108 protein-coding genes and 1 other RNA gene (2 of these 109 cut by a window edge) are annotated in these 113786 nt (G+C 65.3%); 47 read left to right on the forward strand and 62 right to left on the reverse strand.

Annotated elements, in window-relative coordinates; all coding sequences use genetic code 11:
- Positions 1-614, forward strand: the 3' portion of a protein-coding gene (locus NSE01_RS05170; protein WP_147158570.1) for a sodium-translocating pyrophosphatase. 1498 nt of this gene lie to the left of the window's left edge; the window shows 614 of its 2112 coding nt (coding positions 1499-2112); its start codon lies beyond the left edge, outside the window; its stop codon occupies positions 612-614.
- Between the two features lie 126 nt (positions 615-740).
- Here the strand turns inward: NSE01_RS05170 and NSE01_RS05175 are convergent, their stop codons facing one another.
- The 6 genes from NSE01_RS05175 to NSE01_RS05200 all read right to left on the reverse strand — a co-directional run bounded on the left by NSE01_RS05175 (position 741) and on the right by NSE01_RS05200 (position 4861).
- Positions 741-980, reverse strand: coding sequence for a hypothetical protein (locus NSE01_RS05175; protein WP_147158571.1), 240 nt, complete (start codon positions 978-980; stop codon positions 741-743).
- 74 nt (positions 981-1054) lie between these two features.
- A complete protein-coding gene (gene ndk / locus NSE01_RS05180) occupies positions 1055-1477 on the reverse strand; it encodes a nucleoside-diphosphate kinase (protein ID WP_147158572.1) in 423 nt (140 codons plus the stop codon).
- Between the two features lie 87 nt (positions 1478-1564).
- Positions 1565-2011: a DNA polymerase III subunit chi gene (locus NSE01_RS05185; RefSeq protein WP_147158573.1), complete on the reverse strand. Its 447-nt coding sequence runs from the start codon at positions 2009-2011 to the stop codon at positions 1565-1567.
- 7 nt (positions 2012-2018) lie between these two features.
- Entirely contained in the window at positions 2019-3251 is a 1233-nt protein-coding gene (locus NSE01_RS05190; protein WP_246135043.1) for a M24 family metallopeptidase, read from the reverse strand.
- Positions 3248-3391 (reverse strand): DUF2256 domain-containing protein, encoded by a 144-nt coding sequence (locus NSE01_RS05195; RefSeq protein WP_216233991.1) that lies wholly within the window; start codon positions 3389-3391, stop codon positions 3248-3250. Before NSE01_RS05195 ends, NSE01_RS05190 begins: the two co-directional genes overlap by 4 nt.
- Before the next feature lie 12 nt (positions 3392-3403).
- On the reverse strand, positions 3404-4861 hold the full coding sequence (locus NSE01_RS05200) for a leucyl aminopeptidase (protein WP_147158574.1): 1458 nt from the start codon (positions 4859-4861) through the stop codon (positions 3404-3406).
- Between the two features lie 176 nt (positions 4862-5037).
- Here NSE01_RS05200 and NSE01_RS05205 point away from each other — a divergent pair, with 176 nt between their 5' ends.
- The 4 genes from NSE01_RS05205 to rsmA all read left to right on the forward strand — a co-directional run bounded on the left by NSE01_RS05205 (position 5038) and on the right by rsmA (position 10971).
- A complete protein-coding gene (locus NSE01_RS05205; RefSeq protein WP_307725965.1) occupies positions 5038-7299 on the forward strand; it encodes an LPS-assembly protein LptD in 2262 nt (753 codons plus the stop codon).
- A gap of 296 nt (positions 7300-7595) precedes the next feature.
- On the forward strand, positions 7596-8981 hold the full coding sequence (locus NSE01_RS05210; protein WP_147158576.1) for a peptidylprolyl isomerase: 1386 nt from the start codon (positions 7596-7598) through the stop codon (positions 8979-8981).
- Positions 8982-9133: 152 nt separating this feature from the next.
- Entirely contained in the window at positions 9134-10144 is a 1011-nt protein-coding gene (pdxA, locus tag NSE01_RS05215) for a 4-hydroxythreonine-4-phosphate dehydrogenase PdxA (protein WP_147158577.1), read from the forward strand.
- Positions 10141-10971 carry a 16S rRNA (adenine(1518)-N(6)/adenine(1519)-N(6))-dimethyltransferase RsmA gene (rsmA, locus tag NSE01_RS05220; protein WP_147158578.1) on the forward strand — a complete coding sequence of 277 codons (831 nt, stop codon included), beginning with the start codon at positions 10141-10143 and terminating at the stop codon, positions 10969-10971. The genes pdxA and rsmA overlap by 4 nt, the downstream gene beginning before the upstream one ends.
- Here the strand turns inward: rsmA and NSE01_RS05225 are convergent.
- A complete protein-coding gene (locus NSE01_RS05225) occupies positions 10961-13153 on the reverse strand; it encodes a PQQ-dependent dehydrogenase, methanol/ethanol family (protein ID WP_147158579.1) in 2193 nt (730 codons plus the stop codon). The genes rsmA and NSE01_RS05225 overlap by 11 nt on opposite strands.
- Positions 13154-13380: 227 nt before the next feature.
- Between NSE01_RS05225 and NSE01_RS05230 the strand changes: the two genes are divergently transcribed.
- The 4 genes from NSE01_RS05230 (at position 13381) to NSE01_RS05245 (ending at position 17315) form a co-directional block, all read left to right on the forward strand.
- Positions 13381-14589, forward strand: a complete 1209-nt coding sequence (locus NSE01_RS05230) for a hydrolase (RefSeq protein WP_147158580.1) — start codon at positions 13381-13383, stop codon at positions 14587-14589.
- Positions 14590-14594: 5 nt separating this feature from the next.
- The gene (locus tag NSE01_RS05235; RefSeq protein WP_147158581.1) at positions 14595-15638 is read left to right on the forward strand and encodes an arginine N-succinyltransferase; all 1044 of its coding nucleotides are present in this window, start codon (positions 14595-14597) and stop codon (positions 15636-15638) included.
- A gap of 11 nt (positions 15639-15649) precedes the next feature.
- A complete protein-coding gene (locus NSE01_RS05240) occupies positions 15650-16912 on the forward strand; it encodes an N-succinylarginine dihydrolase (protein WP_147158582.1) in 1263 nt (420 codons plus the stop codon).
- Between the two features lie 157 nt (positions 16913-17069).
- A complete protein-coding gene (locus NSE01_RS05245) occupies positions 17070-17315 on the forward strand; it encodes a hypothetical protein (protein WP_147158717.1) in 246 nt (81 codons plus the stop codon).
- A 199-nt stretch (positions 17316-17514) separates the two neighbouring features.
- Here the strand turns inward: NSE01_RS05245 and ssrA are convergent.
- Together ssrA and mscL are read right to left on the reverse strand one after the other, a co-directional pair.
- Positions 17515-17879: a transfer-messenger RNA gene (ssrA, locus tag NSE01_RS05250) on the reverse strand.
- 22 nt (positions 17880-17901) lie between these two features.
- Positions 17902-18333 carry a large conductance mechanosensitive channel protein MscL gene (mscL, locus tag NSE01_RS05255; protein WP_170233771.1) on the reverse strand — a complete coding sequence of 144 codons (432 nt, stop codon included), beginning with the start codon at positions 18331-18333 and terminating at the stop codon, positions 17902-17904.
- A gap of 185 nt (positions 18334-18518) precedes the next feature.
- Here mscL and NSE01_RS05260 point away from each other — a divergent pair, with 185 nt between their 5' ends.
- Genes NSE01_RS05260 through NSE01_RS05285 form a run of 6 tightly spaced genes read left to right on the forward strand, consistent with a single transcriptional unit; the run spans position 18519 to position 22892 of the window.
- Positions 18519-19199, forward strand: coding sequence for a LemA family protein (locus tag NSE01_RS05260; protein ID WP_147158584.1), 681 nt, complete (start codon positions 18519-18521; stop codon positions 19197-19199).
- Between the two features lie 25 nt (positions 19200-19224).
- On the forward strand, positions 19225-20013 hold the full coding sequence (locus tag NSE01_RS05265; protein WP_147158585.1) for a TPM domain-containing protein: 789 nt from the start codon (positions 19225-19227) through the stop codon (positions 20011-20013).
- A 1-nt stretch (position 20014) separates the two neighbouring features.
- Positions 20015-20683: a TPM domain-containing protein gene (locus NSE01_RS05270; protein ID WP_147158586.1), complete on the forward strand. Its 669-nt coding sequence runs from the start codon at positions 20015-20017 to the stop codon at positions 20681-20683.
- Positions 20680-21228 (forward strand): NUDIX hydrolase, encoded by a 549-nt coding sequence (locus NSE01_RS05275; RefSeq protein ID WP_147158587.1) that lies wholly within the window; start codon positions 20680-20682, stop codon positions 21226-21228. The genes NSE01_RS05270 and NSE01_RS05275 overlap by 4 nt, the downstream gene beginning before the upstream one ends.
- Positions 21229-21247: 19 nt before the next feature.
- The gene (locus tag NSE01_RS05280) at positions 21248-22027 is read left to right on the forward strand and encodes an SDR family oxidoreductase (protein ID WP_174811997.1); all 780 of its coding nucleotides are present in this window, start codon (positions 21248-21250) and stop codon (positions 22025-22027) included.
- Between the two features lie 25 nt (positions 22028-22052).
- The gene (locus NSE01_RS05285) at positions 22053-22892 is read left to right on the forward strand and encodes an EamA family transporter (protein ID WP_218033249.1); all 840 of its coding nucleotides are present in this window, start codon (positions 22053-22055) and stop codon (positions 22890-22892) included.
- Positions 22893-22954: 62 nt separating this feature from the next.
- Here the strand turns inward: NSE01_RS05285 and NSE01_RS05295 are convergent, their stop codons facing one another.
- The 4 genes from NSE01_RS05295 to NSE01_RS05310 all read right to left on the reverse strand — a co-directional run bounded on the left by NSE01_RS05295 (position 22955) and on the right by NSE01_RS05310 (position 26482).
- Positions 22955-23332: a VOC family protein gene (locus NSE01_RS05295; RefSeq protein ID WP_147158589.1), complete on the reverse strand. Its 378-nt coding sequence runs from the start codon at positions 23330-23332 to the stop codon at positions 22955-22957.
- Positions 23333-23346: 14 nt separating this feature from the next.
- Positions 23347-24459 (reverse strand): S-(hydroxymethyl)glutathione dehydrogenase/class III alcohol dehydrogenase, encoded by a 1113-nt coding sequence (locus tag NSE01_RS05300; protein WP_147158590.1) that lies wholly within the window; start codon positions 24457-24459, stop codon positions 23347-23349.
- A 75-nt stretch (positions 24460-24534) separates the two neighbouring features.
- A complete protein-coding gene (locus NSE01_RS05305) occupies positions 24535-25845 on the reverse strand; it encodes an MFS transporter (RefSeq protein WP_147158591.1) in 1311 nt (436 codons plus the stop codon).
- Positions 25846-26005: 160 nt separating this feature from the next.
- Entirely contained in the window at positions 26006-26482 is a 477-nt protein-coding gene (locus NSE01_RS05310) for a Saro_0803 family transcriptional regulator (RefSeq protein WP_147158592.1), read from the reverse strand.
- Positions 26483-26581: 99 nt separating this feature from the next.
- On the opposite strand from NSE01_RS05310, the gene NSE01_RS05315 reads away from it, so the two are divergent.
- The 5 genes from NSE01_RS05315 (at position 26582) to NSE01_RS05335 (ending at position 30555) form a co-directional block, all read left to right on the forward strand.
- Entirely contained in the window at positions 26582-28051 is a 1470-nt protein-coding gene (locus tag NSE01_RS05315; RefSeq protein ID WP_147158593.1) for a lignostilbene-alpha,beta-dioxygenase, read from the forward strand.
- Positions 28052-28116: 65 nt separating this feature from the next.
- Entirely contained in the window at positions 28117-29349 is a 1233-nt protein-coding gene (locus NSE01_RS05320; protein ID WP_147158594.1) for a serine hydrolase domain-containing protein, read from the forward strand.
- Positions 29346-29807, forward strand: coding sequence for a DUF3237 domain-containing protein (locus NSE01_RS05325; RefSeq protein WP_246135044.1), 462 nt, complete (start codon positions 29346-29348; stop codon positions 29805-29807). Before NSE01_RS05320 ends, NSE01_RS05325 begins: the two co-directional genes overlap by 4 nt.
- A gap of 12 nt (positions 29808-29819) precedes the next feature.
- On the forward strand, positions 29820-30173 hold the full coding sequence (locus tag NSE01_RS05330; RefSeq protein WP_147158596.1) for a hypothetical protein: 354 nt from the start codon (positions 29820-29822) through the stop codon (positions 30171-30173).
- Between the two features lie 43 nt (positions 30174-30216).
- The gene (locus tag NSE01_RS05335) at positions 30217-30555 is read left to right on the forward strand and encodes a hypothetical protein (protein ID WP_147158597.1); all 339 of its coding nucleotides are present in this window, start codon (positions 30217-30219) and stop codon (positions 30553-30555) included.
- Here the strand turns inward: NSE01_RS05335 and NSE01_RS05340 are convergent, their stop codons facing one another.
- The 5 genes from NSE01_RS05340 to NSE01_RS05360 form a co-directional block, all read right to left on the reverse strand.
- The gene (locus NSE01_RS05340; RefSeq protein ID WP_246135045.1) at positions 30556-32151 is read right to left on the reverse strand and encodes an MFS transporter; all 1596 of its coding nucleotides are present in this window, start codon (positions 32149-32151) and stop codon (positions 30556-30558) included.
- On the reverse strand, positions 32148-33200 hold the full coding sequence (locus tag NSE01_RS05345) for an amidohydrolase family protein (RefSeq protein ID WP_147158598.1): 1053 nt from the start codon (positions 33198-33200) through the stop codon (positions 32148-32150). Before NSE01_RS05345 ends, NSE01_RS05340 begins: the two co-directional genes overlap by 4 nt.
- A gap of 120 nt (positions 33201-33320) precedes the next feature.
- A complete protein-coding gene (locus tag NSE01_RS05350; RefSeq protein ID WP_174811998.1) occupies positions 33321-34766 on the reverse strand; it encodes an NAD-dependent succinate-semialdehyde dehydrogenase in 1446 nt (481 codons plus the stop codon).
- 73 nt (positions 34767-34839) lie between these two features.
- The gene (locus tag NSE01_RS05355; protein ID WP_147158599.1) at positions 34840-35577 is read right to left on the reverse strand and encodes a nuclear transport factor 2 family protein; all 738 of its coding nucleotides are present in this window, start codon (positions 35575-35577) and stop codon (positions 34840-34842) included.
- A 68-nt stretch (positions 35578-35645) separates the two neighbouring features.
- Complete coding sequence (locus NSE01_RS05360) at positions 35646-37031, reverse strand: MFS transporter (protein WP_147158600.1); 1386 nt, start codon at positions 37029-37031, stop codon at positions 35646-35648.
- 163 nt (positions 37032-37194) lie between these two features.
- Here NSE01_RS05360 and NSE01_RS05365 point away from each other — a divergent pair, with 163 nt between their 5' ends.
- Complete coding sequence (locus NSE01_RS05365) at positions 37195-38115, forward strand: SDR family NAD(P)-dependent oxidoreductase (RefSeq protein WP_147158601.1); 921 nt, start codon at positions 37195-37197, stop codon at positions 38113-38115.
- Between the two features lie 117 nt (positions 38116-38232).
- Positions 38233-39153: an SDR family NAD(P)-dependent oxidoreductase gene (locus tag NSE01_RS05370; RefSeq protein WP_147158602.1), complete on the forward strand. Its 921-nt coding sequence runs from the start codon at positions 38233-38235 to the stop codon at positions 39151-39153.
- A 146-nt stretch (positions 39154-39299) separates the two neighbouring features.
- On the opposite strand, the gene NSE01_RS05375 is transcribed toward NSE01_RS05370, so the two are convergent.
- The 3 genes from NSE01_RS05375 to ligM all read right to left on the reverse strand — a co-directional run bounded on the left by NSE01_RS05375 (position 39300) and on the right by ligM (position 42404).
- Positions 39300-39983, reverse strand: coding sequence for an alpha/beta fold hydrolase (locus NSE01_RS05375; RefSeq protein ID WP_147158603.1), 684 nt, complete (start codon positions 39981-39983; stop codon positions 39300-39302).
- Entirely contained in the window at positions 39980-40861 is an 882-nt protein-coding gene (locus NSE01_RS05380) for a methylenetetrahydrofolate reductase (RefSeq protein WP_147158604.1), read from the reverse strand. Before NSE01_RS05380 ends, NSE01_RS05375 begins: the two co-directional genes overlap by 4 nt.
- A gap of 145 nt (positions 40862-41006) precedes the next feature.
- Positions 41007-42404 (reverse strand): vanillate/3-O-methylgallate O-demethylase, encoded by a 1398-nt coding sequence (gene ligM / locus NSE01_RS05385; protein WP_443093801.1) that lies wholly within the window; start codon positions 42402-42404, stop codon positions 41007-41009.
- A 177-nt stretch (positions 42405-42581) separates the two neighbouring features.
- Here ligM and purU point away from each other — a divergent pair, with 177 nt between their 5' ends.
- Positions 42582-43436: a formyltetrahydrofolate deformylase gene (gene purU, locus NSE01_RS05390; RefSeq protein ID WP_147158605.1), complete on the forward strand. Its 855-nt coding sequence runs from the start codon at positions 42582-42584 to the stop codon at positions 43434-43436.
- Positions 43437-43494: 58 nt separating this feature from the next.
- Positions 43495-43896, forward strand: a complete 402-nt coding sequence (locus NSE01_RS05395) for a VOC family protein (RefSeq protein ID WP_147158606.1) — start codon at positions 43495-43497, stop codon at positions 43894-43896.
- Between the two features lie 105 nt (positions 43897-44001).
- Here the strand turns inward: NSE01_RS05395 and NSE01_RS05400 are convergent, their stop codons facing one another.
- The 15 genes from NSE01_RS05400 to NSE01_RS05470 all read right to left on the reverse strand — a co-directional run bounded on the left by NSE01_RS05400 (position 44002) and on the right by NSE01_RS05470 (position 60516).
- Complete coding sequence (locus NSE01_RS05400; RefSeq protein WP_170233766.1) at positions 44002-44904, reverse strand: TauD/TfdA dioxygenase family protein; 903 nt, start codon at positions 44902-44904, stop codon at positions 44002-44004.
- A 25-nt stretch (positions 44905-44929) separates the two neighbouring features.
- Positions 44930-45670 (reverse strand): alpha/beta fold hydrolase, encoded by a 741-nt coding sequence (locus tag NSE01_RS05405; protein ID WP_147158608.1) that lies wholly within the window; start codon positions 45668-45670, stop codon positions 44930-44932.
- Complete coding sequence (locus tag NSE01_RS05410; RefSeq protein WP_170233767.1) at positions 45670-46446, reverse strand: glutathione S-transferase family protein; 777 nt, start codon at positions 46444-46446, stop codon at positions 45670-45672. Before NSE01_RS05410 ends, NSE01_RS05405 begins: the two co-directional genes overlap by 1 nt.
- 4 nt (positions 46447-46450) lie before the next feature.
- Positions 46451-47200, reverse strand: a complete 750-nt coding sequence (locus tag NSE01_RS05415; RefSeq protein ID WP_147158610.1) for an SDR family NAD(P)-dependent oxidoreductase — start codon at positions 47198-47200, stop codon at positions 46451-46453.
- Positions 47200-47661 carry a protein tyrosine phosphatase family protein gene (locus NSE01_RS05420; protein ID WP_147158611.1) on the reverse strand — a complete coding sequence of 154 codons (462 nt, stop codon included), beginning with the start codon at positions 47659-47661 and terminating at the stop codon, positions 47200-47202. Before NSE01_RS05420 ends, NSE01_RS05415 begins: the two co-directional genes overlap by 1 nt.
- 9 nt (positions 47662-47670) lie before the next feature.
- Entirely contained in the window at positions 47671-48543 is an 873-nt protein-coding gene (locus tag NSE01_RS05425) for an amidohydrolase family protein (RefSeq protein WP_147158612.1), read from the reverse strand.
- A gap of 73 nt (positions 48544-48616) precedes the next feature.
- Complete coding sequence (locus tag NSE01_RS05430) at positions 48617-50041, reverse strand: aldehyde dehydrogenase family protein (protein WP_147158613.1); 1425 nt, start codon at positions 50039-50041, stop codon at positions 48617-48619.
- Positions 50042-50085: 44 nt separating this feature from the next.
- Positions 50086-52203, reverse strand: coding sequence for a PQQ-dependent dehydrogenase, methanol/ethanol family (locus NSE01_RS05435; RefSeq protein WP_147158614.1), 2118 nt, complete (start codon positions 52201-52203; stop codon positions 50086-50088).
- A 71-nt stretch (positions 52204-52274) separates the two neighbouring features.
- A complete protein-coding gene (locus NSE01_RS05440; RefSeq protein ID WP_147158615.1) occupies positions 52275-53840 on the reverse strand; it encodes an AMP-binding protein in 1566 nt (521 codons plus the stop codon).
- Between the two features lie 358 nt (positions 53841-54198).
- A complete protein-coding gene (locus NSE01_RS05445) occupies positions 54199-54558 on the reverse strand; it encodes a hypothetical protein (RefSeq protein ID WP_147158616.1) in 360 nt (119 codons plus the stop codon).
- A complete protein-coding gene (locus tag NSE01_RS05450; protein ID WP_147158617.1) occupies positions 54558-54962 on the reverse strand; it encodes a c-type cytochrome in 405 nt (134 codons plus the stop codon). The genes NSE01_RS05445 and NSE01_RS05450 overlap by 1 nt, the downstream gene beginning before the upstream one ends.
- On the reverse strand, positions 54962-56536 hold the full coding sequence (locus NSE01_RS05455; RefSeq protein ID WP_147158618.1) for an FAD-binding oxidoreductase: 1575 nt from the start codon (positions 56534-56536) through the stop codon (positions 54962-54964). The genes NSE01_RS05450 and NSE01_RS05455 overlap by 1 nt, the downstream gene beginning before the upstream one ends.
- A gap of 65 nt (positions 56537-56601) precedes the next feature.
- On the reverse strand, positions 56602-57099 hold the full coding sequence (locus NSE01_RS05460; protein ID WP_147158619.1) for a DUF3237 domain-containing protein: 498 nt from the start codon (positions 57097-57099) through the stop codon (positions 56602-56604).
- A 184-nt stretch (positions 57100-57283) separates the two neighbouring features.
- The gene (locus tag NSE01_RS05465) at positions 57284-59521 is read right to left on the reverse strand and encodes a PQQ-dependent dehydrogenase, methanol/ethanol family (RefSeq protein ID WP_174811999.1); all 2238 of its coding nucleotides are present in this window, start codon (positions 59519-59521) and stop codon (positions 57284-57286) included.
- 137 nt (positions 59522-59658) lie between these two features.
- Positions 59659-60516, reverse strand: coding sequence for a DUF8021 domain-containing protein (locus tag NSE01_RS05470; RefSeq protein ID WP_147158620.1), 858 nt, complete (start codon positions 60514-60516; stop codon positions 59659-59661).
- Positions 60517-60596: 80 nt separating this feature from the next.
- On the opposite strand from NSE01_RS05470, the gene NSE01_RS05475 reads away from it, so the two are divergent.
- The 3 genes from NSE01_RS05475 to NSE01_RS05485 are packed head-to-tail and all read left to right on the forward strand — an operon-like array spanning position 60597 to position 62197.
- Entirely contained in the window at positions 60597-60986 is a 390-nt protein-coding gene (locus NSE01_RS05475; protein ID WP_147158621.1) for a nuclear transport factor 2 family protein, read from the forward strand.
- 13 nt (positions 60987-60999) lie between these two features.
- Complete coding sequence (locus NSE01_RS05480; protein ID WP_147158622.1) at positions 61000-61449, forward strand: nuclear transport factor 2 family protein; 450 nt, start codon at positions 61000-61002, stop codon at positions 61447-61449.
- Positions 61450-61456: 7 nt separating this feature from the next.
- Positions 61457-62197 carry an SDR family oxidoreductase gene (locus tag NSE01_RS05485; RefSeq protein WP_147158623.1) on the forward strand — a complete coding sequence of 247 codons (741 nt, stop codon included), beginning with the start codon at positions 61457-61459 and terminating at the stop codon, positions 62195-62197.
- Between the two features lie 129 nt (positions 62198-62326).
- Here the strand turns inward: NSE01_RS05485 and NSE01_RS05490 are convergent, their stop codons facing one another.
- Both NSE01_RS05490 and NSE01_RS05495 read right to left on the reverse strand, forming a co-directional pair.
- Positions 62327-63796 (reverse strand): aldehyde dehydrogenase, encoded by a 1470-nt coding sequence (locus NSE01_RS05490; protein WP_147158624.1) that lies wholly within the window; start codon positions 63794-63796, stop codon positions 62327-62329.
- A 158-nt stretch (positions 63797-63954) separates the two neighbouring features.
- The gene (locus NSE01_RS05495) at positions 63955-66342 is read right to left on the reverse strand and encodes a TonB-dependent receptor (protein WP_147158625.1); all 2388 of its coding nucleotides are present in this window, start codon (positions 66340-66342) and stop codon (positions 63955-63957) included.
- A gap of 136 nt (positions 66343-66478) precedes the next feature.
- Between NSE01_RS05495 and NSE01_RS05500 the strand changes: the two genes are divergently transcribed.
- Positions 66479-66943 carry a MarR family winged helix-turn-helix transcriptional regulator gene (locus tag NSE01_RS05500; RefSeq protein WP_147158626.1) on the forward strand — a complete coding sequence of 155 codons (465 nt, stop codon included), beginning with the start codon at positions 66479-66481 and terminating at the stop codon, positions 66941-66943.
- An 84-nt stretch (positions 66944-67027) separates the two neighbouring features.
- Here NSE01_RS05500 and NSE01_RS05505 read toward each other — a convergent pair whose 3' ends face one another.
- A complete protein-coding gene (locus NSE01_RS05505; protein ID WP_147158627.1) occupies positions 67028-67741 on the reverse strand; it encodes a nuclear transport factor 2 family protein in 714 nt (237 codons plus the stop codon).
- Positions 67742-67857: 116 nt separating this feature from the next.
- On the opposite strand from NSE01_RS05505, the gene NSE01_RS05510 reads away from it, so the two are divergent.
- From NSE01_RS05510 to NSE01_RS05525, 4 genes are all read left to right on the forward strand, one after another.
- A complete protein-coding gene (locus tag NSE01_RS05510) occupies positions 67858-69450 on the forward strand; it encodes an MFS transporter (protein WP_147158628.1) in 1593 nt (530 codons plus the stop codon).
- Positions 69447-70361, forward strand: coding sequence for an SDR family NAD(P)-dependent oxidoreductase (locus NSE01_RS05515; RefSeq protein WP_147158629.1), 915 nt, complete (start codon positions 69447-69449; stop codon positions 70359-70361). The genes NSE01_RS05510 and NSE01_RS05515 overlap by 4 nt, the downstream gene beginning before the upstream one ends.
- A gap of 74 nt (positions 70362-70435) precedes the next feature.
- Entirely contained in the window at positions 70436-71308 is an 873-nt protein-coding gene (locus NSE01_RS05520; protein ID WP_147158630.1) for a dienelactone hydrolase family protein, read from the forward strand.
- A gap of 126 nt (positions 71309-71434) precedes the next feature.
- Entirely contained in the window at positions 71435-71818 is a 384-nt protein-coding gene (locus NSE01_RS05525) for a BLUF domain-containing protein (protein WP_147158631.1), read from the forward strand.
- Here NSE01_RS05525 and NSE01_RS05530 read toward each other — a convergent pair.
- The 11 genes from NSE01_RS05530 to ligR all read right to left on the reverse strand — a co-directional run bounded on the left by NSE01_RS05530 (position 71815) and on the right by ligR (position 83768).
- On the reverse strand, positions 71815-72198 hold the full coding sequence (locus tag NSE01_RS05530) for a hypothetical protein (RefSeq protein ID WP_147158632.1): 384 nt from the start codon (positions 72196-72198) through the stop codon (positions 71815-71817). The two genes, NSE01_RS05525 and NSE01_RS05530, sit on opposite strands and share 4 nt — an antisense overlap.
- 42 nt (positions 72199-72240) lie before the next feature.
- Positions 72241-73158, reverse strand: coding sequence for an SDR family oxidoreductase (locus tag NSE01_RS05535; RefSeq protein WP_147158633.1), 918 nt, complete (start codon positions 73156-73158; stop codon positions 72241-72243).
- Entirely contained in the window at positions 73155-74642 is a 1488-nt protein-coding gene (nov2, locus tag NSE01_RS05540; RefSeq protein ID WP_147158634.1) for a lignostilbene-alpha,beta-dioxygenase NOV2, read from the reverse strand. Before nov2 ends, NSE01_RS05535 begins: the two co-directional genes overlap by 4 nt.
- Before the next feature lie 134 nt (positions 74643-74776).
- Entirely contained in the window at positions 74777-77287 is a 2511-nt protein-coding gene (locus tag NSE01_RS05545; RefSeq protein ID WP_147158635.1) for a TonB-dependent receptor, read from the reverse strand.
- Positions 77288-77407: 120 nt separating this feature from the next.
- On the reverse strand, positions 77408-78196 hold the full coding sequence (locus NSE01_RS05550; protein ID WP_147158636.1) for a CmcJ/NvfI family oxidoreductase: 789 nt from the start codon (positions 78194-78196) through the stop codon (positions 77408-77410).
- Positions 78197-78330: 134 nt separating this feature from the next.
- The gene (locus tag NSE01_RS05555; RefSeq protein WP_147158637.1) at positions 78331-79272 is read right to left on the reverse strand and encodes a Gfo/Idh/MocA family oxidoreductase; all 942 of its coding nucleotides are present in this window, start codon (positions 79270-79272) and stop codon (positions 78331-78333) included.
- 176 nt (positions 79273-79448) lie between these two features.
- The gene (locus NSE01_RS05565; protein WP_147158638.1) at positions 79449-80291 is read right to left on the reverse strand and encodes a class III extradiol dioxygenase subunit beta; all 843 of its coding nucleotides are present in this window, start codon (positions 80289-80291) and stop codon (positions 79449-79451) included.
- A 1-nt stretch (position 80292) separates the two neighbouring features.
- Positions 80293-80712 carry a protocatechuate 4,5-dioxygenase subunit alpha gene (gene ligA / locus NSE01_RS05570; protein WP_147158639.1) on the reverse strand — a complete coding sequence of 140 codons (420 nt, stop codon included), beginning with the start codon at positions 80710-80712 and terminating at the stop codon, positions 80293-80295.
- Positions 80709-81734, reverse strand: a complete 1026-nt coding sequence (locus NSE01_RS05575) for an amidohydrolase family protein (RefSeq protein ID WP_147158640.1) — start codon at positions 81732-81734, stop codon at positions 80709-80711. The genes ligA and NSE01_RS05575 overlap by 4 nt, the downstream gene beginning before the upstream one ends.
- Entirely contained in the window at positions 81731-82552 is an 822-nt protein-coding gene (locus tag NSE01_RS05580; RefSeq protein ID WP_147158641.1) for an NAD(P)-dependent oxidoreductase, read from the reverse strand. The genes NSE01_RS05575 and NSE01_RS05580 overlap by 4 nt, the downstream gene beginning before the upstream one ends.
- Before the next feature lie 61 nt (positions 82553-82613).
- Entirely contained in the window at positions 82614-83768 is a 1155-nt protein-coding gene (ligR, locus tag NSE01_RS05585) for an aromatic metabolism transcription factor LigR (RefSeq protein ID WP_147158642.1), read from the reverse strand.
- Between the two features lie 105 nt (positions 83769-83873).
- Between ligR and ligK the strand changes: the two genes are divergently transcribed.
- The 3 genes from ligK to NSE01_RS05600 all read left to right on the forward strand — a co-directional run bounded on the left by ligK (position 83874) and on the right by NSE01_RS05600 (position 86722).
- Positions 83874-84548: a 4-carboxy-4-hydroxy-2-oxoadipate aldolase/oxaloacetate decarboxylase gene (ligK, locus tag NSE01_RS05590; RefSeq protein ID WP_147158643.1), complete on the forward strand. Its 675-nt coding sequence runs from the start codon at positions 83874-83876 to the stop codon at positions 84546-84548.
- A gap of 108 nt (positions 84549-84656) precedes the next feature.
- Positions 84657-85709 (forward strand): 4-oxalomesaconate tautomerase, encoded by a 1053-nt coding sequence (locus tag NSE01_RS05595; protein ID WP_147158644.1) that lies wholly within the window; start codon positions 84657-84659, stop codon positions 85707-85709.
- Between the two features lie 128 nt (positions 85710-85837).
- Entirely contained in the window at positions 85838-86722 is an 885-nt protein-coding gene (locus tag NSE01_RS05600) for an amidohydrolase family protein (protein WP_147158645.1), read from the forward strand.
- Here the strand turns inward: NSE01_RS05600 and NSE01_RS05605 are convergent.
- On the reverse strand, positions 86707-88029 hold the full coding sequence (locus NSE01_RS05605) for a DUF4118 domain-containing protein (RefSeq protein WP_170233768.1): 1323 nt from the start codon (positions 88027-88029) through the stop codon (positions 86707-86709). The genes NSE01_RS05600 and NSE01_RS05605 overlap by 16 nt on opposite strands.
- 79 nt (positions 88030-88108) lie before the next feature.
- On the opposite strand from NSE01_RS05605, the gene NSE01_RS05610 reads away from it, so the two are divergent.
- Both NSE01_RS05610 and NSE01_RS05615 read left to right on the forward strand, forming a co-directional pair.
- Positions 88109-90055 (forward strand): potassium transporter Kup, encoded by a 1947-nt coding sequence (locus NSE01_RS05610; RefSeq protein ID WP_246135046.1) that lies wholly within the window; start codon positions 88109-88111, stop codon positions 90053-90055.
- 122 nt (positions 90056-90177) lie between these two features.
- Positions 90178-91098, forward strand: coding sequence for a DUF808 domain-containing protein (locus NSE01_RS05615; protein ID WP_147158648.1), 921 nt, complete (start codon positions 90178-90180; stop codon positions 91096-91098).
- On the opposite strand, the gene NSE01_RS05620 is transcribed toward NSE01_RS05615, so the two are convergent.
- From NSE01_RS05620 to NSE01_RS05640, 5 genes are all read right to left on the reverse strand, one after another.
- On the reverse strand, positions 91095-92621 hold the full coding sequence (locus NSE01_RS05620; protein ID WP_246135047.1) for an amidase: 1527 nt from the start codon (positions 92619-92621) through the stop codon (positions 91095-91097). The genes NSE01_RS05615 and NSE01_RS05620 overlap by 4 nt on opposite strands.
- Before the next feature lie 359 nt (positions 92622-92980).
- Positions 92981-94738: an N-acyl-D-amino-acid deacylase family protein gene (locus tag NSE01_RS05625; protein ID WP_147158650.1), complete on the reverse strand. Its 1758-nt coding sequence runs from the start codon at positions 94736-94738 to the stop codon at positions 92981-92983.
- A 72-nt stretch (positions 94739-94810) separates the two neighbouring features.
- Positions 94811-96103 carry a Xaa-Pro dipeptidase gene (locus NSE01_RS05630; protein WP_147158651.1) on the reverse strand — a complete coding sequence of 431 codons (1293 nt, stop codon included), beginning with the start codon at positions 96101-96103 and terminating at the stop codon, positions 94811-94813.
- A gap of 51 nt (positions 96104-96154) precedes the next feature.
- The gene (locus NSE01_RS05635; RefSeq protein ID WP_147158652.1) at positions 96155-98143 is read right to left on the reverse strand and encodes an alpha/beta hydrolase family protein; all 1989 of its coding nucleotides are present in this window, start codon (positions 98141-98143) and stop codon (positions 96155-96157) included.
- Between the two features lie 141 nt (positions 98144-98284).
- Positions 98285-99241: a hypothetical protein gene (locus NSE01_RS05640; RefSeq protein ID WP_147158653.1), complete on the reverse strand. Its 957-nt coding sequence runs from the start codon at positions 99239-99241 to the stop codon at positions 98285-98287.
- Between the two features lie 84 nt (positions 99242-99325).
- On the opposite strand from NSE01_RS05640, the gene NSE01_RS05645 reads away from it, so the two are divergent.
- Positions 99326-100285, forward strand: coding sequence for a TauD/TfdA family dioxygenase (locus NSE01_RS05645; RefSeq protein ID WP_147158654.1), 960 nt, complete (start codon positions 99326-99328; stop codon positions 100283-100285).
- A gap of 4 nt (positions 100286-100289) precedes the next feature.
- Here NSE01_RS05645 and NSE01_RS05650 read toward each other — a convergent pair whose 3' ends face one another.
- From NSE01_RS05650 to NSE01_RS05670, 5 genes are all read right to left on the reverse strand, one after another.
- Positions 100290-101663 (reverse strand): class II 3-deoxy-7-phosphoheptulonate synthase, encoded by a 1374-nt coding sequence (locus tag NSE01_RS05650; protein ID WP_147158655.1) that lies wholly within the window; start codon positions 101661-101663, stop codon positions 100290-100292.
- Between the two features lie 76 nt (positions 101664-101739).
- Positions 101740-103836: a prolyl oligopeptidase family serine peptidase gene (locus NSE01_RS05655; protein WP_147158656.1), complete on the reverse strand. Its 2097-nt coding sequence runs from the start codon at positions 103834-103836 to the stop codon at positions 101740-101742.
- 79 nt (positions 103837-103915) lie between these two features.
- Positions 103916-104314 carry a GFA family protein gene (locus tag NSE01_RS05660; RefSeq protein WP_147158723.1) on the reverse strand — a complete coding sequence of 133 codons (399 nt, stop codon included), beginning with the start codon at positions 104312-104314 and terminating at the stop codon, positions 103916-103918.
- Complete coding sequence (locus tag NSE01_RS05665; RefSeq protein ID WP_147158657.1) at positions 104311-107223, reverse strand: M16 family metallopeptidase; 2913 nt, start codon at positions 107221-107223, stop codon at positions 104311-104313. The genes NSE01_RS05660 and NSE01_RS05665 overlap by 4 nt, the downstream gene beginning before the upstream one ends.
- A 70-nt stretch (positions 107224-107293) precedes the next feature.
- Positions 107294-107926, reverse strand: coding sequence for an FKBP-type peptidyl-prolyl cis-trans isomerase (locus NSE01_RS05670; protein WP_147158658.1), 633 nt, complete (start codon positions 107924-107926; stop codon positions 107294-107296).
- A 128-nt stretch (positions 107927-108054) separates the two neighbouring features.
- On the opposite strand from NSE01_RS05670, the gene NSE01_RS05675 reads away from it, so the two are divergent.
- From NSE01_RS05675 to NSE01_RS05715, 9 genes are all read left to right on the forward strand, one after another.
- On the forward strand, positions 108055-108369 hold the full coding sequence (locus tag NSE01_RS05675) for a hypothetical protein (protein ID WP_147158659.1): 315 nt from the start codon (positions 108055-108057) through the stop codon (positions 108367-108369).
- 55 nt (positions 108370-108424) lie between these two features.
- Complete coding sequence (locus NSE01_RS05680) at positions 108425-109006, forward strand: NifU family protein (protein ID WP_147158660.1); 582 nt, start codon at positions 108425-108427, stop codon at positions 109004-109006.
- 26 nt (positions 109007-109032) lie between these two features.
- Positions 109033-109623, forward strand: a complete 591-nt coding sequence (locus NSE01_RS05685) for a malonic semialdehyde reductase (RefSeq protein ID WP_147158661.1) — start codon at positions 109033-109035, stop codon at positions 109621-109623.
- 12 nt (positions 109624-109635) lie between these two features.
- Positions 109636-110253, forward strand: a complete 618-nt coding sequence (tsaB, locus tag NSE01_RS05690; RefSeq protein WP_147158662.1) for a tRNA (adenosine(37)-N6)-threonylcarbamoyltransferase complex dimerization subunit type 1 TsaB — start codon at positions 109636-109638, stop codon at positions 110251-110253.
- Between the two features lie 25 nt (positions 110254-110278).
- Positions 110279-110767, forward strand: coding sequence for a GNAT family N-acetyltransferase (locus NSE01_RS05695; RefSeq protein WP_147158724.1), 489 nt, complete (start codon positions 110279-110281; stop codon positions 110765-110767).
- A 176-nt stretch (positions 110768-110943) separates the two neighbouring features.
- Positions 110944-111387 carry a Ros/MucR family transcriptional regulator gene (locus tag NSE01_RS05700; RefSeq protein WP_147158663.1) on the forward strand — a complete coding sequence of 148 codons (444 nt, stop codon included), beginning with the start codon at positions 110944-110946 and terminating at the stop codon, positions 111385-111387.
- A 167-nt stretch (positions 111388-111554) separates the two neighbouring features.
- On the forward strand, positions 111555-111977 hold the full coding sequence (locus NSE01_RS05705; protein ID WP_147158725.1) for a Fur family transcriptional regulator: 423 nt from the start codon (positions 111555-111557) through the stop codon (positions 111975-111977).
- 10 nt (positions 111978-111987) lie between these two features.
- Positions 111988-112821, forward strand: a complete 834-nt coding sequence (locus tag NSE01_RS05710) for a lysophospholipid acyltransferase family protein (protein ID WP_246135048.1) — start codon at positions 111988-111990, stop codon at positions 112819-112821.
- Positions 112818-113507 (forward strand): class I SAM-dependent methyltransferase, encoded by a 690-nt coding sequence (locus tag NSE01_RS05715; RefSeq protein WP_147158664.1) that lies wholly within the window; start codon positions 112818-112820, stop codon positions 113505-113507. Before NSE01_RS05710 ends, NSE01_RS05715 begins: the two co-directional genes overlap by 4 nt.
- Positions 113508-113527: 20 nt before the next feature.
- On the opposite strand, the gene NSE01_RS05720 is transcribed toward NSE01_RS05715, so the two are convergent.
- On the reverse strand, positions 113528-113786 hold the 3' portion of the coding sequence (locus NSE01_RS05720; protein WP_147158665.1) for a vWA domain-containing protein. The gene runs 1154 nt beyond the window's last position; the window shows 259 of its 1413 coding nt (coding positions 1155-1413); its start codon lies beyond the right edge, outside the window — the gene reads right to left on this strand; the stop codon is at positions 113528-113530.

The following is a 113786-nucleotide window of genomic DNA, read 5'->3' on the forward strand; positions in this document are numbered from 1 at the left end:
GCGAGTTCTTCCCCGCGCTGCACGTCGATTTCAGCCTTGAAAACCCCTACGTGATCGTGGGCCTGCTGCTGGGCGCGCTGCTGCCCTATCTGTTCGGCTCCATGGGCATGACCGCGGTGGGCCGCGCAGCCGGAGACGTCGTCGTCGACGTGCGCGACCAGTTCCGCAACAACCCCGGCATCATGGAAGGCACCTCGAAGCCCGACTACGCCCGCACGGTGGACCTCGTGACGAAGGCCGCGATCAAGGAAATGATCGTTCCTTCGCTGCTTCCGGTCCTCGCTCCGATCGTGGTCTACTTCGTGATCACCTGGGTCGCGGGTGCGGAAAACGGCTTTGCCGCGCTCGGCGCGCTGCTCCTCGGCGTGATCGTCGGCGGTCTGTTCGTCGCGCTCTCGATGACCTCGGGCGGCGGCGCATGGGACAACGCCAAGAAGTACATCGAAGACGGCCACCACGGCGGCAAGGGCAGCGATGCCCACAAGGCTGCGGTGACGGGCGATACCGTGGGCGATCCTTACAAGGACACCGCCGGCCCGGCCGTCAACCCGATGATCAAGATCACCAACATCGTCGCCCTGCTTCTGCTGGCGGCGCTGGCTGGCGGCCACTGATCCGCCGCTGATCTGAAACAGAACCTCACGAAGCCCCTCCCTAACCGGAGGGGCTTTTTTTCAGGCGCCAGGCAATCGGCGAAGAGCAATCGATAGCCCCGCTGATCCAGCAGCGATGCCGTCCCGTCAGATCTCGCTGATATCCACGACCGGCCGGTCCTCGCGCGTGCCGCGATAGCGCGCGTCGGGCTCGCTCTCGCCCGGCGAGATCACCACGTAGTCTTCATGCACTTCGAGCAACGTCCCCACGAACGGCATGCCCTCGAGGCTCCCCGTCACGCGGTAGCTCACCATGTCGCCCACCTTGAAGGTGGCGGGATCGAAATTGAACTCGAACGGGCAAGACCCGTCCCCCATTCCCAGCATCGCAATATTCCCAAACGCAAAAGGCCGCCGGATCGCTCCGACGGCCCCTGCTATAGCAAGCTCGCGCGGCTGGATCAGCCGACGATTTCTTCCGGCTTGAAGAAGTAGGCGATCTCGATCGCCGCGTTCTCGTCCGAATCCGAACCGTGGACCGAGTTCGCCTCGATCGATTCGGCCAGTTCCTTGCGGATCGTGCCCGGCTCGGCGTTGGCGGGGTTGGTCGCGCCCATGATGTCGCGGTTGCGCTGCATGGCGTTCTCGCCTTCGAGCACCTGCACGACGACCGGGCCCGAGATCATGAACTCGACGAGGTCATTGAAGAACGGACGTTCGCGGTGGACGGCGTAGAAGCCCTCGGCCTGCTCGCGCGTCATGTGGATGCGCTTCGAGGCAACGACGCGCAGGCCGGCTTCCTCGAGCATCTTGGTGACGGCGCCGGTCAGGTTGCGGCGCGTGGCATCGGGCTTGATGATCGAAAAGGTGCGGGTAACCGCCATGGGATGTTCCTTGCGATGTTTTGGGAGAGGTTTTCGGTTGGCCGCGCCACTAGCGGGGAAATTGCTGCACCGCAAGGTTATGGGCGATCACGGCCCCTCCAGCCACTTGCCGCCTTCCTGCCGCCAATACTTGCGCTCGGCCCCCTCGCGCTTGCCCAGCATACGCCATGTGCCGCGCGCGTCGTCGATCCGGTCGGGCGGAAACAGCAGGAACACGCGCTCCGCGCCGTCGAAGCCCTCGGCCATGTCCCGCCACACCCCGTCCGCCAGCGCCAGATAGCGCGCGCCGTTGGCCGGGACCGGCTCGTGCGAAAGCAGGATAGGCTGGCGCGCATCGTGTTCGCCGCCCGCGATGCCGTTGGCGAGAAAGCTTTCCGGAATGCGCGTCCACAGCGCCTCGCTGATCCGGCCGAGTTGATCGGCATCCTCGGAAACCACCAGCAGCCGCTCGCCCGCGCCCAGCGTGCCCTGCGCCAGTCGTGGCAGCACGAGCTCCGCCGGATCGCGCGACAACTGATAGAAATCGACCCGCACCGCGCCCTCAGATCGGATCGTCGAGCGAGCGGGCGAGCGGCGTGAAGCTCTGCGGACCTGCCTCGGTCATCACCCAGCAGTCCTCCAGCCGCATCCCGAACTCACCCGGAATGTAGATCCCCGGCTCGTTGGAAAAGCACATGCCGGCGGCGAGCGGCGTGTGATCGCTGCCGACGAGGTAGGGGCTCTCATGCCCGTCCATGCCGATGCCGTGGCCGGCCCGGTGCGGCAGGCCGGGCAGCGCGAAGCCCGGTCCCCAGCCTTCGCGCTCGTAAAACCGCCGCACTGCGGCATCGAGCTCGCTGACCGGCGTGCCGATCTTCGCCGCGCCAAACACCATGTCCTGCCCGCGCCGGATCGTGCCCCACACCTTGCGCTGCCGCGCGGTCGGTTCACCGAACACGAACGTGCGCGAAATGTCGGACTGGTAGCCTTCGACAATGCAGCCGCAGTCCATCAGCACGACCGAGCCTTCGTGCACCGTCTGCGGCTGGTGCGAGCCATGCGGATAGGCGCTGGCCTCGTTCAGCAGCACCAGCGCGAAGTCGCTTTCCGCGCCCATCCGCACTGTGGCCTTCTCGATCAGCGCGCCAATGTCGCTTGCTGTCATGCCCGGCCGCACCGCCGCGCGAGCCTCGCGCATCGCCGCCAGCGTGATCGTGTTGGCATGCTTCATCAGCGCCTGTTCGGCAGGCGATTTGATCTGCCGGCAGGCATCGACCAGCGCCGCGCCGGAAACGACCTCAAACTGCCCTTCGCGCAGTACCCCTTCGGTGATGAAGGCGCGTGTGGTCTGCTCCACGGCAATGCTGCCCTTGCGGCCCTTCAGCGCATCGGAGATCAGCGCAAAGGGATTGGCGTCTTCATGCCAGGTCCGCACGTCCGCCGGGATGGCCAGCGTCTCGCGCACCGAAGGCGCTTCGAAGAACGGGGTGACGACGATCGGCTGGCCAGCGGCCGGGATGACGGCGGCCGTGATCCGCTCCGACCGCGACCAGCGGATACCGGTGAAATAAGTCAGGCTGCTGCCGCTCTCGACGAGCAGTGCGGCAAGACCCTGCCCCTGCAGCAGGCCCTGCAGCTTGGCCACACGTGCCATGCGCTCTGCGCGGGTGATCGGCGCCACCTCGTCGGCAAAGTGGCCGAAGGGCGGCGGCAGTGCGCGCAGCGGTGCGGCAAGCGCGGCCATGCCGCCCGCTCCCGCCGCCAGCATTCCGCGCCGAGATAGTCCGGTGGTCACGCGCTTTTCCCCTTCCCCATCCGGCAGCGGTCGGAACAATACTTCACATTGTCCCAATCACGCTCCCACTTCTTGCGCCAGGTGAAGGGGAGGCCGCAAGACGCGCAGACTTTCGTCGGCAGGTCCGCCTTGCGGCGCATCTTGGGCACGTATCAGGCTTCCAGCACGTCGCGCACATAGCGGTCGAGCAGGCGCACGCCGAAACCGGTCGCGCCCTTTTCGTGCGTCGCGCCGGGCTTCTCGACCCACACGGTGCCCGCGATATCGAGGTGCGCCCAGGCCACGCCCTTGTCGACGAATCGCTGGATGAACTGCGCCGCGGTGATCGAGCCGCCATAGCGCGGGCCAACGTTCTTCATGTCGGCAATCGGGCTGTCGATCAGCTTGTCGTAGGCCGGGCCGATCGGGAAGCGCCACAGCTTGTCGCCGCTCGCCTTGCCCGCCGCATCGAGCTGACCCGCCAGCAGGTCGTCGTTGCTGAACATGCCCGCATGTTCGTGGCCGAGCGAGATGATGATCGCTCCGGTCAGCGTAGCGAGATCGATGATCGTCGCAGGCGCGTATTCCTTCTGCACCCACGTCACCGCGTCGCACAGCACGAGGCGGCCTTCGGCGTCGGTGTTGATGACCTCAACCGTCTGGCCAGACATCGTGGTGACGACGTCGCCCGGACGCTGCGCGTTGCCATCGGGCATGTTCTCGACAAGGCCGCACACGCCGATCACGTCGGCCTGCGCCTTGCGCTTGGCCAGCGCGAGCATCGTGCCGGCAACGGCCGCCGCGCCGCCCATGTCCCACTTCATGTCTTCCATGCCGGCTGCCGGCTTGATCGAGATGCCACCGGTGTCGAACGTCACGCCCTTGCCCACGAACGCGGTCGGCTTCGTGCCCGCCTTGCCCTTCCAGCGCATCGCGATGATCTTGGGCTCGCGCACCGAACCCTGCGCCACGCCCAGCAGCGCGCCCATGCCGAGCGCGGTCATCTCGGCCAGGCCAAGCACGACGATCTCGATACCTGTGCCTTCAAGCCGCGCCTTGCAGCGCTCGACGAAGCTGGCGGGGTAGATCACGTTGGCAGGTTCGGTGACCAGCTCGCGCGTGAACTCAACGCCCTCGGCAATCGCAGCCTCGGTCTCCCACAGCGCCTCAGTACCTTCCGGAGCGCCGAGCGCCACGATCTTCGCCAGCGAGGGCTTCTGCTCGTCGCTCAGCTTGGTGCGATAGACATCATGCCGCCAAGCCCGCAGCCGCGCCGCGAGCAGCACCGCCGTCGCTTCCTCGGCGCTGAGGCCGCTTCCGGCGAAGTCGATCGCCAGTTCGGTCTCGCCCGAAGTGAGGTACTTCGCCGTCAGGGCGCCGCCCGCGCGTTCCAGCGTCGCCGTACGCCCGGTGGCCCCTGCATCGCCGATCCCGGCGAACGCCAGCCGCTGCACGCCCGCGCCCGCCGGCACGAACGCCTCGAACAGCTGCCCTGCCTTGCCGGTGAACCGCGCGGCGGCTGCCGCGCCCTTCACCAGCACATCGGCATCGGCGGGCAGGCCATCCTGCGCCACGAAGCTGGCAACAAGACCGGGGCGGGCGGCATCTGAGGCGGCGAATTCGACGATCATTCAAGGCTCCTGCCGGAAAAAGGGCACACCCGGCGGCTCAGCTCGCCGCAAGGTGAATTGTGGGTTTGCAGTTAAGCGGCACCGATGCGATAGGCAAGGCCATGCGAGCCCCCCCGCGGCCCCAGCCGCAAGCCTTGACTTCGCAAGCCTTGTCCAGATGCTTGCGGCCCCTGTGTGTGGCCACTTTCCGCCCGGTTCTTGCCGTGTTCGGCGTGCTCGCGCTCGCCGCAGCGCCTGCATCTGCGCAGGAGGTTCCAGCGTCTCCGCCCCAAGAGGCAAACGGCGCGGCATCCAGCGCTGCAGGCAGCACGAGCAACAGCGCTCCGGAAATCCGCTTCCAGTCAGACCGCGTCACCTATGCAAGCGACGCCGAAACCGTCACCGCCACCGGCAACGTCGTGCTGCGCCGCGCCGATCAGACCGTGCGCGCCGATGTCGTCACGTGGAACCGCAAGTCCGGGCTGATCGAGGCGAGCGGCAACATCCGCTTCGTCGATGAAGGCGGCAATGTCCTCTATACCGACAAGGTCGAGCTGACTGACGAGCTCAAGGCTGGCGCGATCGAGGACATGCTGCTCGTCCTTCGCCAAGGTGGGCGCCTTGCCGCGCGCAGCGGCACCCGCGCTGCCAATGGCGATATGGTGCTGCGCGATGCCGCATTTTCCGGCTGCTCGGTCGAAGGTGAGGACGGCTGCGCCAAGCGGCCGAGCTGGGAAGTTACCGCCGTCGCCGTCACCTACGATGCCAAGGACCAGCGCGTCCATTACAAGGGCGCGCTGCTGAGGGTTTTCGGCCTGCCGATCCTGCCGCTGCCGGGCCTTGCACACACTTCGGATTTTCGCGCCGAAAGCGGCCTGCTGATCCCGGATTTCCGCTTCAGCGCGGCCAACGGCGCGGAAATCAACGATACCTATTACTGGCGCCTTGCCAACAACAAGGACCTCGCGGTTACCGGCTATGTCTTCACCGGCGCCTTGCCGATGGTCTCGGCCCGCTATCGCCAGCTGACGGACCATGGCGCCTTTCAGGCCACCGCCTACCTCACCCGCAGCGCTCGCATCGATATTGGCGGCAGCAACGTTGCCGGGGCCAATCCGCAGGAGCAGGTCTTCCGCGGCTATTTCGAATCAAATGGTCGCCTCCAGCTTTCCGAAAACTGGAGCCTTACCGGCTATGGCCGCTACGCCAGCGACCGTACCTTCCTGCGCCGCTACGATATCAGCCGCGACGACCGGCTGCGCTCGACCATCAATCTCGAGCGCATCGACGCAAACAGCTACTTCAGCCTCGCCGGCTGGGCCGTGCAGACCCTGCGCAGCGGTGATCGGCAGGGCCTTGTCCCCATCGCGCTGCCGGCCATCGAATATCGCCGCCGCATCGCGCCGCCCAGCATCGGCGGCACGCTTGAACTCCAGCTCAACAGCCTCGCCCTCACCCGCACGGGCGGGCAGGATACCCAGCGTGCCTTCGCCAAGGCCCAGTGGGATCTGCGCACGCTGACCGGCTGGGGGCAGGAAATCACCTTCACCGCCCTTGCGCGCGGCGATGTCTATCATTCCAGCCAGAACGAGCTCACCACCAATGCGCTCTACCGCGGTGTGCCTGGCTGGCAGGGCCGCGGCATCGCCACCGCAGCGGTCGATATCAAGTGGCCGCTGATCGGTTCGGCCTTCGGCGGCACGCAGGTGTTCACCCCGCGGGTCCAGCTCGTGGCCATCCCGCATATCCGCAATCTCGCCATTCTCAACGAGGATTCGCGCTCGGTCGAGCTTGAGGATTCCAACCTCTTCTCGCTCAATCGCTTTCCCGGCTACGACCGCATCGAGGACGGCGTTCGCGTAACCTATGGCGCAGACTGGCAGTTCACCCGGCCCGGTTGGCGCGTTTCCACCACCGTGGGCCAGAGCTACCGCCTGTCCACGCAGAAGACCCTGCTGCCTGATGGCACCGGCCTTTCCTCGCGCGCCTCGGATATCGTCGGCCGCACCGACCTCCGGTTCCGCGACATCGTCCAGTTCACCCACCGCTTCCGGCTCGACAAGGACAACCTGAAGCTTCGCCGCAACGAATTTGACGCGACGATCGGCAATCACCGCACATATGCCGAAGTCGGCTACCTCCGCCTCAACCGCGATATTCCCGCCACCTTCGAGGATCTGCGCGACCGCGAGGAGGTCCGCTTTTCTGCTCGCGTTGCCTTCGCGCGGCGCTGGTCGGTGTTCGGCTCGGCGGTTGCCAACCTCACCAACCGCGTGGATGATCCGACCAAGACCAAGGACGGCTTCCAGATGCTGCGCCACCGCCTCGGCTTCGCCTATGCCGACGATTGCCTCGATCTCGCGCTGACCTGGCGGCGTGACTACATCACCAACGGCGACGCGACGCGCGGCAGCACGATCCAGTTCAACATCGCGTTCAAGGGCCTCGGCGTGCGTTGAGCCCCGCGATCCGCTCGTATCCCTTCGCTATTCCCGCGCAGTCAGTGATCCGGAGCGGAGCAACGCTGGATTACCTCCGCCGCGGAAACAACTAGGAAATGGGGGGCAAATGAGCCATGGCTCCCCCTACTTTTCCTTCCGTTTTGCTTCCCACAACGTTGCAATCGGTCTATCGCCGCGTCACTCACCTCAGGTTCAGCCGAACCATGCGAGTGAGGGGCGGCAAATGGACCGCCTGGGGGGGCCGCACGGCGAATGCGCCGGGCGGAGTTGATAGACAGGATTATCGTACTGCCATGAAGACCGGGTTTCGCTTGCTCTCAGTTTCGGCGCGCGCCGCGCTCGCTCTCGGTGCCCTTGCCGTTGCAATCGCCCCCATCGCCCCGCTTGCCAGTGCGCAGACCTTGCCCGATCCGGCACCTGAAGACGGCTTGGCCGGCGGCGCGCTCAATCTGCCCGCCAACCCCACCATCTTCGGCAAGGCCGATCCCCACGTCCGCCGCGCCACCGCGATCGTGAACGGGGAAATCATCACCGGCACCGATGTCGATCAGCGCCTCGCGCTCATTGTCAGCGCCAACGGCGGCAAGGTCGCGCCCGAGGAAATGGACCGCCTGCGCCTCCAGGTCCTGCGCAACCTGATCGACGAGACGCTGCAGATACAGGAAGCCAAGGCCGCCAACTCCGATGTCGACGAGGAGGAAGTCACCCAGACCTTCAACCGCGTCGCACAGCAGAACTTCGGCCAGAACCCCGCCGCGCTCGAAAAGTACCTCACTTCGATCGGCTCGTCCTCGGGCTCGCTCAAGCGCCAGATCAAGGGCGAACTGGCATGGCAGCGCCTGCTCCGCCGCAACGTCCAGCCGTTCATCAACATTTCCGATGGCGAAGTCCGCGAAGTCATGGCGCGCATGAGCGCAGCCAAGGGCACCGAGGAATACCGCATCGGCGAAATCTACCTCTCCGCCACGCAGGAAACCAAGCCGCAGGTTCTGGCCAACGCGCAGAAGATCCTTGAACAGCTGAAGGGCGGCGGCAGCTTCGTCGCCTATGCCCGCCAGTATTCGCAGTCGTCGAGCGCCTCGGTCGGCGGCGATCTTGGCTGGATCCGGCTCGCCCAGTTGCCGCCTGAACTCGCCACGCCCGCTGCGCAGATGGCGCCCGGCCAGCTTGTCGGCCCGATCGAACTCGCGGGCGGCTATTCGCTGCTCTATCTGATCGACAAGCGTCAGGTCCTCACCGCCGATCCGCGCGATGCGATCCTCAGCCTCAAGCAGATCTCGATCGCGTTCCCCAAGGGCACCGCCGAAAAGGACGCTGCCGGCAAGGCCTCGGAATTCGCCAAGGTCGTCAAGGATATCAAGGGCTGCGGCGCTGCCGATACTGCTGCTGTGGCGCTCGGCGCAACTGTCGTCGCCAACGATCAGATCCGCGTGCGCGATCTGCCTACAGCGCTGCAGGACACGATCCTCAAGCTTTCGGTTGGTGAAACCACGCCGCCCTTCGGCTCGATCGAAGACGGTGTTCGCGTGCTCATGCTCTGCGGCCGCGATGATCCCAAGGTTGAAAGCGGCCCCAGCTTCGATGCCATCCAGTCGCAGATGGAAGACGAACGCGTCAACAAGCGCGCGCAAACCTACTTGCGCGACCTTCGCCGCGACGCAGTGATCGAATACAACTGAGGCCCTTACTCTTCGTCATTGCGAGCGTAGCGAAGCAATCCAGAGCGTCACGCAAGGCGCTCTGGATTGCTTCGCTACGCTCGCAATGACGAGGGGATTGATCTGGTCACAAACTCCTCACCCTCCCCCCGTCACTCTGCTAGTACCGCCAGATGAATGCCCCTCCTCTCGCGATCAGCCTTGGCGATCCAGCCGGCGTAGGCCCGGAACTCATCGCTGCCGCTTGGGCGCTCAGCGATGCCGAGGCGCTTCCGCCGTTCTTTGCCGTGGGCAACCGCGATCTGATCGCAGCGGCCGCCCAGTCGCGCGGCCTCTCGATCCCGGTCGTCGCCATTGCCGCGCCGGATGAGGCTGCCGCCGTCTTCCCTCATGCGCTTCCCGTCCTCGATGTTGGCGCCGCGCCCTACACGCCTGGCAGCCCCGACGATGCGGGGGCAGCCCTCGCCCTCCGCGCGCTCGAAGTCGCCACCAGCCTCGTCAAGCAGGGGGCGGCCAGCGCGCTCGTCACCGGCCCCATCGCCAAGAGCCGCCTTGCCCGCATCGGCTTCAACCAACCGGGCCAGACCGAGTTCGTGGCCGAAGCCTGCGGGATAACCCCCGAAAACGCCGTGATGATGCTCGCCGGGCCGCACTTGCGCGTGGTGCCGATTACCGTCCACGTTGCGCTCCATGCCGTGCCCGGATTGCTCACCGCCGAACTGATCCGCAGCCGATCGGCCATCGCCGCCGCCGCACTCACCCGCGATTTCGGCGTTGCCACGCCCCGCCTCGCCGTCGCCGCGCTCAATCCCCACGCCGGGGAAGACGGCCGCATGGGCACCGAAGACCGCGACGTGATCGTCCCCGCCATCGCCGCACTGCAGGCCGCCGGGATCGACGCGCGCGGGCCGCTTCCGGCCGACACCATGTTCCATGCCGAAGCCCGCGCCACCTATGACGCCGCGATCTGCATGTACCACGATCAGGCGCTCATCCCGATCAAGGTGCTCGATTTCGACGAAGGCGTGAACCTCACGCTAGGCCTTCCGATCATCCGCACTTCGCCCGATCACGGCACCGCTTTCGGCATTGCCGGCCAGAATGTCGCCCGCCCCGGCGCCACGATCGCCGCGATCCGCATGGCCGGCGAATGCGCCGCGCGCAGAGCCGCCAACGCCGCATGAGCAGCCTTCCTGACCTTCCTCCCTTGCGCGATGTCGTCCAGCGTCATGGCCTCATCGCCACCAAGGCGCTCGGCCAGAACTTCCTCTTCGACGAACAACTCCTTTCCCGCATCGCCGCCGTTCCCGGCGATCTCAAGGGCGCAAACGTTCTCGAAGTCGGCCCCGGCCCGGGCGGCCTGACCCGCGCGCTCCTGCGCCGCGGCGCGAACGTGACGGCCATCGAAATGGACCGCCGCTGCCTGCCCGCGCTTGCCGAACTTGCCGAGGCTTTCCCCGGCCAGCTCAAAGTGATCGAAGGCGACGCGATGAAGATCGCCCCCGCCGAACTGTTCGATGCGCCGTGGCACGTCGTCGCCAACTTGCCCTACAACGTCGGCACCGCGCTCTTCACCGGCTGGCTTTCCGGGCAGGACTGGCCGCCGCAGTGGCGCAGCCTCACGCTGATGTTCCAGCAGGAAGTGGCCGAACGCATCATCGCCGCCCCCGGCAGCGATGCCTATGGCCGCCTCGCCGTCCTCGCCCAGTGGCGCAGCAATGCCCGTATCGCGATGCGCGTCCACCGCAGCGCGTTCACGCCGCCGCCCAAGGTGATGTCGGCGATCATCCATGTCGAGCCTGCTGCGATGCCCGAAGGCGTCTCGGCACGGATGCTCGAACGCGTCACCGAAGCCGCGTTCGGTCAGCGCCGCAAGATGCTGCGCCAATCGCTCAAGGGCCTTCCCGGAGCGCTCGATGCCCTCGAAGCACTTGGCATAGACCCCCAGCGCCGCGCCGAAACGCTCAGCGTGGCGGAGTTTGTCGAAATCGCCCGGGCGCTTACGAAGTAGGCTTCTTCCCCCGCTGCGCCTCATACCCCTTGCGCTGCGTATCGATCAGGTAGGCGTGGATCGCTTCCACGTCATACTTGCTCACCATGTCGCCCAGCGGCGCCATGCCATTGCCCGCCAGCGCGCCGCCCAGCACGATATCGTTGAACATCCCGTGGATCTCGCGCGGGAGCCTCGAAAGGTCCGGTGTGATGCCGGGGCCGAACATGTGGCAGCGCGAACAGAACTCGGTGAACTTCGCCTCGCCATGCGCGATCTTCGCCGCTGTCGCCCGCAGCGGCGGCGGCGCGGGATAAGTGAACGGATCAGGCCGCAACTCCGGCTGCGGCACCGGCCCGCCGCCCAGCTTGAACACCAGAATGCGGTTGGTATTGCGGTTCTTGTAGGCAATGTCTGCCGGGGTGATCGGATAGCTGATCCCCACCCCGCCATAACCGACCTGCACCGCGATATATTGCACCCCGCCGATCCGATAGGTCATCGGCGCGGCCATGATATGCGATCCGGTCTGAATCGAGGCGAGTTGCGCCCCCGTCGTGGCATTGTAGACGCGCAAGGTGCCGTCCCCGCGCCCCTGCACCACGATATTGCCTGCCGTGGAAAGCACGCCCCCGTCATAGCCGCGATTGCGGTCGGAGGTGACCTGTTCCCACACCACCTTCTTGGCCACGGGATCCCAAGCCTTGAGCACTTCGCGCACCAGCGAGGTCTTGCCGCGCTCCTTCTGCAGCTCGGCCTTGGTCGGCAGCGGTCCGAACAGGCGGCTCAGCGTCGCCTCATCATACGTGTCGTCAGGGATGATCCCGTTGGCATTGAAGAAGCCTTCGAGATGCTCGAGCTTGCCCTTGTTCGCGGCCAGATTGACCATGACATTGGGCTGATCGACCGTCGGGATATAGACGAGCCCGGTCTTCGGGCTGAACGACATCGGGTTCCACGTGTGCGCCCCGGCCCATGAAGGGTAGACGTTCTTGGGCTTGGCCGAATAATCCGAAACCTCGGTAAACTGCGGGCGTCCGGTGGCAAGGTCCACGCCCTTGGCCCAGTTCACATAGGCAAACGGATCGGCGGCCAGCAGCTTCCCGGTCTTGAGGTCCAGCGTATAGAAGAATCCGTTCTTCGAGGCCTGCATCACCACCCGGCGCGTCTCGCTGCCGCCGACCGGCAGATTTGCGAAGACGAACTTCTGCACCGCGTCATAGTCCCAGGCATCGCCGGGCGTTTCCTGATAATACCAGTTCATCCGCCCCGACTTCGCGTTCACCGCGACGATCGAGGCGTTGAACAGGTCGTCATGCCGCTCCGCCGCGCTCTTCACCCGCGAATAGGGTGAGGCATTGGCGGTGCCGAACACGATCTGGTCGGTCTCGGCATCATAGGAAAGCCCGTCCCACACGGTGCCGCCGTTCTGATAGCGGCCATCGTGATCCGGTGCCCACGATTTCGCCGCCATCTCGAGTTCGGGATGCTCGAACGGCTGGCCCGGCGCAGGCGGCACCGTGAAGAAGCGCCACTTGAATGCGCCGGTCCTGATGTCCCACGCCGAGATATAGCCGCGCGTCGAACCATCGCCGAGGTCCGCGCCCGAATTGCCGATCACTACGGAATCGCCGGTCAGCAGCACCGCCCCGGTCGAGGCGTAGGTATAGCTGCTCTTGCCCCGGCCGATGATCGTGTCCGCCGTCCACTTTTCCGCGCCGGTCTTGGCATCGAGCGCGTGGAGCCGCCCGTCCTCGCTGGCGACGAACACCACCCCATCGCGCACCGCCACCCCGCGATTGACCGTATCGCAGCAGGCATTGCGTGCGGAGGCCGGATCGATGCCGGGATGGAATGTCCACAGCACCTCGCCCGTCGCGGCGTTCAGCGCATAGACGATGCCCCACACGCCGGAGGTATACATCACCCCATCAATCACCAGCGGCGTCGCTTCCTGCCCGCGCTCGGTGCCCATGTCATAGGCCCAGGCAAATCCAAGCTGGCCTGCGTTGGTGTCATTGATGTCGGCGAGCGCAGAGAACCACGTCCCCGCCTCATCCCCACCGACAAAGCGCCATTCATCCCCAGCCACCGGGTGCGTCGCCGCCGGAAAATCGGGCAGCCCCGCCTGCAGCGAGGATGTGGTGATGCCAAGGACGCACAGCAGACCAAGCAAGGGCCTGCGCAGATTGATCGGGACCATGGGGAAGAATTGTCACCCCAAACGCCTGCCCTGACAAGCGCCTATCACACCCCTCGTCATTCCCGCGCAGGCGGGAATCCAGAGCGGCAAACACAGCGTATCTGGCCCTGGATTCCCGCCTTCGCGGGAATGACGAAGCGTTCCGGGAAGCGCTCCGGTTGCAGATGAAACAATCCTCCACCGCTAGGGGTTCACCCCGGCGCACGGGCAGGCTAGAGCGGGGGCACATGGGAACACTTGCCGCCACCGAGGCCGCCCTCGTCGAGGGGATTGATGCTGCTCAGATGCTCGCGAATGTGGAGCAGTGGTGCGCCATCAACACCGGCACCCGCAACATCCCCGGTCTCGCCAGCCAAGCCGCGCTGCTGGCCGATGCGTTTGCTGAGCTGCCGGGCGAGGTTCGCCTTGTTCCCGCGGCTCCTGTCGAAGCCATCGCCGCCGATGGCCGCGCCGTCCAGATCGAGCACGGCGCGCACTTGGTACTCAGCGTCCGTCCCCATGCACCGCGCCGCTATCTGCTCACCGGCCACATGGACACCGTCTACCCGGCGGACCACCCGTTCCAGACGCTGACCTGGCTTGACGATGAAACGCTTGGCGGACCGGGCACGGCCGACATGAAGGGCGGCATCGCGGTGATCCTCGCCGCGCTCAAGGCCTTTGAAGCAGCCAGCCTCGTCTCGCCCTATGTCGGCTATGACGTGCTCATCAATTCGGACGAAGAGACCGGCAGCCTCGCTTCCGCTCCCCTCATCGCCGAACTCGCGCGCGCCAAGGCAGCTGCGCTGACCTACGAACCCTCCGCCCTCCCCGATGGCACGCTGGCCGGCGCACGCGGCGGCAGCGGCAATTATAGCGCCATCGTCACGGGCCGCTCTGCCCATGCCGGACGCAATCCGCAGGATGGCCGCAACGCCGTGGTCGCCGCCGCCGATCTGGCGCTCGGCCTCAAGGCGCTCTCGGGCGATGGCCTCGCCATCAATCCCGCCCGCATCGACGGCGGCTCGGCCAATAATGTCGTGCCCGATCACGCGGTCCTGCGCTTCAATATCCGCCCGCGCGGCGAAGAGGATGCCACGCGCTTCGCCGCCGCCATCGGACCTCTGCTGCGCGAGGTGGAACTGGCGCACGAAGTCAGCATCCATCTCCACGGCGGGATCAGCCGCCCGCCCAAGCCGCTCACGCCCGAGGCCGAAACGCTGTTCGAACTCGTCCGCAAGTGCGGTGCCGCGCTCGGGCAGTCGATCCGTTGGCAGAACTCGGGCGGGGTCTGTGATGGCAACAACATCGCCGCGCTCGGCGTGCCTGTCGTCGATACGATGGGCGTTCGCGGGGGGGCGATCCACTCGCCGCAAGAATACATGATCGTGCCATCGCTGGCCGAGCGGGCCGCGCTGTCGGCGCTCGTGCTGCACCGGCTCTCCGGAGGGGAATAACAACCGTGACCCATGTCATCCGCGCGGCCCGCGCCGCGGATCTCGAGCATCTGTACGAGATGGCCAAGCTGACCGGCGGCGGCTTCACCAACCTCCCGCCCGATCGCCGCGCGCTGACCGCGAAGCTGGAGCGCGCCGCTGCCGCTTTCGCCAACACCGAAGAGGGTGATCCCGAAGGCACCCGGGAAACCGGGCGCGATGAACTCTTCGTCCTTATTCTCGAGGACATGGCCACGCGCGAAGTGCGCGGCACCTGCCAGATCTTCACCCGCGTCGGGCAGACTTGGCCGTTCTATTCCTACCGCATGGCCACGCTGACCCAGCATTCCAAGGAACTGGGCCGCACCTTCCGCGCCGAGATGCTCAACCTGGTGACGGACCTTGAAGGTTCGAGCGAAGTCGGCGGCTTGTTCCTCCACCCCGGCGAACGCGCGGGCGGGCTCGGCATGCTGCTGGCGCGCAGCCGCTACCTGTTCATCGCGATGCACCGCAAGCGCTTCGCCGACCGCATCCTGGCCGAACTGCGCGGCGTGATCGACGAGCGCGGCGGCTCGCCCTTCTGGGACGGGGTTGCCGGCCGCTTCTTCGGCATGAACTTCCAGGAAGCCGATTATTTCAACGCAATCAACGGCAACCAGTTCATCGCTGACCTGATGCCCAAGCATCCGGTCTACATTGCCATGCTGCCGGAAACCGCGCGCTCCGCCATCGGCCTGCCGCACCCCAGCGGCCGCGCCGCGATGCGCATGCTGGAAACCGAGGGCTTCGCCTCCGAAGGCTATTTCGACATCTTCGACGGCGGCCCGACAATGACCGCGCGCACCGACAAGGTGCACTCGATCGCCTCGGCCAAGGCGGTGCCGGTAACGGAAGTGCGCGCGCCCGACGAAACCGCAGCCCGCGCCCTCGTCGCCACCGGCCGTCTTGCCGATTTCCGCTGCTGCTTTGCGCGGATCATGGCCGATGGAGACGGCATCGCGCTCGATCCGGACGCCGCACAGGCGCTTGGCGTCGGCCCGGGCGATACCGTCTGGCATGTGGCGCGCTGAAGGACGAACAAATGAGCAATCTGGTCGAGATCAACTTCGACGGCATCGTCGGACCCAGCCACAACTACGCCGGCCTCAGCCTCGGCAACCTCGCTTCGGCCAAGCATGGCGGCAACGTCTCCTATCCCCGCGCCGCTGCACTGCAGGGCTTGGGCAAGATGCGCCACAACCTTGGCCTCGGCCTCACGCAGGGCCTGCTTTGCCCGCTGCCGCGCCCCAACCACGGCTTCATCGCCGCGCTGGGTCTTGGCGAACCTGCGGATGAAACCGAACGCCGCCTGCGCGCGGCGGCATGGTCGGCCAGTTCGATGTGGACGGCCAACGCTGCCACCGTTTCCCCTGCCCCGGACACTGCCGATGGGCGCTGCCATCTGACGGCGGCAAACCTCGTCACCATGCCGCACCGCTCGCAGGAATGGCCCGACACCGTGCGCCAGCTGCGCGTGGCCTTTGCCGATCCCGCGCATTTCGCGGTCCACGATGCCGTACCCGCCTGCTTTGGCGATGAAGGCGCGGCGAACCACATGCGCATGGGCACGAGCCACGCCGCACCCGGCATCGAAATCTTCGTCTATGGCAAGCCCGGCGGCGCCTTCCCCGCCCGTCAGCACGAACAGGCGAGCCGCGCCGTTGCCCGCCTCCACGGGCTCGATCCGGCGCGCTGCCTTTTCGTCGAACAGTCGGGCGAAGCCATCGCTGCGGGCGCCTTCCACAACGACGTCGTCGCGGTCGCCAACGAGCGCGTGCTGTTCACCCACGAAGAGGCCTTTGCCGATCCCGAAGGCACCTACGCCGCGATCCGGCAGCGCCTGCCCGAAGCGGAGATCGTGGTCGTTCCCACCAGTGCAGTCAGCCTCGCTGACGCCATCGCCAGTTACCTCTTCAACGCGCAGTTGCTCACGCTTCCTTCGGGCGAGATGGGCCTCGTCATCCCGCTCGAAGCGTGGGAACACCCACGGGTGCGCGCGTGGCTCGACACGATGCTCGCCTCGAACGGCCCGATCCGCCGCGTTCTCCCGGTCGACGTGCGCCAGTCGATGGCCAACGGCGGCGGCCCCGCCTGCCTGCGCCTGCGCGTTGTCGCCGATCCTGTCACCGTCGATCCGCGCTTCCTCCTGACCGAGGCGCGCGCGGACATTCTGGAAAAGCTGATTGCCAAGGCCTGGCCGGAACAGATCGATCCTGTTGATCTCGGCAGCGACTCGCTTGCTTCCAGCGTGATTGCAGCGCGCGCGGCGCTGCTCGAAGCGCTGGGACTTTCCGAACTGGCCTGAAACGGCACGCATTGCCGCAGACGGGTTAAGCCGTGCTTTACCATGGCATGTCGCCGTGCTTTACAAGGCACAGGCTATGTCATGGGCGTAGCCCGTGCGATTGCTGATCTGGCACGAAGGTTGCGGAGGAAGTCCCGTGATGCAGAAAAAGCCTTCCCTGCTGCGCAAGATCAGCCGCCTGTTCATCATCAAGAACCGGTTCGAGGCCAGCGCCATCATCTACGCCCTCGCCTTGGGTTCGGCAGAGCGTGGACACATCTACCTTTCGCAATATCCGGGCGTCGGCGGCAAGCTGCTGTTCCTTGCCAGCTGCGTCGCGGTGTTCATGGCAGGCGCCAAGATCATGGACGCGATGAAGTACGAGCGGGAGGCCAAGGCGGCGACGGTTGAGGTCGAGGGTTGAGCGGCCCACCCCGCTGCGACTAGGTTCACTGCGTTCACCAAGTCTCGCGGCCCTCCCGCAAGCGGGAGGGCATACTTGGGCTTTCAGGAGACGCCAACCTGCTCCCCTTCCGCATACAGGAGGGGCCAAGGGGTGGGCAATCCCAGCGCTGATGAATGAAGGGTGGGGAGGTTCTGTTGCCCGGCCCTCCCCGAGCCGCTGAATTCCCTTCTGTTGCCCGGTGGGTTCAACCGCGCTTTAGCTTTGTAAGATCAGGCCGTTAAGCCGTCAGATTACGCCGCGAGAGCGAGTGCTTCGTTGTCGTTGGCACTTGTGGGTTTTGAGCCTTTAACGGGTTACTCAGCCCGGACGAAAACACCGCTTTTCAACACACGTCGATCCTAGTTCGGCCCCATCAACACCTCTGCGACAACAGAGCCCGGCCTGTTGCAGCCGGTGGTGATGGTGGAGCCGCCGGGTACCGCCCCCGGGTCCGCTGCGCCTATTATACGGTACACTTTATCGTCATAGCCGATCGAAACCGGCAGGGCCGATATAGGAGCGCAGCGGCGGAAAGGGAAGGGGCATCCCCCTTCCCTTTCAGATCTCAGCCCTTCTTCAGCGCATCGCGGATTTCGGTGAGGAGATCGACCTCGCTCGGGCCAGCGGGCGCCGCCGGAGCCTCAGGCTTCGCGGGCATCATGTTGTTGGCCGCGCGCACGATCTGGAAGATCACGAAAGCCATGAGCAGGAAGCTGATGATCGCGGTGACGAAAGCACCGTAGCCCAGCATCGGCACGCCCGCGGCCTTCAGCGCGGCATAGTCGGTCAGCGAGCCGGTGTAGGTATCGGGCACAGCGCCCAGCACCACGAACTTGTTGGTGAAGTTCACCCCGCCGGTCACCACGCCGATCACTGGCATGATCATGTCTTCGGTCAACGAGGTGACGATCTTGCCGAAAGCCGCGCCGATGATCACACCGACCGCCAGATCGAGCACGTTGCCGCGCGCGACGAAGTCCCTGAATTCTCCCATCATGCCCATGATTTATTCTCCCGTTAGGCATATTCACCCAGTCGCTTCGTGCCACTCGCAAACCTTTGTAACAAGTGGTCCGATGCTCCGATCCGGTGCAGCACTTGAACGGTCATGCCGAGGCGCTACATCTGTCGGCGATCCATCCCGCTGCCTGCGTGGCGGGGATCCATAGGGAACTCACTTCGATGGCCGCTTCGCTGCTTGCCCGCTTTTCCCGTTTCGCTTTCGTCGCCCTGGCCGCCGCTGGCCTTGCCGGCTGCGGGGTCAATGCGATCCCGACTGCCGAGGAAGCCGCCAAGGCCAAGTGGGCCGACGTGCAGAACCAGTATCAGCGCCGTGCGGACCTGATCCCGAATCTCGTCGCTACGGTAAAGGGTTATGCCAAGCAGGAGCAGGACACCCTGACCAAGGTGACCGAAGCCCGCGCCAAGGCCACTTCGGTGCAGATCAGTGCCGCTGATGTGACCGATCCCGACAAGATCGCGCAGTATCAGGCCGCGCAGGGCCAACTCTCGCAGGGCCTCGGCCGCCTGCTCGCCTCAGTCGAGGCCTATCCGGACCTCAAGTCGAACGCGAACTTCCTCGCGCTGCAGAGCCAGCTTGAAGGAACAGAGAACCGCATCGCGGTGGCCCGGCGTGATTACAACGAGGCGGTGCAGGCCTATAACACCACGATCCGCACCTTCCCCGCGATCATCGCCGCCAAGGTCGTCTATGGCGCCAAGCCGATGGTGCCCTTCCAGGCGACCACCCCCGGCGCAGATACGGCGCCTGCGGTGAGCTTTGACGGCCCGGCGGCACCGGCTGCGGCTCCGGCGGCGAACGACAACGCCGGGACGCCCGCGAGCAAGGCGGCGACGAACTGAGCCTCGGGGCGAGGAGCCCCCGGCCATGAAACGCCTTGTCCTGCTTCTGATCGCGGCGCTGGCCTTCCTCACGGGGCCAGCGTCTGCGCAGACTTTCCCCAAGCTTACCGGGCGCGTGGTCGATGAAGCGCACCTGCTGCAGCCTGATCAGATCGCCGCGCTCGATGCCAAGCTGGCGGGGCTGGAAACGCAGTCCCAGCGGCAGTTCGTGATCGCCACGATCCCCAACCTCGAAGGCTACGAGATCGAGGACTACGGCTACCGGCTCGGGCGCGCTTGGGGGATCGGCGACAAGCAGCGCAACGACGGCGTGCTGCTGATCGTCGCGCCGAATGAACACAAGGTGCGGATCGAAGTCGGCTACGGCCTCGAAGGCATCCTGACCGATGCGCTGACAAGCGTGATTATCCAGCGCGAAGTCGTCCCCCGCTTCAAGGCAAACGACTATCCCGGCGGCATCATGGCAGCCACCGACCAGCTGATTGCGCAGCTGCAACTGCCCGAGGACGAGGCGCGCAAGGTCGCGGCCAATGCCGAGCGGACGCAGCGCAAGGCCAAGGAGCCGCGGTTCGATTTCGGCACGATCGTGTTCCTCATCATCTTCTTCCTGTTCTTCGTCCTCCCCTTCATCCGCGCGATGCGGGGCGGCGGGCGGCGCTATGGTTCGCCCGGTGTGATGATCTTCCCCTCCGGTGGCTGGAGCAGCGGCGGGTCGGACTGGGGAAGTGGCGGTGGCTCCGATTGGGGCGGCGGCGGCGGCTTTTCGGGCGGCGGCGGCAGCTTCGGCGGCGGCGGTTCTTCGGGGAGCTGGTAACATGCTGACGGAGCAGGACCGCAAACAAATCGCCGAGGCGGTGTCGGCTGCCGAAGCCCGCAGCGCGGGGGAGATCGTCACGATCGTCACCCCGCAGTCGGACGCCTACCGCGATGTCGCGCTGGCGTGGAGCATCTCCATCGCCCTCCTCGCCCTCGCCGCGCTCGAACTCGCGCCGAACTTCTACCTTGGCCTGATCGAGCGCGTGCTCGGGCTCTGGGCGCATGAATGGACGCCGCGGCAAGTGTTCGGCATCGCGTTGACTGTCGCGGCGCTCAAGTTCCTCGGCATGCTGCTGATCATGGCGTGGCGCCCCTTGCGCCTCGCGCTCACCCCCGCGCCGATCAAGGCCGCCCGCGTTCACGCCCGCGCGCTCACCTGCTTCCGCATCGGCGCTGAGGGGCGGACCACCGGGCGCACCGGCATCCTGATCTACCTCTCGCTCGCCGAGCACCGCGCGGAAATCATCGCGGACGAGGCGATTGCCAGCAAAGTCGCGCCCGAAGTCTGGGGCGATGCCATGCATGCCCTGCTCGGCCCCATCCGCGCCGGGCATGTCGGCGAAGGCATGGTTGCGGCCATCGGCAAGGTCGGCACGGTGCTGGCCGAGCACCTGCCGCGCGCCGACGATGATGAAAACGAACTGCCAGACCGGGTGATCGAAGTATGAGCCTTGAAGACGAGTTCCGTGACCAACCCGAAGAGATCCGCTGGCAGGGCCGCTTCATCACCGCGAAAACGCGCGGACGCTGGGAGTATGTGAGCCGTGCGCGGGGCATCAAGGCGGCGGTGATCCTTGCGATCACGCCCGAGGACGAGGTCGTGCTGGTAGAACAGTTTCGCGTCCCGCTCGGCAGGCCGTGCGTCGAACTGCCCGCAGGCCTGATCGGAGATGACGCAGGCGGCGAAGGCGAGGAAGCCGCGACGGCCGCCATCCGCGAGCTCGAGGAAGAAACTGGCTACCATGCGGGCCGGATGGAAAACCTCGGCGAGTACTACTCCAGCCCCGGCATGGTCACCGAAGCCTTCACGCTGTTTCGCGCCTACGATCTTGAGCGGGTCGGTCCGGGCGGCGGCGTCGAAGGCGAAGGGATCACCGTGCTTCACGTGCCGCGCGCAGAACTGCCGCAGTTTCTCGAAGCGAAGCGCGCCGCCGGTTATGCCATCGACGTGCGGATGCTCATGCTGCTAAGCCCGCTCTGGTTCAAAGAATAAACGAGAGGATTGGGGCATAATGGGCAGAGTTGCAGGCAAGCTGGCACTGGTTACCGGCGCGGCACAGGGCCTTGGCGCGGCGCATGCAGCGCTGCTGGCGCGTGAGGGCGCCAAGGTGCTGCTCACCGACATCAACGGCGAAGGCGCCGCCGCGCAGGCCGAGGCGATCAACGCCGAACTAGGCGCAGGCACCGCATTCGCCATGCGCCACGACGTGACCAGCGCGGACGACTGGGATGCGGCCATCGCCATGGCAGCGGAGAAGCTCGGCGGCCTGTCCGTCCTCGTGAACAACGCCGGTGTCGGCGTGCGCGGCAATATCGAGACCTGCACGCTGGAAGACTGGCACCGCGGCTTTGCGATCAACGTCGATTCGGTATTCCTCGGCTGCCAGAAGGCGCTGCCGCTGCTGAAGGACAACCAGCCCGGCTCGATCATCAACATCAGCTCGATCGCCGGCCTGATCGCGTCCGACACGATGCCCGGCTACAACGCCAGCAAGGCGACGGTGTGGATGCTGACCAAATCGGTCGCGCTCTACTGCGCCAAGCGCGGGTGGGACATCCGCTGCAATTCGGTCCACCCGACCTTCGTCGACACCCCGATCCTCGATGGCATCAGCGCCAATGCTAACCTCACCAAGGAAGTGGTGATGGGCAAGCTCGCTCGCCAGATCCCGCTGGGCCGGGTCGGCGAACCGAACGACATCGCGAATGGCGTGCTCTATCTCGCCAGCGACGAGAGCCGCTTCATGACGGGCGCAGAGCTCAAGCTGGACGGCGGCATCTCGGCAATGTGAGCGGCCCCGCGCCGGGCCACCACGCATGATAGACTGGCCAGTCTTCGCGCTGATCCTGTTCGCGGCTTCGCTGCACGCGAGCTGGAACGCGTTCCTCAAGGGGAGCGGCGATACGCTGCTCTCGACGACGCTGGTGATGGGCGGGGCGGCGCTGATTGCGCTGGTCGCGCTGCCGTTCCTGCCAGTGCCTGCGCGGGCAAGCTGGCCCTATCTCGCCGTCTCGGCGCTGCTGCAGGTTGGCTATCTCGGCCTGCTGGTGCGGGTCTACCGCACGATCGACATGAGCCTCGCCTATCCGCTGATGCGCGGCTGTGCCCCGCTGGCGGTGGCGCTGGTCAGCCATTTCTGGCTGGGTGAGGCGGTCCCCGTGCTTGCGTGGGTAGGCGTGGGGACGATCTGCCTCGGCATCCTCGCGATGGCGGCGGGCGCGCGGGGTTCACTGAAGCCAGCAGGCCTTGCCGCCGCGCTGACCAATGCCTCGATCATCGCCGCCTACACCCTGATCGATGGCACCGGCGCGCGCGCCTCGGGCACGCCTGCGGCCTATACGCTGTGGCTCTCGCTGCTCACCGGCCTCGCCATGATCGTCTGGACGTTCCGCGCGCGCGGCCCCGCGGCTTTTGGCTACGTGCGCAAGAACTGGCCCATCGGCCTGTTCGGCGGGCTGGGCACGATCGTGTCCTACACCATCGCGCTCTGGGCAATGACGATGGCCCCCATCGCGATGGTCGCCGCGCTGCGCGAGACCTCGATCCTGTTTGCCACCGCGATTTCGGCGCTGGTGCTGCGCGAACGCGTCGGCCCGGCCCGCATTGCCGCCGCGGTCATCATCGCCTGCGGAGCAATGCTGCTGCGCCTTGCGTGAACGGCACGCATGAGAAACCCCCGCCGCCAGAGGCGACGGGGGCTCAAGGTCATGTCAAAAGATCAGGCGTTCGGGTTCGGCGCGAAGGCGCAGATCTTGTTGCCGTCCGTATCGCGCAGATAGGCGCCGTACTGCTTGCCGGGCGCGTTCTCGCGCACGCCGGGAGCACCTTCGCAAGTCCCGCCATTGGCAAGGCCCGCTGCGTGGAACGCATCGACCTCGGCAAAGGTCTTCGCGGAGAAGCCCTGCGTGAAGCCGTTCGACCAGGTGTGCGCTTCCCCGTTAAGGGGCGTGCGGATCATCAGCGCCCCAGCGGCCGAGGGGAACAACGTCCCGTTCGGCAGCGGCACGGCCTGATGGCCGAGCGCGCCCATCACCGCAGTGTAGAACGCGCGCGACTTTTCGACATCGTTGGTGCCGAGAACGGTATGGGTAAACATCAGTTCGCCTCTCCTTAGAACACGACGACCGAGCGGATCGACTTGCCCGCATGCATCAGGTCGAACGCAGTGTTGATCTCCTCGAGGCCCATGACGTGGGTGATCATCGGATCGATCTCGATCTTGCCCTGCATGTACATATCGACGATCTTCGGCACGTCGGTGCGGCCCTTGGCCCCGCCGAACGCTGTGCCGCGCCAGTTGCGGCCCGTGACGAGCTGGAACGGACGCGTGCTGATTTCCTTGCCCGCTTCGGCCACGCCGATGATGATCGAAGTGCCCCAGCCGCGGTGGCAGGCTTCGAGCGCGGTGCGCATCACTTCGGTGTTGCCGGTCGCGTCGAAGGTGTAGTCCGCGCCGCCGTCGGTCATCGCGACGATCATCGCGACCACGTCCTCACGGCTCATGCCCTTGGAATTGAGGAAGTCGGTCATGCCGAACTTGCGGCCCCATTCCTCGCGGTCGGGGTTGATGTCGACGCCGATGATCTTGTTGGCGCCGGCAAGTCGCGCGCCCTGGATCACGTTGAGGCCGATGCCGCCGAGACCGAAGATCACGACGTTGTCACCCACCTGCACCTTGGCGGTGTTGATGACCGCGCCGACGCCGGTCGTCACGCCGCAGCCGATGTAGCACGAGGACTGGAACGGCGCGTCTTCGCGGATCTTGGCGAGCGCGATTTCCGGCAGGACGGTGAAGTTCGAGAAGGTGGAGCAGCCCATGTAGTGGAACACGGTCTGGCCCTTGTAGCTGAACCGCGAAGTGCCGTCCGGCATCAGGCCCTTGCCCTGCGTGGCGCGGATCGCGGTGCACAGGTTGGTCTTGCCCGAGAGGCAGCTTTTGCACTGGCGGCATTCCGGCGTGTAGAGCGGGATCACGTGATCGCCGGGCTTCACCGAGGTCACGCCCGCGCCCACTTCGCGCACAATGCCCGCGCCTTCATGACCGAGCACCGAGGGGAAGATGCCTTCGCTGTCGAACCCGTCGAGCGTGTAGGCATCGGTGTGGCAGATGCCGGTCGCCATGATCTCGACCAGCACTTCGCCCGCCTTGGGGCCTTCCAGATCGAGCTCGACGATTTCGAGCGGCTTCTTGGCTTCAAACGCAACGGCGGCGCGGGTCTTCATGGGTAATCCTCCCCCGGGGAAAATGTCTGCCCTGCCGATAGGCAAAGCGGCGGCTTGGTTCAATCAGGTTCGGGCTCAATCAGCCTCTCTAAGAGCAAGCATGAGCATAAGCGCTGCGGCCATGACCGAACCGCATGCCATGATCGCCGAAACGGTGAACAGGCTGAGGCCGCCCGCGGTGAACAGCGTGCCCGCGAGGATCGGCGATCCCGCCGCGCCGATGCGCCCCGCCCCGATGGCAAAGCCGGTGCCGGTGGCGCGCACATGCGCCGGGAAGCCGTGAGCGAACGCGCTGTAGAAGCCCACGATCGCCGCATTGGTGGCAAAGCCGGTGCAGAACACGGCAAAGCGCCAGCCAACCAGCGTCGTATCGCTGCCGCCCAGCCCGAACACGACCACTGCCGCAGCGCCCAGCAGCAGCATCGCGATAGTGGGCCACTTGATACCGAAACGGTGCATCAGGAAGCCGAACAGCCCACCGCCGGTTGCCCCGCCGATGTTCGCCCAGACCAGCACGCTCGCGGCCTGCGGTGCGGCAAATCCGAAGTCTGCCACGATCTTGGGCGACCATTTGAGGATGTAGTAGAAGGTGATCGCGTGGAGCGAATAGCCCACGGTGAGGATCATCGTCGTGCCGATGAGGCCGGGCTTGAGGATATCAAGCAGGCTTGCCCCGCCCTTGCGCTCGTCCACCGGCGGCATCACAGTGATGCCGGGCAGACGCAGCTTGGCCATCGAAGCATTGATCCGCTCCAGCGCGCCTGCGGGCCGCCGCGCCAGCAAATAGGCCGGGGTTTCGGGCACGAAGAACCAGATCAGCGGAATGAACACCACCGTCGCGATCGCGCCGAACTCGAACACCACGCGCCAGTCGCCGCTCTTGAGCAGCATCGCGGCAATCGTCCCGCCGATGGTCGCGCCCAAGGGATAGCCGATCACCATCAGCGACATCGCAAGGCTGCGGCCCTTGGCGCTGGAAAGCTCCGCCGTGACGGCATTGATGGCAGCCAGCATGCCGCCGATGCCAAGCCCGGTGATAAAGCGCCACAGCCCCAGCATCTGCGGGTTCTGTGCGGTCGTCGCGAGCGCCATGCCGCTCGCCATCACGGCAAGGCAGCCAAGCATCGTCGGGCGGCGGCCAAACCGGTCAGCCGCGCCGCCGAGCAGGATCGAGCCGACCCCCATGCCGACGAGTTCCATCGCCAACACCACGCCCAGCGCGTCGCGCGCGATGCCCCATTCCTTGGCGATCCCCGGTGCCGCAAACGCGCTCGAAAGCACGTCGAACCCGTCGAGCGCGTTCAAGGCGATCATCAGCACGACGGCAATCCACTGCGCCGCGCTCATCGTCGTCTGGCGAATGATCTCGCGCGGATCATTGGTCATGGCAGTCATTCTCCCAGTGGGACGAGGCCGCCCCTTTTTCTCTTCTCTTCGTCACCCCGGACTTGATCCGGGGTTAGGCTTCTTGCCGCAAGCACCGCGCCAGCCGCCAACAGCCAAACCCCGGATCAAGTCCGGGATGACGGGTGTATGCTGGTCGTTTCTATTCATGAATTCGCGAAAGCAGTTCGATCAGCTGGCGCACTTCCTTGTCGCTGAAGCGGCTCTTCACCCAGGCCTCATGCTCGCCAATGGCTGCCTTGGCGCGCGCCAGCATGGCCTTGCCCGGCTCTTCCAGATGCAGCGCTTGCTTGCGGCCGTCCTTTTCCGAACGGTCGCGGCGCAGGAAATGCTTGGCCTGCAAGCGGTTGATGATCGCCATCGTCGTCGCGCGGTCCATGCGCAGGCGCTGCGCGAGGTCCGTCTGCGCGATACCCGGATGATCGTCGACCAGCCACAGCACCGAGACCTGCTTCTGCGTCAGATCGAGATCAGTGAACGTCTCGGTGAAGTGCCTGAGGCAGGCGCCGTGCGCGAGGCGGATGTGGAAACCCAGAATGTCCTTGATCGCGCCGATATCGGCATCGCCTTCCGGTGGAGGCGGTGCTGTCACAGCGTCGGCAAACTTGTCCTTGATCAATGCCGCATCCTCAATCGTGGCACTAGTTGCGCCTTGCCTATTCGTTAGCAACACTTACAATCATAACCCAAGCGAAAACGCGCGAAGAGAGGACTCCAGATGGCCCAATTCCCCTCAAGCCCAAGCTTCACCGGGTTCAACACCCCTTCGCGGATCGAGGCGGATATTGCCGACCTCGTGCACGAAGGCACGATCCCCAAAGAGCTAAACGGCGCGTTCTTCCGCGTCCAGCCCGACCCGCAATTTCCTCCGCGTCTGGGGGACGATATCGCCTTCAACGGCGATGGCATGATCACCCGCTTCCACATCCACGATGGCCAGGTCGATTTCTGCCAGCGCTGGGCGAAGACCGACAAGTGGAAGCTGGAAAACGCCGCTGGCAAGGCTCTGTTCGGCGCCTACCGCAATCCGCTGACCGACGACGAGGCGGTGAAAGGCGAAATCCGCGGCACCGCCAACACCAACGCCTTCGTTTTCGGCGGCAAGCTTTGGGCCTTGAAGGAAGACAGCCCCGGCCTCGTGATGGACCCGGCCAGCATGGAAACCCATGGCTACGAAAAGTTCGGCGGCAAGATGACCGGCCAGACCTTCACCGCCCACCCCAAGGTCGATCCGAAGAGCGGCAACATGGTCGCCATCGGTTATGCCGCCAGCGGCCTGTGCACCGACGACGTGACCTACATGGAAGTCAGCCCCGAGGGCGAGCTCGTCCGCGAGGTGTGGTTCAAGGTTCCTTACTACTGCATGATGCACGATTTCGGGATCACTGAGGACTATCTCGTGCTCCATATCGTCCCCTCGATCGGCAGCTGGAAACGGCTGGAGCAAGGCCTTCCCCACTTCGGCTTCGATACCACGATGCCGGTCTACCTCGGGATCATCCCCCGCCGCGATGGGGTGACGGATGCCGACATCCGCTGGTTCAAGCGCGACAACTGCTTCGCCAGCCACGTGCTCAACGCATGGCAGGAAGGCACGAAAGTCCACTTCGTCACCTGCGAAGCGAAGAACAACATGTTCCCGTTCTTCCCTGACGTTCACGGCGCGCCGTTCAACGGGATGGAAGCGATGAGCTACCCCACTGACTGGGTGGTCGACATGGCCAGCAATGGCGAGGACTTCGCCGAGATCATCAAGCTTTCGGATGCGATGGGCGAATTTCCCCGCATCGATGATCGCTTCACCGGACAGAAAACCCGCCACGGCTGGTTCCTCGAAATGGATGTGCGCCGCCCGGTCGAGCTCAAGGGCGGCAGCGCGGGCGGGCTCATCATGAACTGCCTGTTCCACAAGGACCTCGAAACCGGCGCAGAACAGCACTGGTGGTGCGGCCCCGTCTCGTCCCTGCAGGAACCCTGCTTCGTCCCCCGCAGCAAGAGCGCGCCCGAAGGAGACGGCTGGATCCTGCAAGTCTGCAACCGGCTGGAGGAACACCGCAGCGACCTCCTCATCTTCGATGCGCTCCAAGTGGCGAAAGGCCCCATCGCCACCGTGCAGATCCCAATCCGCCTGCGCTTCGGCCTCCACGGCAACTGGGCCAATGCGGCCGAAATCGGGTTGGCCGCCTGAAAGGGCTTTTCCAAGTCTCCGGTTATTGCTATTGGATATAACAATAACCGGAGAGGAAAAATAAGATGTCCGTTCGCTTCTGGCAGGCCGTTCTGGCTGCAGGCGTTGCCTTGGCCCCCATCGCCGCCTCGGCCCAGAGCGCAGCGCCTGCCGGCCCCTCCGCCGCCGTCATCTCGATGCGCGAGCAGTGGCTGAACCCGGCGGTCAACAGCTTCACCTTCCGCGATACCGACAAGGTGTTCGAAAGCCGCGCGGTGCCGCGTTCCGGCCCGGTTTGGCCGCTGGCCAATGGCGCGCCGCTTGCCATGCCAGCGCACAGCACGGGCAGCATGGCGATGGGCTATGATGGCTGGGCGGACCGCACCTTCACCAACGCGCTTCTGGTGATGAAGGACGGCAAGGTCGTCTTCGAGGACTATCGCAACAAGTCGGGCGCCGCCACGCACTTCATCTCGTTCTCGATGGCCAAGACGATCACCGCGCTGCTCGTCGGCATCGCGCTTGATGAGCACAAGATCCGCTCGCTGGACGACAAGGCGGGCGATTACGTCCCCGAACTCAAGGCAGGCGGCTACGGCGATGCCACGATACGCCAGATCCTCCAGATGCGCTCGGGCGTCGATTACGAGGAACGCTACGATTTCGGCGAGCATCCCAGCCTCGCCGCCACGATCCACATGAACGCGATCGTGCGCAACAAGATGCGCTTTGCCGATCCTGCCGTGACCATCGGCAAGAAGACCGTGCCCGGCAGCACGTTCAACTACGCCACGCTCGATACCGCCGTGCTCGGCTGGATTCTGGAGCGCGCGACGGGCGAGAAGCTGGAGACCTACACCGCCAGCCACCTCTGGGGCCCGCTCGGCGCTGAAACCGATGCGTTCTGGATGGCCGATGGCCCGCCGGGCGTGGGCCGTGCGCTCAATGGCATGGGCTACAACGCGGTGCTGCGCGATTTCGCGCGGCTCGGCCAGTTGATGCTCGATGGCGGAATGGCAAACGGCAAGCAGGTTGTCCCTGCCGGCTGGGTCAAGCAGATGACCACGATGATCCCCTTCACCCCGGTGCCCGGCCGCAAGACCGAGTTCGAGGGCTACGGCTACCAGACCTGGCAGGTCGACAAGGAACCCGGCGCGTTCAGCGCAGTCGGCCTTGCGGGGCAATTCATCTATGTCCATCCCAGCACGCGCACCGTGATCGTCAAGCTCAGCTACAACCCGCCGGTCGAACCCGAATGGCTGACCCCGGAAGTGCTGAGCTACTTCCACGCCATCGCCCACACGCCGACGCCGAAGTGATCAAACCCGGCCTCGAATTCGTCTACGAAGCGACCGGCGATCTCAAACCGCCGGTCGCCATCGGCACGACTTACGACGGCACCCGGCGGATCATCCCCATCCTTGGCGGCGGCCGCGTCGAAGGCCCGCGCATCAAGGGCAAGCTGATCGGCAATGCGGCCGATTGGCAACTCACCCGCCCCGATGGCGTGACTGTTGCCGATGCGATCTACGCGCTCGAAACCGATGACGGCGTGGTGATCCAGATCCGCAACAAGGGCCTGCGCCACGGCCCGCCCGAAGTCATGGCGCGGCTCGCAGCCGGCGAAGAGGTGGACCCCGCCGCCTACTATTTCCGCACCGTACCCGAATTCATCGCGCCCGATGGCCCGTATGACTGGATGAATCGCTCCATTTTCATCTGCTCTGGCGCGCGCTATCCTCTCGGTATCAAGCTTTGGGTTTGGCGTGTGCTGTGAAGGAATGATGCAATGGCCCGTGCCGACCGTCTCGAACGCCTCGACCGCCGCCGCGAGGGGCTGGAAGCGGACTACCGCGAGGCGCTGATTGCGGCATTGAAGGAAACCGCCGCGGGCAATTGGGGCCTGTTCGATCACCGTCAGGACCGCCACGACCGTGCCCGCGCCGCCAAGGCCGTCGCCGAACTGACCGACCTTGCTGAAACCATCGCGGAACTGCGTGAGCAGCTGATGATCGACGAGCCCTTCGCTCTCCATGAACAGTTTCTCGCGGCGCGCGGCCCCGTTCGCGCGCAAGCGGTGGGCGAACCCAAGCAGGCGCGGGCCTGGCTGGAACGGCTGGCCGCTGAGGCCGAACCGGGCTAGGACCGCCCCGGCGCAATCCTGCCGCTGAACCAAAGGCACACGCATGGCCCGCAAACACAACAAAGGCGGTTGGCGCGACGACGATGAGGACGAGGCTTCGGCGGCCCCGCCCCCGGTCCCCTGCTGGCTCTGCGGCCGCCCCTGCGGCGAAACCTTGGTGTGGCACCACCCCGTGCCCAAGAGCCGCGGCGGACGCGAGACGGTGCCGATGCACCCGATCTGTCAGAACACCCTGATCGCGAACTTCACGAACTCGGAGCTGCAGCGCGCCGGGATGGACGCCAGTCAGCTGCTGGCAAACCCAACGATCCGCAAGTTCGTCGATTGGGTGGCGAACAAGGACCCTGATTTCAACGCGAGCATCGCGAAGAAAGGGCGGTAGCTAACCCGCCGCCCGCGCCAGCAGCCCCTGCTCGTCGCGCTCGGCCCGGCGCGCGATCAGCAGCATCAGCACCGCGATCGGCACGGCAGCGCACTGGATGCTCAGCATCGCCAGCCGCAGATTGCCCGTCGCATCGGAGAGCAGCCCGACCACATAGGGCCCGATGCCGAGACCGAGGATCGTCATAACCAGCAGGTAGAGGCTCGAGGTCAGCCCGCGCATCCGGGGCAGCACCTGCTCGTACATGATTGCATAGAGCGGCGGCATCCAGCCGGTGAGGATGAAGCTGTAGGGCAGGAAGCGCCAGAAGAACGTCTCCGCGTCGGGCGCGGTATAGACCCACAGCGACATCAGCGGCGATGCGGCCATCGCAAACGCTGCCACCCCCGCGCGGCCAGATCCGGGATAGCGCTTCTGCAACCAGTCCGAGAGCGGCCCCCACAAGAGCGGCCCGACAATGCCCATGCCCGCAGAAAGAAAGCCGAACTTCAGCGCCGTCTCGCCCAGCGAGAGGTGGTAGGTACGGATCAGGAATGTCGGGTTGAAGGCCATCATGCCGTAGTTGATGACTGATTGCAGCGTGCCGACCGCCATGCACATGATCGCGGTGGGCGAGCCGCGCAGCACCCGGCTCGCCTGCGGATCGGAGAGGCTGACGCTCTGCACCAGATTGACGATGACGATGAGGCCCAGCCCGATCACACCCCATTGCAACGCGTGGGGATTGATCGCCACACTGCCGAACACCAACGGCGGGCGCGGCGCAATCGCGGTGCTGGCGACCGTCAGCGCTACCATCAGCGCCGCAATCACCCCGATAGCCACGAAATTGCGCGCGATCATCGCCGCACTCGCCTTGCGGGCGCGCATCACGGCCAGATGGAAGCCCGGCATCACCGCGCCCAGCATCTCGAAACTGGCGGCGAAGGGCCGGGGATCGGGCGGGGTGGCGATGCCGTCCATCACACCGCGCTCCGGCTCGCGCAGGCCCCACAAGAACGCCGCCAGCACGAAGCCGGGCGCCGCCGCGACAAGGAAAGCGAACTGCCAACCCCTGAGCGAGGCACCGGGATGCGCCACATCCCACCACTGCGCCGCCAGCCCGCCGAGGATCAGCGAACCGCCCAGCCCCAGCGCAATGGCAGAGGCCATCACCGCCATCACGAACCCGCGCTGCTGCCGCGGCCAGTAATCATAGAGCAGCGAAGTGCCAGCCGGAGACGTCGCCGCCTCGCCGATCCCGACGCCGAGCCGCGACAGCGCGAGCATCGCAAAGCTGGTGGTCAGCCCTGCCAGCCCCGTCGCGGCAGACCAGAACAGCAGGCTGATCGCGAGCAGCTTCGTGCGCACCCAGCCATCCGAAAGCCGCCCCACCGGCAGCGAGAACAGCGCATAGAACAGCGCGAAAACGGTGCCGTAAAGCAGCCCCATCTCGGCATCGCCGACGCCGAGGTCTTTCTTGATCGCCGGCGCAAGGATGGCGAGGATCTGCCGGTCGAGCAGGCTCATCGCCTGCGTCAGCGCCAGCAGTACGAGCGCATAACGCCCGCCCTTGGCAACAACAGTGGGAAGGCTGGGCGTGCCGGCCTCGCTCACAGCTTGAACCAGCGCTCGGCGTTGGTCTGGAAGAACTTCTTCTTCGTTTCCGGGCTCATGTCCATCGCATCCATCGCGCGCACTTCATCCGCCACATACTGGTAGGGATAGTCCATCGCGTAAAGCACGCGGTCCTCACCCACCACCTCCTGGCAGAACTTGATCGCAGGCTCCCACGCCATGCCCGAATTGGTAATCAGCACATTGCTGCGCATGTATTCCGCGATGGACTTCTTTAGCGGCTTCATCCGCTCGTACCGCTGCGAGCGCACTCCCGCCTGGTGCATGTAATCCAGCCGGTAGAGCCAGTAGGGCAGCGCCTCGCCCATATGGCCGACCATGATCTGCAGGTCCGGGTACTTGTCGAAGATGCCGATGGTGATGAGACGCAGGAGGTGCATTCCCGTCTCGACGCCGAAGCCGAAGATCGCCCCGTCTAGCCCGCTCTCCAGCATCGGCCCAATCATGCTGTCTGGCGGCGTCGCCGGATGAATGTAGAGCGGCTGGCCCACATCGCACAGCGCGCGGAAGATCGGATCGAACTTCGGATCGTCGAGATACTCGCCCTGCGTATGGCTGTTGATCTGGATACCCTTGAAGCCCAGCTCGCTGGCCCCACGTCGGATTTCCGCCGCCGACCATTCGGGATCCTGCGGCGCGACGGTGCCCAGCCCGATAAAGCGGTCCGGATACTTCGCGCAGGCCTCGGCCAGCCGGTCGTTGGCCCGCGCGGCGATTCCCTTGGCCTCGTCCACATCGAGCATCGGCTGCACGCCCGGTGAGGTCAGCGCGAGGATCGCCTTGTCGATGCCGGTCGCATCCATGTCGGCTATCCGCCGCTCCCCCAGATCGAGCAGCCGCTCCATGATCTGCATCGCGCGTTCCGAAGGGCTCTGCGCATAGAAGCCCCACAGCGAGACCATGCCCTTGTCCGCCTGCCCATCGCGGATCATCCGCAGGAACACGTCGATCTGCTCCTGCACGGCGAAGGCTTCTTCGGTGGCAATGCGCAAGTACCCCTGCGCGCCGCCGGTCTTGAGTTCGGTCATGTCATCCTCTTCCGCGTTCGTTGCGCGTTATGCTTCGACAAGCTCAGCATGAGCGGGCGTGGCTGTTTGAACCAAAAGAAAACCGCTCGTGCTGAGCTTGTCGAAGCACCAAACCCAACCCTATCCCTCGTGGACCGCCTTGGTCACCATGCACGCCAGCACGCCTTCCGGCCCGTCCTCGGCCCCGTGACCAGACCAGCGCACCCCGCCGAACGGCGAATCCGCGCCCGCGATCATGTTGGTGTTGATGCCGAGCATCCCGGCCTCGATCTCGCGGGCGAGGCGCTGCTGGCGCTTGCCGTCCTGCGTCCAGGCAAAGGCGGCAAGGCCATAGGGCAGGCGGTTCGCCTCGGCGATCATCGCTTCCTCGCCCGAATAGGCGTTGATCAACGCGACGGGGCCGAACGGCTCCTCGTTCATGATCGCGGCATCCAGCGGAATGTCGGACAGCACCGAAGGCGCATAGAAGAACCCGGCATTGCCAATCCCGGTGCCTTTTGGCCGCTCGCCGCCCGTATGGAGCCGCGCGCCGCGCGAGACGGCATCCCCGATCAGGCGGTCCATCGCCTCGGGCCGGCGCGGGTTGGCCATCGGGCCCATGCGGGTGGCCTCGTCGAGACCATTGCCCACGGTGATTACCTTGGCACGCTCGGCAAAAGCATTGCGGAACCGGTCGTAGACGTTTTCCTCGACGATGAAGCGCGTGGGGCTGACGCAGACCTGCCCGGCATTGCGATACTTCTGCGTAACGACGGTATCGAGCACGCGGTCCATGTCGGCATCGCCGAACACCAGCACCGGGCCATGCCCGCCCAGTTCCATCGTCGTGCGCTTCATGTCCTCGGCGGCAAGCTTCGCCAGATGCTTGCCAACCACGGTCGATCCGGTGAAGCTCAGCTTGCGGATGATGGGAGAGCCCAGCAAGTGCCGGCTCACTTCATCCGGCACGCCGAACACCGCCTGCGCCACTTCCGGCGGCAGACCCGCATCAAGCAGGCACTGCAGCACCCCCAACGCCGAAGCCGGGGTCTCCTCCGCCGCCTTCAGGATTACCGAACAGCCCGCCGCGATCGGCGCACCCAGCTTGCGCCCCGGATTGCCGAGCGGGAAGTTCCACGGCGCAAACGCCGCCACCGGTCCCACCGGCTCATGCGTCACGGTCGAGCGCAGGCCCTCCGGCCGCACCAACGCACGGCCATAGAGACGAAACACCTCACCCGCGTAGAACTGGAACAGCCCCACGTTCATCAACACTTCGATGCGGGCCTCCGCCAGCGGCTTGCCCTGCTCCAGCGTGGCGATCCGCGCGAGATCCTCCTGCCGCTCAAGCAAAAGCCGCGCCGCGCCATTGAGCACCGCCGCACGCTGCTGCGGAGTGGACTTGCGCCACAACCGAAAGCCCCGCTGCGCCGCCTCAAGCGCGCGGTCGAGATCGGCGGGTTCGGCCAGCGGCAACTCACCAATAGTCTCGCCCGTCGCGGGATTGACCACCGCATGCGTGCGCCGCCCACCGTCGAAGACGCGTTCCCCAGCGATGATCATGTGAAGCGAAGGATAGGAAGTCACGTACCAGTCTCCAGACTCTTTCCCCCCTCCCGCCTGCGGGAGGGGTTGGGGGTGGGCTTGTTCAGCCTCGACCTCAGCCCCGCGCCTTTTCCCGGTCGATATCACCCTGCCAGCGCTGCGCCACGATTTCCTCGCCCGTCACCGGATGCGGCATGTGGAAGGGCACCAGCTTGTGCGTCGGCCAGAGCCAGTGGCCCTCGATCAGCGCGTCCGGCCCGGTGGGATCGGTGGGATAAGTCACCTTGGGGAACGGCACATATTCGTGCGGCGTGTTGGCCCAGCCGTGCTCGAAATCGGCGTGCCACTGCGGCATGTAGTTGAGGATGTGGATGCGCCACACCCCATCCACCTTCTTGTAGGTGTTCTCGTAAATGCCGCCTTCCCACCACTGGCGCGCCTTCAGATGCGGGGCATCGCCTTCGTAGTCCTTGTGCCGCCCCGCCTGCATCATCGAACGCGCACGGGCGAGCGCCGTCACGCCGTCCGGCTGCACATGGATGATGTCCTGCAGCTGCGGGTGATCGAGCAGGAAGCCGTCGATCGGCCCGTTGTTGCCATAGGTGAAGCGCTTCTGGAACCGCTCGCAATAGAGCCGCTTGACCCCTTCCTTGCCCTTCCAGATGCCGCCGAAGAAGCGCACTTCGCCATCGTCGGTGAAGAGGTCCGCCGTCTCCAGATAGAGGCACTTGTCGATCAGGTAGCCGTAGAGGTGCTGCAGCTTGCGAATATCAAGCTCGTCCTCGCGCACCGTCAGGCGGCGCTCCAGTTCGGCCAGCTTGCCTTCCAGCGCGGCGATACGGTCTTCGGACATCGGACTCTCCCAAATAGTTCGTATACCTAACAATCATCATGGACGGCGCCGGTGTCAACGCGGTTTGTTCAAAGTCCCTCCGCCTCCAGCCGCTCCACTTCCTCGCGGTAGGGCCGGATCGCGCGGATCATCAGGAAGGTAGCGAGCGGCAGCAGCACGCTCGCGGTGATCAACAGTGCCTTCCAGATCTGGTGCGGATCGCCGATGATCCTGTCCTGCACCTGCCCCACCACCCAGCTGCCCATCGCGCCGAAAAAAGTGAACATGAACAGGTAGAACGCGGTCACCTGCCCCCGCATGTCGTTGGGCGCCACGCGCTGGATCGCAGCGTTCTGCGGCACCGCGCCCGCCAGACCAAACATGCCGGAAAAGCCGAACAGGATGAGCGAACCCCAGGCCGTGGGCATCAGGATCGCGGTGATCGAGCATATTGTCGTCCCGCTGAAGCAGATCGCGGCGGCCCGCACGTTGGCATCCTTGTGCCGCTTGGCCAGCCATTCGACGAGGACGCTGCCCAGCAGCAGCCCTGAAAGCGAACCCGCCAGCACGGTCACGCTCAGCGCCGCGCCGATCTGCCGCTCATCCCATCCAAAGGTGCGCACCATGAACGGCACGCGCCAGAACTGCAGCCCGAACGTCTCCACCGCGCTCAGCGCCAGCGCGGCGAACAGCGGATAGTAGACGCGCGGCTTGGCATTGATCGCTCGCAGCGCATCAAGGCCCATGAAAGTCAGCACCCGGCGCATGAAGCCCGCATCCGTCGGCACATGCGGCGCGTCCGCTGCCGGGGCCAGCCGCGCCGGTTCCTGCACCGTCAGGAACAGCAGCCCGACGAGCAGGCCCGGCAGCCCCATCACGATCAGGATCCACTGCCAGCCGAGAATCGTCAGCGGTCCGAAGGTCGTCGGTGCCCAACTCGCGCTCATCACCACCAGCGCGCCGCCGATCAGCGGTCCCAGCGTCGTCCCGCCGATAAAGCCGAACTGCAGCAGCGCGAAGGCACGCGTCAGCTTCTTTGGCGGGAACGCATCGGCCAGCAGCGAGTAGGACGAAGGCGCATGGGCAGAGCCGCCTGCCGCAAGGAACACCCGGCTGCCGATAAACTGCGTGAAGGTCTGCGCAAGGCCGCCCAGAGAGATGATCAGCCCGACCACCGCCGCCCCGCCACCCAGCACATATTTGCGCGGATAGATATCAGCCAGCCGCGCCAACGGAATGCCAACGAACAGATAGCACACGATGCTCGCCGGCCCCGCAAGGAAGCCCAGCTGCGAATCGGTAAGGCCGAAATCATGCTTGATGCGCTCGGCCAGCATCCCGAACGTCACCGCATCGAAGAAGGTCAGGAACGTCGCCAGCACGATCACGAACAGCGCCCAATAGGCCGCGCCTGCCGAGGGCCATTCGCGCTCGGCCGCACCAACCGGTGCCGCCATGATCGTGGGACCCGCCATCGTCTCTCCTCTCACCCGCAGGCCGCTGCGTTCAAACCCGCGCAGCCTTTTCCACCCACGAACAATTGTTAGTCTTGCATACAATCTCGGCGTGGTGAATAGAAAAGGCAATCTAACAAATGGTGGAATCGCAAAAGGCTCCACCGCCCCATGGAGAGCGATCATGCAGAACCTCCCCGGCAAGACAGCCTTCATCACCGGCGGCGCGAGCGGCATCGGCCTCGGCATCGCCAAGGCCCTGCTTGGCGCAGGGATGAACGTAGTGATCGCCGATATTCGCGATGACCACCTCGCCGCCGCCGAGGCAGAGCTTGCGGGCGGGGACCGGGTCCTCCCCCTCAAGCTCGACGTGACCGACCGCGCCGCCTTCGCCGCCGCTGCAGACGCTGCCGAAGCCCGCTTCGGCAAGCTCCACATCCTCTGCAACAACGCCGGCGTCGCCGTCGTCGGCCCCACCGAACTCGCGACTTTCGCCGATTGGGACTGGGTGATGGGGGTCAACGTCGGCGGCACGATCAACGGCATCGTCACCGTGCTGCCGCGCATCCTCGCGCATGGTGAAGGCGGCCATATCGTCAACACCGCCTCGATGTCGGCGCTGGTCCCCGTCGGCGGCACCACGATCTATTCGTGCGGCAAGGCCGCCGTCACCTCGATGATGGAATGCATGCGCCCCGAACTCGAAGCGCGCGGCGTGATCTGCTCGGCATTCTGCCCGGGCGCGGTGCAATCGAACATCGCCGAAGCCGGCAAGACCCGCCCCGCAGACCTCGCCGAAACCGGTTATGCCGAAGCCGACAAGCGCCGCGCCTCGGGCGGCAACTTCATGCACCTCTACCAGACCAAGGAAGAAGTGGGTGAGCGCGTGCTCCAGGGCATCCTGAACGACGAGCTCTACATCCTCACCCACAGCGAATTCCTCGATGGAGTGCGCGAACGCGGCGAGGCGACCTCGGCGGCGGTGCAGACCCACCTCCCCGAAAACCCCGATTACAAGCAGACCTTCGCGATGCTGTTCCGCAACCCCGCGATCACCGAAGAGATCGCCCGGCAGGACGCGCTGAAGGCAACGCGCAGAGCCTGAAGCGACACAGTCCCCCTCCCGCCTGCGGGAGGGGTCAGGGGTGGGCCGACCCACCCGCCAACATCTGAAGGGAGAGGCCCACCCCCGGCCCCTCCCGCAAACGGGAGGGGAGCACACATGAAAGACTTCGCAGGCCGCACTGCCTTCGTCACCGGCGGCGCCAATGGCGTAGGCATCGGGCTCGTCCGGCAGCTGCTCAACGAAGGCTGCAAGGTCGCCATCGCCGATATCCGGCAGGATTCCATCGACAAGGCCCTCGCCAGCCTCGACAACCGCGAGGTCATGGGTGTCCAGCTCGACGTTTCCAGCCGCGACGCCTTCAAGGCTGCGGCTGACGAAGTGGAAGCCGCGTTCGGCCCCGTCTCAATCCTCTGCAACAACGCCGGCGTGAACCTGTTCCAGCCGATCGAGGAAAGCTCCTACGACGACTGGGACTGGCTGCTCGGCGTAAACCTGCACGGCGTGATCAACGGCGTGATGACCTTCGTCCCCCGCATGGTCTCGCGCGTGAAGGCGGGCCAGCAGAAGGGCGGCCATGTCGTCAACACCGCCTCGATGGCCGCGTTCCTCGCGGCGGGCAGCCCCGGCATCTACAACACCACCAAGTTCGCCGTGCGCGGCCTTTCGGAATCGCTGCACTACTCGCTGCTGCAGTATGAAATCGGCGTCTCGGTGCTCTGCCCGGGCCTCGTCAAAAGCTACATCTACGCCAGCGACGATATCCGCCCGGATGAACTCAAGGGCGCGATGAAGCCGGTCAATTCGGAAGCCGTCGAGCGCCTCGCGGGCATCCACGAATTCGGCATGGAGCCAGATGTGATCGGCACCCGCGTGATCGAGGCGATGAAGGCGAACCGCCTCCACATCTTCAGCCACCCGGACCACAAGGAAGAAATGCGCGAGATCTTCGACGAGATCATCGCAGAGTATCAGGACTACCCGAAAGACCCGGGCCACGACCAGCGCGTCGCCTTCGAGAAATTCCGCCGCGATGCCTTTGCCGAAGCGAGGCGGAAGTCACGCGAGGCGAAGTTCTGAGGCTGGTACCAGCCCCAATCTAAAAACCTTCGCCCCATCCACCATCCCCGCTCATGCTGAGCTTGTCGAAGCATCATGCGTGGCGGTCGCGCCAGCACCCTTCGACAGGCTCAGGGTGCGCGGGATTGTGTAGGATCAAAGGAAACTCAGGCGCAGCCCAGCAGGATCGCCAGCGTCTGCTCGGGCTGATCGCCCATCACGTTGTGGCTCGCCTTGGCCTCATGGTATTCCCAGCCCGGCTCGGTCGTCACGCGCTTCACGAACTTGCGGAATGGGGTCGGCTCCCACGCATTCGCAAACACGTAGACGCGCCGCCCCACCTTGGCTTCCTCGCCAGTGAACTTCACCGCTTCGAGCAAGGTCAGCAGCGGATGCGGCGAAAGCACCGGCGATTCCAGCCCCGGCAGCGGCGCGACCGCAGCGGGAGTGAACTTCTGGCTGCCAATGTAGTGGTTGTGCTCGAAGTCGCCGGTCAAATCCCACAGCGATTGGCCGTCCTGCGGCAGGAATGCATCGATGTAGACCAGCGCAGTGATGCGCGAGCCCAGCCGCGTCGCCACGCCGGTCACGATCATCCCGCCATAGGAATGGCCGACCAGCACGAACTTGTCGAAGCCTCCAGAAGCACTTTTGGCCGAAGCGATCTGGTTGCACACATCATCGATATGCGTCGTCAGCGTGATCCCCGGATGGAACTCGCCCTTGCGCGTGCCGAGCCCCGTTAGCTGCGCAAGCACCACGCGGTGCCCGGCAGCGCGCAGTTTGCCCGCCACCCGGTCATAGCCGAAACTGCCGCCCCACGCGCCGTGGACAAGCACATAGTCGGTCATGCCGAAATCCCGTGCTTCGCGTTGTAGGCCTGGATCCACTCCAGCGTCTTCACCATGCCGCCGAAGGGATAGAAGTGCAGCCGCACCCGGCCATGCTGCGGCCCCAGACCCTTGGCGAAGGCATCGACAAGCTTGTCCGGCCCGGCGCTGCCGAGGAGGTTCGTCACCGAAATCCCGTACTTGCGCAGCACTGACGTGGAAGCGCCAACGCCGCAACGCGCTGCAAACGCCAGCAGCCGCTTGATCCCCGCCGGACCCGGCACGCCGATCCGCACCGGCGCATCGATCCCCAGCGCGCGCAGCTTGAGCAGCCACGCAAGGAACGCGTCCGGATCGAACCCGAACTGCGTGACGATCAGCGGCGCCATGCCCCGCGCCTCGATTTCCGTTACCTTCTTCACCAGCACGTCCCAGCATTGCTGCTCGGTCATGTTGGGGTGGCCTTCCGGATGCCCGCCGATGCCGATGGCCTTGATTCCGCTGCGCTCGAACGCGCCCGTCGCGATCAGCGCCGACGTATCGAAATAGGGCCCCACCGGCTCGGGCGGATCACCCGCCACGATGAAGGCGCGCTGCACCCCCGCCTGCTCCACCACCGCCTTGAGATAACCCTCGAAGTCATCCTCAGAGGTAATCCGCCGCGCCGAAAAGTGCGGCATCGGCTCGAAGCCAAGCTCGCGCACCGCAACCGTCGCCTTGACCCGCGCGGCGACATCCTCGCCCGGCAGGAAGGTGACTGCAACCGGCGTATCGACCGGGATCAGCGGCGCGGCCTCGCGCAGCGAGGCCTCGTCCTTAGCGGTCATTTCAAGGCTGAAACCGTCGGTGATCCCGAGCGGCGGCTTGTCCCAGTTGGGATGAATCAGGGCTGCGGCCACAAGCAAGGCTCCCCACAAAAAGCAACGTGCCCCTCCCCCGGTCGGGGGAGGCTGGGTGGGGGTGCGCGGCGCTTTTCCGAAACGCCGTACCCCCTCCCCAACCCCTCCCCACCGGGGAGGGGAGATTGACACTGGTATCGCTAAATCAGCGCCCGGTACGCCAGCCTTCAGCGTAGTTCTCGCGCGCCACGCGGCTGTACGGCACCGACGAGACAATCGCGCGCACTTCGATCTGCTTGTGCGGCTCGACCGTGGTCTTGCGCGTGCCGCCATCGGGTTCGCCCCACACCACGCGCACTTCGGTGCCGACCGGGATTTCCGGATCGACCGTGGCGAGCGACAGCGCCTGCTTCTCGTTGTACGAATAGCCGGTGAACATCGAAACGCCGACCGTCTTGCCGCCCGCATCGACCACGCGGTCGTAGTTGGAGGAGGCGTAGTTCGCCAGCGGCACATCGAAGAACTTGTACTGCTCGCCATCCGGGTTGAACAGCGAAGCGGTGATCTTCGCCATGTCTTCGGGGTTCCACGCCAGCGTCACCTTCTTGCGCTGCGCGGCGGGGTCCAGCTTCTCCAGCGCCTCGCGGCCATGGAAGTCGTGGTCGAACTTCACGAACGGGCCGTAACCCAGTTCCCACGGGTTGAGGTAGTAGTCCTCGATGCTTTCACCCACGAACGATCCGCCGATCGAACCGGTCGCCTCATAGCTGTCGGCGCCCAGCCACTCGCGGAAACCCTTGAGCTTCTCGCCGGTGTAGATCGCGGGCAGCGGCGAGGGAATCCAGCCCGATTCCAGCGTGTTCGAAGGATAGGCGCGGCTGCCGCAAGCGATCAGGCCGAATTCCTTGCCCGCTTCCAGAATGGCGGCGCGGATTTCTTCCTGCTCGGCGTAAGGACCCCAGATTTCAAGGCCCGGCGCGCCAGACATGCCGTGGCGCAGCGTGCGCACGGTCTTGCCGGCAATGTTCATCGTGCTCATGTTGAAGAACTTGAGCTGCTCCAGCGGCCCGCCGTGCAGCTTCTCGATCACGTTCCACGCCTGCGGACCCTGGATCTGGAAGCGCCATTCCTTGCGCGTCACGGGCTTGCCCATCGGGCGCATCGGCGAACGGTCGTCGAGCTCGATCTCGACATCGTAGCCGCCCGTCGCGCCGTGATAGCGCAGCCAGTTCGAAGCTGGCGCGCGGCCGACGTAGGTGAAGCTTTCCTCTTCTTCCCAGAAGATGATGCCATCGCCGATCACGTGGCCATAGGGCGTCGTCGGCACGTACTGCTTGGCCTTGTTGACCGCCCAGCCCTTCGAGCTGTTGATCATCGTGTCCGAAAGCAGCTTCGCCGCATCCTTGCCGCGAATGTAGAGGTTCACCATGTGGTGCGACTGGTCGAACAGCACCGCAGAGTGCTGCCAGGCCCACTGCTCGCTGCGCCAGTTGGAAAACTCCGGCGCCACCACCGGGTAGACATAGGCACCCAGCTGCGAATTGCGCAGCATTTCAACGATGTTGGACTGGCCCTGAAGGACCTCTTCGAGGTTCGCTGCCACGCTGTCTCTCCCGATTGCAAATGGCTGGTTGAAATTTGTATGCAACACATACAATATCGAAGCAGATTCGCAATGCCAAATTGTGCAGGCCTCATGCGGGGTACACGCATGGCTGGCGGTGAACGGCGGCGCAGCCTATGGGGGCGCGCTGCCCCTAGATGGACGGGAGAGATTTGAATGACTGCACCTGTGATCCTGACGCTTTCGTGCGAGGACAAGCCCGGAATCGTCGCCCGGGTGACCGGCAACCTCTATGAGGCCGGCGCCAATATCCTCGAGGCGCAGCAGTTCGACGATACCGAGAGCGGCCAGTTCTTCATGCGCGTCGTGCTCGATCCGGGTTCGGGTGACGAGACTACGCTGCGCAGCGCCTTCGCGCCGGTGGCCGAGCAGTTCGGCATGGAATGGAACATGCGCGATAGCTCGAAGAAGCGCCGCACCGTGCTCATGGTCAGCAAGTTCGACCACTGCCTCGGCGATCTGCTCTACCGCACCCGCATCGGCGAATTGCCGATGGAGATCGTCGCGATCATCGGCAACCATCCCAAGGAAGCGCTCAACATCACCCTGCTGGGCGATGTCCCCTATCACCACCTGCCGATCACCAAGGACACCAAGCCGCAGCAGGAAGCGCAGGTAAAGGCGATCGTGAACGAAACGGGCGCCGAACTCGTCGTCCTCGCCCGCTACATGCAGATCCTCTCGGACGACATGGCCTCGTTCCTCAACGGCCGCTGCATCAACATCCATCACTCGTTCCTGCCGAGCTTCAAGGGCGCCAAGCCCTATCACCAGGCCCACGCGCGCGGCGTGAAGATGATCGGCGCGACTGGCCACTACGTCACGACCGACCTCGATGAAGGCCCGATCATTCACCAGGACGTCACCACCGTCACCCACGCCGACACCCCCGAGGACCTCGTCCGCAAGGGCCGCGATGTGGAACGCCGCGTGCTGGCCGAGGCGGTGCGCCTGCATCTTGAGGACCGCGCGCTGCTGAATGGCACCAAGACGGTCGTGTTCCGCAGCTGATTGCACGGCTGGCGGCGGCGTGTGATGCTGCCGCCAGCAGTTCACGGGAGAACGAACCATGCAGGTCAACTGGCTCGATCACGTCAACGTGATCACCGACAAGCTCGATGAAACCGCCGAGTTCTACAAGGCGCTGCTGAACCTCGAACGCCGCAACGCCCCGCCACCGCTGACACCCCAAACCGCGCAGTGGATGTACGACGCCGGCGGCAAGGCCATCATCCACATCAACTCGGTAGACTGCCCCCGCGCCTTCGACCGCCACGTCGAACCCGGCGCCCTGACCGGCGCAGTGCACCACGTGGCGCTCAACTGCTCGGGCTACGAAGAACTGATGACCCGCGTGGAATCGCTCGGTACCGCCTTCCAGCTCAACACCGTGGCCTCCATCGGACTCAGGCAGATTTTCGTAAGCGATCCCAACAACGTCCTGCTGGAACTCAATTTCTTCGGGGATTGAGGCCAGCACGCCCCACCACACTTCGTCACCCCGGACTTGATCCGGGGTTAGGCTTCTTGGGGCAAACCTGGCGCTTGAACAAACAGCGGGCCCCCGCTGGAAGAACTACTCCGGCCGCTCCCCCGCCATTGTCGTGCGGTACATCTCCCGCCGGAACCCGTCGTAATCATTCGGCGCCAGATGCAGCGCGGCGCGGTTGTCCCACATCGCGATCATGCCGGGCTCCCAGCGCAGGCGGCAGGTAAATCCGGCCTGCGTGATATGGCGCGTCAGCAGGTCGAGGATCGGGCGGCTCTCCGCCTCGGTCATCCCCTCGATCCCCACGGCATAGACTTCGTCCACATAGAGCGAGGGCAGTCCGGTGAAGGGATGCGTGCGCACCAGCGGGTGGAAATTGCCCTGCAGCGCCGAAGTGCGCCGGTCGTCGTTCGCAAAAGCCATCGGCTTGCCGCTGATCCGCTCCTGCGTCGCCACGTTCGCCTCGGCCGACATATGCACCTTGAGCGGCCGCAGCATCGCCTGCATCGCGGGGCTCAGCATCCGCCATGCCAGTTGCGTATCGGCCCAGGTCGTATCCCCGCCGTAGGGCGGCACCTGCACCGCGCGCAGGATCGTCACCGATGGCGGCTCATCGAGAAACGGCGAATCCGTGTGCCAGCCACTGCCGAACAGCGCCTTGGTCTTCGTGTCCGCTTCCTTGATCAGCGGGTGGACATTGCGGTGCCCCTCCACCCCTTGCGTGTAGGCATCGACCGCGAACGGCCCGAACCGCGCGCTGAACGCCTCGTGCTCGGAATGGGTAAGGTGCTGATCGCGCAGGAACACCATCTTGTGCCGCCACAGCGCGTCGCGGATTTCATCGAAGGCCTCTGCCGAAAGGTCATGCCCAAGCCGCACGCCAGTGATCTCCGCCCCCATCGCGGCGGTCAGCGGATGCGCGGTGATGTGCACGTACTCCCGCGCCGCGTTATCGAAATCGCCCTGCGGGCTCAGCCTCACTTCGCGCATTTCCCAACCCCCATCAGAGTCTCCATCAGGCCGGAATTGCCCCCTCCAGCGCATCGGCCAATTCCACCGGGCGCGAGAGATAGGGGCTGTGATCGGCATCCAGCGTCACCACCCGCGCGCCGGGGCTCATCGCCTGCATCCGGCGCTGGCTGGCAATCGGGATCGTGCGGTCCGCGGTGCATTCCACGTAGGTCCGAGGGCGCGAACCCCACCGCTCCGCCGTCAATTGCAGCGGCTCAGACCGCGGCCCATGCGGCTCCGCCACCAGACGCGGCAGCACGCCCGCCACCAGTTCCGGCGGCGAAAGCTGCGCAAAGACAGGCCGCGCCCGCGCCGGATCGACGACCGTCGCCGCGCCATCATGCACCTTGCTGATGATCGCGTCGAAATCGGGATTGGGCTCTTCCAGCGTCTTGAACTCTGCTCGAGAGACACCCGAAGGAAGCATCATCGCGCAGATATAGACAAGCGCATCCATGGCCGCCGGATCACGCTCCGCCGCCGTGCTGACCACCAGCCCGCCGCGCGAGTGCCCGCCGAGTACGACCGGCGCGCCGCCCAGCTCAGCCTTCAGATCGCGGCAATGCTGCGCAGCAAATTCGCCCCACTCGCCCAGCGTCACCGCCGCCAGTTCCTCGGCGCTGCCGCCCATGCCGGGCAGTGTCGGCGTGACAACCGTATGCCCCCGCGCGCGCAGCAATGCTGCAACCGGATCGAAACACCAGCCGCCGTGCCAAGACCCATGGATCAGAACGAACCCGGCCATCAGCGCACATGCCCCGACCAGGTGCGCAGGCCCGGCGCCGTGCGGTCCTCGCTCTTCAGCGCTGCCGCCATACCCGGCCGCGCCGTCACCCGCTCGCGCCAATCGACAAGGCGCGGCGCGCGCTTCGCAATCTCCATCTCAGGGAACATCCGCTCCACCATCATCCCGCAATGCGAATAGAAATTGATGTCCGCCAGCGTATAGGCCTCGCCCGCCAGCCACGGCGTTTCCGCCAGTTGCCGCTCCACCTTGTCCACCGCGTACTCGATCTTGCTCGTCGCGTGCGCAAGATCGGCCTCCGAAAAGCCCGAACGCGCCGTCGCCCACTTCTTGCGCTGATCGGGCAGCGGGATATTCTCGAGCAACTTCTCGAACTCCCCGCTCTCGATATTCCGCGCAATCACGCCGACCATCCGGTGCCAGCCGTGCATCGAAACGAAGTTCATCACCTGCTCGTCGACGAACTTGTTCCAATAGCGCATCCGCGCCGCCCCCGCCGGATCACGCGGCCGCAGCGGGCCATCGGCGGGCTGCGCATCGGGAAACACGTCTTCCAGATACTCGTTGATCACCGTGGTGTGCGTGATGATCGTGCCATCGTGATCCAGCACCGGCACCTGCCCCTCCGGATTGATCGCGGTGAACCACGGCTGGTGCTGCTCGAACTTGTGGAGGTCGACATAGACGCTCTCGTACGCCAGCCCCTTCTCCCTGAGCGGAGCCATGGACTTGAGCGAGTTCGCCAGCGGTTCGGCATGATAATACTTGAGTGTCATAGGCTTACCTGATGGCCAGAGTGCCCAGCACGCCGCCGTCCACCGCCCAGCTCTGGCCGGTGACATGCGCGGCGGCCCGCGAAAGAAGGAAGGCCGCGACTTCAGCCACGTCCTCGGATGTGCCCAGCCGCCCCTGCGGCACGTTGGCGGCAAGCGAAGTCAGCTGTTCGGGCGGCACGCCTTCGAGCAGCGGCGTCGCGATGAAACCGGGCACGAGGCAATTGACACGCACGCCATGCGCCGCCCCTTCCAGCGCCGCCGCGCGGGCAAGGCCGAGCACCGCGTGCTTGCTCATCACATAGCCCACGTTCATCGCCATGCCCCGTTCGGAAGCAAGGCTGCCGGTAATCAGGATAGCCCCATGCCCGCGCGCCTTCATCGCCGGCAGCACATGGCGCACCGCCCAGAACGGCGCCTGCATGTTGACCGCCATGAGCGAAGCGAAATTCTCGTCCGAATAGGCCTCCAGCGGCGCAAACGTCCCGCCCGTTCCCGCGTTGAGGAACAGCGCATCGATCGGCCCATGCTGCGCGACTGCACTATCGAGCGCCGCGATCAACTGGTCCTGCTGGCCAACATCCGCTGCCGCCCAGCCAGCGCCAGCACCCAGTTCGGCACACAAGTCCGCCAGCAGTTCACCGCGCCGCGCAATCAGCGTCACCCGCGCTCCGCCGCGCACAACGCGCCTTGCCGTGGCCTCGCCGATCCCGGTCGAAGCGCCGGTAATCACCACATGCTGTCCGGCAAAGTCCATCAGTCCGCCCTCGGCGCGATAAACTCGGCCCAAACCGCGCATTCCGGCTTGTCGCTGCGGTCAGGCTCCCATTGCTGCACCATCAGCGCGCGGGCGTCTTCTTCGGGCATCCCAAGCACATCCCGGTTAAGCCGATAGAAGAACGCCGAAACGCGCCAGTTCATGATGCAATGGACATGGACCGGCCGCGCCGCTTCACCCAGCGCAGCCCGGAAAGCTGCAAAGTGCCCTTCGTCCGGCGCATCGAACGGCACCGGTATATGGGTGTAGCCGATCCCCGCCGCCGCCAGCTTCGCGCCCTCGTCGGCCAGCGCATCGGGATGGCTGTCGAGCGCGAGGTTGACGACCTGCTTCACCCCCAGCGCAGCAAGGCGGGCCACATCGCCCTCCTCGATCCGCCCCGAGGTGGTCACGTCACCCGCCAGCCGTTGCCAGCCGCGAATATCGGCGGGATCGGCCATCGTCCGCGCTCAGCCGAGGCCGAGAACGGTGAGCGCGTTGTCCTTCATGATCCCCGGCAGCACGTCTTCGCGGAAGCCAACCTTGAGCGCGGCATCGATCCATTTCTGCGGGTGGATCAGCGGAAAATCGCTGCCGAACAGCATCTTCTTCTTCAGCTGCGTGTTGGCATACTGGATGATCTGCGGCGCGAAGTACTTCGGGCTCCAGCCCGAAAGGTCGATGAACACGTTGTCCTTGTGCAGCGCCATCGAAAGGCTCTCGTCCACCCACGGCCACGAGGGGTGGGCCAGAATGATCTTCATGTCGGGGAAATCGACCGCGACATCGTCGATCAGCATCGGCTGGCCATACTTCAGCCGCATGCCGCCGCCGCCGCGCATGCCGGTGCCCATGCCCGAATGGCCGGTGTGGAAAATGGCAGGCAGGCCGTATTCCGCGATCACTTCATAGATCGGATAGGCAACGCGATCCGCTGGATGGCAATCCTGCGCAATACCGTGGAACTTGAAGCCCTTGACCCCATAGTTCTCGATCAGATCGCGCGCCTCACGCGCGCCCATCTTCCCCTTGTGCGGATCGATCGAGGCAAACGCGATACAGATGTCATCGTTCTTGAGCGCCATCTCGGCGACTTCATAGTTCGACACCCGCTTGGCGCCCATGCCGCATTCGGCATCGACGGTGAACATGCAGAAGGCGATCTGCTGCTCGCGGTAGATCTCGACGATCTCGGGCATCTTGGGCCGTTCGCGCGGGGCCTTGAAATAGGCCGACGCCGCATCGAAGAACTTGCCCATCACCGGATCTTCCGGATCGTGGCACGAAACCTCGGCATGCACATGCACGTCGATGGCTTTGATCTTCGCAATGTCGATGGGCATCGGGGTAGTCCTTAAAACAAACGGCCCCGCCGACCGCCGGGTCGGCGGGGCCGCAACGTCACTCAAACATGGCTCAAACGAGCGCGTCCTTCTTGACGGTGATCACCTGACTGTAGGTGAACTCCTTCAGGCCTTCGATGCCGTATTCGGCGCCGAAGCCAGACTGCTTGTGGCCGCCGAAGGGCGCGAAGGGCGAGAGGTGGAGGAACTCGTTGATCCACACCGTACCCGTCTCGAGCTGCTCGGCGATCTTCACGCCGCGCTCGGTGTCCTTGGTCCACACTGCGCCGGCGAGGCCGTAATCCGAGTTGTTCGCGCGCGCGATCACTTCATCGTCGCTCGAGAACTTCATCAGCGGCATCACCGGGCCGAACTGCTCTTCCGCCACGATGCGGGCATCTTCCGGCGGGTTGTCGAGGATGGTGATCGGCACGTAGTAGCCCGAGCCCGAAGGATCGACATCGCCGCCGACAAGGAACTTGTAGCCGTTGTCCTTGGCGTCCTTGATCAGTTCGCACACGCGGTCGAACTGCTTCTTGTTCTGGATCGGGCCCACACCGGTGCCCTGCTCCGAACCGTCACCCACCTTCACGTTCTTCGCGTATTCGGCAATCGCCGCGCTCAGCTCGTCGTAGATGTCCTCGTGGATGTAGATGCGCTTGGCCGCCACGCAGATCTGGCCTGCGTTGGTGAAGCTCGACCAGAACAGCTGCTCGGCAACCTTCTGCACGTCGGCATCGGGCAGCACGATCGAGGCGTCGTTGCCGCCGAGTTCGAGCGTGATGCGCTTGAGGTCCTTCGAGGCGCCTTCCATGATCTTCTTGCCGGTCGCGGTCGAGCCGGTGAAGGTGATCTTGTCGATGTCCGGGTGCGCGGTGATCATCGGGCCGAGGGCATCTTCGCCCGAGATGATGTTGACGACGCCGGCCGGCACGATGTCCTTGATCAGCTCGCCAAAGCGCAGCGTGGTCAGCGGGGTGAACGGCGAGGGCTTGAGCACGATGGTGCAGCCCGAAAGGATCGCCGGGGCGATCTTCTGCACCGCCATGAGCAGCGGGAAGTTCCACGGCACGATGCCGCCGACAACACCGACCGGCACGCGGCGCGTGCGGCTTAGGCGGGTATCGCTGTCCTCGTTGATCGTCTCTTCGAGCGTCAGGGTCGACTGCGCGTTCATCATCGCCGAGCAGCCGCCGATTTCAAACTGGGCCTGCTGGTGCGGCTTGCCCTGTTCGGCGGTGAGGAGGCGGAACAGCTCGTCGAAGTTGGCGTCGATCGCGGCGGCCATCTTCTGGATCACGGCGCGGCGATCATCGACCGGGGTCTTGGACCAGGTCTTGAAGGCGCGGCGGGCAGCCGCCACGGCGCGGTCAAGCTCGGCTGCGCCGCATGCCGGCACCTGGCCGATCACCTGCTCGTTCGCCGGGTTCACCACGTCGAGCGACGTCGCCGTGGTCACCAGTTCGCCGTCGATCAGATTGGGGTAGAGTTTGCTCATGAGTCTCTCCGTCCTCTAGTATTGTTCTAACGTATAGCAGTTTATCAGCGCGAGGCCAGCGCCTTGTCCTCGTTGGCACGCTTGATCAGGTACATGCGGATCGCTTCCGCATCAGGGGCCTTCAGCGCCGACTTGAACGACACCATGCCCAGTTCATGGAGCTGGCCGCCCAGCACGATCGCCTTCAGCGCTTCGGCCGAACCGATCACGCCCGAATGGCGCAGGTCCGGGTTCAGCCCGCCCGAAACCGCCGCGTCACCGTGGCAGACCGAGCAATAGCGGCCATAGAGCGAAGCGCCCTTGGTCACTTGCGCCATTGTTCCGGTGAACGCCGGCGGATCGAGCACCATCTCGTTCATCGGCGGCGGCGCAGGCAGCTGGCCCTTGGCGCCGAGCTTGAACACCAGCAGGCGGCTGATGTTGCGGGTCGTACCGGCCTTGTTGGCCAGCACGCCGGTGGCGATATCCCACACGCCGCCCCAGCCGACCATGATCGCGACATACTGCTCGCCGTCCACCGCATACGTCATCGGCGCGGCGATGATCCCGGTCTGCGCCGGGAACGACCACAGCTTTTCGCCCTTGTTGGCGGTATAGGCATTGAAGTCGCCCGAAGCGGTGCCCTGGAACACAAGGTTGCCCGCGGTCGAGAGCACGCCGCCGTTCGACGGGCCGGTATAATCAACCGTCCACGCGGCCTTCTTGTTGGCCACGTCCCACGCCACGAGCTGACCGGTGGTCCCGGCCTTGAACTGCGCCTGGATCTTGAGATCGGCGGGCATGGCGACCTTCGCGCCGTCCGTACCCGTCTGGAACCCGATGTCGGTCGGCTTCCAGCCCGCCGCAGCGGCATAGGGGAACGCGGCCACGTTGGTCGGGATATAGAGGTAGCCGGTCTTGGGGCTATAGCTCTGCGGCTGCCAGCTATGCGCGCCCACCGCGCCCGGCGCGCTGATGAAGGGCTTGCCGGTCTTTTCGTACTTGGCGTCGGGATTGATCGTCGGCCGGCCCGTTTCGGGATCGATGCCCGTCGTCCAGTTCACCGGCACCCACGGCGTCGCCGAAAGGAACCTGCCGGTCTTCACATCGAGCACATAGACGTGCCCGTTCTTCGGCGCATGCATCGCCACATGGCGCTTTTCGCCGTTGATGTTCACATCAGCGATGGTGATCTGCTGGTCGGAGTCAAAGTCCCAGCGGTCCTCCGGCGTCTCCTGGAAGTGCCAGGCATACTGGCCGGTATCGGCATTCACCGCCACGATCGAGGAGGTGTAGAGGCTGTCGCCCTCACGCCCGTTCGCCGCAGGGTTCCAAGGCTCTGCATTGCCGGTGCCGAACAGCACGAGGTTGGTTTCCGGATCGTATGTGATCGAATCCCACACGGTGCCGCCGCCGCCAAGGGTCCACCACTTGTTGCCCCAGGTCTTGGCCGCGGCTTCATGCGCCGCCTTGTTGAGGCCTTCCACGCCAAAGCCCTTGGCGGGGTTGCCCGGCACCGTGTTGAAGCGCCAAACTTCCTTGCCGTTCTCCGGATCATAGGCGGCGATATACCCGCGCGCCTTGTATTCCGAACCCGCCGCGCCGATCAGCACGCGGCCCTTCACGATGCGCGGCGCGCCGGTGATGGTGTAGTTGGTCTGGTCCGGCACCGTCACCTTCGACCAGATGACGCTCCCCGTCTTCTGGTCGAGCGCGATGAGGCGCCCGTCGAGCGCCGCCACGAACACCTTGTCGCCATAGAGCGCGACGCCGCGGTTTACCGCATCGCAGCAGGTGCGCACCAGCGTCTCGCGCGGCACCTTGGGATCGTAGGCCCACAGCGGCTTGCCGGTCTTGGCGTCGTAGGCCTTGACCATCGACCACGCGGTCGAAACGTAGAGCACGCCGTCGTGCACCAGCGGCGTCGCTTCCTGCCCGCGCGCGGTATCGAGGTCGGAATACCAGGCGAGGCCCAGCTGATCGACGTTGTATTCGTTGATCTGCGTGAGCGGCGAATAGCGTTGCTCGGCATAATCACGGCCATAGCTCAGCCATTCGCCCGCCGGCACATTGCGCAGCATCGCCTCGGTCACACCGGCCATCGCGCCAGACTCAGCCACGGCCCCCACGCCAAGCGCGAAAACCGATGCCATGGCCAGCTTACGAACGAACGAAACGCGCATACTTCCGTGCCTCTCCTGTGTGCCCGGGCTACCCCAGGTTCCTCTTAATCGAATGCTTAAACCAGCCGCGATCAATTCACCATACGCTGCGCATCGCCCCAGTACTTTTTGCGGAGTTCCTTCTTGTCCATCTTCCCTGCGGCGGTGCGTGGGATGGCGTCGATGAACTCCACCGATTTGGGCGCCTTCACCCCGCCGAGCCGTTCCTTGGTATAGGCAATGATCTCGGCCTCGGTGATGCCATCTGCCACGACAACGGCGTGCACCTGCTCGCCCCACTTCTCGTGCGGGATGCCGAACACGCAGGCCTCGCGCACTGCCGCCAGCTCCGTGACGGCAGCCTCGACTTCGGCGGTGAACACGTTGAACCCGCCCGAGACGACCATGTCCTTCTTGCGGTCGACGATATAAAGATAGCCGTCCTTGTCGAACTTGCCGACGTCACCGGTGTGGTGCCAGCCGAACTTGCGGATTTCGGCGGTTTCTTCGGGCTTCTCGAAGTACGAATGCGTCACCAGCGCGCCGCGCACGCAGATCTCGCCCGCCTCGCCCAGCGGCACGTGATTGCCGTCATCGTCCATCAGCGCGACCTTGATCGAGCGCGTCGGCTTGCCGCAGGCCGCCAGCTTTTCGGGCGCCTCATAGGCAAAGCGCGCCACGTCCTCGGGCGGGAACCACGCCACGATCATCGGGCATTCCACCTGCCCATAGGCCTGGCACATGGCGGGTCCGAAGATCTCCACCGCCTGCCGCAGCTTTTCGGGGCTGCACGGCGATCCGACGAGGATGAAGATCTTGAGGCTGGAGTAATCGTGCTTGCCGATATTGGGGCTCGCGAGGCACTGGTACATCGCCGTCGGCGGCAGGTACATGTGCGTGACCTTGTACTCCTCGATCGTGCGCAGCACGTCCTCGGCGTCAAAGCCCGGCAGGATCACCTGCGTCGCGCCAAGGCTCAGCGTCGAAAGCGCAATCGGCCCCGCCGCGTGCGTGATCGGCGCGGACACCAGCGCGACGGGATTGTCCGTCCGCCCGCCCATGCCGTCCGCCGCGGTCTCGATCATCGTGCCCCAGCCAAGGTTGGTCACGTTAGCGCCCTTCGAAGGGCCGGTCGTGCCACCGGTCGGGAAGATGCCGACCATGTCCATCAGGTTGCCGAAGGCGTCGGTCTCCGGCTCGACGAAATCGGCCTCGCTGACGCCCGCCATGAATTCCTCGAGGCTCGGATCATCGCCCATCCGCTTGTCGAGGCACACGAAGTGCTGGAGCGTCGGGCACAGTTCCTTCAGCCGCTCCACTTCGTCCGCCTTAGACGAGTGATAGACCATCCACTTCAGCCGCACGTAATTGATGTAGGCCGCATTGGCCTCGATCGCGTTGCGGGTGTTGACCGGGATCCACTTGCCATTGGCGCGCCACATCGCCAGCACCACCACCAGCAGCATGCCGTCGTTTGGGCCATAAAGGCCGAGCAGGTCCTGATTCTCGAAACCGCCCTTCTGCAGCGCTGCGGCGATGCGTTCGGAGAGCCCCTTGGTCTCGGCAAACGTCAGCTTCAGGCCGCTTTCGGTATCGATGATTGCAAGGCGCGAAGGATCGCGGTCATGGCCTCGGTCGAAATAGTCGATGGCACGCATTGTGCTGTTATCCCCAACGGTTGGTGTCCGGGCCGGGTGCCCGAGTCATAAGCGGTATGGATGTCTTGGCCATGGCTCGGACTGCCAGAAAACTGGGCCGAGCCGCCACGAGTGTGCCGGTCATGCGGAGTCTGTCATCCTGCAAGTTGCCATGGCAGCAAGCTCTCTCCCGACTCTGTCGATCCAGCGCCGATTGTTAGTGTTGCATACTAAATCAGCTTGTCCAGCGGTGCAAGCAGCCCTGCCCGCAGAGGCAGAGGCAACGCCTTCCGTTTAAGCGCGGACCACGCGCGGCGCGAAACGCTCCGGAGCACTCAAGTTTCACTTGGAGAAATGGTATTGAGGGGCAAAATGCCGCTCAGCGCAGCGCCATGCTCCAGCGCATCAGTCCGTCATGCCCCGAAAGCGGCGCACCCACGCGCGTCTCGGCCGTGCGCCGCAACCCGTGTTCCTCAAGCAGGGCGCGCAGCACGGTCCAGTCGCTCCACCGCGTCAGCCCCTCGATCCGTTCCGCACCCGCCAGCAAGGCAAGGGCTTCACGCAGCGAAACGCGCGCAAGGTCGATGCCCTTGCCGCCTGCAAAGCTTGCGGATTCGGCAAGCCGGCTATCATGGACGACCAGCGCCGCAGCCTCCGCCGCCCGCGCGGCCACGGGCACCGCCGCCGCGACACCCGCCAGCGCCCCGCCTTTCAGCACCCCGCGCCGATCCGTCCGCATCAGCCGGCCTTCCCGAGATATTTGGCAACCGCCTCAAGCTCGGCGTCGGTAATGTCGACCTTGGTCTGCGCCGGCATCGCCTGCTTGCCCATGCGCACTACGCTCTTCACGTAATCGGCGGTCAGGTCGGTGCGGTTCGCCAGCAGGCCCTTGTCCGGCGTCTCGCCCATCATCATGCGCTGCTTGGTGAGGAGATTGGAGCCCATCCCGCCGAGCAGATGGCAATAGCCGCAGTGGACCTCGAACACCGTCTTGCCGTCCGTGGTCGGCGAGAGTCGGTCACCGCCAGGCGCCACAGGCCGCATCTGATACGGCGGCGGCGGCCCCGGCGGCGGTCCCGGCGGGAGCGCAGCAGCGGCAGTAGCGGCAACCAGCGCAGCGGCACCAAGCAGCAGAGCGCGCATCAGGCCTGCCCTCCACGCGCATTGGCATAAGCCGCTGGCCAGATCCCCTGCTTGCCGGGCGCGATCACGCCATTGGGATCGAGCGCGTTCTTCACCTTCTCACCAAACCGGCGCAGCGCATGATCGTTGAAATCGAAGGTATCCATCACCGGGTCCATCCAGCCAAGGTGGGTGCGGTATTCGGCATAGCCCGCCTTCGCGGTCTCCTTGATGAGCGCATCGAACAGCTTGCGCATCTTCGCCACTTCCTCGGCGTTGTCGCGGTCGTACATCAGCATGTTGACGTTGTTGGCAAAGCGCCCGCCGATGGTGAAGCTCGCGTAGAAGTCCACGTCGAAGTCCGCGATGATCTTGCGCCCGCGCGCCATCTGATCGAGCACGTGCTTGCCCGTCGCGGGGACCACCGGCGAAAAGCCCATGTGCGCGCCGCGCCCGCCGATCCAGTCGCTCATCTGCAGTGGCACGGCGGAGGGAATGCCCATCGTGATCTCGACACCGTGGATATAATCGCCCGGATGCCACCAATGCTCAGCAGGCTCGGCGGGCAGGTTGCGCTTCATCGCCGCCTTCACGATCTCGGCCTTGGCCTTGACCACGCTTTCCTCGCCATAGAGCCGCAGCGCGACCTGCCAGTAGCCCAGCTTGTGCTCCTTCAGCAGTTCCTGCACCCGCCATTCGGGGATCGCGCCAGGCTTGTCCCAGAAATCCTTGCGCTGGCCTTTCAGCACCATCTTGCCGAGCCAGCTCGGGATGAACACGTTCTGGTCGATCAGGCCGGAAATCTTGAGCGGCGCGATCGTATCGATCACCCAGCCGATATCTTCGGCCTGCGGAATATCCCACACCAGTTCGAGCGAGCTTTCCGGCGCGGGCTGCATCCACAGCCCCGCCTTGGTTACCACGCCAAGGTTGGACTGCGAGAACGCGAGGTCGAACGTCGGGCCATAGCTCATCGGGAACAGGTGCCACGAAGGGTTGCCCGCCATCGCACCCATGCCGGTGCGCACCAGATCGCCGTCCGGCAGCACCGCCTCGATCCCGCACAAGTTGCGCGCGTGGAGGCCATAGGGCGTATAGCCGATGCCGTGTTCCAGCGCATTGCCCAGCACCGAGCCCCAGGCATTGCCGGGCACCGAAAGCCACAGCGGCAGCTTCTCGCGCTGCACCGCCTCATAAAGATCGAAGAAGCCCACCCCCGGCTCGACCACGCAGTAGGCAAGCTTGGCATCGAGCTCGAGGATCTTGTTCATCCGCCCGAGGTCGAGCACGATCGAGCCTGCAAGGCGCGGTGCCGCCGTCCCGTATCCCAAGTTCTTGCCCCGCGCGACGGGCCAAAGCGGCGTCTTGTGCTCGTTCGCCAGCCGCACGATCGCGCGCACTTCCTCCACGCTGGCAGGCGCAATCGCGGCGCTCGCCGGCCATTCCTCGGCAGAACCCGGCGCATAGACATCGGAATAGGCATCGCGGTCGGCATCGCTTGCCATGACCCAGTCCTTGCCCACCACCCCGGCAGAGGCCGTGAGCATGGCATTGAACGCCTTGGGGCTGACGCGCGGCGGCAGGTGCAGCTTCACCGGCAAATTCTCCCGATCTTATATTCTACCAATTGTTAGTGTTCTGCCGCGAATGCTCCCGCCCGTCAAGTGAGCGCGTAATACCGCACGTGGTTGCCATCGGGCCGCCGCTCGCCAACGCCGATGAACACGTGCCGCGTCAGCCAGTCGTGCGGGCCCTTGCTCGTCTCGAACGTCGGCTGCGCGCGCAGGTAGTATTCGGCGTGCGGCACCGGCGCGCCGCCGGCAAAGGCCCACTGCCGCAACCGGTCCATCGTCCCCGGCTCGCGCCCCCAGAGGAACCCCTTGTTCTGCATGTAGATCAGCGTGCCGTCGTCGACCTCGAGCATGTAGCGCGCGTCGAAAACGGCAGTGTCGTCGGGCCGGAAGAAGGCATAGTCCCCGCCTGAATTGGGCACCGCTTTGCCTTTGAGCCGCGGCCCCTCGAACTCGCCATCATCGACATAAACCGCGCTGCGCATCCCGCCCGAAGGCACATCCGGCACCATCTGCACCCGCGTGAACCGCAGCGTGCAGGCAAACGCGAACTCCAGCCGCGGATTGTCGAGCGTCGAAAAGTCCATGTCAGCCTCCAGTTTTCCCAACCCAATCCCCCACCCCGCTCACTCTGAGCTTGTCGAAGCATGTCCTGAGCGGCTGCTGCAAGCAGCCAGCCGAAGGGGGTGCTGGCGCGACCGCCGCGTTTGATGCTTCGACAAGCTCAGCATGAGCGGGGTTAGTCGGGTTCAAGTATGGGGACAGCCCCCATCAATAATTGCTCAAGATCGTCAGGCTCGGCCCATCCAACGGCTTGCCCGCCTTCTGCTTCGCCAATTCATCCGCCCGTGTCTTGACCTGCTGGTCGATCAGATAGGCATGGATCGCATCCGCATCCCCGGGGAGAAGCACATCATCCCAGCGCGGCATCCCGCCCGGCGCCAGCGCCCCTTCCAGCACGATCTGCTTGAACATCTCATGCGTGCCCGGCTGCATCCGCCGAAGGTCCGGCGTGATCGAACGGTGCCGGTTGGCATGGCAGATCGCGCAATTGCCGAAGAACAGCCCCTGCCCCCGCGCAATCGTCTCCGCCGTCACGCCGGCTGCCTGCGCGGGCGGCTCGGGCGCCACTTCCAGCGGCGGCAGCAGCGGCGGCTGCTTCACTTTGCCCCCGCCCAGCCTGAACACCAGCAGCCGATTGAGATTGCCCCGGTCATACGCCGCCGAATAGCGCGGCACGAACGGGAACCCGCCCCCGCCCCACCCGGCCATGACCGCGACATACTGCACCCCGTTCACCCGATACGTCATCGGCGCCGCCATGATCGGCGTCCCCGTCTCGATCCGCTTGAGCACCGCGCCGGTCTTCGCATCGCGCACATAAAGCCGCCCGCCCACGTCGCCATGGATCAGCAAGCCCGAAGCCGTCGTCAGCACGCCCGCGCGGTCCTGCCAGCCCGCCGTATCCGCCGCCCACACGGTCTTGCCCGTCAGCGGCTCGATCGCGCGGATCTGCGCCTTGCCCGGATCGCGCAGCGCCTCGGCATAGGCGGGCAGCGCACGCACCGCATCCGCCATCGGCGGCGGCAGTGCGCCCAGCGCATCCTTCACATCGGTCGTGAAGATCAGCGCCGCATCGTTGTTCAGCCCCCGCGCCTTCAGCGGCTTCTGCCCCGGCGTCATGAAGATCAGGTTCCCCAGATCGAGCACCGCCGCATAATAGAGCCCCGTCGCCGGATCGAACGAAGCCGGATGCCAGTTGCGCGCCCCCGGCGTTGCCGGAAACACGATCTTCGGCCCTGCCGTATAGTCGCTCTCCTCGGGCGTCAGGATCGGCCGCCCGGTCGCGGGATCGATCCCCTTGGCCCAGTTCATCCGCACCAGCGGATTGGCCTTGAGCAGCTTCCCGGTTCCCCGGTCGATCACATAGAGAAAGCCGTTCTTGGGCGCATGGAGGATCACCGAACGATCTGCGCCATCCACCTTCAGATGCGTCAGGATCAGCGGCTGGGTCGAGGTGAAATCCCAGTTGTCCCCCGGCGTCTCCTGATAGTGCCACACCATGCGGCCCGTCCTGGGATCAAGCGCCACAAGGCTGCCAAGGTACAGATTATCCCCACCCGCCGGACTGCGCTTTGATGTCGCATAAGGCCCGCCATTGCCGGTGCCGACGAGCAGGTATCCGGTCTCCGGATCAAACACGATCGCATCCCACGGCGCCCCGCCGCCGCCGATATCCCAGCGACTCTTCGGGTCCCAGGTCTTCAGTGCTGCTTCCAACTCCGGACGTTCCTGCGGCCCGAGCGCCGGATCCTTCGGCACCACGTGCCAGCGCCAGCGCAGCTTGCCGGTCTCCAGATCGAGCGCCGTGACATAGCCGCGCACATCGTATTCCGCGCCGCCCATGCCGATAACGACGACGTCGCCCGCGATCTCCGGCGCGCCGGTCGAATTGTCGCCCTTCTTGCGGTCCTCGATGAAATCGCTCTTCCAGACCACTGCGCCGGTCTTCGCATCCAGCGCATAGAGCCAGCCATCGAGCGTCGCGACATAGACCTTGCCCCGCGCCACCGCGACCCCGCGGTTGACCATGTCGCAGCACGCCGTCCGGTTAAGCTGCATGTCCACATCCGGCTCGAACGCCCAGAGCTGCTTGCCCGTCGCCGCATCAAACGCATAAGCGCGGCCCGCCACGCCCGAGGTATAGAGCACCCCGCCGACCATCACCGGCGTCGCTTCCATACCCCGCGCAGTGCCAAGTTCCGCCTGCCACGCCAGCCCCAGCGCGACGACGTTCTTCGCGTTGATCCCCGTCAGCGCCGAATGATGCGTCTTGCCCGCATCCCCGCCCGGGCTGGTCCACTCAGAACCCGCGCCGACCATCGGCGGCGCCGCGCCGAGCGCCAGTGCCGCAAGCGCTGCGACAGCACCCTTCGACAAGCTCAGGGTGAGCGGGGCTTGGGAGACCCGCTGAACACCAAACCTGATCCCACCCCCAACCCCGCTCATGCTGAGCGCATCCTGAGTTTGTCGAAGGGCGAAGCATGCCCGCACAACACCTGCGCCGAACCGAGGCCTACCCCCAACCCCGCTCATCCTGAGCTTGTCGAAGGATGCTCGCGCAAACCTCTCCACCCACGCCCGCATCACAGCGAATCCCACGGGCTCGACATCCGATAGGGCACCGTAATGAAGTTCGCCTCGATCTGCTCGATCATCCCGTAGTCGATCTTGAACAGCTCCGAAATGTAGAAGCTGTGCGGCCGCCGCACCGGGCTCTTCACCGTGCGCCCATCAGTCAGCTGGTACTCATCGATCCGCCCCGAATGATCGATGAAGCCGAAGGCCAGCACCAGCCCCCGCTCCTCGTCCACCAGCGGAAACCGCCGCGCGCGCAAGTCATCGTCATAGCGGTAGTTGCCCATGCGGAACTGCTCCTCGCAGCCCAGCGCCGAAACCGGCACGATCTTGGCAAACTCGGGATTGCGCGTCGTCTGCACGCCGTTTTCCACGCGGTTGCAATCAGGATGGAACTTCGTGTGGATCGTCCCGTCATTCCGCTGCAGCGTATCGAAATAACCATTCGACAGCGCGATCATCTCCGCGCGCGGCACGGGTGCCACCACTTCGCGGTGCAGGATCGGCTTATCCCAATAGCGGCAGTTCTCGAACTTGATGCCGCTATCCGATTGCCGCACGATCAGCATCTCGCATTCGGCAATCGCGCCGTCGTCGTCGATCTTCAGCCGCAGCGTGAACGCGGATTCCTCGATCGCCTCGATCACCGTGCCGAAGTAGCCGACCTGCCCGGTCCGCACATCGGCAAAGCGCAGCTGATAGTCCCCCAGCCGCTGGATCGTGCCCCAAACCCCGTCGCCGATCTCCAGCATCACGTTGTTTTCGCTGTGATGTGCGCCCGCAGCCCAGATCAGCCGGGTGTGGTCGCCCGCATTCAGCGCGGCGAGGAATTGATCGAGTGCGGCGTAAAGACCAGCGCGGTCCATAATCTCTCCCATGAGGGCTTTACCGCCCTTCGATTTCCGGCATACCGTATCAAATGTTAGAATAAAAGGGGAGAGAGTCGATGGCGCGGACAGCCGCCGAACAGGCCAACCACGACCTCGTGATCGAGATGTACCACAAAGTCCTCATCGCGATGGATAGCACCGCGGTCGATCGCTACATTGCGCCCGGCTACATTCAGCACTCGATGCTCGCCCCGCCCGGCAGGGATGCGCTGAAAGCCTTTCTCGATCACGTGAAAGTCGAATCCCCCGATGCGAAGCAGACCATCCACCGCAGCTTTGCCGATGGGGACCATGTCATCGTCCATACCCATGTCGAGCGATGGCCCGGCGATCCCGGCCTCGCGGTGGTGGATATCTTTCGCTGCGAACATGGCATGATCGTCGAACACTGGGATGTGCTGCAGGACGTGCCCGCCAATCCCGTCAATCCCAACTCGATGTTCTGAGAGAGGAAACCCGATGCGCCGAGCCCTCATCGCACTCGCCCTCATCGCCGCCCCGGCAGCACATGCAGAAACCTGCAAGCTCACGCCGAAGCAGGTCGTCACCCAGTTCCTCCACGAATTCTACATCGAGAAGAAGGTGCGTTCCTCGTTCGAGAAGTGGGTCGATCCCGGCTACATCCAGCACAATCCCTATGCCCAGACCGGCCGCGAAGCCGCGATCCAGTTCCTCACCAAATTCGTCGAGGACAATCCCGGCCAGCGCACGCAGATCCACCGCATCATCGCCGACGGCAACCTCGTCGCCGCGCATAGCCACGGCTGGCAGGAAAGCGGCACGCCTGCCGAGCAGCGCGGCTTTGCGGTGGTGGACATCTTCCGCGTGAAAGGCTGCAAGGTCATGGAGCACTGGGACGTTATCAGCCCGGTCCCCGAAACCGCCGCCAACACCAACACGATGTTCTGAGGTCCCCATGCGTTTCCAGGACAAATGCGTCGTTATCCTCGGCGGCAATGCCGGCATCGGCCTCGCCGCCGCCCGCATGTTCGCGGCCGAAGGCGCCAAGCTCGCGATCACCGGCCGCAACCGCGAAACCCTTGCCCTCGCTGCCGAGGAACTCGGCGCGCTCGGCATCGCCAGCGATATGGGCGATGTCGAGCAGACCAAGGCCGCGCTCACTGAAATCGAACACACCCTCGGCGGGATCGACGTCCTCTTCGTCAACGCCGGCGTCGGCGGGTTCGCCGCCATGCCGCACGTGACCGAAGAGTTCTGGGACGGCATCCACAACGTAAACCTGCGCGGCGCTTTCTTCGCGATCCAGAACGCGCTGCCGCTGCTGCGCGATGGCGGTTCCATCGTCATCACCGGCTCGATCGGCAGCGAACTCGCGCTTGCCGGCAACGTGGCTTATGCCTCGGCCAAGGCGGGCTTGCGCGCCATGGCCCGCACCGTCGGCAAGGAACTCCTCCCCCGCCAGATCCGCGTCAACATGGTCAGCCCCGGCCCGACCGAGACCGAAATCTTCAAGCGCGGCGCCAGCGAGACGGAAATCGCCGCCACCCGCGCCATGCTCGGCGGAGTCGTCCCCATGGGCCGCATGGGCGAAGCCGAAGAAGTCGCCCGCGCCGTCCTCTTCCTCGCCAGCAAGGAAGCCAGCTTCATCAACGGCGTCGATCTCTACGTAGACGGCGGCTGCATCGAACTGGGCTAGCCAAAACCAGCTTTCGTCGGCCCGTGCTTGACACGGGCCTTGGCTTTTCTTGTTTGGCGCCGCGCCAGAAGAACAGCCAAGCCCCGTGTCAAGCACGGGGCGACGGAGAGGTTCTTGTACGGTGTTCTATCAAAGCGCGCTCGGCACCCCATCCAGCAGCAAGGTCTTCACCTCCAGATAGGCCATGAACCCCTCGCGCCCACCCTCTCGCCCGATGCCGGATTGCTTGAACCCGCCATAAGGCAGCCCGAAATCCATCCGCAGGCCATTCTGCCCGAACCCGCCCGTTCGCACCCGCCGCCCGATCCGATACGCCGCATCCACATCGTGCGTCAGCACCGAGCCATTGAGGCCGAAGCGCGAATCATTGGCGATGCGGATCATGTCCTCCTCGTCCTCCGCCGGGATCAGGCTGAGGACAGGCCCGAAGATCTCCTCCTGCGCGATGCGGCTGTCATTCGGCACATTGGCAAACAGCGTCGGCTCGATGAAATAACCCCGGTTCAGATGCGCCGGCCGCCCGCCGCCGCAGACGAGGTCCGCCACCTTGCGCCCCTCGGCGATATACATCTCCACCCGGTCCCGCTGCCGCTTCATCGCCAGCGGCCCCAATTGCGTGCGCGGATCATCGGAATGCCCGATCACCACCTGCCGCATCTCTCCCGCAATCGCCTCGGCCAATTCATCATGCCGCGCGCGCGGCACGATCACCCGGCTCAGCATCGCGCAGACCTGCCCGCTCATCATCGTGATCGTGCCAGCCAGCATCTTCGCGGCGATCTCGATAGGGAAATCATCGCGCACCAATGCGGCAGACTTGCCGCCCAGCTCCAACGTGCAGCGCGCGATCCGCTCCCCGCAGACGGACGCGATCCGCTGCCCCGCCACGGTCGATCCGGTAAAGCTCACCTTGTCCACGCCCGGATTGCACACAAGGTGATCGCTCGCCTCGCGGTGCCCCGTCACGAGGCCCACCACCCCCGCAGGCAGCCCTGCCGCCTCCGCCGCCTCGGCAATGATATAGGCCTCCAGCGGCGTTTCGGGCGAAGGCTTCATGATCACCGGGCAACCCGCCAGCAGCGCATAGGCCACCTTGTTCGCCATGATCCCGAACGGCCCGTTCCACGGCGCAATCGCCGCCACCACGCCCACCGGCTCATAGGCGACGAACCCCGCCGCCGCGCCCATGCTCGGCCGCTGCTCGACAAACGCAAAGCCCTCGGCCATCGCGGCCAGCCCTTCGAGCACCGCGACCGAACCGGCATGCATCGGCCCGGCAAAGCTGGCGAGGCCCCCCATCTGCGCCGTCCAGCACCGCGCCAGTTCATCCACCCGCGCGCGCAGATGCCCCACCATCCGCCGAAACGCAGCGATGCGCTCCGCCGGCGCCATGCTCGGCCAGGGTCCGTGATCGAACGCATGGCGCGCCGCCGCCACCGCCGCATCCATGTCGGCTGCGTCCGCCTCGGCGACAAGCGCCACCACCTGTTCGGTATCGGGCGAGATCAGCTCGATCAGCCGCCCGCTCTGCGCCGGCACCCATGCCCCGCCGATGAACAGCTTCTCGGGATGCGCGATGGAAACGCCGGCTGGCAGCATGGTACTCTCTCCCTGCAGCGCACGATCCGGCGCCTTCACGATTAAACCTACCATTTGTTACGATTGAAGCAAGGCCAACATGCAAGAAGGGGTGGCCCATATAGGCCACCCCTTCCTCCCTCATGAACCAGACCCAAGAATCGTGGAAGCGCTGAAAGTCAGAACTTCTTCTGCACCGTGAGCGCCCATTCGCGCGGACGGCCCACCTGGCTGTAGATCGTGCCGGTGAACGCCTGCACCGCGGCAAAGCGGTAGGGGTTGTAGTACTTGTCGAACAAGTTCTGCACTTCGAACGAGACCGAGAGATCTTCGCCCTTGTTGCGCCACGTCAGGCGAGCATTGGCCAGCGTATAGGCCGCCGCATAGTCGATCGGCGCACCGCCCGCGATGCGGCCATTGTTGTTGCGGCCGAAGTAGCTCATGTCGAAGCGCGGCGTGATCGAACCTGCCGAACCCAGCTCGGCGCGGTATTGCACGCCGAACGCCCACTTCCACTTCGGCGTGGCGATGGGATCGCTCAGCAGCACGGCATTGCCCACCCGCGGATCGATGCGCGACCATTCGCCGTCGAGGTAGCTGACCGAACCATCGAACGCGAGGCCGTCGATCGGATTGGCCTGAACCTCAAGCTCCACGCCCTTGATCTTGCCGTCACCCGCGTTCTGGCGTGCACCGCAGGGCGCGTTCGATCCCAGCGAGGCGCAGCTGATCAGAGGCAGCTGCACATCCTTGTAATCGTTGTAGAAGCCCGAGATGTTCACGCGCAGGCGGCGGTCGAACAGGTCGGTCTTGAGGCCCACTTCATAGGCGGTCACCGTTTCCGGGCCGAAGCTGCCGTTCAAGGCCTGCGGAGCGTCGAACGGACGCGCCGTCACGCCGCCGCCCTTGAAGCCGGTGCCCACGGTCACATAGGCCAGGATCTGCGGGCTGAAGCGATAGTCCGCCGAAATGCGCCAATCGACCTTGCTGCCGTCATAGACCGCCTTCACGCCATTGAGCGCGCCAAGGAAGTACGAGACCGAGCCGTCATAGTTGAGGCGCACGAAGGTATAGTCCTTGTGCTCCTTGGTATAACGCAGGCCGCCCGTCAGCGTCAGCCCGTCCACCGGCCGCGCGATCACCGTGCCGAACACCGCCTTGCTGTCGGCATTCACCGGATCGTTGCCGGTGAACTGGAAGTTCAGGCCCGGCGCGATGTAGCGGATGTCCTGCCGGGTGAAGTAGGTCGAACGCTGGTCGGAATAGAACCCGCCGAGGGTGAAATCGATCTTGTCGCCGATCTTGCCGTTGAAGCGCAGTTCCTGGCTGAAGAACCAGAACTTGAGGTCGTTGTAACCCTGGCCGACCACGTTGAGGTCCGGCGTGAAGTCGTCGTCGGTGCCCCACTTCTGGCGGTATTCGCGGTAGGCGGTGATCGACTGGATGTTGAAGTTGTCACCCAGCTTGAACGTGCCGTTGCCCGAAACGCCCCAGCCGGTGAACTTCACGCGGTTGGGCATGTAGTACCCGTCCTTCACCTGGCCCCACGGCCCGGGGATCGAAAGCCCCGGCGGCGGCGTGTTGCCCTGCGCGTAGAAGTTGGCGAACGTGCAGAAACGGCCGCACAGGTAGGTGCTGCTCACCCGCGCCGGGTTCACCGAAGTCACGACCTCGGCGGCGTTGGTGCGGTCTTCGTAGGTATAGTCACCCGCCACGATGTAATCGATGGCGTCGTTCGGGTTGTAGCGCAGCGAAGCGCGCACGCCCGCGTAGTTGCGCTCGCCCAGCTTGTCGATCAGGCAGCCCTGCCCGCTGCTCGGCCGCGCACCGATGCCCTGCGGGTTGTTCGGATAGACGCAGCCGTAATCGAGTTGATCGACATAACCGTTCTGCCGCTTGTAGACGCCCGAAACGCGGCCATAGAGCCCCTCGGCCAGCTTGAAATTGGCGCTGCCGCGCAGATCGACGCGCTGGCGGCTGCCGTAAACCGCTTCCACCGTGCCCGAGTTTTCATCGGTCGGCTTCTTGGAAAACAGCTTGATCGCGCCGCCGATCGAGTTGCGGCCCGTCAGCGTGCCCTGCGGCCCGCGCAGCACTTCCACGCGGTCAAGATCGAGCAGATCGAAGATGCCGCCGGTCAGCGTCGCGTAGTAGACATCGTCGATGTACATGCCCACGCCCGGTTCATAGGCGGGGTTGAAGTCGAACTGGCCGATGCCGCGGATCGAGGCGCCGAGCGAGGAACCATAGGCACCGCCCTGCGCATTGAGCACCACGTTGGGCGCCTGCGCGGCGATCTGCGAAAGGTCGGTCTGGTTGCGCGAGGCCAGCAGGTTCGCATCGATCGCGGTGATCGAAAGCGGCGTATCCTGCAACTTCTGCGAGCGGAACTGCGCCGTCACGACGATTTCCTTGATACCGCCGGTATCGTCAGCCGCCTGCGCGCTGTCCTGCGGCTGCGCCTGCGGTGCCTGCTGCGCGATGGCCGGAACCGCCATCCCGAGCGCGAGTGCCAACGCACTGCCGGCGGAAAAAAGACGCAACGATTGCGTGGATGTCTTCGCCATGGGTGATCCCCTCTCCTTGCATGGCCTTCTCCGAGGCCCGGTACCCTTCGACTGTACCGTTTGTTAGTAAGGCATACTAATTTATCCTTGGCAAGCCCCTCTTGCCCTCGGCCTCCGGCACCGCGATAAGCGCGCCATGGCCACTATCCAGTCCACCCGCCCCGAACTCGATCTCGGCGAGGATGCCGCACTGCTCGTCGATCTGCTCAAGCTCGGCACGTTCATCGCGCGCCCGATGCGCGAAGGCGTGGCCGAGCCGATGGCCCTCAGCCAGAATGACCTGAAGATCATCCTCGCGCTTGGCGGTGAAGGCGAACTCGCCGGGCACGAACTGTCCGACATCATGGGCCTGCCGCCGATGAACGTCAGCCGCGCGATCGCCGCGCTCAGCGAACGCGGCCTCGTCGAACAGGCCCCCGATGCCAATAACCGCCGCCGCAAGCCGGTGCGCCTGACCGCGGCGGGCATGGACCTGTTCCGCCAGACCATCCCCGCGATGGCGAAGATCGGCGGCCACCTGTTTGCAGACTTCACCCCCAAGGAACGCGCGGTGTTCCACGCAGCGGCGCAGGCAATTCTGGCGCGGATGACGGGGGGCTAGGTCAGCCCTCGCATACCACCGTCGCCCCGTGCTTGACACGGGGCTTCGCTTCTTGCCGCAAACGCTCAGCGCTCCGGCTGAAACCTACTGCTCCATAAGCCCCGTGAACGCCTCCACCCGGAACGCTTCCGCCAGCACCGGATGGGCAAAGCTCATCGGCACTTCCTGCCGGTGCGGCCAGGTCGGGCGGTAGTTGTCGCCGGGCAGGATCACGTCCGGCCCCAGCGGGTTCTCGGGATAGCACACCACCGCTGGCTGCAGGTGCGAGACGGTATGCGCCCAGCCGGTCTCGTAATCGCCCTGCCACTGCATCAGGTAATCGAGCCGCTTGATCTTCCACACGCCGTTCTCGCGCACGTAGTCGTTCTCGTAGATGCCCGATTCCCAGAATTGCTGCGGCATGTGCTCGGGCTTGTCGCCCACCACCTCGTCGTGCCAGCCGCCCGCAAGGATGCCGCGGAAGCGGGCCTTGGCGGTCTGCCGGTCGGGCGCGATGGTGATTACATCCTGCAGCTGGAAATGGTCGAGCAGCAGGCCTCGGATCGGCCCGCGCTGGCCCTTGGTGAACAGGTTCTGGAACCATGTGCCGTAGAGCCGCATGATCCCGGCATGGCCGCGGTATTCGCCCGAAAGGAACACCACCGCCCCGTCTTCGGCAAACAGCCCGGCCACTTCCTCGGGCCGGTTATAGTCGATGTAATAGCCATAGGCCCACTGCAGGCGGCGGATCGCGTTGAGGTCCTCCAACTCGCTGACGCGGTTTTCAAGGGCGGCAAGTCGCGCTTCCAGATCAGACATTTACCTAGCTCCCATCCACTCCGGTTCTCCGGAAATTTGTAAGTGAGGCTAACTAATCTCGAAACGATTGGCAATCGCCTCGCGCCGCGCCATGCTGCGCGAAAGGGGAGAGAAGAATGGATTCGAAAGGGGAGCCAAGTGCCTCCGAAATCCGCACTGTCATCGCGGCTTCGGCAGCGGGCACGGCGTTCGAGTGGTATGATTTCTACATCTACGGCACGCTCGCACCGCTGTTCGGCAAGCTGTTCTTCCCCGGCTCCAGCCCCGCCGCGGGCTTCCTCCTTGCGCTAGCCACCTTCGGCGTAGGCTTTGCGGCAAGACCCTTCGGCGCCGCGATCTTCGGCACGTTCGGAGACCGCTTTGGCCGCAAGGTCACGTTCCTCGTCACGATCACCCTGATGGGCCTGGCCACCACCGCAATCGGTCTGCTTGGCACTTATTCGCAGTGGGGCATCGCCGCACCGATCCTCCTCGTGCTGCTGCGCGCGTTGCAGGGCCTTGCGGTCGGCGGCGAATATGGCGGCGCGGTGATCTATGTGGCCGAACACGCGCCGGTGAAGAAGCGCGGGTTCTACACCGGCTGGATCCAGATCGGCGCCTCGGCGGGCTTCTCGCTCAGCCTCCTCGTCGTGCTCGGCACCGAAACCCTTGTGGGTGAGGAAGCGTGGCTGGCCTGGGGCTGGCGCCTGCCCTTCATCTCCAGCCTCGTCCTTCTTGCCGTGTCGATCTGGATGCGCCTCAAGCTCTCCGAAAGCCCGGTCTTCGCCGCCATGCAGAAAGCCGGCGAACTCGCCCGCAGGCCGCTGCGCGAAGCCTACGCCACGCCAAAACAGCTGCGCCGCCTTCTCGCCGTCACGTTCGGCGGCGCGGTGGGGCAATCGATCTGCGGCTATGTCGGCATGATCCAGCTGCTCAATTTCATGCAGGTCTCGGTCCATATGGACCCGGTGCTGACGCGCACACTGCTGATCGGAGTGCTGGGGGTGATGGCATTCGGCAATGTCCTCGCTGGCTGGCTGTCCGATTTCGTCGGGCGCAAGCCGGTGGTCATGGGGGGCTACCTCCTGTTCCTCATCGTCCTGTTCCCCGGCTTCCACATCCTTGGCGAGCGCGCCAATCCGGCGCTGGCGCAGGCTGCGCGCGAACATCCGGTTGTCGTCTCCGGCGCCGATTGCACGTTCAATCCCTTTGCGCAGCACGGGCAGACCAGCGCCTGCGGCAAGGTGCTCGATACGCTGACCCGCGCCGGCGTGCCCTATACCAAGCTTGATGCCCCCGCCGGTTCGGCCCCCGCCGTCACCATCGGCGGCAAGCCTGCGGCGATGGAAAGCCTCGACGCAGCGCTCGCCGCGGCGGGCTACAGCAGCAAGCCGGTCACCCCACCCGCCGGCAACCTGCTCGTCATCGTCATCGCGATGGTCGTGCTCGGGCTTCCCGGCATCATCACCTACGGCCCGCTGGGCGCGTGGCTGTGCGAGCAATTCCCTGCCCGCACCCGCTATTCCTCGCTCGCCACCAGCTACAACTTCGGTGTCGGCATCTTCGCCGGCTTCATGCCCTTCATCGTGCAGGCCATCGTGGCGACAACCGGCAGCGTCATGGCGGGCTTCTGGTATCCCTTCATCATGGTCGCCTTTGCCGCGGTGATCGCCACCTTCGGCCTGCCCGAAACGGCGGGCAAGCGACTCTCCGATGGGGCAAGTGCATGAGCTTCGCCGGACAAGTCGCGTTCATCACCGGCGGCGTCACCGGCATCGGCCTCGGCATTGCCCAAGCCTTCAGCGATGCGGGCCTGCGCCTCGCGGTGAGTTACCGCAACGAAGATCACCGCGCCCAGACCGCCGCATGGTTTGCGCAGAAAGGCCGCGAAGCACCGCTGTTCGTGAAGCTCGACGTGACCGACCGCGCCGCCTTCGCCAACGCCGCAGCGCAAGTGGAGGCGCATTTCGGCGCCGTCCATGTCCTCGTGAACAATGCCGGCGTCAGCGTGTTCGGCCCCACCGACGAAGCAAGCTACGACGATTACGACTGGATCATGGGCGTCAACTTCGGCGGCGTGGTCAATGGCCTCGTCAGCTTCCTGCCCAAGCTGAAAGCCGCCACCGGCCGCCGCCATGTCGTCAACGTCGCCAGCATGGCCGCGTTCCTCCCCGGTCCGCAGGCGGGGATCTACACCGCCAGCAAGTTCGCCGTGCGCGGCCTCACCGAATCGCTGCGCTACAATCTCGCGCCCCACGGCATCGGCTGCTCGCTGTGCTGCCCCGCGCTGACCCGCACCAACGCGTGGGATTCCGCCCTCAAGCGCCCCGCGGAATTTGCGGGCAGCGGCTTCGCCCCTGCCGACCGCAGCGAACTCGAACAGTTCGGCAGCGCCTTCGAGGCCGGCATGGATCCCTACGAAGTCGGCACCAAGATCCTCGCGGGGATGGAGCGCGGCGACGGCCTCATCCTCACCCACCCCGAATTCGCTGACGACTTCCGCGAGATCTACGAAAAGAGCCTCGCCGCCCTGCCGGATGAGGAAGCCCCGCCCGCCCGCCTCGAAATCGAACGCCTGCGCCGCGCGGCGATGGCGGCGGCAGAGGCCGGAACGGTCATAGGCCTCGGCGACCTGACCTGAGAGGCGCTTGCAAGCCCCGCTCGCGGCGGTAGTCTGCCCCCGCGCGCGTAGCTCCCAGCGAAAGACCCAGACCCATGTGTGACGAACAGACCGAAGCCCAGAACGCCGCATGGCTCAGCCGCCGCCAGTTCAGCGCCGCCGGCGCCGGGATGGTGATCATGGCCACGATCCCCGGTTGCAGCGCGGCACAGTCCGCCCCCGGCGATCTCCCGGTCAAGGGCCGCGCCGTCACTGTCACCACACCCGATGGCAAGGTCGATGCGTGGTTCTACACCCCCGAAACCGGCAAGCATCCCGCCGTCATCATGTGGCCCGATATCGCCGGCCTGCGCGAAGCCTACAAGACCATGGCCTCGCGCCTCGCCTCCGCCGGGTATGCCGTGCTCGTCGTCAACCACTACTACCGCGGCGCAGTCGCCCCGGTGCTCGATTCGCTCGTCGCATGGCGCACGCCCGAAGGTCAGGCCAAGCTGAAGCCGCTGATCGCCGGTATCACCCCCGCCGGCACGATGAGCGATGCCAAGGCCTTCGTCGCCTGGCTCGATGCGCAGGCCGAAGTCGATACCGCGAGGCGCATCGGCACCTGCGGCTATTGCATGGGCGGGCCCTACACCGTGCGCACCGCCGCTGCGGTGCCTGATCGCATCGGCGCCGCCGCCTCGTTCCACGGCGCGGGCCTTGTCGGCGAAGGGCCTGACAGCCCGGTCAATCTCCTCGCAAAGACAAACGCCAGCTTCCTCATCGCGATTGCCCAGAACGACGACGCCAGCGCCCCGGGCGACAAATCCGCCCTCGCCGACGCCGCAAATGCCGCGGGCCGCCCCGCCGAGATCGAAGTCTATCCCGCCCAGCACGGCTGGTGCACGATCGACGCCCCGATCTACGACAAGGTGCAGGCCGAAAAAGCATGGAGCCGCATGCTCGCGCTCTACGCCGCAAGCCTCTGATTCCGCCGATTGCGGCGCATTGGCAACAGTTCGGACACATTCCGTCGGCAGGCTTCACTATTCATCGTGCAATGAACGAGGGCAGGAGCATAGGGGCGCGGTTCATCCGGAAAGGACCTATCCGCCATGCGCCTGTGGAAGTTGTCCTACACCAGCATCGCCGTTGCCAGGCACGAGGTGGCGATGCAGCAGGCACGGGAAATCTGCGAGCTTTCGGGCGATCGCAACGCGCGGGTCGGCATCTCCAGTGTGCTGACCCTGCACAAGGGCCGCTTTGCGCAAGTGCTTGAAGGCCCTGAGGAAGCGGTGCGCACGGTGCTGCGCCGGATCATGGGCGATCCGCGCCACCACAGCCTCAATGTCCTGTCCGATGGCCCCCTCGTCGCGCGTCGCTACGAAGGCCTCGCCATGGCCTACCGCGATCCCAAGGCCTTCATCGCCGACCAGATCGACGACATCCTCCAGCAAACGGCAGACGTCGTCCGCGCGATGAAGTCAACCTGGCACTAGGCCGGGCGGCGCATCGCCCCGAACAGCGCGAAAGAGACCGCGATCCCCGCGAGGGTCGCCAGCATGTCCTGCCAATCAAACACAAGCGCGTGGCTGGTCATCTGCACGCATTCCCAGCCGATCAGGCCCAGCGCGCTCACCGCAGCACTTGCGCGGAAGCGCCGCCCCACTGCCGCAGGATCAGCCAACGGCTTCATGTCGAGCCACGCCGCCAGCGCCACGAAGGTGATCGCGATGGCCGCCGCAAAATTGGGCCCCACGCCGATCAGATAGGTCGATACCTCACCCTGTTGCAGGTGGTGCTGCCGCGCCCATTGCAACGCTGAAAGCAGCGCCAGCCCGCCAAGGCCCACCAGGCCGAACCGCGTCGAAAGCTTCAAGAAGCGCACTCCCTGCCAGAGCGCGCCGAACCTACCACGTCGTCACGCCCCGCGCAGCATCTCCGCGTTCGCTTCGATCATCGCCCGCACCGAGCGCGCCTTGCGCCCTGTCAGCCGTTCCACATCATCGGTGCAGACCTTAAGGAACCCTTCGCGGATCGCGCGGCCGAAACTCACCATGTCGTCGCTGTTCCACGGGATGCCCGCCACGCTCTGATCGTCCACCGGACGGCGCGGAATGCCCATCGCATCGAACATCGCGTACTGCTCGTCATCGGTGGTCGAAACATAGGCGACCGGACGCCCCGTCACCTCGGCCATGATCGCCGCCACTTCGCCGAACGTCTGCAATTCCGGCCCGGTCACGTTGTAGACCTGCCCCTCGTGTCCCTCACCGAGCAGCACGGCAGCGGCACAGGCCACGCAGTCGTCGCGCCACACCATCGCCTCCAGCCCATCACCCGCGTTGCTCACCCACTGGCCGCTCTGGATCACGCCCGGGCCCGCCATCAGGATCATCGCATCGGCATAGTGCGCATCGCGCAGCATCGTCCACGCCATGCCCGAAGCGCGGATCAGGCGCTCGGTTTCGATGTGATCGTGGCGCACTTCAGCCGGGTTTGCCGGATCGTCGATGCCGATGAAGCTGGTATAGGCGATGTGGCGCACACCCGCCGCCGCTGCCGCATCGATCGCCGCCTTGTGCTGCACCACCCGCGCGCCGACCCGCGTGCCGGAAATGAGCAGCATCCGCTCCCCGCCCTGCACCGCCTCGCCCAGCGTCTCGGGCTTGTCGAAATCGCCGTAGCGCACGGCGCAGCCCTGCGCTGTGCGGTCAGCCAGCTTGTCCGGTGATCGCGAGATGAGGATCAGGTCCGCCGCCCGCCCCGCCGCGATCAGCCGGTCCGTCAGCCCCCGGCCATAGTTGCCTGAGGCGCCGGTGATGACGAGTTTGCTCATGCCGCGTCCAGCTCCGCTTGCGGCACCCACCAGCCATGCACCTGCGGGCGCAGCCGGTGCGGGATCGTCACCTTGGCCACCGGCCCTGCCCCCACGTTGCCCGCATCGATCACCCACGCCTGATGGAGGAACTGGTCCTCGCCGATCTGCTGGTCGACGATCGTCACCAGCCAGCCCTCATGCGCCGGATCGCTGGCGGGCACATGCACCGGCTCGTTGAACCCGGCCATCGGCGGCAGCGCCAAGGCCTGCGGCGGGCGTTTTTGCGCGTGCGGCGAGCTGGCCCGCATATCCAGCCGCAGCAGCAGATTGAACATTGCGCCGACCGGCCCGCCCAGCAGCGGCGGACCCTGAAGCTCGGGGTTCATCGTCAGCATCCAGCCATGGTCATAAGGCCTGCCCTGCTTCGCTGCCGGGATCACCGGGAAATCGCCCGGAGGCCCGATCACCGTCTCCTTAACCTCTCCGCCGTCAGCCTTGGGATCAACCGTCCACCGCGTCAGCGCGCCCTGCACTTCCCACGGCTGCAGATGGATGCCCGAAGGCTCGCGGATGAAGGCGAAGGCATTGGTCGAATTGAGGCAGGCATCGAAGTGCAGCAGGCCGCCTTCATCCTCCCACGCGTTCATCATGTGGTAGGAATGGACGCCCTTGGGCCCCTTGAACCAGCGGATTTCGGAAACATCGCCATAGCGCGGCATCACGCCGAGCCACGAATCCGTCTCCTGCTCGTGATGCCAGTGCTCGCCGCCCGCCTTCAGCCGCTCAAGATCCGCCGTCGTCGGATAGATCGGAAACAGCGCATAGTTTTCGCTGATGGTGAAATCGTGCATCATCGCGCAGTAGGGCGCATCGAACCACTGCTCCGATTTAAGCACCCCGTCCGCACCGACCACGCAGTAGGCCACCTTGGCCGAAGCCAGCCCATCCGCCTCGTAGCCATAGAAGAACAGCTCCTTCGTGGCGGGATCGATCCGCACATGCGCGGTCATCGTTTCCGATTTCAGCACGCCGCCGAAGTCGTATGAACCCAGCGTCTCCAGCGTCTTGGGATCGATGCGATAGGGCCGCCCGTCCTCCTTCGCCATCAGCATCCGCCCCGCGTGCCACACCGGCGTGGTGTTCGCCACCGTGCGGTCCACCCCCTGCACGTCGGCATCGTCGGTAAACGGATTGCGGTACTTGCCAAACTTCGCGTGCCCCGCCGCCTTCTCCGCCAGAAAGCGCGCCGTCTCCACGAAGCGGATCGCGAAGTCCGCCGTCCCGTCCGCATTGAACGAAAGCCGGCTGACCATGCCGTCACCCGAAAGCGTGTGGTCATTCTCGAACTTGGGCGGAAAGGCCGGGTCCGGCACCGCGCGGTAGAAGCTGCCACGCACTTCGGCGGGCAGCGTGCCTTCCACCGCCAGCCCGGTCAGGCTCACTTCTTCGCCCACCGGCGCGTTGAGCCCAGTGAAATACATTGTCTGCGGAAACGCACCCATCAGCCCAATCCCATTCTATCATTTGTTAGAATAGGTCTAACACGCGCGGGGCCGATTTCAACCGTATTTGCGCGCAGCAAAAGGGCCGCTCCACCAAGGTGAAGCGGCCCTCCTGTTTCACGCGAACGCTGCGATCAGAACGTGCGCTTGATCGAAACCGCCCAGGTGCGCGGCAGGCCGGGGTTGGCCGTGATCGCGCCAAGCGAGCTCTTCACGTCTTCGATGGTGTTGTAATAGTACTTGTTGAACACGTTCTGCACTTCGAACGAAAGCTGCCAGTCCTTGTCCTGGCTGGTGTAGGTCAGCTTCGCATTGCCGAGGAAGCGGCCGTCGACAAGGTTGTCCGGACCGTTGAACGCCTCGGTGAAGATCGACGACTGGTACGTGCCGTCAAAGCGCGCGCTGATCGTGCCGATCTTCATCGCGTAGTCGTACTGCGCGCCAAAGCTCCAATTCCACTTCGGCGTGTAGGGCGTCACGTTGGTCAGCGGAACGTTTGTCGTGCCGGTGTCCTTGTACTTGAAGTGCAGGTAGCTGATCGAACCATCCAGCGTGAGGCCTTCGACCGGGCGGATCGTCGTTTCGCCTTCAAGACCCCAGACTTCAGCCTTGCCGACGTTGGCCGGCATCAGACACGGCGAGAAGCCGTGGCAGCGCGTCAGCGTCAGGATGATGTTGTCGTACTTGTTGAAGAACGCCGATGCGTTGAAGCGCAGCCTGCGATCGAACAGGTCGGTCTTTATGCCCGCTTCATACGTGCGCAGCGTTTCCGGCTGGAATGAGGTGATCTGGTTGCAAGGAGCGCCGAACGGCAGCACGTTGCAGTCACCCGCCGAAGGACCGAAGAACGGACGCGGGTTCACGCCGCCGCCCTTGTAGCCCGTCGCCACCGAGGCATAGGCGAAGACTTCCGGGCTGAACCGGTAGTCGGTTTCCACGCGCCAGTCAGTGCGCTGGCCCTTGAACTGGCCGGTCACGTTGTAAAGGCCGATCAGCAGGCAGTTCGGCGAGTTGCCGATGCCGGTCGGACCAGCGGTCGGCGCGCCGAGGAAGAACTCGCACGGCAGCGGACCGGGCACCGTTCCGTCCGGGTTGGAGCGGAAGTAGGTGTAGTCCTTTTTGTCCCACGTATGGCGGATGCCGCCGGTAATCCCCCACGCATCGGTGATGTGGAAGGTGCCGTTGAAGAACAGTGCCTTAGAGGTCGAAGGCGTGCTGTCCGGACCGTGGATGAAGTCGATGCCGGCATAGTTCAAGTCGACACGCGCGTTGTAGGTGCCGTTCTGGTCGAAGTAGAACCCGCCCAGCGTGTACTCGATGCGCTTGTCCATGAAGCTGCCGTTGAGGCGCACTTCCTGGCTCCATGCGCGGTGGCGCAGGATGTTGTCGAGCTGCGCGACCGGCACGGGCGAGCCGTCCTGATCGAAGCCGAAGCTCATCTTGTAGCGGCGGAACGAGGAGATCCACGTCAGGCTCATGTTGTCGGCCAGCTTCGCCGTCACGTTGCCGGTGATGCCCCAGCCGTCGTAGTTCTGCTGGTTGTTGGCGGCATAAGGCTTGAACGGCGCCTGGCTCGTCGGCGTGCGCGCATCAAGGAAGTTGGCGTAGTTGATGAAGCGCGGATCATAGCCGGCCGGAGTGGTCGAGCCGCTCTGCTGGAAGCGCGTGCTATAGGGCACGAACTCGTTGCTCAGCGGAACCGGGTTGCCATCCTTGCCCTTCAGCCACGGCAGGCCCTCGGGCGTCGTCGCGGGGGCGTTGCCGTAGAGCAGCACCTGCGCGCCGGCATCATTGCGCTCACGCGTGTAGTCCGCCGCCACGTTCACTTCGATGTCGGGCGTCGCTTCCCAGCGCAGCGCGAGGCGCCCGGCGGAGAACGAACGGCCACCCAGCGTGCCGCGCTCGATGCCATTGCCGGCATTGGTGTTGGCCGGCACGTTCGAATTGGGATGCGACAGACCGTAATCGAGCAGCTTCACATAGCCGTCGGAGTTCTTGGTCGCGCCCGAAACACGCGCGAACAGGTGGTCGGTGATCTTGAAATCCGCCACGCCGCGCACGTCGATGCGGTTGTACGCACCATAAGTCGCCTGCAGATAGCCGCCGCCTTCGCCGGTCGGCTTCTTGGAGAACAGCTTGATCGCGCCGCCGATCGAGTTGCGGCCCGCCAGCGTGCCCTGCGGACCGCGCAGCACTTCGACTCGTTCCAGATCCATCAGGTCGAGCAGCGAGCTCGACAGCGTCGGGATGTAGACGTCGTCGACATAGATGCCCACGCCCGGCTCGAGCGCGTAGTTGAAGTCGGTCTGGCCGATGCCGCGGATGAACGCGATGAGGCCGATACCGCCGCTCTGCGGCTGTGCGCGCAGGGTGACGTTCGGGGACTGCGCCGCGATCTGCGAGATGTCGGTCTGCCCACGCGCTTCAAGCACGGCGGCATTGACCGCGGTGATCGCCAGCGGCGTATCCTGCAGCTTCTGCGCGCGGAACTGCGCGGTAACGACGATTTCCTGCGTTGTCGGCGCGGCAGCAGCATCACCTGCCGCCTGCGGAGCAGCTTCCTGCGCGAAGGCAGGCACGGAAACGATAGCTGCGGTCATACCGAGCAAGCGCGCTACGCGCCGCGCGGCCGTCAATCTGGCCATGGTCACCCTCCCTTTTTTGTCGACGATGTACTCGTTCGATCAGGTATGAGTCATAACAATTATGCCATCAGACGCAACAGCCATGTTCATGCACAATAGTATGCAACACAAACTGTTGCATTAGCGCCACCACCACGCAGTCGCGCGCATCTCGATACTCACTCTAGGCGGGGCATCGGCGGGGCATCCGGGCAGGTCGAACGCAACATGCGGCACGTGATGCGCCAACCCGGAATCGCTGTCATGCGTCTTGAACAGGATCGCCTCGTCCTGCCCCAGATCGAGGAACGCATACCAGCGGTGCGCCGGATTGTGGGCCACCACCAAGCCTTCGAACGACCACTCGGGCTTGCCGGGCTCGTCGAACACCGCATCCGCCGCGATCAGATCCCCAGCCGCCAGCGTCCGCGCATCGCACAGCGCCAGCGGCACATCCTGCGGCGCCGGCGAAAGCGCGCGCCACACATTGTAATGCGCGCAGCGTCTGAACGCGCGCCCATTTGCGCCGGCTTGCCCAAACTGCGCCGCCGTCGCATCCGAAATGTCGATATGCGCAAACCGCGCCGGCATCGAATTGTTGAGGCTTCCCGCCAGCCCGGACCTTTCCGAAAACCGCAGCAACCCCGGCGCGCCGACATGGACGAAATCCGCCCCCGTTTCGGCCTGCACCAGTTCCTCGATCTCGCGCCGATGGACGCGCGCCACTTCCTCGCGGTCGCGGAAATCACGCACAGCGCTCCGGTGGGAAACGAGCGCGAACCCCTCGCGATCAACGGTCGTAGCGGCGGCGCGCGCATCCAGCACCGGCATCAGCACCGGCGCAATATCAACCTCGTCGCGCTCATGGGCATTGGCGTAATAGCGCGGGCGGGCAAACTTGCGCCCCGAATAGGCAATCAGCGCTTCCATCGCTTCGGCCTCCCCCACCGCCCATTACAGCACCCCCTCGTCATTGCGAGCGAAGCGAAGCAATCCAGAGCGTCAGAGCACAACCGCTCTGGATTGCTTCGCTTCGCTCGCAATGACGAAGCAGGGGATGCACATCACCCCGCCAACTGCGTCTCCAGCTCACCCAGCACGCGGTAGCAATCGAGCACCTTGCCCACCGACGAATTGGGCTCGCGCCCTTCGCGGATCGCCGCAATGAATTCGCGGTCCTGCAGCTCGATCCCGTTCATCGAAACGTCGACCTTGGAAACGTCGATCGGCTCTTCCTTGCCATTCACCAGATCGTCGTACCGCGCGATATACGTGCCGGTATCGCCGATGTAGCGGAAGAACGTGCCCAGCGGCCCGTCATTGTTGAACGAAAGCGAAAGCGTGCAGATCGCGCCCGTTTCGCTCAGCAGCTGGATCGACATGTCCATCGCGATGCCAAGCTCGGGATGCATCGGCCCCTGCAGCGCATTGGCCTTGACGATCTTGCCCGCCTGATAGGCAAACAGGTCCACCGTATGCGCCGCGTGGTGCCACAGCAGGTGGTCGGTCCACGAACGCGGCTCGCCCTTCGCATTGATATTGCGGCGGCGGAAGAAGTAGGTCTGCACGTCCATCTGCTGGACGTTGAACTCACCCGCCGTGATCTTGTTGTGCACGTACTGGTGGCTCGGATTGAAGCGCCGGGTGTGCCCGACCATGCAGGTCAGCCCGGTCTCCTTCTGCTTGGCGACCACCGCCTCGCTGTCCGCCCAGCTATCCGCCAGCGGGATTTCCACCTGCACGTGCTTGCCCGCGTCCATGCAGGCAATCGCCTGGGCGGCATGCATCTGTGTCGGCGTGCAAAGGATAACCGCTTCGACATCGTCGCGCGCCAGAGCATCCTCAAGTTCGGTTGAGCTATGCTTCGCGCCATACTTTGCAGCCACCGCCGCCGCCTGTTCGGCGGTGCGCGAGATGATCGAGACGATCTCGACACCCTCGATCTTCTTCAGGCCATCAAGGTGCTTCTCACCAAAAGCACCGGCACCGGCGAGTGCAATACGCATGAAATCCTCCAACTAACTCCCCTCCCGCTTGCAGGAGGGGCCTTCATCTCTTCCCCCCTCCCGCTTGCGGGAGGGGTCGGGGGTGGGCACCCGCGAAAGCGGGTTTCTATCCAAATCCCGGAGGAAAGCCCGAAAGGCCCACCCCCAGCCCCTCCCGCACACGGGAGGGGAGAAAATCAGTCCGCCGGCTCCAGCACGATGTGCCCGATGGCCGTGTTGCTGCACGGGATATGGTAATGCCGGTGCAACGTCTTCACCTTCTTGCCCAGCGCCCCGCGCATGATGAGCCACATCACCATCTCGATGCCCTCGCTGCCGGTCTCGCGCAGGTATTCGATATGCGGAATCCACCGCGCCGCGTCGTCATCGCTTTCCAGCATGTCGAGGAACTTGTTGTCCCACTCGCGGTTGAGCAGCCCCGCGCGCGGACCTTGCAACTGATGGCTCATCCCGCCGGTGCCCCAGATTTGCACATTGAGATCCTCGGGGAAGCTCGCCACCGCGCGGGCAATCGCCTCACCCAGCGCCCAGCAGCGATTGCCCGAGGGCACCGGGTAGGTAACGACGTTCACCGCCAGCGGCACGACCTTCACCGGCCACTTGTCGGGCGAGCCGAACATCATCGAGAGCGGCACGGTGAGGCCGTGGTCGACGTCCATCTCGTTGATGATCGTCATGTCGAAATCGTCGAGGATCAGGCTCTGCGCGATGTGCCAGGCAAGGTCGGCATGGCCTTCCACATCGGGCACCTTGCGCGGGCCCCAGCCCTCGTCTGCCGGCTTGTAACGCTCGCCGCAGCCGATCGCGAAGGTCGGTACGATCTTCATGTCGAACGCGCTCGCGTGGTCGTTGTAGACAAGCACGATCACGTCCGGCTTCTCGGCCTTTTCCCATTCACGGGTCCATTCGTACCCGGCGAAGATCGGCCCGAAATAGTCGTCCCCGGTCTTGCCCTGATCGACAGCCACGCCCAGCAAGGGCACATGGCTGGAGCCGACACCGGCAGTCAAACGCGCCATATCAATAGCCCCCCTTGATCGAGCGATTGCCGATGGGAGAACGCCCGCCCTTCAGCATCATGTCCCGATATTCCGGGAACGTCATGTCGGTCATCGTGCTCACCGCCTCGGCAAAGCTGAGGCCATCGGTCGAGAACAGCTTCGAGAGGAAGTAGACGTTCCCCCCAAGGTCGAGCAGCGTGTTGTAATCGCGCTTCAGAAGAGCCTGCTTGGCCTCCTCGGAGATCGGCCACTCATCGAGATAGGCCCGCTCGTCCGCCTTGAAGCGCTCACGGTTGTCGCCCTTCATCAGGCTCATCGCGAACTGGTTGATATGATACCCCTTGCGCGCCCGCGCGGCGGTATAGACGCGCGTACCCGGAATATCCTCGAGCTCGGCCAGATAGGCATGAATGTCCGTGCTGGGCTTTTCGCTGCTCACTTGCCCATCTCCTTGAGCTTGGCGTCGAGACGCGGGTAGACGCGGCGGGCATTGCCCTCGAAGATCGCGTGGCGCGCCTCGTCGGTAATATCGAGCGCATCGACATAGCGCTTGGTGTCGTCGAAATAGTGCCCTGTAGTAGGATCGATCCCGCGCACCGCGCCAACCATCTCGCTGCCGAACAGGATGTTCTTGGTCTCGATCACATCGGCCAGCAGGTTGATCCCCGGCTGATGATAGACGCAGGTATCGAAGAACACGTTGTTCATCAGGTGGCTCTGGAGGTCCGGCTTCTTGAGCATGTCGGCGAGCCCGCGATAGCGCCCCCAGTGATAAGGCACCGCGCCGCCGCCATGCGGGATGATGAAGCGCAGCGTCGGGAACTTCGCAAACAGATCACCTTCCAGCAGCTGCATGAACGCGATGGTATCCGCCGCGATATAGTACGCCCCCGTCGCGTGCTGCGCCGGATTGCACGATCCCGAAACGTGGATCATCGCCGGAACATCCAGTTCCACCATCTTCTCGTAGAGCGGGAACCAGTACGGATCGGTCAGCGGCGGATGCTTGAAGTGCCCGCCGCCCGGATCGGGATTGAGGTTGCAGCCGATGAAGCCCAGCTCCGTCACGCAGCGTTCCAGCTCCGCGATCGAGCTCGTCAGGTCCGCTTCGGGCGATTGCGGCAACATGCAAACGCCCGCGAACGTCTCAGGATAAAGCCCCACCACCCGCGCGATCAGGTTGTTGCACGCCTGCGCCCACGGCACCGCGACCGACTGATCCCCCACATGCGGCGCCATCGCACTCGCGCGGGGGGAGAAGATCGTCATGTCCGCCCCGCGTTCCTTGATCAGGCGCAGCTGGTTCGCGTCGATCGTCGCGCGGATCTCGTCGTCGGAAATGTCGGGATAGGGCGGCGCGGGCTGGCCAGCCTTGAACGCGGCCTTCTGCGCCTCGCGCCACTCGTCGTGCGCCTTAGGCAGCACGGTGTAATGGCCATGGCAGTCGATGATCATCGTCATTCTGCAGCTACCTTTTCTGCGGAAAATAGTGCGGCCTTCCCGGCCATATCGCGCTGGCGCTTGACAGTGCCGATGGTCATCACCGGCTCGATGCCGAGCGAAATGAGCGTCTTGGCGCTCTCCTCCATCTCGGCCGCGCGGCGTGCCCCGTGCGTCGTCATGCGCTCCAGATTGTAGGCCGCCCGCGCCGCCCAGCCTTGCGACTTCTCGCTCGCATCGAGCGAAGAAAGCACTTCGTCGGTCACGCCCGCAGCGTCGGCTGCCAGCATCATCTCCGCCGTCAGCGCCTCTATGCCCTTGACCATCACCGAACGGATCATCTTGATCGCAGAAGCCCGGCCAACCTCGGCCCCCACCACGCGCACATTGGCAAAGCCCGCACCGCGCAGCGCCTCAGCCGCCTCATCCGCTGCCGCGCCCGAAACCAGCAGCGGCACATTCATCCGCGCGGGGTTCACCGGAGCAAGCACCGCCACATCCAGATAGCGCCCGCCCGCCGCCTCGATGGCAACCGCCGCCGCGCGCTTCGTATCGGGCGCCACCGAATTCATGTCGCACCACAGCGCACCAGGCTTCAGCAGCGCCGCATAATCCTGCGCCGCCGCCAGCGCCGCATCCGCCGTCACCAGCGACAGCACCATGTCCGCATCGGCCAACGCATCCTGCGCGCTCGCGCAAACCAGCACACCGGCCGCTTCCATCGCAGCGCGCCGCGCGGGCAATATGTCATAGGCCGCCGCGCCAGCTTCCCAGCCAGCCGCATCCGCAAAGGTAGACCCGGCCTCACCGAAGCCGATCAGGGCGATGTTGCTTTCCATGCCGCCCTCCTGCGTCGCGCACGAGGGGCAAACAAATGCAATTCGCGCCCGCCCTATAAGATTATGCGAATTCCTCTGCCGCCACTTCGCGCAGCAACTCCAGAAACGCCGCCTGCGGCCCCGTCGGCTGCCACCCCTCGCGCGTGGTGATCCCGATCCGCCGCCGCACCGGCGCGGGTGTCGGCAGGCTGGCGAGCACACCCGCCTGCAATTCCACCGCCAGCTGCGCCGGGCTCAGCAAGGTCAGCGCATCCGAACCCAGCAGCAATTGCCGCACCGTCAGCACCGAACCGCACTCGATCCCCACTTCCGGCGGCTCCGCACCGCCCTCGCGCATCATCCGCTCCCAATATTGCCGCAGCGGCGTGCCCCGCGCCGGCAGCACCCACGGATAATCCGCCAGCCGCGCGCCCACCGGATCAGCCTCCGCCAGCAACGGATGCCCCGCGCGCATCACAAGTTGCGGACTATCCTCGAACACCGGCTCCTGCCGCAAGTCCTCCAGCACCGCACCTTCACGCAGTGCCCCCAGCATCAGGTCAATCTCGCCATCGCGCAGCGGCCCCGCCAGCTCCGCATGGCTCCCTTCGACCACCACAATGCCCACCCCCGGATGCGCCGAATGAAAGCGCAGGATCGTCTCCGGCAACCACCGCGCGCGGCTGAGCGGCATCGCCCCCACCACGATCCGCCCTGCCGCCTTGCCCTGCCACGCCGCGACTTCTGCCAGCCCGCTGCGCAGTTCCGCCATCGCCAAGCCAAACCCGCGCGCGCGCCGCTCGCCCTGCGGCGTGAGCAGCACCCGCCGCCCGCGCCGGTCCACCAGCCGCGTCCCCAGCGCCACCGCCAAATCCGCCACCGCACGGTGGAGCGAAGCCGCCGAAAGCCCCGTCGCCTCCGCCGCCCCGGCATAGGACCCCTGCCGCGCCAAAGCCAGAAACGCGCGCACCTGCGTCCCCGTCACGCGCGGTGAACCAATCTGCGCAATCGCCGCTTCCGCCCGCGGCGCCAGCAGCCGCGCAGGCTCCGTCGGCGCCATCCCGCCAGACCCGCGTTCAAACAAAGCGCACCCCAGCTCCGCCTCCAGCCGCGCGATCGCCTGCGTCAGCGCAGGCTGCGTCAGGTTCACCGCCCGCGCCGCTCGCGTCACACTCCCATGCCGCACCGTCGCGGCAAAGGCGGCATAGTGCCGGATATTGTAGGCAGGCTCGCTCATCCCCGCTTACTTAGCATTTCCTTATGCCCCGCGCCAAACATTGCATTGGCCCCGCTCACGCGCGAAGCCGAAGGAAGCGCCAACCACGCAATTCGGGAGAAGCCCATGTCCGGTATCGTCGTCCAGAACATCGAGCGCGCCGATCCGGCGGTCATCGACGGCCTCGCCGCCTGCGGCGTCGCCACCGTCCACGAAGCGCAAGGCCGCACCGGCCTCCTCGCCTCCTACATGCGCCCGATCTATCGCGGCGCGCGGATCGCGGGCAGCGCGCTCACCATCAGCGCCCCTCCGGGTGACAACTGGATGGTTCACGTCGCCATCGAGCAACTGAAGGCGGGCGACATCCTCCTCCTCGCCCCCACCAGCCCGTGCGAGGATGGCTATTTCGGCGATCTCCTCGCCACCTCCGCCATCGCACGCGGTTGCCGCGGCCTCGTCATCGATGCAGGCGTCCGCGATGTTCGCGATCTCACGGAAATGAACTTCCCCGTCTGGTCCAAGGCGATCTACGCGCAGGGCACCGTCAAGAACACGCTCGGCAGCGTCAACGTCCCCGTCGTCTGCGCCAACCAGTTCGTGAACCCCGGCGATGTCATCGTCGCGGATGACGACGGCGTCTGCGTCGTCCCCCGCGCCAACGCCGAAGCCGTCCTCAAGGCCGCGCAGGCCCGCGAAGCCAACGAAGGCGAAAAGCGCGAAAAACTCGCTGCAGGCATCCTCGGCCTCGACATGTACAAGATGCGCGAACGCCTCGAAAAGGAAGGCCTCAAGTATGTCTGAACCTTTCATTCTCCTCCCGCTTGCGGGAGGGGCCAGGGGTGGGCATTCCAAGCGCCGCGCCTGCCGCCAACCCACCCCCAACCCATCCCGCAAGCGGGAGGGGAGCCAATGACCGCCGTGAAATGCATGTGGATGCGCGGCGGCACATCCAAGGGCGGCTACTTCCTCAAGGATGATCTGCCGCAAGACACCGCCGCCCGCGATGCCTTCCTCCTCGCCATGATGGGCAGCCCCGATCCCGTCCAGATCGACGGCATGGGCGGCGCCGATCCCCTCACCAGCAAGGTCGCGGTGGTCAGCAAATCCACCCGCGAAGGGATCGACGTCGATTACCTGTTCCTGCAGGTCTTCGTCGATCAGGCCATCGTCACCGATGCGCAGAACTGCGGCAACATCCTCGCCGGGATCGGCCCCTTTGCCATCGAGCGCGGCCTCGTTGCCCCCACCGGCGATGAAACCCGCGTGTCGATTTACATGGAAAACACCGGGCAGGTCGCCGTCGCCACCGTCCAGACCCCCGGCGGAACCGTCACCTACAAGGGCGACGCCCAGATCGACGGCGTCCCCGGCACCCACGCCCCTGTCCCGCTCGAATTCCGCGATACCGCCGGTTCCTCCTGCGGCGCGCTCCTGCCTACCGGCAACGCGGTCGATGTCGTCAACGGCGTGCCCGTCACGCTCATCGACAACGGCATGCCCTGCGTCGTGATGAAGGCCGAGGATGTCGGAATCACCGGCTACGAGGACCGTGACTGGCTCGACAACGCCGCCGAGCTTAAGGCGAAAATCGAAGCCATCCGCCTCATCGTCGGCCCCATGATGAACCTCGGCGACGTGACATCAAAATCCGTCCCCAAGATGATGCTCGTCGCCCCGCCCAAGCACGGCGGCGCGGTCACCGTGCGCAGCTTCATCCCGCACCGCGCGCACGCCACCATCGGCGTCCTCGGCGCGGTCAGCGTCGCGACTGCGTGCCTGATCCCCGGCTCCCCCGCCGCAGAGGTCGCCCAAATCCCCGATGGCGCGCGCAAGCTGCTCTCGGTCGAGCACCCCACCGGCGAAATGAGCTGTGTCCTCGAAACCGACGAAACCGGCGCAGTCCGCACTGCTGCCTTGCTACGCACCGCGCGCAAGCTGATGGACGGAGTGGTCTTTGGCTGACGCCGCGCAAACCCACCCCCAACCCTTCCCGCATGCGGGAGGGGAGCGAGACTTGGCGAACGCAGTGAGCCTAGTCGCAGCGGGGTGGGCCGTCCCAACGCCAGCCTCTCAACAGTGAGTTCCCGAACATGACCAACCGCATCACCAGCTGGCACGCCGCCCCCAGCAAGCCGCACTACACCCCGCCCCCCGGCGCGGTCGATGCGCATTGCCACGTGTTCGGTCCGATGGCCCAGTTCCCCTTCAGCCCCAAGGCCAAGTATCTCCCCGAAGACGCTGGCCCAGATAAGCTTTTCGCCCTGCGCGATCACCTCGGCTTCGCCCGCAATGTGATCGTGCAGGCCAGCTGCCACGGCACCGATAACGCCGCCACGCTCGATGCCATCGCCAAGTCCAATGGCCTCGCGCGCGGTGTTGCCGTCGTCGATCCCGCCATTTCCGACGCCGATCTCCATGCCCTCCACGCAGGCGGCATCCGCGGCATCCGCTTCAATTTCCTCAAGCGCCTCGTCGATGATGCGCCCAAGGACAAGTTCCTCGAAGTCGCCCAGCGCCTCCCCGCAGGCTGGCACGTCGTGATCTATTTCGAGGCCGATATCCTCGAGGAACTGCGCCCGTTCATGGACGCGATCCCTGTCCCCCTCGTCATCGATCACATGGGCCGCCCGGACGTCCGCCAGGGCCCCGATGGGCCGGACATGCGCGCCTTCCGCGCTCTCCTCGATGCGCGCGAGGATATCTGGTTCAAGGCCACCTGCCCCGACCGGCTCGACGCCATCAAGGAAGGCGGAGCGGGCGATCCGTGGGACGCCTTCGCCGCTGCCGTCGCGCCGCTCGTCGCTGATTATCCGGACCGCTGCCTCTGGGGCACTGATTGGCCGCACCCCAACATGGAAACCGAGATCCCCGACGACGGCCACCTCGTCGACATGATCCCCCGCATCGCGCCGACCGAGGAACTGCAGCGCAAACTCCTCGTCGATAACCCGATGCGGCTCTACTGGGCGGACTGAACCGCGAGGCGGTAGCCCACCGCCGGTTCATTCACGATCACCTCGTCCCCCAGCTTCTTGCGCAGCGCGCTCACCGCGACGCGCAAGTAGTCGACATGGTCCTCATGCGCCGGCCCCCACACCGCGCGCAGCATATAGCGGTGCGTCAGCACGCGCCCCGCATTGCGCGCCAGTTCAGCGATCACGGCAAACTCCTTCGGCGTCAGGTGAACTGGCTCTCCGCCGCGGGTCACCGTGCGCCGGTAGAGATCGATCGCCACCGCGCCGACGAGGATGGGATCCTGATTCTGCGCCAGATCGAGATCGGCAAGATTGTCGATGAACCCGGTCAGCCTCGCCGTCTCGCCCGCCACTTCGTGCAGCACCTCGCCGTCAGCCTGCCCCGCGCGCTGCAGCTTGCGCAAGCCCGCCGCGATGCCGTGCAGGCGCGGGCGGATGTCGTTGCCGATCGATCCCAGCAGGGCCGAGCGCAGATCATCCCGCTCGCGCAGCACCACGTTTTCGCGGCCAACGCTTTCCAGCCGCGCGCGCTCCAGCGCCAGCGCCGCCTGATCGAACAGGTTTTCGAGCAGCGAAAGCCCCTCCGCCTCCACCGGCGGCATCCCGTCGCTGCGCGCAAGGCCGATCACCGCCAGCGTGCCCGCTGCGGCCCGCACCGGATGGAATTGCCAGTCGGTCAGGCTGCCGCCCGAAATGTGCCGCCCGGCCGGAACGCCGTTTTCCAGCGCCTGCGCCGCCACCGCAAGATCGGCCTCGCTCAGCCGGTCAACCCCGCCCAGCAATCGCACCTCCGGCCTGCCCGCCACCACGCAGGCATGGCAATCGAAGATCCGCGCCAGTTCGCCGGCCGCCACCGCTGCGATCGCCTTGTCGTCCGCGCAGGAAAGCAGCCGCCGCGCAAAGCCTGCGATCGTCGCATTGCGGCTGGCGTGAAAAGCCGCCAGTTCGCCCTGCACCCGCAGCGAGGTGACGAGATGGCTCGTCACCAGCCCCACGGTCAGCAGCATCGCCACCGTGAGGAGATCGCCCGGATCGCGGACCAGCAGCGTGTAGGTCGGCTCGGTGAAAAAGAAATTGTAGGCCAGCGTTGCCGCCACTGCGGCCAGCAACGCCTGCCAGCGCCCGGCAAAAGTCGCCGCGGCCAACACCGGCGGCAGATAGAGCAGCACCACCGGGAAGCTGCCCCAGCGCGATTCGGCGATCAGCCCGATCGCCGTGGCCAGCGCGAACATCGCCAGCACGATCCCGGAACCCTGCCACGCACGGCGCGGCGGCGCGGGAATGAAGGGAGGCACCGGCGGGGACATCCTGCACTCCATACCGCCCGTGGCCGGCAAAGTCGCGCCCCTGCTTGATGCCGTCTGCTGCACTCCACATGGAAACTTAATGCCCTTCAGGCGCACGTGGCGCGGCATGACAGACCCGGACTCCGCCGCCTCTGCGGCATCACCCGATCCAGAACACTCTGGGCACTCCTCCAACCGTGCCGCACTGACCCTCGGCGCGCTCGGCGTGGTGTTTGGCGATATCGGCACCAGCCCGCTCTATGCGCTGCAGGCAACGCTCGATCCGCGCTACCGCCTCACCACTTCGGTCACCGACCTTTATGGCGTGGTCAGCCTGATCTTCTGGCTCTTCGTGTTCGTGGTGACGGTGAAGTACGTCTTCATCGTCATGCGCTGCGACAACAAGGGCGAAGGCGGCAGCCTCGCGCTCTATGCGTTGATCCATCGCCAGCTCGGCGAAAACGCCCCCAAGCGCTGGCTCCTGCCGGCCGCGCTGTTTGCCACCGCCTTGTTCTTTGCCGATGCCATGCTGACCCCGGCGATCTCGGTGATCTCGGCGGTCGAAGGCCTTGGCGTCGTCAGCAGCGCGTTCAAGCCATGGATCGTGTGGATCGCGCTCGCCATCCTCATCGGCCTGTTCGCCATCCAGAGCCGGGGCACCGACAAGGTCGGCCGCCTGTTCGGCCCGGTGATGCTGATCTATTTCTCGACCATCGCGGCGATGGGTCTCCACCACATCATCCAGTACCCTGCCGTGCTCGCCGCGCTCAATCCGCTCTACATGGTGAGCTACTTCCAGGCCCACCCGCTGTTCTCGTTCCTCTCGCTCGGCGCGATCGTCTACGCGATCACCGGCACCGAGGCGCTGTATGCCGATATGGGCCACTTCGGGCGCGTGCCCATCACCACCGCGTGGCTTGCGATCTGCGTACCCGCGCTGATGACCAACTACATGGGTCAGGCCGCGATGCTGCTCCAGCACCCCGAATTTGCCGACAATCCCTTCTTCCACATGGTGCCGAGCAATCTCACCATCCCCCTGCTCGTAATTGCGACGCTCGCCACGATCATCGCCAGCCAGGCCGTAATCTCGGGCGCGTTCTCGGTGACGCAGCAGGCCATCCAGCTCGGATTCCTGCCCCGCCTGCGCATCCTCCACACCTCCAGCCACGCGCAGGGGCAGATCTATGTGCCCGCGATCAACTGGACGCTGGCGTTCATGGTTGCCGTGCTGGTGATCGGCTTCCAGGCGTCCGCCGCCATGCTGCCCGCCTATGGCCTCGCCGTCGTCGGCACCATGCTCATCACCACGCTGATGCAATACGTCGTCGTCTTCCGCATCTGGCGCGCCCCCCGCTGGCAGAGCATTCCCGGCTTCATCACCTTCATCGCGGTCGATGCAGTGCTGCTCGCCTCGGGCCTTGCCAAGCTGCTGGAAGGCGCGTGGTTCCCGATCTTTGTCGGCCTCATCATCTTCACCGTGCTCACCACATGGTCGACCGGCCGCCGCCTGATGCGCGCCAGCATGCTGGAGGACAGCCTCCCGCTCGCGGTCTTCATCAAGTCGGTCGCCACCACGGTCCAGCGCGTGCAGGGCACCGCCGTGTTCCTTTCGGCATCGCCGCAAGCGCTCCCCGCAGCGCTGCTCCACAACCTGAAGCACAACCAGGTCCTGCACGAAAAGATCGTGCTGCTGACCGTGCAGGTAGAGGATGTGCCGCAGGTAAACCCGGCCCGCCGCGCCGAACTCGCCGCCGAAGGGCACGGCTTCTACCGCATGGTGCTGCACTACGGCTTCATGGAAGATATCGACATCCCGCGTGAACTCGCTGCCGCCTGCACCGGCACCGACCTCACGTTCGAACCGCTGCACACCAGCTACTTCCTCAGCCGGCAAAAGCTCATCGCCTCCTGCGCCATCCCCGGCATGGCGCTGTGGCGCGAACAGCTCTTCGCGTGGATGCTCAAGGTCTCCGAAAGCGCGATGGACTTCTTCAAGCTCCCCACCAACCGCGTGATCGAACTCGGCAGCCAGGTCAGGATCTGATCGCCCGCAGGCCCCCTCCTCCGCTTGCCTGCAAACGGAGGAGGGGGCCGCAGGCGGTGAAACCCTTGCCCTAGCCCCCGCCCCCCCGCTACCGTCCGGCCTGCACACGAACAGGACCAATCATGCCCGGCGGATTAGCAGCCCTTCTCGACGATATTGCCACCATTGCCAAAGTAGCCGCCGCCAGCCTCGAGGATGTCGGCGGCGCTGCGGGCAAGGCTGCGGCCAAGTCCGCCGGCGTGGTGGTCGATGATACCGCCGTCACGCCGCGCTACGTCACCGGCTTCACCGCAGACCGCGAACTGCCGATCATCTGGCGCATCGCGCGCGGATCGCTGTTCAACAAGCTGGTGGTGATCACCCCGGTCATCCTCCTTCTCTCCGTCCTCCTGCCTTGGGTCATCACCCCGGTCCTGATGGCGGGCGGCGCATTCCTCTGCTTCGAGGGCGCCGAAAAGGTCATCCACGCGCTCACCCACAAGGAAGACCTTGCCGCCGAGGCGCAGGAAATGGCTGCGCCCGGGCACGAGGAAACCATGGTCAAGGGCGCGATCCGCACCGATTTCATCCTCTCGGGCGAAATCATGGTGATCGCGCTCAATGAAGTCGCCGCCGATGGCCTTGCCTTGCGCGCCTCCGCGCTTGTCATCGTCGCCATCGCAATCACCGCGCTGGTCTACGGCGCCGTTGGCCTGATCGTGAAGATGGACGATATCGGCCTCCATCTCGCCAAGCGCGAAGGCGCCGCCACCCGCGCGTTCGGACGCGGCCTCGTTCAAGCCATGCCGCATGTCCTAACCGCGCTGGCGACCATCGGCACCGCCGCAATGCTATGGGTCGGCGGGCAAATCATCGTCCACGGCGCGGGCCTGCATCCCGCCGAATGGCTGGACCTCGATGAAGGCTTCACCGCATGGCTGGCCGATGTCGCGATCAGCGGCACGATCGGCTTGGTGCTAGGCAGCGTGATCGCAGGCGTCGTCCATGTAGTGAAAGCCCCCTCCTCTTCAGAGGAGGGGGTTGGGGGTGGTGGCGGGCACTAAGCCAGCACCGGCCTGCGCTTCAGCAACTCGCCGTTCGCCGCTCCCCACGCCGCCGCCACGGCGAGGCATTCCGCATCGGCATGGACGGGCGCCGCGATCTGCAAACCAATCGGAAGCCCAGTGGGACCAAACCCCGCCGGCACCGCCACGGTCGGTGAGCCTGAAAGCGTGACGAGGCAGGTGGCCATCATCCACTCGTGATATGTGCGCATCGTGCGGCCCGCGATTTCCTTGGGATAGGTCCACTCCGCCGGAAACGGGAACAGCTGCGAGGTTGGCATGATCCAGTAGTCATAGCGCTGAAACAGCTTGGCCACCGCCCGGCTCCACCCGCTGCGCACCGTGCTCCATGCGTTCACATCGAAAGCAGAGAGCGCAAGGCCCCCTTCCACTTCCCAGATCGCCGCCTCCTTCAGCAGCGCACGCTTGGCCGGATCGTTATAGAGCGCCAGCAGATTGCCGCCCTGTTGCCAGTGGCGCAGCTTCACGAAGGCCTGCCACGCCTGCTCCACCGGGAAATCGGGCACGGCATCTTCCACCACCGCGCCCATGTCCTCGAAGCGCGTCAGCGCCTTGCGGCAGGTCTCCAGCACGCCCGGTTCATATGGCACCGCGCCGCCCAGATCGCCTGCCCAGCCGATCCGCTTGCCCTTCATCGCTTCCGGCCGGATGGCGCGGAACGCCTCTCCGCCCCCCTCCAGCATCATCGGTTTGCGCGCATCAAAGCCCGCCTGCACCGAAAACAGCAGCGCCAGATCCGCAGCACTTCGCGCCATCGGCCCGGCCACGCCCATCGAGGTCAGCCAATCATCCGGGGAATCGTTCGGCACCCGGCCCAGACTTGGCCGCAGGCCGAACACGCTGTTCCAGCCCGCCGGGTTGCGCAGCGATCCGCCATAGTCGCTGCCATCCGCCAACGGCACCAGATCGAGCGCCAGCGCCACTGCCCCGCCGCCGGTGCTTCCGCCCGCCGAACGCGTCACGTCCCACGGATTGCGCGTCGTCCCCCACACCGGATTGAAGGTATGGCTGCCAAGGCCGAACTCGGGCGAATTGGTCTTGCCGATGAAGACCACCCCGGCCTTCCTCAGCCGCTCCACCATCAGCCCGTCCGCCTTGGCCACCTGACCGCGGAAGATCGGCGAACCCATCGTGAAGGGCAGCCCCGCCACGGGCGAAAGCTCCTTCACCGCATGCGGCAGCCCGTGCAGCGGCCCCAGCGCCGCGCCAGATTTCACCGCCGCGTCTGCCGCGTCTGCCTGCTTGAGCAGCCCTGCCCGGTCCCGCAGGGCGATCACCGCATTGACCTTGGGGTTCAATCGCTCGATCCGGTCGAGATAAGCCGCCATCACCTCAGCCGCCGAAATCTGCCGCGCCGCGATCATTGCGGCAAGCCGATGCCCCGGCATCGCGGTGATCGCCCCGGAAGGCACCGCAGCCCCAACCTGCGCCTCCGCCAGAATTGCAGCGGAAGCAGCGCCAAGCGCCAAAGCGGATCGCCGTGTCAGGCGCGGGGTCTTCACCATCCCCTCATTCAAGCCCTCACGCCGCCGCAAAGCAAGTCGCTAAAGCCCCTCCCGCTCATCCTGAGCTTGTCGAAGGGGGGAGGGGTTGGGGTGGGCAAGCGGCCCAAAGCACCCCCATCCACAGCCCACGGCGCACCCGAATAAATAACAGACGCGTCTGTTATTTATAAACCGCTGTCCTACAAGCGCAGCGGTCAGGCATGGTCCCCGTCATGCACCCCGAATCCAACGCAATTCCGCCAGTTTCAGCCGCCCTGAAGGGTGCCGAAACAGGACGCGCGGGACGCTCGAGTTTCCGCTCAGGACTGTGTCAACCGTGTCAACTTGCCTCCCAAAGGCACAGGCCCCGGAGCCGCTCAGCTCCGCACCAGCGTCCCCGGCCGCGCGCCGGTGTCGGCGTCGTTTTCGCGGATCATCACCCCGTTGCAGAACGTCGCGGCATAGCCCTTCACCGGTTGCATCAGCCGCGTGCCGCCCGCCGGCAGATCGTGGTGCGCCACGTGGGGCGAAACCGTCAGCCCATCATAGTCGATCACATTGATATCCGCGCGCTTGCCCACTTGCAGCAGCCCGCGATCCTTGAAGCCATAGAGCGCGGCATTGTGCGCGGTCTGCTTGTGGACAAGGAACTCCAGCGGCAGCGTCGGCCCGCTCTTGCGGTCGCGGGTCCAGTAGCTCAGCTGCGTCGTCGGCATCGTCGCATCGCAGATCAGCGTCACGTGCGCCCCCGCATCGCTGAGGCCGGTAACGGTGTCCGGATGACGCAGCATTTCCTCCAGAACGCCAAGGCTCTTGGGCTGATTGTCCCGCGTCAGCGCCTGGAAGCTGCGGCCCTCGTCCTCCAGCATCGCATCGTAGAGGTACTCCAGCGCGTCGCGCCCTTCCGCCTTGGCCTTCGCGCCGATCGAGGCGGTCTTTTCGGCCTCCAGATTGATCGGCTCGGTCAGCGGATAGAGGCTCGCCGCCCCGCGCCGGAACAGGCCGTAGACGTTCTGCATCGAACCCGGCGCTTCATGCGGCACATCGCGTTCAGACAGGATCTGCCGCTTCACCTCGGGATCGCGCATCGCCTTGACCCGCTCGGCCAGCGGCAGGTGCGCCAGCTTCTCGAGGTAGGTCGGGCGGCGCATGAAGGCGTGATAGCTGCTGAGGCCGTGGATGAACCCGATGATGCGTGAGGGCACCTGCGGAAACAGGTGCGCGCCGCCTTCATTGGCCTCGCGGCAACGGTCCAGCATCTGCCGCCACAGGTCCGGCGCATATTCGCGGATTTCGACCAACGTGAACGTCAGCGGACGGCCGCTTTCCTCGGAAATCTTGCGGAAGAGCTCCAGCTCCGCCAGCGGCTCGCTGCGTTCGCCGCCAAGCGCTTCCAGCTTGCCGACGGTGCCCGCCGGGATCGCCTCGATCACCCCTTTGCCGAGCTTTTTGAACCGGCGGGCGATGGCCAGCAGTTCCTCTTCCGGCGCGAAGGTGCCCGGCACCGGCTCACCCCACAGCGCGCGGTGGCCGATGGTGCGCGAGGTGGAAAAGCCCACCGCGCCCGCCGCAACGGCTTCCTCGACAAGGTCAGCGATACGCTCGATTTCCTCCGGCGTCGCGTCCTCGTTGGTACGCCCGCGCTCGCCCATTGCATAATAACGCACCGCGCCGTGGGCTATCTGCGCGCCAACATCGATCGCGTATTTGCGGGAGGCGATGTAGTCCATGTATTCGGGGAAGCTCTCCCAGCGGCCCCACTCGATCCCTTCGTAGAGCGCGGTGCCGGGGATGTCCTCCACCCCTTCCATCAGCTCGATGAGCTCCTTCTCCTGCCCCGGCTTCACCGGCGCGAAGCCCACGCCGCAGTTGCCCATCACTACGGTCGTCACGCCGTTGTGCGAGGAAGGCGCAAGCTCGTCGTCCCAACTGACCTGCCCGTCATAGTGCGTATGAATGTCGATCCAGCCCGGCGTGACGATGTGCCCTTCCGCTGCGATCTCGCGCTTGCCAGTGCCGGAAATCTTCGCGCCGATCTCGGTAATCACCCCGTCCTTGAAGGCGATGTCACCGATGAACGGCGCACCGCCCGAACCGTCGACGATCTTGCCGCCACGGATGATCACGTCCTGCATCTGGCTCTCCCTCGAGCGTTGTTTGTGCGGAAGCTACGGCATGGCGGCGCGCGGCGCCCCCCACAAAAATGCTCAGCGCACCACTTCGCCGCCCTTCATCACATGCGCCACCTTTTGCAGCACGGTGATGTCTGCCGTGGGATCGCCCGGAACCGCGATCATGTCGGCAAAGTGACCCGGTGAGAGCGCGCCAACATCATTGCTCCAGCCCATCAGTTCGGCCGCGCTGGTGGTGGCCGCCTGGATCGCCTGCATCGGCGTCATCCCGTAGCGCACCATGTAGGCAAACTGCCGCGCGTTCTCGCCATGCGGGTAGACCCCGGCGTCCGTGCCGAACGAAAGCTTCACGCCAGCCTTCACCGCCTTGCGAAAGCCCAGCCGCTGCGCCTCCGTCGTCTCGTCGTTCTTGCGCAGGTAGTTCTCCGGCCACTTCTCGCGCCGGCCGACATCCGCAATGTAGTCACCGTTGTAGATATCCATGTCGAGCCACACGCCCTTGGCCTTGGCGAGAGCGATGCCTTCATCGTCGATCAGGCTGGCGTGCTCGATCGCCCGCACGCCGGCGCGGATGGCGGACTTGATCCCCGCCGCGCCATGCGCATGCGCCGTAACCCAGGATTTCCGCGCTGCCGCGACTTCGACTGCGGCGCGCATTTCATCCTCGGTCAGTTCCTGCTGCCCGGCCTCGGTCCCGCTCGCCAGCACCGCGCCGGTGGCGATCAGCTTGATCGAATCCGCACCGTGCTGGAACAGGTAGTTGACCCGCCGCGTGGTGTCCGCCGCATCGGTCACGACACCGGCGCGCATATCCTCCGGCACCTTCACGTCGGGCGAGAACCCGGTGACTTCGCCACCGCCGCCCGGCACCGTGACATAGGCGCCGACCGCCTGCATGCGCGGTCCGATCACGTCGCCCCGGTTGATCGCATCGCGCAGCTCGACATCGGCGAAGGCGCGAAAGCTGCCGACATCATGCACCGTCGTAAAGCCAGCCATCAGCGTCTGCCGCGCATGGCGCGCGCCGATATAGGCAATCTCCATAGGCGAATGGAGCAGCGGTTCGGCGACATTGTTGCTCTGTTCGGTATCGGCCAGATGCACATGGCAATCGATCAGCCCGGGCAGCACGGTGAACGCCGACCAATCAACCAGCTTCGCGCCATCAGGCACCGCGCCATCGGGCAGGACAGCGGCAACCCGGCCATCCTCCACCCGCAGCAACCGCGCGCCCAGCACCGCCCCCGCTTCGGGATCGACGAGATGCCCGGCGCGGACATAGAGCGTTTCGGCGTGGGCAGTTGGGACGGCCACGAGAGCGAGTATTGCGGGGGCGAGCGCGGCAGTCGCGAGCAGAGTGCGGATCATGGCCCTCAACCTGCCCGATCCCGACTGGATTGGCGAGAGCAAGCTACCGGATCAGGACGCCGGATTGTTCTTCGCGAGGAATGCGTCCAGCTTGTCGAGCCACAGCTTGAGATTGGCATTGCTCGAAAAGCCGTGCCCCTCACCCTTCAGCGTCACGAACTCATATTCCTTGCCCGCCTTGGCCAGCGCATCGGCGTAGAGCTTCGATTGCTTGTAGGGCACGCGCTGGTCGTCATCGCCATGCACCAGCAGCACCGGCACTTTCAGCTTGTCGATCGCATAGAGCGGCGAAACCGAAGTCAGGTCGAACTTGGCATTGTCGCCCTTGATCGTCTTGCGCCATTCGGTGCGGGACTTGCCCGAGCTGGCCATGCTATCCCAGAACTGCATCTGCCGCTTGAGGTCGGAAACCCCGGCAAAGCTGGCCGCACAGCGATAGCGTTCCGGATTGCGCACCGCGCCCCACAACGCCGCATAGCCGCCATAGGAACTGCCGACGATACAGACGCGCTTGGGATCGATCGTGCCCTGCCCGGCCAGCCAGTCCATCCCGTCATCGAGATCGTCCTGCATGGCGCGCCCCCACTGGCCTTCGCCCTTTTCGCTGAAGGCCTTGCCGTAGCCGCCCGAGCCCCGATACTCGGGCTGGAGCACGGCGTAGCCGCGGTTCGCCAGGAACTGCACTTCGACATCGTAGGAACCATTGTCGCGGATGCCATAGGGCCCGCCGTGCGGCATGATGATCAGCGACAATCCCTTGGCCGTACGGCCCGGCGGCAGCGTGAGATAGGCCGGCACATCGAGCCCGTCGCGCGTCTTGTAAGATGTGTAACGCGTTGCCGCGAGCATCCGCGGCTTCAGCTGCTCGTTGGACTGCGCAAAAAGCTGCATCACCCCGTCGCGCTGATCGAACAGGTAATAGCGGCCCGGATCGTTCGAACCGCCAAGGTGCACCAGCATCCTGAGCCGGTCGCGCGAGTAGCTCACGATCGTCGCGGCACGATCCCCCACCGCTCCGGCCACGGCCTTGTCGATCGCGTCCTGCACCTTGGCAAGCTCGGGATCGAACCAGTGCGCGCGCGAACGGTCGGTCGTGTAGTAGGCCGCCCAGAGGTCCGGGCTGTCCGGCTTGGTATCGAAATCGTCGACGTCGACCCCCGGCGCCTCGAAGACGATCTCGCCCGGCTTGCGTGTCGCGAAATTGAACCGCCACAACGCATAGCGCCCGGTCTTTTCGTTGAGCAGCTTCTGATAGCCTTCATCGCTGCCCTGAAAGATGCGCGCGACATCGTAGAACGCATCGTCATCGTCATAGTCCGCCTTCACGACGGTGCGGAAATCGTCGCCATCCTTGGCGCGGTACAGCAGTTTCCACGATTGCCCGCCAAACTGCAGCCCGGCGCGCACCACACCGGCATTGTCGGCAATCCACTTGAGCACACCGTCGCGCTGGCTGATGGTTTGCTTGAACGTGCTGGTCGCCAGATCGACCTGCCACACACTGGGATAATCGAAGATGGTTCTCCCGACGGAGATCAGCGCGGTCTTCCCTTCAGGATCGACCCACAGCACGTCATCCCCGATCAACCCCTCCCGCCTCGTGGCGATGTAGCGCTGTTCCTGCGTCGAAACGTCGTAGGCGAGCAGGCGGGTCGACCAGAAGTCCTCGCCATAGATCGGGACGGTCTGGCCAAGGCTGATCAGCACGCGGTCGTTGCCCGCCCAGCGAATCCAGTTGAGCTCCAACGACTTGCCGGGATTGAGCATCTTGTTCTTGCCGGTCGAGGGATCGAAAATCCCGATCAGCGTCTTGCCCCCGAGCGTGACTTGCGCGGCGATCAGCTTCCCGTCGGGCGAAAGCTTGGGATCGGAAATGAACGGCAGCTGGGAAAAAATCTCGGTCGAGACCTTCTCTGCAGGCCCAGCCGGTGCGCTGGCCGATACTGGGGCCGAAACTGGGGCCGGAACCGGCGCGTGAGCCGCTGCGGGCGGATCAGCCGCCCATGCGCCAGCCGGGGCCAGCGCTGCAATAGCGGCCATCAACACCGCCGCACCTGCACACCGCTTCCGAAAACCCACTGCCACCACGCCCCCGCGTTCCTGTTTACAATCAACAGGCTATGCGGACTTCCTACGGCGCTCAAGCCCGGACTTTCGCCATACTGGCGGGATCGCAGCACATCAGACAGCAGCGGCAGCGATGCGCGTTTCGAGCGTGGCCAGATCGGGCGCAGCGTGCATCGCAGCGGCGCGCACGTCTGTAAGTTCGCTGGCAAGCTCGCGCAGCAGCGCAGTACGGCGTTGCAGCCGCGCCGCATTGTCGAACGCCACACCGGGGCGCTTGGAATAGGTTGTAAACAGCGGCCCGCCCACCACCTCGGCAATTCGCGCGGGGTCTGCCGGTCGGCCGAGCCGGGGCGCCAGCGCAGCGAGCGTCGCGGCGGGATCGGCGTAGAACCGTTCGGCATCGAGCGTTACCGCCTGCGGCATGGCTTCCAGCGCGGCGCAGAAGGCCCGCATCTGCCAGAGCCACAGCGCAGTGAGGCTCTCGGCATCGCTTGCAGCGGGAGCAGCACCGGCAAACCGGGCCGCGATATCGCGCACCCAGCCGCGATGCTGCGGGCTGCGCAGGACCGCCAGCGCGTAGTCTTCAAGGCCGAGATGGAGAAAGACCGCCGGCGCCGCCGGATCGGCCGCAACGATCTGCGGGAGCAGCGCGTTGACCGGCACGTTGGCTTTGATCAGGGTCGGCTCCTCCCCGTCATAGCGGCGCGAAAGCATGGCGAGCACGAGTTGCAGCCGCGCCGGAACAGGCGCAAAAGCCAGCTGCCGCAGCGCCATCGGTTCGCGCAGGACGAGGCCGCGCGACAGGGCCTCCAGCGCGCGGGCCAGCAGCGTGGAGCCGCAGTGAGCGACATGGAAGATCCACGCGGTTGTCTGCGGCGGCGGCGCGGCTTCGGCCAGCGCAGCTACGGGCACCAGCACGGCACCATCGCGCGCCGGGGAAATCCGCGCATCGAGAAAGATCGAGCGAGCATAGGCTGCGCGGTCCATCGGGACGATCACCGCATCCGCGCCTTCGAACGAGTGAAGATAGTGATCGGGCGAGGCCGCGATGGCTGCTGGGGTAAGCTGCATGACGATGTCATAGCCCGGTTTCGCCCATGCCGCACTCCCCTCCGCTTGCGGGAGGGGGCTGGGGTGGGTTAGGCGGCAGGGACGATGCCGCAGATCGCCCCCCCCGCGCCCGGACGCCCCTACGCGGTGCTCACGCCGACCGGCGCCGAGCCGCTCGGCGTGATCGATCCAGCGCTGATCGAGGCTGCCTACAAGACCCACGGCGCGCTGCTGTTCCGCGGATTCGGAGCCGACCTCGATGCCTTCCGCCGCTTCACCCGCAGCCTCTGCGCCACTGCGGTGATCAACGAGACGCCGGGCCGCGCGGTGCTGGATGCCGGTCAGGCGATCCAGGGTGTGGACGGCGGGACCAATGCGTTCGCGCTGCACCCCGAATTGGCGCGCGAGCCGTGGAAGCCCGATGCCGCACTGTTTGGCTGCCTGAGCCCTCCGGGCACGGGCGGCGAAACCACGCTGTGCGACGGGATCGCGCTGGCTGCCGCACTGCCACTGCATGTCCGCAAGGGGCTGGAAGGCCGCCGGCTAGTGCATGTGATGGGTGTCTGGCCGGAATTGCTGCGCTTCTGGCTGGGCACGGAGACGCCGGATGACCTCACGCTGGCAAACCCGCCGCGTCCTGTGCCCTACCGCTTCTTCCGCATGCCCGACGGCCGCATCGCGCGAGAGTTCTCACGCCCCGCGCTGCACACCCCGATGTTCGCCGCTGGCCCCGCGTTCGGCAATTTCCTGCTCTTTGCCCGCTTCAACAACGGGCGAGGCAACTTTCCGCTGCTCGATGATCTGAAGCCGGTGCCCGAGGAGTGGCTGCAGGCCATTCATGCCACAGGCGAGTCGCTCACCGCCGAAGTGCGCTGGCAGCAGGGCGACGTGCTGGTGCTCGACAACACCCGCTTCCTGCATGGGCGGCGCGCGATCATGGATGCGGCCGAGCGCACCATCGCAACGTTCTTCGGCTACGTACGCTTTGCCGCGCTCGATCCGGAAGAAATGCCGCAAGCGCCCTGGCGGCAGCAGGATTTCAGGCCCCCGCTGCCGCCGGTTTAGGAGCTCAGGCGGCTTCGGCCTTGCGTTCGGCGCGTTCGAGGTTGATCGCCTCGGCCAACAGGAAGGCAAGCTCGATCGACTGCGCGGCGTTGAGGCGCGGGTCGCAATGCGTGTGGTAGCGGTCCGCAAGGCTGTCTTGCGTGAGGCCCACCGCACCGCCGGTGCATTCGGTCACGTCCTGCCCGGTCATCTCGATGTGGATGCCGCCGGCATGGGTGCCTTCCGCGCGGTGGACGGCGAAGAAGCCCTTCACTTCGCTCAGGATGCGGTCGAACGGACGCGTCTTGTAGCCGTTGTCGGCCTTGATCACGTTGCCGTGCATCGGATCGCACGACCACACCACCGGATGCCCTTCGCGCGAGACGGCGCGGACGAGCGGCGGCAGGCCGGCCTCGACCTTATCGTGCCCGAAGCGGCTGATGAGGGTCATGCGGCCGGGCTCGCGGCCCGGATTCAGCGTATCGAGCATGCGCAGCAGCGCATCGGGCGCGAGGCTCGGCCCGCACTTCATGCCGATGGGATTGCCCACGCCGCGCAGGAACTCGACATGTGCCGAGCCTTCGAAGCGGGTGCGGTCGCCGATCCACAGCATGTGCGCGCTGGTGTCATACCACTGGCCGGTGAGCGAATCCTGCCGCGTCATCGCCTGTTCGTACTGCAGCAGCAGCGCTTCGTGGCTGGTGTAGAACTTGGTGCCCTGCAGCTGCGGGACCGTGGCGGGATTGACGCCGCAGGCCTCCATGAAGTCGAGCGATTCGCCGATCTTGTCGGCCATTTCGCTGAACTTGGCCGCCCACGGGCTCTTGCCGATATGGTCGAGCGTCCACTGGTGGACCTGGCGCAAGTTGGCATAGCCCCCGGTCGAGAACGCGCGAAGCAGGTTGAGCGTGGCGGCGGCCTGCGAATAGGCGCGCAACATGCGCTCGGGGTCCGGAATGCGGCTCTCGGGCGTGAACTCGATGCCGTTGATGTTGTCGCCGAGGTAGCTCGGCAGTTCGACATCGCCGATCTTCTCGACCGGCGAGGAGCGCGGCTTGGCGAACTGGCCGGCCATGCGGCCCACCTTCACGACCGGCTGCTTGCTGGCGAACGTGAGGACGACCGCCATCTGCAGCAGCACGCGGAACGTGTCGCGGATGTTGTTCGGATGGAACTCGGCGAAGCTTTCGGCGCAGTCCCCGCCCTGTAGCAGGAAACTCTTGCCGGCCGAGACTTCGGCGAGATCGGCCTTCAGCGCGCGCGCTTCGCCGGCAAACACCAGCGGGGGAAACCGGGTCAGCGTTTCCTCGACGTGGGCGAGCTTCGCCGCATCGGGATAAGTGGGCAGGTGCTTGGCTTCTGCCGCGCGCCAGCTGTTCGCATTCCAGTTCGTTGCCACGGTACTCGCTTTCCTAAGGACGCGCGCGTTTAGCGGTACCGGGACACAAATGCAAAGGTTTGGCGGCGGCGGCCTTTCAGCGGTCCATCAGGCGGCGGTGGAAGTAGACCATTTCGAGCGCGCTGGTCTTGGCCGTTTCCTTCAGGTTCGCTCCGGCGCCGTGGCCGCCTGCGGTGTTCTCGAAGTAGAGGTAGGGCAGACCATACTCCTTCATCCGCGCGGCGAACTTGCGCGCCTGCACCGGGCCAACTCGGTCATCCTTGGTCGTCGTCCAGATCAGGGTTTCGGGATAGGCCGCGCCGCGCTTGAGGTTGGAATAGGGCGAGGTCTTGAGCCAGAAGGCCTTCTCGTCCGGATTGGCCATGGTGCCATATTCGCCCACCCATGAGGCGCCTGCAGAAAGCTTTTCATAGCGCAGCATGTCGAGCAGCGGGATCTGGATGCTGACTGCACCGAACAGATCAGGACGCTGGATCAGTTCCACGCCCATCAGCAGCCCGCCGTTCGATCCGCCATAGATGCCGAGCTTCTGCGCGCTGGTGATCTTGCGCGCCACGAGGTCTTCGGCGACGGCGGCGAAATCGTCGTAGATCACCTGCCGCTTTGTCTTGAGCCCCGCCTCGTGCCACGCCGGGCCAAATTCACCGCCGCCGCGAATATTGGCGACGACGAACGCGCCGCCCTTCTCGAGCCAGAGCTTGCCGGTGACCCCGCTGTAATGCGGCGTGTAGGAGACCTGAAACCCGCCGTAAGCGGTCATCAGCGTCGGCGTCGCGCCGGTAAGCTTCATGCCTGCGCGGTGGGTGATGAAGTAGGGCACCTTGGTGCCGTCCTTCGAGGTCGCCTCGAACTGTTCGGTTACCAGCCCGTCTGCCGCGAACCGGGCCGGGGTTTCCTTGATCTGGGCCGCAGTGCCGGCGGCGGCATCAACCTTCCACAAGGCTGTGGGCAGCAGATAGCTCTGCACCGAAACATAGGCGGTATTGGAGGTGGTGTCGCTGGAGACCATGCTGACCGCCGCGTTGTCGGGCAAGGGGAGCACGCTTTGCTGCCAGCCGCTGGGGGTGCGGGTGAAGCGCATCGCCCGTCCGCGCACGTTGTCGTAGACGGCGGCCAGCACGTGATCGCGCGTCACCGCAACCTCGTCAGCATCGGCAGACTGGCGCGGGCCCGGCGCGAAGATCAACTCGGGCGCGGCCTTGCCTGCGGGATCAACCGCGACCAGCGAGCCGGCGGAAATGGCTGGGCCTCCGCTCGGGTTCCAGTCCTCGTTGACCTGAAAGATCAGGCGGCCCTGCGTGAGGCCTGTCACCGTGCTCTTGCGCGGCACCGCGATGGGCGTGGTGCCCTGCGCCGTGACGCGGACAAATTCGGCCTCGAAGAAGGTGACCCCGCGCATGATGACGACTTCGCTATGGCCTGCGCCATCGGTGAAGGTGCGCGGAATGACAAAAACATCGTCGGGCTTGCCGCGAAACACTTCGGGGGCAGCGTCCAGCGGCTGCCCGCGCCGCACCCGCTTGACCACGAACGGATAGCCGCTTGCGGTCATGGTGCCTGCCCCCCAATCGCGCGCGGCGATCAGGCTGTCAGGCGTCTCCCAACTCACCCACTGCTTCGATTTGGGCAGCGCGAAGCCGCCATCGACGAAGCTGCGGGTCGCCATATCGAACTCGCGCTGCGTATTGGCGTCCTCGCCGCCGTCAGACAGGGCAATAAGGCAGCGCTTCTCGGCGAGCGGCTCGCAGTTGGCACCGCCCCAAACCCAGTTGGCCTTCTCAGCGGCAGAGAGTGCGTCGAGATCGAGCAGCGTCTGCCAGGCCGGCTCTGCCTTCTCGTAATCGGCCGGCGTGGTCATGCGCCACAGGCCGTGGACGTGGGCGCCATCCTGCCAGAGGTTGGCAACCTTCCCGCCGATCTGGCGCGGCATCGCGATGCGGTCGGTCGCTTCGGCGATCTTCAGCGCATCAGCCTCGAACCCGGCATAGCGCGGGTCCCGCTCCAGCACGCCCAGCGAGCGGGCGTTCTCCGCCTCCACCCACGCCATCGCGCGAGGCGAGTTGACCTCTTCCAGCCAGATATAGGGATCAGGCGCCTCAGCCACGGCTTGCGCCAGTACAGGACTGGCTGTGACGGCCAAGGCCGTCGCCGCGAAGAGGACGAAACGCTGCATGAAAGCACTCCCTGAAGACCATTGCGGCGACCCTACCGGCAGCCTTCCCGAGGTCAAGCAGCCCCGTTGCCAGCACGTGCTAATCCCAGTGCTCGATCTCGTCGCCCGATACGCAAGTCCATGGATGCATTCGCGTTTCGTAGACCGAGAAGCGCGGCGGGGGGAACGCGGGATCGGCAAAGGCGCCCACCGGCACGGCGGTCAAATCCGGCATGCTGGCGGAGGCGAAAGTCAGCGTCGCGCCGCAAGTCGGGCAGAAGCGGAAGGTCGCGGGCTTGCCGCTCTCGCCCACGCGGGTCCACTCGTGGAAGGTGCCGACGAGGCTTACCTGCTCGTGCGGCCAGCGCGCCTGCACCGCAAACGCACTGCCGCTGCGCTTCTGGCATTCGAGACAGTGGCACACCGAAACCCGCACCGGCTCGCCCGTGCAAGCCGCGGTCAGCTGGCCGCAGCGGCAGGTAGCGGTGCGTTCCGTCACTTCCCCGGCACGACCTTGAGCCGCCATGCCTTGCCAGGCACCAGATAGCGCTTGGCCAGCAGTTGCAGCCGCTCGGGCGTGATCGCGCTGTAGTCCGAGAGGATCGAGCGGATCTGGGTGAACTTCTCCGGTTCGAGCGCGCCGCCTTCAAGCTGGTACATGTAGAAGCCGTTGCCGGTGCTGGCGCGGGTAATCAGCTGCTTCATCGGCTCGGTCACGCGCGCGATTTCATCGGGCGTGGCGGGCGAGGCGGCAAGATCGGCGGCGATCTTGTCGGTCGCGGCGAAGAACGCCGTCAGATCGCCCGGACGCAGCTGGCTGGTGGCTGCGAGATAGCCGCCCGAAGGCAGATCGAGCGGCCAGTTCGACGAGACCTGCGGCGCGTAACTCGCGCCAATCTTCTCGCGCATGGCGTCGAACAGGCGATTGTTGAACACCTGCGAGAGCAGCTCGAGCTGACGCGCTTCATGGAAGCCCGTGCTGCCGCCACCGGTAGGCCATGCCACCAGCGCAGCGGCCGTATTGGCGTCACCGTGATGGTTCAGAGTCAGCGGATCGCCCACCGGTTCGGGAACCTTGGGCGCAAAACCGGTGGCCGGAAGCGGATCGCGCGGCGGGAGTGCGCCGAATGTCCGCTCAAGCGCGGCGACCGTTTCGTCGCGGTTGAAATCGCCGAAGATATCGACCTCGATCGGCCCCTGCCTGAGCAGCGCAGACCACACGCGGCGGAAGCCTTCGGGGTTCGCCTTCGCAAGTTCGGCCGGATTGGGCACGGCGTAGCGCGGATCGCCGTCCTTCAGCAGCCAGCCCACATCGCGCCCTAGCACCGAAGCCGCCGAGGCATTGGTCGATTCATAAGCCAGCCGCGCCGCAGCCTGCGCACGCACGACCGGGTTGGGATCCCAGCGCGGCATCGCGAGCTTGGCGGCGAAGAGATAGAGTTGATCGGCGAGATCCGCCGGGCGCGTATCGGCGCTGAACTTGAACGTCGTATCGTCGATATCGAAATCCAGGCTCAGCTTGCGGCCTGTCGCCAGCCGGTCAAGATCTTCGCGCCCCACGTTACCGAAGCCCGTGTCCATCAGCGCCGTCTGGCCCAGCGAGGCATAGACCGCGTCCTTGGGATCGATCACGGCATAGCCGCCGCCGAAGTGGATGCGCACGATCACGCGGCCCGGCTCCGCTTCGTTTGACCAGAGCAGCGCCTTGACGCCGTTGGAAAGCTCGATCCGCTCGATGCCAAGGAGGCTGGTCGTCTCGGCATTGGTGAGCTTGCCGGGCGTGCCGATCGGGGGCAGGTCCTTGAAGCTCAGCGAACTTGCCGCAAGGCGGCTACCCGAAGACGGCGCGACGGGTGCCAGCAGCGCGGTGCGCAAGTCTGCCTCGGTCCCATCGGAAGCCTTGGGCGTGATCATGACCGAGCGGACCACGGTGCCCTTGAACAGCGCCCGCGTGTGATCCAGCACCGCAGCCGGCGTGAACAGCGGGATCGACGAGCGGAAGATGCTGTAGACCGTGTCGGGGTTGGCGACCGTCTCGCGGATGTCGACCGCGTCGGTGATGTCATCGGCGAGTTTCGATCCGGCGAGGGTCTCCTGCGTTTCGACCGGCACCTTGAAGGCTACGTCGAACTCGGCCACTTCGCGGGCGATTTCCTCTTCGGTCGGCGGCGTTGCGAGCGCATCGGCGATAACGGCGCGGACGTCCTTGACCGCAGCTTTCCAGTCGTCGGTGAGCGGCGTCACCGTCACCAGTGTCGCATCGGCGGAGCGGCTGATGCGCTGCTGCTCGACCGAGGCGGCGAGATAGCTTCCGCCGGCGCGGGCGCGGCCTTCCAGCCGCCGGTTGATGATCGCAATGCCGAGGCGGTCGATCATCAGGCCCTGGTTGTAGACGATCGTATCGTTGACCTTGTGCCAGGGGCGCAGCACGGCATAGTTGAACACGCGCGGCAGGTCGGGTTCGACAAGAACCTTGGCATCGCCAACCGGGTTGGCCGGATCACCGCCGACCGGCGCCTTCGGGGCGCCGAAATCCGGCAGCGGCGGGCGCTTTCCGGTGCCCTTCCACGTCCCGAACCACTGCTTGATCCGCGTAATCAGCGCCTGCGGATCGGCATCGCCCGCGACCACGATGACGGCATTGTCGGGCCGGTACCACGCATCATGGAAGGCCTTGACCTTTGCCGGAGTCGCGCCGTTCAGCGTTTCCTCGGTGCCGATCGGCGAACGGCTGCCCAGCGGCTGTCCGGCGAAGAACACACCGCGCGTGCCATCGAGAATGCGCGTCTGCGGACCTGAACGCTCGCGCATTTCCGCGAGCACGATCGGCACTTCGGTCTTCACGCCTACATCGGTGAAAATGGGCGCGGTAATCATGCCGGAAAGCAGGCGGAACGTCTCGTCGAGCTTGGCGGACGAAACGTCGGGAATGTCGAGCTTGTAGACGGTCTGCGTCGGGCTCGTCTCGGCATTGGTATCGCTGCCGAACGTCGCGCCGAGGCGCTGCCACGCCGGGATCGCCTCACCCGCCTTGAGGTATTTCGAATCGCGGAAGGTGAGATGCTCGATGAGGTGCGCATAACCGCGCTGAGGATCGGTCTCGTAGAGCGAGCCCGCATCGATCAGCATGCGCACCGAAATCTGGCCCGGCGGCACCCCGTTGTGGCGCACAGCATAGCGCAAGCCGTTGGGCAGAACGCCGAATATCCACGCCTTGTCCTGCGGCACGTCGCTGCCGCGATAGAGCCACGGCCCGGACCCGATTGCCGCCTTCGGGGCCGCTGCAGGCTTGGCAGGTGCTTTCGCAAGGACTGGCGAGGAAAGCCCGAGCAGACCGATCAGGACGGCGGAAACAACGGGAGCGAGAGCACGGGGCGTACGCGGGGCGAACCGGGACAGAAAAGCCATGCGCCCTGTATAGGGCGGCAAGAAATGAAGGACCAGTGAATTGGTCCCTCACCTCCTGCCGCAGCGCCGATCAGTTCTTCGGCTTGTCCGCTGCCGGAGCCGCCGGAGCTGCCTGAGCCGGGGCATCAGCACCCGCCTGCTGCTTCTGCACTTCGGCGCGCATCGCCGAGATTTCGGCTTCGGTCTTGAAGTCGACCAGTTCGACCTGGAAAACGAGATCCGCATTCGCCGGGATCGGCCCTGCACCCTTCTCGCCATAGCCGATGGCCGCAGGAATGCAGAAGCGCCACACGCTGCCCTTGCTCATCAGTTGCAGGCCTTCGGAAAAGCCCTTGATGACGCCGCCGGCCGGAAACGCCTGCGAGGTGTTCTGATCGAACACGGTGCCATTGGCGGCAAGGTAGCCGATGTAGTTGACAAGCACATAGTCCGACGCACCGGGCTTGGCGCCCTCGGCTGCCTTGAGCACGCGGGTTCCGAGGCCGGAGGCGGTCTTCGCGGTGCACACGCGCAGAGCAGCCGGGACTACCGGGTTCAGCGGCACAGGCAGGATTTCTGCCGCAGGGGCCGGCGCAGCTGCCACCGTTGCAGCCGAAGCGGGTACCCGCTTGGCGGCGGGCGCGGCAACAGCGGGTGCAGCGACCAGTGCGGCGATGGACAGGGAGAGGGCGATTCGGCTGAGGCCGCAGTGCGTGTTGTTCATGCCGCGCCCCATAAAGCACCGTCGTTGCACCTGCCAGCGCTGAACGTATGGCACCCAGGCCACCCTACGCATTTCCCTCTAAGGACTGCGAACGGACTGTGGATGGCGGACAGGCTATCCGATCTGCCATGGCGATTAGTGGCGATTACCCCTCCCCGGTCACGGTCAACGGCTACGTCTGCCGCAATTGCAGCGACGTGGACCGCGCCAAGCGCCATATCGATCCCGCCGATCCCGCAGCGGGCCCCTTCGGCGTCAATGGCAGCCACAAGCCGGGCAAGGCAGCCCAGCCCAAGAACCATTTTTCCGCCGAGGCCCGCAATGTCGATCGCCTCGAAGCGCTGTACCGTGATCGGCGCGCTGCCCCCGTCTCGCCCATCGCCGCCGCCTATGCCGGCGCACCACCTGCGCCAGGAGGGTCGCTTGTTTCCCGCAGCGCGTGAAACTGCTGCTCATTGAACCCTTGACCCCTCGCAAGTGCGGCCTACATGCTTGGGCATGTTCATCGAGACCGAAACCACCCCGAACCCCGCCACGCTGAAGTTTCTTCCGGGCGAGATCGTCATGGCCTCCGGCACGCGCGAGTTCACCTCGCCCGAAGCCGCTGCCGCATCGCCGCTGGCCGAAGCGCTGTTCGCGCTGGGTGACGTGACGGGCGTGCTCTACGGCCGTGACTTTATCGCGGTGACGATCGCACCCGGCTCAGAATGGGCACCGCTCAAGCCGCAGGTTCTGGCACTTCTGCTCGATCATTTCGTGGCGCAGGCGCCGCTCTTCACCGCAGCCGGTGCAGATTTCGTGGTTCCCGGTGAAGCGGACGACGACGTGGACTACGGCGATGATCCCGCCGACGCGGACATCGTCGACCAGATCAAGGACCTTATCGAAACGCGCGTGCGGCCTGCCGTGGCGAACGATGGCGGCGATATCACCTACCGCGGCTTCCGCGAGGGCGTGGTCTATCTCAAGATGCAGGGCGCCTGCTCGGGCTGCCCTTCTTCCACCGCAACGCTCAAGAACGGCATCGAACAGCTGCTCAAGCACTACGTGCCAGAGGTCAGCGAAGTCCGCGCCGCCTGATCCGCTTGTCCTGAAAGTCCTTCTGCATGTCCCAGCCGCTTGACGATGCCGCGCTCGATCAGGTGTTCCGCACCGCCCGCTCCTACAACGGCTTTCTCGACAAGCCGGTGAGCGAAGCGCAGCTCCACTCGATCTGGGAGCTGATGAAGATGGGGCCGACTTCGGCCAACCAGATGCCCGCGCGGCTTGTCTGGTGCACCAGCGACGAAGCCAAGGCAAAGCTCGCCGCCTGCGCCAGCGGCACAAATGGGCCGAAGATCCTTGCAGCGCCGGTCAGCGTGATCATCGGCATGGACCTCGATTTCCACGAACAGCTGCCGTGGCTGTTCCCTCACGCCGATGCAAAGAGCTGGTTCGCCGGCAACGACGCGCTGCGCGAAGCTTCGGCGATGCGCAATTCCACACTGCAGGGCGCCTACTTCATCGTCGCTGCGCGGATGCTCGGGCTCGACACCGGGCCGATGTCGGGCTTCAACAATGACGCGGTCGACGAGGCCTTCTTCGCGGGTACGCGGATCAAGTCCAACTTCATCTCGACGCTCGGCTATGGCGATCCGGCGACGATCTTCGCGCGCAGCCCCCGCCCCGATTTCGCCACCTTCAACACCCTGGCCTGAGGCGGTAAGCGCTTGCGGAGGCTGGTAATCGACAGCGCCACCGAGGCCTGTTCGGTTGCGCTGTTTGATGATGAGGAAATGGTTGCCGGCACCCACGCCATGTTGGGGCGCGGGCATGCCGAACAACTCGTGCCCATGATCGCCGCGCTACCCGGCAAGGGCCGCGCCGAAAGCATTGCGGTCAACTCCGGGCCCGGCAGCTTCACCGGCATTCGCGTAGGCCTCGCCGCGGCGCGTGCGCTGGCGCTGGCGTGGAGCGTGCCGCTCGAAGGCTATGCCTGCCTCGCCCTAGTCGGCGCGATGGCCCGCAGAGAACATCCGGGTTTGGCCATCGACGTAGTGATGAGCGGCGGGCACGGCGAGTGGTTCTTCCAACCTTTCGCGGCGGACGGCGCGCCACTCTCGGAATCCGCATCCCTGCTACCCGATGCCGTCGCGGCGCGCTCGCAGGCCTCCATCATCGTCGGCAGCCAGGCCGAAGCGCTCGCGGCGCGGCGCGGTGGTCAACCGGTGGCTCAGCCGCTTTGGCCCGATGCACGCGCCTTTGCCCTCCTCGGCCGCGATGCCCTGCGCCCCGATCCCGTTCCCCGCTATGGCCGTGCGCCCGATGCACGGCTTCCGGCGGCATGACGGCACCTGCCTGAAGCCCGCCACCATGAGCTTCGGCCCTTCAGACTGCGGCGACGATATCGACCGGATCATGGATGTCATGACCGGCGCCTTTGCGCCCGAGTACGGTGAGGCATGGAACCGCAGGCAGGTCTCTGATTCATTGTTGCTCACCGGAACCGGCTATTGCCTGATCGGCGCCGATGGAACGGTTGGTTCCACCAGCGAAGAACCGACCGCCGGTTTCGCCCTGACCCGATCAGTATTCGACGAGGAAGAACTGCTGCTCTTCGCAGTTCTGCCCCAGTACCGCGGCAAGGGCCTCGGCGCCGCGCTGCTGACCGAAGTGATCGCGCGCGCGCGCCAGCGCGGCATCCGGCGTCTTTTTCTGGAGATGCGCCGCAACAATCCAGCCGGCAAGTTGTACACCGGATTTGGGTTCCGGACTGTCGGTATACGGCCCGGCTACTACCGGACCGCGAGCGGTGAGCGCCTCGATGCGCTCAGCCAGGAACTGCACATTACGGATAACTAAGCATATTTACCTGCAACAGGTCCCGATTGTGAAGTTTCGTTCAGAAAAAGGACCGCTATGCTCCGGAACGGTTGTATCTGTGTTGCGCAAGCGTATATGCGGACCAGTCTACTCTGGACTCACTGAGCCTTGACTGGGCAAAAAACAAGATAACAACCGTAAAAGGTATGGGTACAATGAGTGAAATCGAAAACGATATGCGGGAAACGTTGATCACGTTGACATCGGACATCGTCGCAGCCCACGTGAGCAACAACAGCGTTGCGGTCAATGACCTGCCGGTCCTGATCAGCAATGTCTACAGCGCGCTTGCTGGCCTCAATCCCGCGCAACCGGCTGCAGAACCGGCCCCTGAACCTGCGGTATCTATCCGCGCTTCGGTCAAGAACGACCATATCGTTTGTCTGGAAGACGGCAAGAAGCTCAAGATGCTCAAGCGTCATCTTATGACGCGCTACAACATGACTCCGGATCAGTATCGCACCCGCTGGAACCTGCCGGCCGATTATCCGATGGTCGCACCGGCCTACGCGGAGAAGCGCCGCGAGCTGGCGAAGAAGATCGGACTCGGCCGCAAGCCTGCGCCCAAGCGCGGTCGCAGCGCCAAGGCCGCCGGCTGAACCGCTTGCAAATGGACTTGAACCAGCGAGGCGCCTGCACAGGGCCTCGCTGAGTTCATGTTTTCCCCGATCCGGGCTTGATCCCGCCCGCAAATCGACAGCGCACCGGTTGAAGAATTGGCGCAGCAAACTATGCTGCGCGCAACCTAACCGGGATGGGCGCACTCTTGCATCAGGCAATCGACATTGAGGCGCTTTGCGCAGAGCGGGGTCTGAGGATCACCGAGCAGCGACGCGTCATCGCGCAAGTGCTCTCGGAAAGCACTGACCACCCGGATGTCGAGAAGCTGCACGAACGCGCCTCGGCCCGTGATCCGCGCATTTCCATCGCTACGGTCTACCGCACGGTCCGCCTGTTCGAAGAAGCCGGCATCCTCGACCGCCACGATTTCGGCGATGGCCGCGCCCGCTACGAGGCGACGCCCGAAGCTCACCACGACCACCTCATCGACGTCGAGACCGGCAAGGTCATTGAGTTCGTCGATCCTGAACTCGAGGCGTTGCAGCGCCAGATCGCCGAACGTCTCGGCTACCGCCTCGTCGACCACCGCATGGAGCTCTATGGTGTCAAGTCTGATCGCGAGGCGTAGGGCCCGCCGCATGGTAGGGCCGGAACGCGGCGCCCCCATCACATGGATGGGCTGGATGCGCATTTGCCTGCGCGGCGTGGCATTGGTGCTGTTGATGCTGATCTGCGTGCCGCTGCACTACCTCTACCGCATCGTGCACTATGGCTCACCCTTCCCCAAGCTGTTCCTGTTTGGCGCCGCGCGCATCATCGGCGCTCGCGTGCGGGTCCACGGCGTGCCGCTGAAGCGCGACGTGTTCTACATCTCGAACCACCTTTCGTGGGTTGATATTCTTGCGCTTGGCGGTGCAAGCGGCACGGCCTTCGTCGCCAAGGCCGAACTTTCGCAGGCCCCGATCGTTGGCTGGCTGGCGCGGATCAACCGCACCGTGTTCGTCAGCCGCGAAGACCGCATGGGCGTGGCCGATCAGATCAACCGCCTCAAGGAAGCGCTGGCCGACAATTGGTCGATCACCGTGTTCCCCGAAGGCACCTGCACCGACGGCCGCTCGCTGCTGCCGTTCAAGACCTCGATGCTGCGCGTGCTTGAGCCGCCGCCGCCGGGCGTGATGGTGCAGCCGGTCGTGCTCGATTACGGCCGCGTAGCCGAATGGATCGGCTGGATCGGCACCGAAGACGGCGTTTCCAACGGCAAGCGCATCCTCTCGCGCCGGGGTTCGTTCCGGCTTGAGGTGCATTTCCTCGAACCGTTCGACCCGCAGGGTCTTGCTGGGCGCAAGGCGATTGCCGCCGAGGCACGCCGCCGGATCGAGCCCGCGCTCGAAGCCGCGCTGGGTGAGCCGCTGCGGCCCTTCGCCTTCGATGTCGCTCCCGTGCGCTACGAAGCATCGAAGAACGCGGCGTGAAGCTGAACCTGAAACCGGGCATGGCACAACGCCCGCGCCAGGTGGTCGACAAGCTGGCGAACGCCGTGCGCCGCAAGATCAATCTCGGGAAATTTCATCTTCGCGGCAAACCGGTCCCGCTGCGCAAGGGCCCGCCTGAAGCCTTGCTCGGCTTTGGCCGGTTCGTGGCCAATCCGCGGCGGTTTGGCGGCTTCGTCAGTGGCCCGGCGCTCGCCGCCGCGATCACGGCAGAGATCGATCCTGCCGCCGGCCCCGTGCTCGAACTTGGCCCCGGCACAGGCGTATTCACCCGCGCTCTGCTTGCGCGCGGCGTGGCGGAGCGCGATCTGGTGCTGGTGGAACTCGATCAGAAGCTGGCCGCGCGGCTGCGCATCGCTTTCCCTCAAGCCCTTGTCCTGTGCTGCAAGGCCGGAAGCGTCACGGCAGAAATGCTCGAAGGCCGCCGTCCGGCCGCCGTGGTCAGCGGATTGCCGCTGCTCAACTTCCCGGATGAGGAGGTGGAGCGCATCATCACGGCCACCTTTGCGGTCTGCACGTCGGATACGGCGCTTTACCAGTTCACCTACGGCCCCAAGTGCCCGGTCAACAAGGATATCAGGGCGCGGCTCGGTCTGACCGCCCAGCGCACCACGCGCATCTGGCGCAACGTGCCGCCAGCTTCGGTGTACCGCATCATCCGTAACTGACGGCACCCGCGCGCGGCGGGTCAGCCCTGCTGCCGCCGCCGGCCCTGTTCGCCTTGCTGCGCGATATGGCAGCGGCCGCGATCGTATTCGCCAACCGTGCGGATCACATCCGCCCCCTGCGGTTCGACTCGCCGCCCTGTGGCAATGCCGGAGAGTACGCGCGCGACCAGCGTATCGAGCTGCGTAACCAGATAGCAGGCCACATCGGGTTCGGCATGGCTGTTGCCGACGCCGCTATCGTCGGTGAGGAAAATATAGCGCCCCTGCGTCAGCGCGGCC

The sequence above is a fragment of the Novosphingobium sediminis genome (assembly GCF_007991615.1).
Classification (GTDB): Bacteria; Pseudomonadota; Alphaproteobacteria; order Sphingomonadales; family Sphingomonadaceae; genus Novosphingobium; species Novosphingobium sediminis.

Excerpts from the sequence above, each read along its gene's own strand:
- NSE01_RS05210 (WP_147158576.1), top strand. The coding sequence starts at position 7,596 with ATGAAGACCGGGTTTCGCTTGCTCTCAGTTTCGGCGCGCGCCGCGCTC.
- NSE01_RS05260 (WP_147158584.1), top strand. The coding sequence starts at position 18,519 with ATGGCCGCTTCGCTGCTTGCCCGCTTTTCCCGTTTCGCTTTCGTCGCC.
- NSE01_RS05485 (WP_147158623.1), top strand. The coding sequence starts at position 61,457 with ATGCGTTTCCAGGACAAATGCGTCGTTATCCTCGGCGGCAATGCCGGC.
- NSE01_RS05410 (WP_170233767.1), bottom strand. The coding sequence starts at position 46,446 with ATGACACTCAAGTATTATCATGCCGAACCGCTGGCGAACTCGCTCAAG.
- NSE01_RS05635 (WP_147158652.1), bottom strand. The coding sequence starts at position 98,143 with ATGGCCGCTATTGCAGCGCTGGCCCCGGCTGGCGCATGGGCGGCTGAT.
- NSE01_RS05610 (WP_246135046.1), top strand. The coding sequence starts at position 88,109 with ATGCCCTTCAGGCGCACGTGGCGCGGCATGACAGACCCGGACTCCGCC.
- NSE01_RS05420 (WP_147158611.1), bottom strand. The coding sequence starts at position 47,661 with ATGGCCGATCCCGCCGATATTCGCGGCTGGCAACGGCTGGCGGGTGAC.
- NSE01_RS05280 (WP_174811997.1), top strand. The coding sequence starts at position 21,248 with ATGGGCAGAGTTGCAGGCAAGCTGGCACTGGTTACCGGCGCGGCACAG.
- NSE01_RS05400 (WP_170233766.1), bottom strand. The coding sequence starts at position 44,904 with ATGCGCGAAGTGAGGCTGAGCCCGCAGGGCGATTTCGATAACGCGGCG.
- NSE01_RS05630 (WP_147158651.1), bottom strand. The coding sequence starts at position 96,103 with ATGATCCGCACTCTGCTCGCGACTGCCGCGCTCGCCCCCGCAATACTC.
- NSE01_RS05595 (WP_147158644.1), top strand. The coding sequence starts at position 84,657 with ATGACCGCCGTGAAATGCATGTGGATGCGCGGCGGCACATCCAAGGGC.
- NSE01_RS05675 (WP_147158659.1), top strand. The coding sequence starts at position 108,055 with ATGGCGATTAGTGGCGATTACCCCTCCCCGGTCACGGTCAACGGCTAC.
- NSE01_RS05520 (WP_147158630.1), top strand. The coding sequence starts at position 70,436 with ATGTGTGACGAACAGACCGAAGCCCAGAACGCCGCATGGCTCAGCCGC.
- NSE01_RS05460 (WP_147158619.1), bottom strand. The coding sequence starts at position 57,099 with ATGGACTTTTCGACGCTCGACAATCCGCGGCTGGAGTTCGCGTTTGCC.
- NSE01_RS05565 (WP_147158638.1), bottom strand. The coding sequence starts at position 80,291 with ATGGCGCGTTTGACTGCCGGTGTCGGCTCCAGCCATGTGCCCTTGCTG.
- NSE01_RS05655 (WP_147158656.1), bottom strand. The coding sequence starts at position 103,836 with ATGCAGCGTTTCGTCCTCTTCGCGGCGACGGCCTTGGCCGTCACAGCC.
- NSE01_RS05535 (WP_147158633.1), bottom strand. The coding sequence starts at position 73,158 with ATGAGCAAACTCGTCATCACCGGCGCCTCAGGCAACTATGGCCGGGGG.
- NSE01_RS05300 (WP_147158590.1), bottom strand. The coding sequence starts at position 24,459 with ATGAAGACCCGCGCCGCCGTTGCGTTTGAAGCCAAGAAGCCGCTCGAA.
- NSE01_RS05365 (WP_147158601.1), top strand. The coding sequence starts at position 37,195 with ATGCAGAACCTCCCCGGCAAGACAGCCTTCATCACCGGCGGCGCGAGC.
- NSE01_RS05425 (WP_147158612.1), bottom strand. The coding sequence starts at position 48,543 with ATGCCCATCGACATTGCGAAGATCAAAGCCATCGACGTGCATGTGCAT.
- NSE01_RS05305 (WP_147158591.1), bottom strand. The coding sequence starts at position 25,845 with ATGACCAATGATCCGCGCGAGATCATTCGCCAGACGACGATGAGCGCG.
- NSE01_RS05505 (WP_147158627.1), bottom strand. The coding sequence starts at position 67,741 with ATGTCTGATCTGGAAGCGCGACTTGCCGCCCTTGAAAACCGCGTCAGC.
- NSE01_RS05375 (WP_147158603.1), bottom strand. The coding sequence starts at position 39,983 with ATGACCGACTATGTGCTTGTCCACGGCGCGTGGGGCGGCAGTTTCGGC.
- NSE01_RS05670 (WP_147158658.1), bottom strand. The coding sequence starts at position 107,926 with ATGAACAACACGCACTGCGGCCTCAGCCGAATCGCCCTCTCCCTGTCC.
- NSE01_RS05360 (WP_147158600.1), bottom strand. The coding sequence starts at position 37,031 with ATGGCGGGTCCCACGATCATGGCGGCACCGGTTGGTGCGGCCGAGCGC.
- NSE01_RS05435 (WP_147158614.1), bottom strand. The coding sequence starts at position 52,203 with ATGCGCGTTTCGTTCGTTCGTAAGCTGGCCATGGCATCGGTTTTCGCG.
- NSE01_RS05395 (WP_147158606.1), top strand. The coding sequence starts at position 43,495 with ATGCAGGTCAACTGGCTCGATCACGTCAACGTGATCACCGACAAGCTC.
- NSE01_RS05700 (WP_147158663.1), top strand. The coding sequence starts at position 110,944 with ATGAGTGAAATCGAAAACGATATGCGGGAAACGTTGATCACGTTGACA.
- NSE01_RS05445 (WP_147158616.1), bottom strand. The coding sequence starts at position 54,558 with ATGCGGACGGATCGGCGCGGGGTGCTGAAAGGCGGGGCGCTGGCGGGT.
- NSE01_RS05685 (WP_147158661.1), top strand. The coding sequence starts at position 109,033 with ATGTCCCAGCCGCTTGACGATGCCGCGCTCGATCAGGTGTTCCGCACC.
- NSE01_RS05275 (WP_147158587.1), top strand. The coding sequence starts at position 20,680 with ATGAGCCTTGAAGACGAGTTCCGTGACCAACCCGAAGAGATCCGCTGG.
- NSE01_RS05580 (WP_147158641.1), bottom strand. The coding sequence starts at position 82,552 with ATGGAAAGCAACATCGCCCTGATCGGCTTCGGTGAGGCCGGGTCTACC.
- NSE01_RS05315 (WP_147158593.1), top strand. The coding sequence starts at position 26,582 with ATGGCCCAATTCCCCTCAAGCCCAAGCTTCACCGGGTTCAACACCCCT.
- NSE01_RS05345 (WP_147158598.1), bottom strand. The coding sequence starts at position 33,200 with ATGACCGAACTCAAGACCGGCGGCGCGCAGGGGTACTTGCGCATTGCC.
- NSE01_RS05355 (WP_147158599.1), bottom strand. The coding sequence starts at position 35,577 with ATGTCCGAAGACCGTATCGCCGCGCTGGAAGGCAAGCTGGCCGAACTG.
- NSE01_RS05645 (WP_147158654.1), top strand. The coding sequence starts at position 99,326 with ATGCCGCAGATCGCCCCCCCCGCGCCCGGACGCCCCTACGCGGTGCTC.
- NSE01_RS05470 (WP_147158620.1), bottom strand. The coding sequence starts at position 60,516 with ATGGACCGCGCTGGTCTTTACGCCGCACTCGATCAATTCCTCGCCGCG.
- purU (WP_147158605.1), top strand. The coding sequence starts at position 42,582 with ATGACTGCACCTGTGATCCTGACGCTTTCGTGCGAGGACAAGCCCGGA.
- NSE01_RS05680 (WP_147158660.1), top strand. The coding sequence starts at position 108,425 with ATGTTCATCGAGACCGAAACCACCCCGAACCCCGCCACGCTGAAGTTT.
- NSE01_RS05465 (WP_174811999.1), bottom strand. The coding sequence starts at position 59,521 with ATGAGCGGGGTTGGGGGTGGGATCAGGTTTGGTGTTCAGCGGGTCTCC.
- NSE01_RS05480 (WP_147158622.1), top strand. The coding sequence starts at position 61,000 with ATGCGCCGAGCCCTCATCGCACTCGCCCTCATCGCCGCCCCGGCAGCA.
- NSE01_RS05695 (WP_147158724.1), top strand. The coding sequence starts at position 110,279 with ATGAGCTTCGGCCCTTCAGACTGCGGCGACGATATCGACCGGATCATG.
- NSE01_RS05285 (WP_218033249.1), top strand. The coding sequence starts at position 22,053 with ATGATAGACTGGCCAGTCTTCGCGCTGATCCTGTTCGCGGCTTCGCTG.
- ligK (WP_147158643.1), top strand. The coding sequence starts at position 83,874 with ATGTCCGGTATCGTCGTCCAGAACATCGAGCGCGCCGATCCGGCGGTC.
- NSE01_RS05605 (WP_170233768.1), bottom strand. The coding sequence starts at position 88,029 with ATGTCCCCGCCGGTGCCTCCCTTCATTCCCGCGCCGCCGCGCCGTGCG.
- NSE01_RS05430 (WP_147158613.1), bottom strand. The coding sequence starts at position 50,041 with ATGAGCAAACTCTACCCCAATCTGATCGACGGCGAACTGGTGACCACG.
- NSE01_RS05625 (WP_147158650.1), bottom strand. The coding sequence starts at position 94,738 with ATGCAGGACGTGATCATCCGTGGCGGCAAGATCGTCGACGGTTCGGGC.
- NSE01_RS05510 (WP_147158628.1), top strand. The coding sequence starts at position 67,858 with ATGGATTCGAAAGGGGAGCCAAGTGCCTCCGAAATCCGCACTGTCATC.
- ndk (WP_147158572.1), bottom strand. The coding sequence starts at position 1,477 with ATGGCGGTTACCCGCACCTTTTCGATCATCAAGCCCGATGCCACGCGC.
- NSE01_RS05270 (WP_147158586.1), top strand. The coding sequence starts at position 20,015 with ATGCTGACGGAGCAGGACCGCAAACAAATCGCCGAGGCGGTGTCGGCT.
- NSE01_RS05545 (WP_147158635.1), bottom strand. The coding sequence starts at position 77,287 with ATGGCCAGATTGACGGCCGCGCGGCGCGTAGCGCGCTTGCTCGGTATG.
- NSE01_RS05230 (WP_147158580.1), top strand. The coding sequence starts at position 13,381 with ATGGGAACACTTGCCGCCACCGAGGCCGCCCTCGTCGAGGGGATTGAT.
- NSE01_RS05600 (WP_147158645.1), top strand. The coding sequence starts at position 85,838 with ATGACCAACCGCATCACCAGCTGGCACGCCGCCCCCAGCAAGCCGCAC.
- NSE01_RS05500 (WP_147158626.1), top strand. The coding sequence starts at position 66,479 with ATGGCCACTATCCAGTCCACCCGCCCCGAACTCGATCTCGGCGAGGAT.
- NSE01_RS05575 (WP_147158640.1), bottom strand. The coding sequence starts at position 81,734 with ATGACGATGATCATCGACTGCCATGGCCATTACACCGTGCTGCCTAAG.
- nov2 (WP_147158634.1), bottom strand. The coding sequence starts at position 74,642 with ATGGGTGCGTTTCCGCAGACAATGTATTTCACTGGGCTCAACGCGCCG.
- NSE01_RS05440 (WP_147158615.1), bottom strand. The coding sequence starts at position 53,840 with ATGCGTGCCATCGACTATTTCGACCGAGGCCATGACCGCGATCCTTCG.
- NSE01_RS05370 (WP_147158602.1), top strand. The coding sequence starts at position 38,233 with ATGAAAGACTTCGCAGGCCGCACTGCCTTCGTCACCGGCGGCGCCAAT.
- NSE01_RS05330 (WP_147158596.1), top strand. The coding sequence starts at position 29,820 with ATGGCCCGTGCCGACCGTCTCGAACGCCTCGACCGCCGCCGCGAGGGG.
- NSE01_RS05175 (WP_147158571.1), bottom strand. The coding sequence starts at position 980 with ATGCTGGGAATGGGGGACGGGTCTTGCCCGTTCGAGTTCAATTTCGAT.
- NSE01_RS05515 (WP_147158629.1), top strand. The coding sequence starts at position 69,447 with ATGAGCTTCGCCGGACAAGTCGCGTTCATCACCGGCGGCGTCACCGGC.
- NSE01_RS05320 (WP_147158594.1), top strand. The coding sequence starts at position 28,117 with ATGTCCGTTCGCTTCTGGCAGGCCGTTCTGGCTGCAGGCGTTGCCTTG.
- NSE01_RS05525 (WP_147158631.1), top strand. The coding sequence starts at position 71,435 with ATGCGCCTGTGGAAGTTGTCCTACACCAGCATCGCCGTTGCCAGGCAC.
- NSE01_RS05710 (WP_246135048.1), top strand. The coding sequence starts at position 111,988 with ATGGTAGGGCCGGAACGCGGCGCCCCCATCACATGGATGGGCTGGATG.
- pdxA (WP_147158577.1), top strand. The coding sequence starts at position 9,134 with ATGAATGCCCCTCCTCTCGCGATCAGCCTTGGCGATCCAGCCGGCGTA.
- NSE01_RS05225 (WP_147158579.1), bottom strand. The coding sequence starts at position 13,153 with ATGGTCCCGATCAATCTGCGCAGGCCCTTGCTTGGTCTGCTGTGCGTC.
- NSE01_RS05640 (WP_147158653.1), bottom strand. The coding sequence starts at position 99,241 with ATGCAGCTTACCCCAGCAGCCATCGCGGCCTCGCCCGATCACTATCTT.
- NSE01_RS05335 (WP_147158597.1), top strand. The coding sequence starts at position 30,217 with ATGGCCCGCAAACACAACAAAGGCGGTTGGCGCGACGACGATGAGGAC.
- NSE01_RS05555 (WP_147158637.1), bottom strand. The coding sequence starts at position 79,272 with ATGCGTATTGCACTCGCCGGTGCCGGTGCTTTTGGTGAGAAGCACCTT.
- mscL (WP_170233771.1), bottom strand. The coding sequence starts at position 18,333 with ATGATGGGAGAATTCAGGGACTTCGTCGCGCGCGGCAACGTGCTCGAT.
- NSE01_RS05200 (WP_147158574.1), bottom strand. The coding sequence starts at position 4,861 with ATGATCGTCGAATTCGCCGCCTCAGATGCCGCCCGCCCCGGTCTTGTT.
- NSE01_RS05195 (WP_216233991.1), bottom strand. The coding sequence starts at position 3,391 with ATGCGCCGCAAGGCGGACCTGCCGACGAAAGTCTGCGCGTCTTGCGGC.
- NSE01_RS05665 (WP_147158657.1), bottom strand. The coding sequence starts at position 107,223 with ATGGCTTTTCTGTCCCGGTTCGCCCCGCGTACGCCCCGTGCTCTCGCT.
- NSE01_RS05550 (WP_147158636.1), bottom strand. The coding sequence starts at position 78,196 with ATGGAAGCGCTGATTGCCTATTCGGGGCGCAAGTTTGCCCGCCCGCGC.
- NSE01_RS05405 (WP_147158608.1), bottom strand. The coding sequence starts at position 45,670 with ATGGCCGGGTTCGTTCTGATCCATGGGTCTTGGCACGGCGGCTGGTGT.
- NSE01_RS05490 (WP_147158624.1), bottom strand. The coding sequence starts at position 63,796 with ATGCTGCCAGCCGGCGTTTCCATCGCGCATCCCGAGAAGCTGTTCATC.
- NSE01_RS05240 (WP_147158582.1), top strand. The coding sequence starts at position 15,650 with ATGAGCAATCTGGTCGAGATCAACTTCGACGGCATCGTCGGACCCAGC.
- NSE01_RS05495 (WP_147158625.1), bottom strand. The coding sequence starts at position 66,342 with ATGGCGAAGACATCCACGCAATCGTTGCGTCTTTTTTCCGCCGGCAGT.
- NSE01_RS05450 (WP_147158617.1), bottom strand. The coding sequence starts at position 54,962 with ATGCGCGCTCTGCTGCTTGGTGCCGCTGCGCTGGTTGCCGCTACTGCC.
- NSE01_RS05415 (WP_147158610.1), bottom strand. The coding sequence starts at position 47,200 with ATGGACTTTGCCGGACAGCATGTGGTGATTACCGGCGCTTCGACCGGG.
- ligR (WP_147158642.1), bottom strand. The coding sequence starts at position 83,768 with ATGAGCGAGCCTGCCTACAATATCCGGCACTATGCCGCCTTTGCCGCG.
- NSE01_RS05615 (WP_147158648.1), top strand. The coding sequence starts at position 90,178 with ATGCCCGGCGGATTAGCAGCCCTTCTCGACGATATTGCCACCATTGCC.
- NSE01_RS05295 (WP_147158589.1), bottom strand. The coding sequence starts at position 23,332 with ATGTTTACCCATACCGTTCTCGGCACCAACGATGTCGAAAAGTCGCGC.
- NSE01_RS05265 (WP_147158585.1), top strand. The coding sequence starts at position 19,225 with ATGAAACGCCTTGTCCTGCTTCTGATCGCGGCGCTGGCCTTCCTCACG.
- NSE01_RS05475 (WP_147158621.1), top strand. The coding sequence starts at position 60,597 with ATGGCGCGGACAGCCGCCGAACAGGCCAACCACGACCTCGTGATCGAG.
- rsmA (WP_147158578.1), top strand. The coding sequence starts at position 10,141 with ATGAGCAGCCTTCCTGACCTTCCTCCCTTGCGCGATGTCGTCCAGCGT.